Consider the following 115343-nt stretch of genomic DNA (forward strand, 5'->3'; position numbering starts at 1 on the left):
CAAGCTCTGGAACTGTTCTTGCAAGTCATACGCTGACTGATTACCAAAAGTCATAAATACCGCATTACTTGGGTGATAATGGGATTTATAGAAATCCACTAACTCTTGGTAAGTTAAGTCTGGAATATCTTTCGGGTCACCACCGGAATTGTAATGGTAGGTGGTTTCCGGGAACAAATGATGTGCCAACTGGTGATACAGCTGATCTGAAGGCGAACTCATCGCGCCTTTCATTTCATTAAAGACCACGCCTTTATATACAGGCTCACCATTTTCCAGCTCGATACGAATCCCTTCCTGGGCAAAATCCAGTGGATTCAGGTTGGCTGCAAAGGCTGCATCCAGATACACCTCCAGCAGGTTCTGGAAATCTTTCTGGTTTTGGGTGGCAAATGGATACGCTGTCCAGTCAGCTGCAGTAAAGGCGTTCATAAAGGTGTTTAATGAACGGCGAATCATCAGGAAAAACGGGTCACGTACCGGGAATTTTTCAGAGCCACACAGTGCAGTATGTTCCAGAATATGCGCTTCGCCCTTGGAATCCATAGGCTGGGTACGAAATGCCACCAGAAATACATTTTCATCATGATTGGTGGCCAAATGATAATGTACCGCACCGGTAACCCGATGCTTATATTCAGACACTAAAATGTCTAAGGCTTCAACATGGTGTTGACGTACCAACTGAAACGCAGGATGAACGGTTTGAGAAATGGTTTCAGTGACATCTACAGTCATGCGATCTCCTAATCATCAAAATAAAAAAACTAAAGCCATTATAGCTTTAGTTCTTGATATAATTCACGCTTAAATCCCGACTAAAATTATAGAAATTTGCAACCCAGGCAATTTTCAAACCCCAGTCCGAAGCTCATGCTGCCGTTTAAACCAAATATTTAAAATAATTATAATTGGGATGGTTTTCGACATAGACATAATTCTGCTTCTGGTAAAAATGCGCCGCAGATTTGGTTTCGGTATCCAAACATAGGGCCGAAAAATGAGGACGTGCCTTTTTCTCTAAGTATTGCAATAACAGCTTGCCCACGCCATGTTTACGATATTCAGGCAATACATAGAAACGGCGCACCCGGCCAATTCCCTGTTCCACTTCCTGATCATTCCACTGCTGGTTCAGGCCGCCACAGGCAATCAGCTTGTCCTGATCATAAGCAAAAAGTAAAAATTCCCCAGGCTGATCGAAACGATTCTTGGCACTCTGATACTCATCAATTAAACGCTGTACAAAAGCAAAACCCTCTTTCGATGCCTGTTTTTCAAGCTCGACAATTTGCTCTGGTAATCCTTGCGCTTCTTTTATCTCGATATTCATTTCACTATCCTGATCTGCTTTACTAACTTTCCTCAATGAATAAAACCGTCTAAAAAATGAATTTTATTCACAAATCTACAGCAATCCTGAGCATTGGTGTAAACTTAGCATTTATTTTTTGATGTGATTGAACGACATGGCAACTGTTGACCTCTTTGCAATTGGTAATGCACTCATTGACCAGGAATTTCAAGTCTCTGATGACTTCCTTACTCAACAAAATTTGCAAAAAGGCACCATGCAGCTGACCGATGGCGAAACCCAAGCAAATTTATACAACAACTTACAGCAAACGCAAAGCTATAAAGGTCAAGCTTCAGGCGGTTCGGCTGCAAATACAACAGTTGCCTTTAGCGCATTGGGCGGTTCTGCCTTTTATGCCTGCCGCGTAGGTAATGATGACTTGGGTGAAATTTACCTGAATGGCCTGAATGATGCGGGCATTCGCACCACCGCAAAATCGGTCAGTGAAGGCGTAACCGGAACCTGTATGGTATTAGTCAGCCCGGATTCTGAGCGCACCATGCATACCTATTTGGGTATTACTGCAGAACTCACCGATGCACAAATTGACTTTGAACCCTTAAAAACCGCGAAATGGCTGTATATCGAAGGTTATTTATCGACTTCGGACAGCGCACGTCAGGCGGTAAAACAGGCGCGCGAAATTGCCAAAGCTCACCAGACCCAAATTGCCTTAACCTTATCTGACCCGGCAATGGTGCAATATGCGCGTCAAGGTTTAGATGAATTACTCGATGATGGCGTGGACCTGCTGTTCTGTAACCAACAGGAAGCCATGATGTATACCGGCACCGACACGGTAGAAGCCGCTTTGGAACAGCTGAAGCAAAAAAGCAAATACGTTGTCATTACAATGAGTGCGCAAGGCGCAATGATTTTTGATGGTCAACATACCTTTAGCGTTGCAGGCCGTCAGGTGCATGCCATTGATGCCAATGGTGCGGGTGATGCCTTTGCCGGTGCATTCCTGTATGCCTTGAATGCCAACCTTGGCTTTAAAGCCGCTGCCGAGCTGGCCATTTTAATTTCCAGTGAAGTAGTATCACAATTTGGCCCACGTCTAGAGGTTGAACAGTACGCAACCCTTCTTCAGAGCTATAACAAGGAATGTGCCTAATGCATAAAATCTGCATGACCGAAGATATCCCTGAACGCGAAGCACGCTCGTTCGAGCTTCCAGATGGCGATACCATTTTTATTACCCAGCGCGATGGCATGTTCTATGCCTATCAGAACCTGTGCCCGCATTTACAGGTCGAGCTTGAATTTCTGGAAAACCAGTTTTTAGACCGGGATCAGGAATTTATTGAATGTTCGACCCACGGTGCGCTGTTTGTGGTTGAAACCGGGGAATGTATTTCTGGCCCATGCCAAGGTCAAGCACTTGAAAAAGTAGAGATTACCGTGCATTCTGATGGCGGAATTTACTTAACAGAATAATTTTAAGCCCCATCTGCAGGTTACGCCATGCTTGAGTTTGTATTAGACATCGACTTAATTCCTTTTCATTTAAGTCTGATTGCGCTTGTCTTGCTCAGCCTGGCGGAAATTGTGGGGCATTATTTTAATCTCAAGCCCAGCGCGATATTCAAGCAGCTCTTTCCGCAGCGGCTGCTAGACTCTCCCTTACTCAATGTCAAATTCTCCAAACTGCTAATTTTCGTGTTTCTGCTCCTGAATTTTAGTGTTGCAGGCTATTTCCTGCAGTTTGCGCTCTATTCGCAGCAGCAAAGTTTTGTTCCATCGTACTATCTGATTTTACCGGCGCTTATCATTGCCCTGTTTTTTACCGTGTTTATGATTCACTGTCTGGATCAGGTGATTAAACCGCAAAAAACCATTCAGCATGTCAATTTACTGGGCCGCCTGGCCACCATTTCCAGTGGCAACGCCCGTCCCGGTTTTTCGGCTCAGGCCCGGGTTCGGGATGAATACGGCCAGCTGCATTACGTGCAGGTCGAGCCGGAATTTGGTGAACTGGAATTTCAGGCACAAGTGATTTTAATCCGGCAAAAAAAATCCTATTACATTGCCAAGAAAATTTCCGCCTCGAACAATCTGTTCTATGGCGAAACTAGCAGCTGATTTAAGCTCGCTCATCTTTCAGCCACGAGTCAGATACACATCCTTACTTTGTCCAAGATAAAGCTACAACGCCATGTATCTCGCAGCTTTCCCTTCTTCCTTGCCGTGTACGTTCGTTCTTTCCGTTTAAGCTGCTCGATTCACTTTCTCTTGGCCTCAAGATCAGCTGTTCTGCACATTATGACCATCGCTGTGGTTGTTCGTTGTGATTGTTCACTCTGCCCTCCAGGTTGAAGACTAAAAAAGAAATTTTCCGTGTCGCTGCTTATTGCACTTTTATCGCACTTCATTGTGCATATTTGCTACAAATTGCTTCATTTTGGTGCTTGATTGTTTTCCGCGCAAATGCCTACACCTCAAGCCTTACAGCCATTTTTTAACACCCAACTATTGAATAAAAGTTAAAAATTAAAAGCTGGAATTTTTAATAAAATCGTCAAAATTTTCAAATATAACTATTTTAGTCAGAATTAAATTTTAATTCGCACTATTTTAGTCAGAATAATCATTATTATAAATACAAGCGTTTTAGTCAGGTTTTTAACTGGAATTTTTTTGATTAAAAATTAAAAAAACTTTTTTATAAATTATTGTATTTTAATACATAAACAATATATTTTTATTTTAACTGTGCAGACTATTTATTTTTTGTATTATTTTGTTTAATAATATAAGACACAGTTTAAAAAACAGGCTTGTTTCTATGAGCTTAGTCCCGAAAGATTTGAACCGTCGCGTAACCCGAGAAATAGCAGCCATTTTAATAATTAAGGTTGTTATTTTAATGGCGATTAAAAATATCTGGTTCGATGCCCCTACCATTCCTGAAAATTTTGACTCTCAAGTTGCTGAGCGTATTGCCAGCAATCCTTCCCAAATCAAGGAGACACGTTGATGATTTCTGAAAGCGTGGTCGATCTCTCGCGGTTCCAGTTCGCAATGACCGCGATGTATCATTTTATTTTTGTTCCACTGACACTTGGTCTTGCTTTTATTCTGGCCATTATGGAAACCACCTATGTGATTTCCGGCAAAGAAATTTATAAGGACATGACCAAATTCTGGGGAAAACTGTTCGGTATTAACTTTGCTTTAGGGGTAACTACCGGACTGACCATGGAGTTCCAGTTCGGTACAAACTGGGCGTATTACTCGCACTACGTGGGTGATATTTTTGGTGCTCCGCTGGCCATTGAAGGCTTGATGGCTTTCTTCCTTGAATCGACCTTTATTGGTCTGTTCTTCTTCGGCTGGGATCGTCTGTCCAAGGTACAGCACTTATGTGTAACTTGGCTGGTGGCTTTGGGCTCAAACATGTCGGCACTGTGGATTCTGGTGGCTAACGGCTGGATGCAAAACCCGGTCGGCTCTGCGTTTAACTATGAAACCATGCGTATGGAAATGATTGATTTCGGTGCGCTAATTTTCAACCCGGTGGCACAGGTTAAATTCGTCCATACCGTTTCTGCCGGTTATGTTACAGGTGCAATTTTCGTTCTGGCGATTTCGAGCTACTACCTGCTGAAAAAACGTGACTTGCCATTTGCGCGTCGTTCATTCGCGATTGCGGCTATCTTCGGTCTGGCATCTACCCTGTCTGTAATTTTACTGGGTGATGAATCTGGTTATGAACTGGGCGATGTCCAAAAAACCAAACTGGCTGCGATTGAAGCGGAATGGGAAACTCATCCGGCACCGGCTGCATTTACCCTGTTTGGTATTCCAAATCAGGAAACCCAGACCACCGATTATGCGATTAAAATTCCGTATGTGATGGGTCTGATTGCCACACGTTCAACCACTGAAGAAGTGACCGGGATCAAAGACCTGATTGCCCAGCATGAAGTGCGTATCCGTAACGGTATGGTGGCTTATCAGCAACTTGAACAACTCCGTGCAGGTAACACCTCACCAGAACTCAAAGCGGCCTTTGATGAATCTCAAAAAAACCTGGGTTATGGCCTGTTACTGAAAAAATATACACCTAACGTGGTAGATGCGACTGATGAGCAAATCAAACTTGCTGCAGCAGACACTATTCCACACGTTCCAAGCTTGTTCTGGGCCTTCCGTGCCATGGTGGCTTCTGGCTTCTTAATGCTACTCCTGTTCGTTCTGGCAACACTGGCTGTAGCAAAACGTAATGCAGAAAACAAACCTTGGTTATTAAAATTCGCCCTGATTGCCCTACCACTACCATGGATTGCTGCGCAAACTGGCTGGTATGTGGCTGAAGTAGGTCGTCAACCTTGGACTATTGGTGAAGTTCTACCAACGTATCTCTCTGCATCTAGCTTAAGTACTGGCGATGTATGGGGTTCAATCATTGCATTAGCATCGTTCTATACCGTACTGCTGATCATTGAAATGTACCTGATGATTAAATTCTCTCGTCTTGGTCCAAGCTCGTTACATACCGGCAAATACCATTTCGAAAAATTGGAAGCTGCCAAAAAAGCATCTGAGGAGACTCAAGCATGATCGAATATGAATTACTCAAAATCATCTGGTGGGTACTGGTGGGCGTACTGCTCATCGGTTTCGCCCTCACCGATGGTTTCGATATGGGCTCGATGGCGATCATGCCATTCGTTGGAAAAAATGATGAAGAACGTCGTGCGGCAATCAATACGATTGCCCCACACTGGGACGGTAACCAGGTCTGGTTCATTACTGCTGGTGGTGCACTATTTGCTGCATGGCCAATGGTGTATGCAACTGCCTTCTCGGGCATGTACTGGGCGCTGCTTTTAGTCCTGTTTGCGCTATTCCTGCGTCCGGTCGGCTTTGACTACCGCTCCAAGCTGGAAAACACTAAATGGCGTACTGCCTGGGACTGGGGTCTATGTATCGGTGGTGCAGTACCTGCGCTGGTATTTGGCGTAGCGTTCGGTAACATGTTCTTAGGTGTACCTTTTGAACTGGATGAGACTGTACGATCCAACTACACCGGCAGCTTCTTTGCCCTGCTTAACCCGTTTGCTTTGGTCTGCGGTATCATGAGTCTGGCCATGCTGTGTGCGCATGGTGGTGCATGGTTAATGTTACGTACCGATGGTGCTTTACGCGAGCGTTCTGCCAAAGCCACCAAAATCAGCGGTATCGTGTTCCTGGTCTGCTTCCTGCTGGCAGGTGCATGGTTATACTTCGGTGGCATCCAAGGTTATACCCTGGTTACACCATATGACACCGGTAGCGCTGCAAACCCGTTAGCCAAAGAAGTGATGACTAATGCCAACCCGGGCTGGATGAACAACTACTCGGCTTACCCGATCACCATGATTGCGCCAATTATGGGTATTCTAGGCGGTATCATTGTGATTCTGGCAGCCTCTAAAGGTAAAGCAGGTTTAAGCTTCACTGGTTCTGCACTGGCAGTAACAGGTGCGATTCTGACTGCAGGTTTTGCACTGTTCCCATTCCTGATGCCATCGAGCATAGATCCTGTATCTAGCTTAACCATGTGGGATGCGGTATCTAGTCAAAATACTTTAACGGTAATGACTGTTGCAGCCTGTATTTTTGTGCCAATCATTTTGCTGTACACCACCTGGTGTTACTACAAGATGTGGGGCGTGATTACCAACAAACACATCAAAGAGAATTCGCATAGCCTGTACTAAGGCTATGCTCTAAAGGAGTAAAGATTATGTGGTATTTTGCTTGGATTCTCGGTATTTTGATGGCCTGTTTTGCAGGTGTACTGAGTGCGCTCTATATCGAGCATCATCAAGACCTGGATGAGGAATAAGTCATGACAGAGGTTGTAATGGAAACTCCAGTAATCGAAAAAAAACCGAATAAACTTGCGATGGTCATTTCTTGCTTATTGGCCTTTCCATTGGCAGCCGTGTTATTACTTCATCCAGCTGCCATGTTGGATGCCGATGGCAATTACAGCCACAGTGCCATGATGTACATCATGATTGGCATTTCCGGCGGATTTATCCATGGTGTTGGTTTTGTCCCACGTTTCTGGCTGTGGAAATGGCTGTTTAGTCCATTTGTGGCCTGGCCATTAATGATCTGGGGCTATTACACCTGGTTCTTTTCTTGATGAAACAAGCTCCCTTCGGGGAGCTTTTTAATTTCTGGGAGATCCATTCTGATACAAAATGGGATCAGCACAATTTCATCACAAGATGATTTCCCACATCCTTTAAAAAAGATCAGCCCGATCTCTTTTAAAAATTAAAATCTATTTTTATCCAACCCCGCTTTTTATTTATATCTGAATTGATGTCTATATGGATGCTTAATTTAAGGTGGTGATAAAGCAACCAATATTTAGATTCAAGCTCAATCAACTTCTGTATTTATCTCATTGATCGCGGTATTTCTTAGGCGATTTCAAACGGATACAACCTATCGCCATAAAAAAAGCCGGACATTCAGTCCGGCTTCTTTAATCTGGGATAATTAAGGCTCAATCGGTGCAAATGGCGCCACCACATCGGCATTTTGTGCACGGTGACGTAAGAAATGATCCATCAGCACAATCGCCAGCATCGCTTCCGCAATTGGTGCAGCACGCACACCCACACATGGATCGTGACGGCCTTTGGTCAGTACATCGGTATCTTCACGATCAATAGTAATAGTTTTACCCGGTGTGGTAATAGATGCGGTTGGTTTAAGCGCAATCGCTACACGAATGGTTTGACCACTGGAAATACCGCCCAAAATACCGCCAGCATGATTGGCCAGGAAACCTTGAGTGGTCAGTTCATCACGGGTTTCATGACCGAACTGTTCCGCTACGGCAAAACCATCGCCAATTTCTACGCCTTTAACCGCGTTAATCGACATCATGGCATGAGCAATATCGGCATCTAAACGGTCAAATACCGGCTCACCCCAGCCCACAGGCACTTTTTCGGCCAGAATTTCCAGTTTGGCGCCACAGCTGGTGCCTTGTTCACGCAGTGAAGTCACCAGCGCTTCAAAACGTGGCACAGCATCGGCATCGCCACAGAAAAACGGGTTATTCGGCACTTCATTCCAGTCCAGCTTTTCCGCTTTTTCGGTGCCAATCTGGGTCACATGACCACGAATCAGAATCCCGAATTTTTCTGCCAGATATTTTTTGGCAATCGCACCGGCAGCCACACGCATCGCGGTTTCACGGGCACTGGAACGACCACCGCCACGATAATCACGGAAACCGTATTTCTGAGTATAGGTGTAGTCGGCATGACCCGGACGGAAAGTCTGGGCAATGTTGCCATAATCCTTGGATTTCTGGTCGGTATTGCGAATCAACAGGCCAATTGGGGTACCGGTGGTTTTACCTTCAAATACCCCAGAAATAATTTCAACCTGATCCGGCTCTTTACGTTGGGTTGCAAATTTGGAAGTTCCCGGCTTACGGCGGTCCAAATCGTGCTGTAAATCGGCTTCAGTCAGTTCCAGGCCCGGCGGCACACCATCGACAATGGCCATCAGGCCTACACCATGCGATTCACCACAAGTCGTGACACGGAAAAGTTGTCCAATACTATTACCTGCCATGTGCAACGACTCCTTTATGAATTAACAGATTGAATGAATAAATCGCGGTATTGATGGCACTGTGCTGCGGTTAGGGCAAAAATGCCTGAACCACCTTTCTGGAATTGTAACCAGTGGAAATCGACGGTATTAAAGTTCTGTTTCATGGCCCATTCAGAGTTACCCACTTCAATCACAATCAGGCCATCTTCGGTTAAATAGTCTGCCGCTTGGGCCAGCATTTTACGCACTAAGTCCAGACCATCCTGACCGGCAGCCAACGCCAGCTCTGGCTCATGACGGAATTCATCTGGCAGGTCTGCCATGTCTTCGGCATCGACATACGGTGGATTCGATACAATCAGATCATACTGATTTTCTGCCGGAATTTTAGAGAACAAATCGGACTCAAGCAGCGCCACCTGATACTGCATGTTGTGATGTTCGGTGTTAATGGCCGCAACTTCTAAAGCATCTTTAGAAATATCGGTCGCATCCACTTCCGCATCTGGGAAGGCATAAGCCAATGCAATTGCGATACAGCCTGAACCGGTACACATATCCAGAATACGGCGTGGCATTTGCGGATTTGGATTGGCCGGCAAGTTATTATTGGCTTCTCCCATCTGGCCATTTTCATCCAGACAATATGGCGCAAAACGGTTTTCGATAAGTTCAGCAATTGGCGAACGTGGAATCAGTACACGCTCATCGACATAAAACGGCTTGCCATAGAAATAGGCCAGATTGAGCAGATAAGAGGTTGGCGTGCGTTCATTAATACGACGCTCCAGCAGACTTAAAAATTCCTGCTTTTCGCTCGGCAGTAATTTGGCATCCAGAATTTCTGCATCGGCATTCCAGTCCAGCGACAGGGTTTGTAATACCAACGCGGAACTTTCAGCAAAATAATCTTCTGTACCTTGACCTAGATGTGCATCATATTGACGTAATGCTGTTACACCAAAACGGATAAAATCACGAATGGTGACTAATGTTTCAGCGGCTTCCTGCAAATGTTCAGGGCTAATAGTCGGTCGATCCACCTAAGGTCTCTCCAGAGTCAATTTTTTAAAACGCCTTATGATACCTTGTTTTGTGCGCTTTTATAATGTCTCTGTGCGTAAAATCCGGATTTCAATCTGATAAATTGATCTCAACTTTCACGGCCTTAGCCAGATTTGGAATAAAGCCCTGAAATGGTAAGTACAGGATTAACGGGCAATAAATTTGCTCTGATAATAATTGGCCTGATCAATCACCTGTGCCAGCGTACAACGCGATTGCTGCAATTTGGCAACATCACCGTTCATGCCCCGATAGCATTGCTGCTTTAAACGCTGCTCCCACAGCGCATGTTGCTGGGCAATATTGGCCTGATATGCCCCACTGGCCCGATAGTAAGACTTATAGCTTTTCTTTAAGCGTTTTTGCTGCTGTTTCAGTTCTTTATTGACACATTTTTGCAAGACGGATGTTTGCCCATAAGCATGATTGCTACATTGAATATACTGTTTTGAATAACTTTCCTGCGCATAGGCCGAACCCGCCAGCAGCGCCCAGGCCATTCCCCCGATGAATGCTAAACGCATCATATTCCCCTTGCTGCCAAACACAGCGATCATCTTTGTTTTAATTTATGTAAAGCATATTACTGAACTTCAAGCAAAAAACCTATAGCGATGAACAGGATAGAATTTCCAGATCTTCACAATTTCCTGCCATTTTGCGATTGAATCTGCAAAAATAGACCTTATATTGACTATGAGACTCCCGTGAACCTGTTGATATGAGTTACAAACACAATAACCTGCTGGCCATGCGTCAAAACTACTGGAATGACAACGATTCACCGCGTGTCTTGCAGGAAAAACAGTTTTTACAGCAAATGCTGGTGGAACACGGCATTTTTCAGGATGCGACTTTGGATGATGCCAAATATCTGTTTTTTAACCTGCCCAGCATTATTATTGTCAAAGGCTATGCGCATGGTTTTCTGCATGAATCGGTACAAAGCCTGATTTTAAAATACATTGATGAAAACAAGCAGATGCTGCAACAAAAAAGTACCCTCAAGATTAAATTCCGGATGTGAGTGAGCGAAATTGCATCTTTATAGATTTTGCTTAGGCTATTTCATAGAGAATGCAAAACTTAACTCGACATTCAGCAACTTGAACTTTTTTAATACGTTAAGACCCGTTAATATTCGTTAAACTATGACCTTTCTGCGAATTGCTGATTGAAGGATTAAATTTACATGTCAGATCAGAACGATAAGCTTAAACAATTGAAAACTTCCTCTATGGATCGACGCTTATCGATCGCGAAGGCATCGTTGCTGGCCGGGACACGTTGGGCCGCCTCCAGCGCCGGTTCAATCTTTTCCAGTGAAGAAGAAAAAGAAAAGAAACGCAAAAAAGCCATGAAAGAACAGGCCGATTATCTGGTCGCAGAAATTGGCAAACTGAAAGGCTCTATCGTTAAAATTGGCCAGATGATGGCGCTTTACGGCGAACATTTCCTGCCTGAAGAAATCACCCAAGCCCTGAATACCCTGAATAACCAGACTGTTGCCCTGGCCTGGCCTGCGATTAAAACCCAGTTACAGGACCAGTTAGGTTCCAAACTTAATGATCTCACCATTGACCATGAGCCTTTAGGTACCGCCTCTTTAGCTCAGGTACACCGCGCCACCCGTAAATCTGATGGTATGGAACTGGTATTAAAAATCCAGTATCCGGGTGTGGCCGATGCCATTGATTCGGATATGAGTCTGTTTAAAAACATGCTGAAACTGACCCGCATGGTGCCGCAAACCCGCGAATTTGATCAGTGGTTTGATGAAGTCCGCGAAATGATGCACCGCGAGGTCAATTATCGGATTGAGGCAGCCACCACACGCCGTTTTGCCGAGCGTTTAAAGCAGGACCCGCGCTATATCGTTCCAACCATTATTGAAGATTACTGTACCGATCAGGTGCTGTGCATGACCTTTGAACGTGGCGTACCAATCAACAGTCCGGTGATGCTGTCTTTACCACAAGAACGTCGTAACCTGCTTGGTGAAGCCTCTTTAGAAGTGGCTGTGCGGGAAATTTTTGAATGGGGCGAAATGCAGACCGACCCAAACTTCGGTAACTATCTAGTACGTCTGGGCAATGGCGCAGATGTACAGGATAAAATTGTGCTGCTGGATTTCGGTGCCATTCGCCAGTTTGATCACAACCTGCTCTCGGTCGCACGTAACCTGATTCAGGCCGGCTATCAGCATGACGCGGAGATGATGGTGAAAGCCATGACCGGTTATGAGTTTTTTGACTCCATTCCGCAAAGCATTAAGCCGGATATGGCCAAAGTCTTTTTACTGGCCACCGAAGCCTTTAGCAGTCCTGAAAACAACCCGGATTTACCAGCCGGTGTGATGGATGATCAGCATCGTTATGACTGGAAAAAAAGCCAGCTGCATAGCCGGGTGATGCAACAGGCCTCTAAATCCATGGCTTCACGTTATTTCAGTGTTCCGCCGAAAGAGTTTATGTTTATTAGCCGTAAATTTATTGGGGCTTATACCTTTATGACCGTGATTGATGCCAAAACCAATGTGCGCGACATGATCAAAAAATTCCAGTAAAGCCACACCCGACCCGAATGCAGCTAATGTCATTCGGGTCAATCCTCTCCCTTCCCCGCTCTTTCCAAAAATTAAAAATATAAACAGAAGCAACTATTTAGATTCCTGTTTCATCTTGCAACAACCGTTTATCTTTGACAATTGAGTATGTCAGTTCTGACATGGTTTTTTAAACAGCCGCGTGTCAGCATAAAAATAATCACCCGCATGATGGAACAACAACAATGACCAATATGGTAAACAAGGCCCAAGGATTTGGACTGTCGCTGCTCACTCGGCTTGCCAGCAGCGAGGTTTTAGACCAGCTCAAACTGCGTAAATTTGTAGAAAAATCTTTATATCAGGGTGCCAAAGCCGGCTTTAAAACCTTAAGCGTGACCCAGAAAGCTTTTCAAAAGCACGATGATGTACCCAGACAGCGTTTACCCCATCAGCAAAAATCCCTGTTTGATTTAAGCCTGAGCGAAGAACAGCAAATGACGGTAGATACCATGCAGCAGTTTGCCACAGAGGTGCTTTATCCACTGGCGCATCAGGCGGATCATCTGGAACAGTTTCCCGAAGTGTTATGGCGACACAGTCAGGATTTGGGCCTGAATGATTATGCACTGCCGGAGGCTTTGGGTGGCGTGGCCAGCGAGCAGAATATTGTCACTAATATTCTGATGGCCGAGCATTTGGCCCGGGGTGATTTCAGCCTGACCGCAGGTTTATTGTCGACCTTTGGGGTAATCAATGCCCTGACCCACTGGGGTTCTGAAAGCATCCAGTCACGTTATCTGACCAGTTTTGCAGAAGATTCGGAACTGCGCGCCAGCTTTGCCGTGCAGGAAGCTACACCGGCTTTTGATCCGCTGCGTTTAAATACACAAGCCACTTTTAGCCAGGGCCAGTACTGGATTCAGGGTGAAAAAACTCTGGTAATGCTGGGTGAAACGGCGGACTTGTATCTGGTAAGTGCTGAATTCAATGGCCAGCCAGAAGTATTTGTGGTGAAACGCGACAGCAGCATTCGTGCACAAAAAAGCCCGGCAATGGGGCTGAAGGCCACAGAAACAGTCACCCTCAGTTTTCAGCATACCCCAGCCGAACGTCTGGGCGATGATGATTTTGACTATAGTGCTTTTATTGATTTGGGTAATTTAGTCTGGTGTGCCATGGCGGTTGGGTGCTGCGAAGCCGTGAAAGCCTATTGTATTGACTATGCCAACCAGCGCACGGCCTTTGGCGAGCCCATCTCACATCGTCAAAGTGTGGCTTTTATGATTGCCGATATGGCGATTGAAATTGATGCGATGCGCATGCTAGTGCTGAATGCTGCCAGTCTGGCCGAAGCTGGACAGGACTTTCATCGGGAAGCCTATCTGGCACGCTTGTTATGTGCAGAAAAATCCATGCAAATTGGCACAAATGGCGTGCAGATTCTGGGCGGTCACGGCTTTACCAAAGAACATCCGGTCGAGCGCTGGTATCGTGATCTGCGCGCGACCGCGATTGTCCAGTCTGGCCTGCATGCCTAAATAACCATAAAAATAAGGAACAGCCCATGAATTTACAGAACCCGAAAAAATTTAAACTGCTGATTGATCAGGCACATGAGGTTGCCCTGAATGTCCTGCGTCCAATTTCACGTAAATATGATAAGGCGGAACATGCCTACCCGAAAGAACTGGATATGCTGGCCTCAGTGGTCGATGGCATGAATGCAGGTGGCGATGGCATGAACGCCGGCGCTGCGGTGAATAAACGTGGCGATACCGCCAGTGGCAATAAAAATGGCGTCAATATGTCCACCGCTTTAAGTATTGTCGAAATGTGTTATGGCGATACCGGCCTGCTGCTGAGTATGCCGCGTCAGGGTCTGGGGAACTCCGCCATTGCTGCGGTGGCCAATGACGAGCAGTTACAGCGTTTTCACGGCACCTGGGCCGCCATGGCCATTACCGAACCCGGCTGCGGCTCCGATTCAGCGGCAATTCGCACCACAGCGGTCGCAGATGGCGATGATTATATCCTGAATGGCGAGAAAATCTTTGTGACCTCGGGTGAACGCGCCGATGCCGTGGTGGTCTGGGCCACGCTGGATAAAAAGCTCGGCCGTGCTGCCATCAAGTCTTTTGTGGTGCCGAAAGGCACGCCCGGCATGACCGTAGAGCGATTGGAGCATAAACTCGGGATTAAAGCCTCCGATACTGCAGCCATCAGCTTTGTCGATTGCCGGGTGCCGGCCAGCAACCTACTTGGCAATGCCGAGATTGATGTCTCCAAAGGCTTTGCCGGGGTGATGGAAACCTTTGACAACACCCGTCCTTTGGTCGCGGCCATGGCCATTGGCTGTGCCAAAGCATCCCTGGAACGGATCAAGCAGATTTTTAAACATGAGCTGGATGAGCATTATCAGACCGCCTATTTACACAGCTCCCAGATAGCCGCGCAGATTTATCGAATGGAAGCCGAATGGGAAGCAGCGCGTTTATTAATGCTTAAAGCTTCCTGGATGGCCGATAACAAGCAGCCTAATTCCAAAGAAGCCTCAATTGCCAAAGCCAAAGCTGGCCGTGTCGGGAATGAAATTACCCTGAAGTGTGTAGAACTGGCCGCCGCTGTGGGCTATAACGAAGATGAACTGCTGGAAAAATGGGCGCGCGATTCCAAAATCCTGGATATTTTTGAAGGCACCCAGCAAATTCAGCAACTGATTATTGCCCGACGTGAACTGGGCAAAAGTTCCAGTGAACTTAAATAAGATACCGAGTACAGCATCAAGCGACATTTAAAGTCCAATAGATGTGCCTCAAATCTGCTCAAGAGATGAATATTTAGTGATAAAATTCATCTCTTTATCTTTTAGCACTGCGCTTATGTATTTTTTACGCCCGATTCAAGCCCAAGATAATCCTGCACTGGCCCGTATTATTCGTGAGGTTTCCAAAGAATTTGGACTGGCGCCGGAATCCGGTTTTGCCGTGGCCGATGCTGCGGTCGATGATTTATATGCGGTGTATTCACAGCCACACGCACAGTATTGGGTCGTTACCAATAATCAAGGCGACATTTTTGGTGGTGGCGGTGCTGCGCCTTTGCAGGGTGATCCAAGCCGCCTGGAAATCCAGAAAATGTATTTTCTGCCAGCAGTACGTGGCTACGGATTTGCCAAACAGATTCTGGAATACGCTTTTGACTTTGCCCAGCAGGCCGGTTTTCAGTCCTGCTATCTGGAAACCACAGCATCACTGTGGCAGGCAGTGAAACTCTATGAAAAGCTCGGTTTTGTACATTTGTCTGCCCCACAAGGCCAGACCGGTCATAGTCATGCCTGTGAAATCTGGATGGAAAAGAGCGTTAAATGAACATGAATCTGGGTAACATCAACCGCCTGCGTACAAAAAAGCCCTACTCACCATAGGGCTGACTAAAACAGTCGAATGGATTTTTCTATACTTAATCTGCCTTCAGGCCGAACTTTTTAAACAGGCTTAAACGGCGTTTCGGCTGGATATTGGCTTTGTTTAAATCACCTTTATAATGCTTGAACACGCGTTTATCCATCATTTTAAACCATAGCGGTGGAAGCAGCGCTGGCAGCAACATACTGGCATAACCGCTTGGCAATTCAGGCGCTTCATCAAAATGTCGCAAGGCCTGAAATGGACGGGTCGGATAGGCATGATGATCGGAATGACGCTGTAACTGATATAAAAACAGATTGGTGACAATATTATTGTTGTTCCAGCTATGTTCCGGCTGGGTACGCTCATATTTGCCCTGCGCATCTTTTTGTCGAAGCAAGCCATAATGCTCAATATAATTGACCAGTTCAAACAGGCTGATGGCATAAAAGGCCTGCGTGCTTAAATACGGCACAATGCCTTTCCCAAAGCTGGCCAGCATTCCGGCATGAAACAGCGCACTCATGCCCCAACCTTGTAGCAATTCATTGTCTTTGGACCAGAAATTCTTGCCTTTACGTTTTAAACGCTGGGTTTCAATTTCAATCGCCGATTTAAACGAGCCTTTCACCGTACGTGGCCAGAACTCATAAAAGGTTTCTCCCATACGGGAAGACGCCGGATCTTCTGGGGTTGCAGCACGTTTATGATGCCCATAGGGATGTTCAATCCGGAAATGGTTATAACCCGATGGTACCAGCGCCAGATGCGACAGATAATGCTCCAGTTTGGAGGATTTATGGCTCAGTTCATGTGCAGTATTAATCGCCACCCCATTAACCAGTCCCATCGACGCGCCCAGAAAAATTTTATCCAGCAGTGAAGTCTCTTTACGTGAGACCAAATAGGCCGCATAAATATTGGCGATATACTGCAAGGGAATAAAACTTTTTACCAAACGGGAATAATACGGGTCCTGCTCCAAGAGCTTGACTTCTTCCGGGCTTGGATTGTGCTCGTCTTTACCGACCAGGGTATCAATGCTGGGAATAATCACATGAATTAACAGTGGTCCACCTAGAGCAAATACAGTTTTAAATGGTTTCGGTGCAAACTGGTAACCGGCCAGAATCCCAATGCCTAAAACCGGTAAAAATGGGCTAATCAGCCATAAATAACGTTTTTTATCTAAAGCCAGACCGGATTTTTCAAGTAAAAATTGCTGTTGTTGTTCTGTGAGTTGTAGCGGAGCATTCATTGCCTGCACTTCCATCCTGCTTAACTTATCTATATATTTCAGCAAACAAGCCACAGAAAACAGTTGCAAACGTCCAAAAAAGCTATGTAAACGTCTTTGGCCCACATTGCCTGAAATTGGCCTTTCATCACACGATAAATTCAGGCTTAATGACCAAATAGCTAGGCTCAAATAAGAAGATATCAACCCGATATGGATGCTTTAAGTAAAATTTTTGATGATATTCATCTCAACAAATCTGAATTTATCTATTTGAATCCACAGGGAAACTGGGCATTTCAATATCAGGATCACAGCGCCATTATTGCCTATGTGGTACTAAGTGGTGAATTATATCTGGAATTATCGACCCAGCGTCAGGTCTATGCGCAGGCCGGTGATATTGTGCTGATTCCTTCCGGCGGTAGCCATGTTGGCAAAAGTAGCACGCAACTGGAGTGGCTAGATGCCCTGGATATTAGTGACCTGTTTCAGCAGAAACGCCAGCAGACCATCGAGTTTGGTGAAGCATCCGGTGAAAAATCATTTATTTTAGCCATGCACGGCACAATGGACAGCATTATGGCCAAGCCGCTGTTAAATGCCTTGCCGGACTATATGCATATTCATCATATTATGAGCAGCACTGCGCCGGAATGGTTGCAAATTGGCTTACAGTTTCTGGCAGTAGAAAGCCATCAGATTCGCCCCGGCCGCGATAAAATTCTTGATCATCTGATCAGTATTTTATTTATTGAATGTGTGCGTGATTATATTGCCCAGCTGAATGATTCTAATAACTGGCTCAGTGCCCTGACCCATCCGGAACTGTCCAATGCTTTAACCGCCATTCATGGACAACCGGAAAAAAGCTGGACCGTCGAAACCCTGGCCGAACAATGCTGCATGTCGCGCTCAAAATTTGCCAATCTGTTTGCCCAGATTGTTGGTGAATCGCCACTGGCCTATTTACAGCAACATCGCTTAAGACTGGCGGCTCAATATTTACGTCATGGCCAGCTCTCAATCCAGCAAATTGCCTATAAAGTTGGCTATTCTTCTGAAACCGCCTTTAGCCAGACTTTTAAAAAACAGTTTGCCCTGACCCCAAGCCAGTACCGGCAGCAGTTTCAGCAGGCTCTTATAAAATAGCCAGAATCGCCGCTACCGGGTCTTCACAATTGCCGGATAGCAGCTGTTTATGCATGGTACGATGCTGCATCACCTGAATTTGTGCAGCTTCAATATGCATCAGCTTTTCAATTTCATGCGCCAGACGCTCTGGTGTAGCCTCTTCTTGAATCAGCTCTTCAATGACTTTTTTGCCGGCAATAATATTCGGTAGCGAGTAATACGGAATTTTAACTAGCAGTTTGGCAATCCAGTAGGTAATCCGGTTGAGCTTATAAAAAGTCACCATTGGACGATGCAATAACATTGCTTCCAACGTTGCAGTACCCGAAGCCAGCGCCACAATATCCGCCGCATTCATGACCTGACGGCCAATTTTTGATTCTGTATCGGTATTTTCCAGCAGACTGACCCGTGATCTCAGATCAGCAGCACAATGCTGTAATAAACTTTCAATCTGCTGTTTACGCGCATCGTTAATGGCGGGAATTAAGAAGTGATAGTTTGGATATTTCGCAGCCAGAATTTCAGCGGCCGCCAGAACCAATGGCCCTAAACGCTCAATTTCACCACGGCGACTGCCCGGCAATAAGGCAATATGCTTTTGTGAGGCTTCCAGCCCCAGCTCCAGTTTGGCATCGGCCAGATTATTATCGACAGGCAACTGACTCGCTAATGGATGCCCGACAAAGGCAGCCGGAACCTGCCATTTTTGATAAAAGGCTTTTTCAAATGGAAATAAACACAGCACCAGATCAATATTGGCTTTAATGCCGTGGACACGGCCCTGACGCCATGCCCAGACCGAAGGACTGACATACTGCACGGTTTTAATGCTTGGACTTTTCTGCTTCAGGCTTTTCGATAAACGCAGGTTAAAATCCGGCGCATCAATCCCAATAAAAACATCGACCGGCTCCTTGCTCCACTGTTCAACCAGTCCATCACGCACGGCAAACAGCTTTTTAATGTCTTTTAAGACTTCAACAATGCCCATGACCGACAAAATATCCATCGGATAATAGCTTTTAAAGCCTTCAGCAATCATTTGCGGGCCGCCAATGCCCTCAAATTCAGCCTCAATACCTTGCTCACGAAAACGGCGGATCAGTCTGGCACCCAAGGTATCCCCAGAAACTTCTCCCACTACAATGCCTATTTTCAGTTTTCGTTTTTGCAAGACCTTGCTCCTTCAATTGCTGCGTGGAATTTTAACATATTCTGCTTGAAGTGACTGTAACGACTGTTTGTTCTGAGCTGAGAAAAAATTCAGGTTTTTCTATATTTTAACTGCTTTGTTTTTATCCAGTATGGCTATCAGGTTTGATTGATGATGCTGTGCTGGGCTCATTCATTTATTACGCTTTCACCGCTTTATTTCACTCTATTCCACCTGACTTGCAGTTTCATGACCATTAACTACTTTTTATCATGCTGAAAGATTGATCAAATAAAATCCAAAACCCCAACACATGTCATCCCTATGTAATGACACTGAATACACAAATAATAATTTTAAAGTGAAATTTCCTGCTATTTTTAATCTTTTTATCTTTCCATTTTGCTGCGCTGTCATCACAAAATCCGTCTATTCGGCCCTGCACATCCTGATCTTTTTACTAAAAAATCCCCTTTTTTTTCAGCTTTAAATCCAGCAGATTTCAGATAGATCTACTCCACGCTGTTTCACTATAAATGTTGATCTTTTTCTCATCTTTAGCATTTTTTAGTATAAGCAAATCATTAATCATGCCAACGACTTATATCCGAAAGTCATAAGATAAGCACGTTTTTTGATGTATGGCATATCCCCATGTTTGGTGCAGTTGAGTTTATTTTGGCAGGTGTTTTGGTTGGCTTCTGTGTAGGTGTGACCGGTGTAGGCGGTGGTTCGTTAATGACCCCGATTTTAATCAGCCTGTTTAAGATTGAACCGCACATTGCCATTGGTACCGATCTGCTCTATGCCGCAATTTCCAAATTCTGTGGTTCACTAGTCCATGCCAAAAAAATGAATATCGTCTGGCCAATTGTGATCTGGCTGTCTGTCGGCAGTATCCCGGCGTCTTTTGCAACGCATTGGGTACTCGACAACTATTTAAGCCAGTCCACGCATTATAAAGCTGTGCTGACCATGGTCTTGGGCTTTATGCTGACCCTAACCGGCATATCTATTATTTTCCGCAGCCAGATTGAAAAATTTTTCAACAAATATCGCAAACACGAATTGCCAGATATGACTCAAGACCTGGAAAAGGTCGACCTGAAGGCCACCAACAAGCGCGCGATGATTGTGGTGATGGGAATTGTCCTGGGTGTGTTCGTCACCCTATCTTCGGTGGGTGCAGGTGCCTTCGGCATTATGGCGCTGGTGCTAATGTTCCCGAACTTGCCAATGATCCGCATTATCGGCTCCGATGTGGTCCACGCAGTCTTATTGACCTTTGTCGCCGGTATGGGTCACATGACCTCGGGCAATGTCGATTTTGAACTGCTGATGTGGTTACTGGTCGGTTCTATTCCGGCAATTGTGGTCGGTACTTTAGTCAGCTCACGCCTGCCTGAAAAAATTATCCGTAAAGTGCTGGGCATTACCCTGTTCGCGCTTGGGGTGAACTTTATGCTGAACCCGGTCAAATCCAAACCGGCACAACCGGTTGAAGCGGCGATGGTGGTGAGCACTGAAAAAACATCGCCAGTTTAATTTATCTCTGCGATTCATCACTTTTTTTTCAGTAATCTATTGATCTTTTTTATAACAATAGGCTGCTATATTCGTGTTATATTCAGGCTATTAAACAATCTTGTATACGATTAAACCAGTGACGGCAATGAACACTTTACAGTCTAACCCTATTACACCTTCAGATATCGATGATGTGAATATTAAAAGCATCCAGCCACTTGTGACCCCTGCTGAACTCAAAGCAGAACTTCCACTGACTGACTCTGCTTATCACACCGTACTGAAAGGTCGTGAAACCATCCGCAATATTCTTGATGGTAAAGACAAACGTCTGTTTGTGGTCATTGGGCCTTGCTCGATTCATGATCCTGTGGCAGCACATGATTATGCAGACCGCCTGAAAGTGCTGAGCGAAAAAGTAAAAGATACCTTATACATCGTAATGCGGGTGTACTTTGAAAAACCGCGTACGACCGTGGGCTGGAAAGGTCTGATTAACGACCCGGACATGAATGACTCTTTCAATATTGAAAAAGGTCTGCGTATTGGCCGTAAACTGCTGCTGGAACTGAATGAAAAAGGTCTGCCTTGTGCCACTGAAGCACTGGACCCGAACTCTCCACAGTATTATCAGGATCTGATTTCCTGGTCAGCGATTGGTGCGCGTACCACAGAAAGTCAGACTCACCGTGAAATGTCTTCTGGCCTGTCTTCACCGGTTGGCTTTAAAAATGGTACCGATGGCGGCTTAACTGTTGCGACCAACGCAATGCAGTCTGTAAAACATGGTCACAGCTTCCTGGGGCTGAACGAACATGGTCAGGTGTCGGTAATTCGTACCAGCGGTAACAACTATGCGCACGTGGTATTGCGTGGTGGTAATGGCAAGCCAAACTATGATGCCGGTTCAGTCGCCGATGCAGAAGCAGCGCTAATTAAAGCCAAAGTCAGCACCAAAATCATGATTGACACCAGTCATGCCAACTCCAACAAAGACCCGTACCTGCAACCACTGGTCTTAAAAAACATCACCGAACAGATTTTAGATGGCAATAAATCAATTGTCGGGATTATGGTCGAAAGTCATTTAAAAGGCGGTCGTCAAGATATTCCTGCAAATCTTTGCGATTTGGAGTATGGTAAGTCTGTTACCGATGGATGCATCGACTGGGAAACCACTGAAAAATCCCTGCTTGAGATGCATGAAGCATTGAAAGAGGTTTTAGCCAGCCGCTAAAACTGACTCAAAAACGCCATCGTCAAGATGGCGTTTCCATTTCAGTTGCAGGAAATTTTATCTGATGAATGAAATTGAAACCGCTTTAAGCCAAATTGATCACTTTCAGTTTGTGCATGAACACCTGTACACATCCGGCCAGCCGAATGCGGAACAGTTACGTCAGATTAAAGAATATGGCATTACCACTGTGGTTAATGTCGCACTGAGTGATGCCGAGCAGCATCTAGCCAATGAAGATAAAATCTGTCTGGAACTGGGCCTGAACTATGTACAACTGCCCATCTCTTGGGAAACTCCATCTGACGCCCAATGTCTGCTGGTTTTAGACCTGATTGATCATCTGGTGCAGGATCAGATGGTGTGGTTGCATTGCGGTACCAATCAGCATGTCAGCAGCCTGATGTATTTATATCGTCAGTATTATATGAATATGGACATGCCTACCGCGCAGGAAATGTTGCACCAGATCTGGGAGCCGAATGAAACCTGGACCGGTCTGATTCACGCTGTTGCCTTACAACTTCAGGGCCGTAAAGCAACCCAGGAACTGCAAATTTCCTTAATGAAAACCGATCACTTTGCGTGACAAATTAACACCGTAGCTGTAGCCAGAATTCCTTCCTGACGGCCGGTAAAGCCTAATTTTTCCGTGGTGGTGGCTTTAATGCTGATTTGAGTCACATCCACATCCAGCACATCGGCAATACTCTGGCGCATTTCCAGATTGTGCTTAGCCAGTTTCGGGCGTTCACAGGCCACGGTAATGTCGGCATTATTCAATAGATAACCGCGGTCTAAAATCAGCTGATAAACATGCTTCAGCAACACCCGGCTGTCAGCGCCCTTAAATTCAGGATCGGTGTCGGGAAAATGCTGTCCAATATCGCCCAGTGCCAATGCACCCAATAAGGCATCGCATAGCGCATGTAAAATCACATCCCCATCTGAGTGGGCTTTCAGAGCATGGGTATGTGGAATTTTAACCCCAGCCAATGTCACAAAATCGCCTTCTTCAAAGGCATGTACGTCTATTCCCTGCCCAATTCGTATTTGTGCAACCATATTCAACTCCTTCAGAAATAAACGATTGAAATCTTGTATTCACAGTTTCTCTTTCGCTATAGTTAGCTTACGCAAGCTAATGAAAGTATAAGCGATCATGCTGTTGAAAACCGAGATGAATCTTATAAAAATCATTGGAACCCTGTTGTTTTTGGGCGCCGCGGGCACCCCGCTGTCGCATGCACAGAAAATCAATTGCGAGCAGGCCAACACGCCTGCTTTCAATAAAATCTGCCATGCCGATTTACAGGAGATTCGTGAGCAGCTCAATGATCAGTTTCTGACGGCTTTTCTGGTGACTGATGCCCCGCTGCGTATTCTGCAAGATACCCATCAGCTCTGGTTTAAACGTGCGCAGCAGTGTAAAACGACCGAGTGTTTTAAACAGCAGTTTGAAGCGCGTCTGGATCAGTTAAATTTCTTTAGCTCGATGAACCAGAGCATGACCCAGCATTATCTGAAATTTGAACAGGGACAACTGGCCAAGCAGCCGGTACATTTGCAGATTCATCAACTAAATAAAGACAGTATTAAAATTGAAGGTGTGGCCTATCGCAGTCCAAACAACAAGCTAGACACCCAAACCATTTCCTTACTGGCCTATACCTCACCGCAGCAAAAGCAGCATATTATTGATAATGAACATGACTGCAATTACCAGCTCGACTTCCAGAAGGCTTATTTAGCCGTGCGTACTGAACAAAAAGGCTGCGAGCGTTTTAGCGGTATTTATCGTCTGTATGATTAAAACCTGACAGCGCTTTACATCACCCACCACAAAATCAATGGCAAACTGAACGCCGCATACACAGTCTGCAGGCTAATCACACTGGCCATCAGCTGGCTATCTCCCCCCAAAACTTTGGTCAGAATATAAGCCGATGAGGCCGTCGGCAAGGCAAAAAACATCACCAGAATCTGGGTATGTAGGGCCGACAGATTCAATGCCAGACAGGTCGCCAACGCAATCATCGGCATCAACAGCAAGCGTCCAAAAGTGTTTAATAACAAGGTCCGCAGATCTTTACGCAGCCCCTGAAACTGTAATGCTGCACCAATACACATCAAGCCCAATGGCAAACTGGAAATGGCAATCTGTTTTAAATAATTTTCAAAGCCAATCCATAAGCGTAAATTCAGCAGATTAAACACCCCGCCTGCAATACAGCCTAAAATTAAGGGATTTTTCAACAATGATAACAGGATGGATTGCAAGCGCATCCCTTCTGAATTGGTCAGAGCCAAAACCGAGAGAATATTGACCAGAGGAATGCAAAACACCAGCAGAATAGCAAACAGCGCCATACCTTGCTGATAAAACAAAGACGCCGACAGTGCTAAGCCGATATAGGTATTAAAACGCACCATCCCTTGCATATACACACCGAAACGCGCCGCTGCAGTGCCATACAGCGCCTTTAAAATATATAACAAACAAACCGCAATCAGCAGGGTCAGACCTGCTCCCAGCATCATGTGGCGAATCTCACTGGCCTGAATTTCAGCATGCGCCAAGCCCAAAAACAGCATCACCGGGAATAGTAGATAGTAGTTGAGCTTTTCTGCACCGTGCCAGAATTTATCTTCTAAAAACCTAAAGCGCTTGAGTACATAGCCCAACGCAATCAGAAAGATTAAAGGAAATAGCGCAACCAGAATTATATTTGCCATCGTTTATCCATACATATCGCGGTCTGCCCAGGACGGCAGCATCTCAATCCATTTTTTTAATGGCAGTTCAAAATCTTAAAGCAAAAAGATATTTTATTTAAAGCCTGAGTATAAGCCAAATAGCCCGTTGAATTGACAGCGATTTGCTTCATTTTGATGGATTTATTTTGCCAGAACCCGGCAGATGATCAGCATCTCTCCTAAAGCCCTGTTACTTTAAAACAGAGCTTAACTGAATGTTCTCATTACCCGGTCACCGGATAATGCTGCGCAATTTCCTGACTAATCATCAATGCTGTCGCCGCAGATAAGGTCCAGCCCAGATGCCCATGGCCAGTATTATAAAATACCCGTGGATGCTGGCCCTGCCGAATCACCGGCATCATATTTGGCATCATCGGACGTAAACCTGCCCACGGCACCACGCTTTCGGTTGAAATATCAAAATTCCGCTGCACCCAGCGCACCAGTGGCTGAATCCGGTCATGGCGAATATCGCGATTATAACCATTAAATTCGGCCGTTCCGGCAATCCGCAGCCGATCTGTGCCTAAACGTGAGGTCACAATTTTGGCACTTTCATCTAGCAGACTGACCCAAGGTGCCTGCTTTTGGCTCTGTTCATCCTGTAAATTGACGGTAATGGAATAGCCTTTGACCGGATAAACATTGACCCGATCACCTACCTGTCGCGCCAATTGATAGCTCCCCACACCGCCGCAAATCAGCACGGCATCGGCATGTAAGGTTTCCACCATCGGCTGATCTGCCAGCGAATCTTCAATGGCTGGCCGATAACTCAGCTGTACCTGCTGGGCGTTTAGCTCAATATCCTGAACATCCCGGCCAAAAATATAACGTACACCCTGCTGCATGGTGACTTGAGCCAGCCCCACCGTGAATTTATGAATATCGCCGGTGGCATCTCCCGGGCAATAAAAACCCGCATAATACTGTCCGGTTAAACTTGGTTCAATCTGGCGGATTTCATCCAGACTGACCTGATAACGCTCCAGCCCGCCCTGACAGAGCAAATCATTGACCCGAATTGCAAAGTCAAAATCCGCTTTATTATGATAAAAATGCAAAATTCCACGTTTTTCCAAATTGAAATCAATCTGTTCCTGTTCTGCAATTTCAAATAAACGTTTGCGTGCCAGAAGTGCCAGGCGCACTGTTTCCTGGGTATTGTGTTCATAATGGCGAATATTGCTTAAGAACTCGATCAGCCAGCCATACTTATGCAGATCAAATGCAGGATTTAATAAGAGCGGCGCCGACTTTTGCGACATCCATTTTAGGCTTTTCAGTACAGTGGCTTTCTGATTCCAGACTTCTGCATTACTGGCTGATAACTGGCCACCATTGGCATACGATGTTTCCATCGCCGGGTATAAATGCCGGTCAATCACCGTGACTTGATAGCCCAAACGCATCAGCTCATAGGCTGAAGTGACCCCGGTAATTCCTGCACCAATGACAACAACATGCGGCATAAAACGCTCCTTGGAACAGCTGTTCCAGACGTGATGCCCCATCTGTCAGGGTACCTGAGAGCTTCGATTGAACTGATGTTCAGCCCAACCATCCCCTTCGGTGAGCACTGCGCGTGCTTCTCTCCAGATTTTTGAATTATTACGGTCCTTTTGCCTGAGAGTTTCCGGGGTCGTTGCTCCTTCGGCGAGCACCAAGTGCCGCTCTCCCGCAATAATTTTTATTGTATAGCTTGAATATGAGCAAAATCCGGGCCAAGCACGAGTAGAAATTTGTATCTGATGTTCAAGAAACCTCAAAATCCGGATATAAAAAAACTGCCCCAATTGGAGCAGTTTTTTTGAATCAGCTTCAAACAGCGTGTTAGCGTACAATCCCGCGTTTAGACTGTTCTAGTGAATCAATTAAACGCTGTGCTTCTGGCACTTCTGGCAGAATCTCTGCACGGATTTTCTGAATGGCTTCTTCAGTGGTTAATCCTGATTTGTAAATCAGTTTAAAGGCGTCCCGTAATCCTTGAATCACATTTTTCGACCAGCCTTTACGACGCATACCTTCAATATTCATAGCAAAAGCATGCGCAGGATTACCCGAAACCATCACATAGGCCGGTACATCTTTCAGAATTAAAGATGCGCCGCCAATCATGCTGTAAGAGTCAATTTTACAGAACTGATGAATACCCGAGTTTCCACCCACCACCACATAATCACCGACATGCACGTGCCCTGCGACACCAACATTATTGGCAAAAATATTGTGATTACCCACGATACAGTCGTGAGCAATATGCGTATTGACCATCAACAGGTTGTGGCTACCAATTTTAGTGATGCCTTTGTCCTGAACCGTCCCGCGATGTAAGCTGGAATGTTCACGAATCAGGTTATAGTCACCAATTTCCAGCCAAGTTTCTTCACCCTGATATTTCAGGTCCTGACAGACTTCGCCGACACTTGCGAACTGGAAAATCTCATTATGCTCACCAATACGGGTATAGCCACCCACCACCACGTGTGAATGCAGCTTTGTACCCGCACCAATGCTGACATTCGGACCAATAATACTATAAGGTCCAATTTGCACATCAGGCGCAATGACTGCAGAGGAGTCAATTATAGCGGTGGGGTGAATGAGGGGGTTATTGCTCATGCTTGCTCTGTTTTCTGATGCGAAATCATAATTTCCGCGGTTGCTGCAACAATGCCATCGACCGTGGCGATACAATTATATTTGTAAATACCACGTTTCTGCATTACTAATTCAGATTTTAATACAAGTTGGTCGCCTGCAACCACTTGTTTTTTAAATCTAACTTTTTCGGCACCGGCAAATAGGAATAATGCACCCGCAGTCGGTTTCTGATTATTCATAATAAAGCCAAGCACGCCTGAAACCTGTGCCAGCGCTTCTACAATCAACACCCCTGGCATAATTGGATATTCAGGGAAATGTCCTTGTAAAAACTCTTCATTAATCGAAACGTTCTTATAACCCACAATCCCGTTGTCAGTTACATCAACGATTCGATCTACCAATAAGAATGGATAACGATGTGGCAAATATTCACGGATGGTTTGAATATGCATTGGCAATTCAGGTTTCGTAAATGTTGGGGTATTCGACTCAGTCATCATAATTATTTACGCAATTTTAAAGTTGATTCAAGGGACTCAATTTGAGTCTGCATATGATCGAGTCTTTTCTGCAATTGGGTCAATGGCACATCTGCTAATTGTCTAAAGCGAATCACCGCGCGTTTCCATTGCGCATTTGGTAATGCACCGGTGCCCGAAGAATAGGTTCCTGGTTCAGAAATACTCTTTGTGACCATTGACATTCCGGTTAAAGTCACGTTGTCAGCAATAGAAAGATGACCAGAGACCCCACACGCACCTGCCAGAATACAGTTTTTGCCAATGATGGTACTGCCGGCAATACCGCATTTTGCAGCGATAGCAGTATTGGCCCCCACTTTCACGTTATGCGCGATTTGCACAAGGTTATCAATTATGACACCATGTTCCAAAATGGTGTCATCCAGCGCACCACGGTCAATACTACAATTCGAACCAATTCGTACATCATTACCAATCTGTACTGAACCTAACTGTGCAATGCGGTGCCATTTGCCCTGATACGGAGCAAAACCAAAGCCTTCACTCCCAATCACGGTATTGGCATGAATGCGGACCCGATCAGCAATTTTGGCTTCACCAGTGATGGTGACATGCGAATCAATAAAACATTCTTTACCAATTTCAACAAAATCATCAATTTTGCTGTGCGACTGGATAATGGTTTTATCACCCACCACACAATTTTCACCCACCACCACATAATGGCCAATATAAGCACTTTCAGAAATGATCGCTGAGGGATGAATTTGTGCGGTACTTTCAATACCGGTTTGAGTGTGCTTACGCTCAAAGACATGGGTTAAAATTGCAAACGCCAAATAGGGATTTGCCACCACAATAAAGTTCTGATGCGTATCAAGCTGCTGCTGTAACTCGGGCGTGACAATTAAAGCACCCGCTTTAGACACTTTTGCCTGCTCCACATACTTGTCAGCATTGACAAAAGCAATGTGCTGCGGTTCAGCAAGCTCCAGGCTCGCTAAACCCTGGAGACCTAAATCGGCCTGACCGACCAGCTCGCCCTGGACCAGACGAGCAAGTTCTTCTAAGCGATAATGTTGATAACTCATTGATTACTTGATTGCATTAACCTTTTGAATCATTTTATCAGTTAAATCATACTTAGGGTCATAGGCAAGTGCTGAGTTTTTGTTCAAAACCACATCTAAATTATTTTCTTTACGCAATTGTTCTGCTGCCTGCTTGATGCGCTGCTCAAAATTGTCATTCATTTTTTGCAGATCAGCCTGCACTTTGGTCTGCAAACCTTGCTGTAAAGTATTAAATTCTTTTAACTTGGCCTGATACTGCACCGATAATTTTTGCTTATCGGCTTCAGATAAATTTGCTGACTGCTGGGCACGTTGCTGCAAATTTTCCAGCTCTTTACCCAGCTGTTCAAGTTTAGTGGTTTGAGGTTTAAGCGATTGTTGCAATGCACTATTTTGCTGTTTTAAATAGCTGCTGCTTTCAACCACACGCTCTAAGCTGACCACACCATAACCTGCCGCCTGTGCCGCTGCGGCACAGGACAGTGTGAAACCTAAAACCGCCAGTTGTATCTTCTTCATCTTGATCTATCCCTATTTCAAGCATCCATGAACAGACCGTACTTAGAACGTACGGCCAATTTCAAACTGGATATTCTTGGTTTCATCGCCTGGTTTTTCATTCAGCGGATATGCATAACTTAAGGACAATGGGCCAATCATGGTAATCCAGGTAAAGCCGACACCGACGCTATAACGCATTTCACCGAAGTCAAAGCCGTAATTATCTTTACAGTATTGACGGCCTGCATCCGTGGCTTGAACATCACACTGAGTATCAAAGACTTGTGCACCTTCAGCAAAAATCACCGGACGAACCTGACGTGCCCAGTCCCCTTTAAATGGTACCGGCAAAGCCAGTTCAGTACCGAACTGTACTAAAGCATTACCACCCACTTCTTCTGGGGATGGATCTTTTTGTCCTCTATCGCTGAAATATACACCATCGTATTTTGGACCGAGTGTACTGTTATCATAACCACGTACCGAGCCATAACCACCGGCATAATAGTTTTTATAGAATGGTAAATCATTACCATAGCCCAATTTACCATAGCCGCGTAATACAAAATCTTTACCCAGCGGATAATAGGCCTGTGCATCATAAGTGACTTTTTGATATTCCACATCACTGCCCGGCAAGGCAATTTCTGCATTCACCCGATGCGACATCCCCGTTGTTGGGAAAATTGGACGGTTAAGGGTATTATATGACCAACCCAAACTTAAATTATAAGTTAAGAAATCTCCCTTAAATTCAGTCCCTTTAGGATCAGACCAATTTTGACACTCTTCTCCAACCTCAATATTAGCATCTAAGCAATATGGTTCACTTTGGGTTGTTCTTCCACCATTTGCAAGTAGATAATCACGAACATAAGTCGACACATAAGGACCGGTTGTCACTTCTGTCTGATCAATATTTAAGCCCGCACTAATACTCTGGTTTTCATCAATTGGATAACCAAAGTTAATCCCGCCACCGAAACTGTCGGTCACATAGTTGTTAACGTTATAGTCATCATCCAGTTTGGTTTTACGGTAGTACATATTATAACCGCGACGTACACCATCAATGGTAAAGTACGGATCGGTTACGCTTAGGTTATAGTAGTCTTGTGTTTCAGAACGCGACAGGTCAATCGACACGGCATTACCGGTGCCCAAGAAGTTGGTCTGGCTTAAACCGGCCTGGAAAGTTACACCGCCACTTTGCGAGAAACCCACCGCCAAGGTACTGGTACCAGAATGCTGTTCTTCCACCGCAACGTTAAGATCAACCTGATCCGGTACATTCGGAACACGCACCGGTTTAATATCCACGGTTTTAAAGAAACCAGTACGTTCTAAACGGACTTTAGACAGATCAATTTTTTCGTTACTGGCCAATGCACCTTCCATCTGGCGCATTTCACGACGTAGCACTTCATCGGCAGTTTTGATGTTACCACTGAAGTTAATGCGGCGTACTGTGACTTGCTGACCCGGGTTGATGTAATAGTTCAGATCAACCTGTTTGGTTTCTTCATTAATTTGTGGCACCACATTCACTTCTGCATAGTAATAACCGGCATTACCATACTTGCGAAGCAGCAGCTGCTTAACCGCATTGACCTTTTCTTGCGAATAGGTTTCACCATCTTTATAGATTTGCAGCGCTTTTAATTCTTCTGGTGCATATAAAGCATCACCCAAGAATTTGGTTTGACCAAATTTGAACTGTTCGCCTTCATCAATCGACACCTCAATGAAGATGTGCTGTTTGTCTTCACTTAAGTTCAGGCTAGAGTTATTGATATTAAAGTTGATATAACCACGGTTTAAATACAGCGCACGTAAAGCTTCCAAGCTTGCTGCCATTTTTTCACGTGCATAACGGTCATTACGTGAAATCACAGACGCCCAGCCACTTTCCTTAACTGCAAAGGCCTGTTTAATTTCGCTGTCTTTAAAAACGGTATTGCCAATGATATTAATATCAAAAACTTTGGCCGCTTTACCTTCAATAAACTCAATGGTCAGGTCAACGCGGTTATTCGGACGCGCTGTGGTAATAACTTTGACATCGGCATCATAACGGCCTTGCTGCATGTATTGCTGTTCAAGTTCCGATTCTAGCGTTTGCAAGGCAGACTTTTTCAGCACTTCACCTTCAGCCACACCCATTTTCTTCAAGCCTTCTTCAAGGGCTTCTTTCGGAATTAATTTATTGCCTTTAAATTCGACTTTCGAAATGATCGGACGTTCCACCACCTGAAATACCAAGGTATCGCCTTGCTGGGCAGCTTTAATATCATCGAATAAACCTGTGGCATACAGGCTGCGAATTGCATTTGCAATGGTGGCATCGTTGACACGATCACCACTATTTACAGGAATCATTCCATAAACATTGGCTGGCGTTAAACGAACAAGTCCGTCAATTTGTATATCTCTTACGATAAATTCATCTGCTGCATATACTTGTTGTACTGCTGCCATAGCACTAACCAGTGCCAGAGGCATAAATAAATGTGTGTGCTGCATGCCAGTCTTTTCCAATGTTAAATTTATTGCCTATCCACGTTGTTATAAACGCATAAAATCATTAAATAATGCCAGAAGCATCATGCTACCGAGCAATACCATACCAATTTTTAAACCAACTAATTGTATTTGTTCAGAAACAGGTTTACCACGAATTAGTTCTATAAAATAATAAACCAAATGTCCACCATCCAGCATTGGAATTGGCAGTAAATTTAGAATACCCAAGCTTACACTCATTAGGGCCATAAACGAAATAAAAGTTTGCCAGCCCATTTCAGCGCTTTGTCCTGCCACCTTGGCAATGGTAATCGGGCCAGACAGGTTATCTAAACCAATCAGACCACGCACCATTTTGACGATAGAGTTCAAAATCATCGAAGAGATTTGACCGGTTTTATCGACCGCCATCATTAAGGCTTCTGTAGGACTATATTGAATGGTTTGTTTATATTCTTCAGGAATTGTTATTTTTCCAGGGTCACTTTGTACACCTAACATACCGGTGGTGTTGCCCATATTGTCGCGTTTGGCCTGCGGCATAATTTCCAGCTGTACCCGCTGATCTTGGCGCAACACGTCAATCTTCAACAGTTTCTCTGGCGATGCCTGTACCACTTGTACCACATCGTACCAGTCTTTCATGACAACACCGTCAATCGCCAAAATCTGGTCACCTTCTTTCATCCCTTGACGAATGGCCGCACCATCTTCACTCAGTTTGCTGACCACCGCTGGAATATTCGGACGATATGGCGTGAAACCCAGTACCTCAAGCGGTGACTGAGATTGATCTTTCAAGAAATCTTGAATCGGTAATTGAAAGTTTTGGAGCTGGCCATCACGGTTGGCCTGAATATGAATGGTGCCTGTTTCACCGGCACGATCGACCAAAGCAAAATTCAGTTTTTCCCAGGTGCTAACCTGGGTACCATCGACTGCGGTAATCCGGTCACCCGGCTGCATATTCACTTCAGCCGCAGGCGTTTGTGGCAAGACTTTCCCAACACGGGTATTCAGCTGTTCCTGAGACGGTAAAAACAGAATCCAGAACAGTACAATCGCAAAAACCAGATTAATTAAAGGACCTGCCGCGACAATCGCGATCCGTTTCCACGGATGCTGACGGTTAAAAGCAAAAGGCAGATCTTCTTCTGCCACATTGCCCTCACGTTCATCCAGCATTTTGACATAGCCGCCCAAAGGCAAAGCCGAGAGCTGATACTGAATACCTGATTTCTTCGAGGTCCATTTCAGCACTGTCGGGCCAAAACCAATAGAATAAACCAGGACTTTGACCCCCAGTTTGCGTGCAACAAAGTAGTGCCCAAATTCATGAATTGCAATTAACGGCCCCAACAAAAGAATGGCCGCAACAATAATAAATAAGGCACTCATGTCTTAGCTTCCTGTCTGAATCACACACTGCTGTGCAAAAGCACGGGCATTCTGGTCTGCCTGAAGAATGGTTTCAATTGAATCTGCGGCGCGATTGGCCAGATGATTCAGGGTCTGTTCAACAATTTCTGGAATCTGGGTAAACCCAAGCTGGTTTTGCAAGAAAGATGCCACTGCAATTTCATTGGCCGCATTTAGCAAGGTCGGTGCAATACCACCTGCCTGCATGGCCTGACGTGCCAGCTTTAAGGCCGGGAAACGCGTGGTGTCCGGTGCCTGAAAATTCAGCTGTGAATGGATAAATAAATCCAGCGGCGGAACATGCGTCTGCAGACGTTCCGGCCAGGCCAACGCATGCGCAATTGGCGTACACATATCCGGATTACCCATTTGTGCCAAAGTTGTTCCATCGACATATTGAACCATGGAGTGAATAATACTCTGTGGATGCACCACCACTGTAACAAATTGTTCTTTTACTGCGAACAAATGGCAGGCTTCAATCAGCTCCAAACCTTTGTTCATCAGCGTGGCGGAATCGACGGAGATTTTTTGACCCATAGACCAGTTCGGATGTTTACAGGCTTGCGCCGGGGTCACGCTGTGTAACTGTTCCAGACTATGATTTAAAAATGGCCCACCCGATGCGGTCAGCAGAATCTGCTGCACACCCAGTTTTGGTTGACCATTACGCTCGACCTCAAAATAGTTTTGCGGCAGGCACTGGAAAATTGCATTGTGTTCTGAATCGACCGGCAATAATAAAGCGCCATGATCACGCGCTGCCTGCATCATCAGGTCACCGGACATCACCAGGGCTTCTTTATTGGCCAGTAGCACGCGCTTACCGGCCTGCACTGCGGCCAACGTTGGCATTAAACCTGCGGCACCAACAATTGCCGCCATCACCACATCCACTTCAGGATGTGAAGCCACAGCTATTAAACCAGCTTCATCACAGAGGATTTCAATATCGGCAAGATTGGCCTGCTGTAACAGCTGTCTTAAGGAATCGACCTGTGCAGCAGGTACCACGGCCACTTTGGGATGAAACTGTTTGCATATTTCAACCAGCTCAGCAATACGACTGTGAGCCGTTACGGCATATACCGAATATTTTTCAGGATGTTGTTGCAGTATTTTTAAGGTGCTTTGACCAATTGAACCTGTAACACCCAATATACAAACAGCTTGTAACATCTATAAATCTACGCCAATAAGTTTCAGTACATACATGCTTGCAGCAAAGATTGGAGCCGCTGCGAGCAAGGAGTCAATGCGGTCCAGCACTCCACCATGTCCTGGCAGAATACGACCAGAGTCTTTAATTCCGGCACGGCGTTTGATCATGGATTCAAACAGATCGCCCAGTACCGAACTAAACACGGTTATCATGGACAGAATCAGGAATAAAATATGTTGGGTCAGGCTTAAGTCCAGATAGACAATTTCTACAAACAGCACAATCAGGATGGCGGTAAACACGCCACCATATAAACCTTCCACCGATTTGTTTGGACTGACATGTGGTGCCAGTTTCTTTTTACCAAACTTGCGTCCGACAAAATAAGCGCCAGAATCTGCACCCCAAACCAGCAGGAACAGATACATCAGCCACCACGGTGAATGGGTCCAGACCGCATAAATGGCAGTCACGGCGGCAGAAATCAGCACAAAGCCAATAAAGTTCAGGCTTGGATTGTACCAGCCATCATATTCAGGATAGGATTTGACCCAATACAGGCTGAGCAGCCAGGTTAAAATCGAGGCTGACCACAGCAATAACGCAATATCACTAAAATATAAAGCAAGCGCGGAAAGAGCGGCGGTCACCAGACCATAACCCCAAGCCATGGGCTTGATGACATATTTTGTTGTTCTTGGCATGAGTTTGAACCACTCATAGCCCGCAACCCCTGCTGCAAAAATCATCAGCACAAACATTGGATAATGGGACTGAGTTGCAAACATACAACTCAGCACCACAGCGACCAATACCAATGCGGTAATTATCCGCTCTAACATGTATTAATTCTCAAGTTTCTCTTGTTGGATTTGCTCTGAAGTTTTTCCAAAGCGACGTTCGCGTCCTGCAAACACATGAAACGCATCATCCAGCTCTTCCACACTAAACTCAGGCCACAAGGTCGGAGTAAAGTACAGTTCGGCATACGCGGCCTGCCAAAGCAAGAAATTGGACAGCCGATAATCTCCACCCGTACGAATCAACAGGTCCACAGGCGGTAAATCGCCCAAGCACACATATTGACCGAACAGCGTGCTATCAATCTGTTCCAGCGCGACTTTATTGGCCAGTACATCAGCCGCAATCTGTTTGGCTGCTTCTGCCATATCCCACATGCCCCCATAACTGATGGCAATGGTTAAAGTCATGCTACTGAACTTAGCAGTCCTTTGTTCAGCATGCAACATCAAGTCACGAAGATGTGGGGATAAACGGCTGCGATCACCAATAAAACGCAAGGCAATCTGGTATTTTTCCATGCGCGGCATTTGCTCATGAATCGTGTCTTCCAGCAATTGCATGAGTAAATCAACTTCATATTGCGGACGATTCCAGTTTTCACTTGAAAATGCAAAAACGGTGAGTGCCTGAATGTGTTTGCTGCGACAATAGTCAACAATCGGATCTAGAATATTTTTACCTTCACGGTGACCGTCGCCTTTTTGCAATTGATTTTTCTTGGCAAAACGGTTGTTGCCATCCATGATGATGGCAACATGTTTTGGAAGCGTCTGACAGTCTTCAGATGTGGTCATCGACAATTAGACCTTCATCAACTCAGCTTCTTTAGCAGCCAAACGCTTGTCGACTTCAGCAACATATTTGTCGGTGATTTTCTGGATATCATCACCTGCACGACGTTCATCATCTTCAGAAATTTCTTTTTCTTTCAACAATGCTTTGATATCGCCCAAGACGTCACGACGGATGTTACGAATCGCCACTTTGGCATTTTCCGCTTCAGAACGCGCAACTTTCTGCATGTCTTTACGGGTTTCTTCGGTTAAAGCTGGTAGCGGCACACGAATCGAATCAGCGGTAATCGGGTTCAGACCGAGGTCAGACTCACGAATCGCCTTGTCAATTGCAGACACCATGGTACGTTCAAATGGCTGTACGATTAGAGTACGTGAATCTTCAACACCCACGTTCGCCACCTGGTTTAACGGCACATCTGAGCCATAGTAAGGAACCATCACACCGTTTAAGATTGATGGATGGGCACGGCCGGTACGAACTTTGGCAAAACCTTGCTCCAAAGACTCCAGAGTCTTTTGCATACGCTGTTCGCTGTCTTTTTTAAGATCGTTAATCATATGATCTTCCTTACTTAATTCTTAAAGATGTAATTACTAAAATAGCGTGTAGTATAAAGAGCTTTCAGGCCCACGTACATTAGTTCGTAACGTGAGTTCCTTCTTTTTCACCCATAACCACTGAAAGTAAAGCACCGGCTTTATTCATATCAAATACCTGTAACGGTACATTGTGGTCACGACATAAGCAGATTGCGGTTAAATCCATCACGCCGAGCTTTTCATCTAACACCTGATCGAACGTCAGGGTGTCATATTTCACCGCATCTTCGTATTTGCTTGGATCTTTGTTATAAACGCCATCTACCTTGGTGGCTTTCAGAATCAGATTGGCTTCAATTTCAATACCACGCAAGCAGGCAGCTGTATCTGTGGTAAAGAACGGGTTACCTGTACCGGCAACGAATACGCACACTTCACCTTGGGTTAAGTGGCGAATTGCATCACGGCTTGAATAAGATTCTACAACGGTACCAATTGGCAGTGCTGAAAGCAGACGTGTTTTAATGTTACGGCGTACTAAAGCATCACGCATGGCCAGACCGTTCATCACAGTCGCCAGCATACCCATCTGGTCACCAGTCACACGACCGACCAGACCGTCTTTTTGTAACTGGCTGCCACGGTACAGGTTACCGCCACCAACCACAATGCCGACCTGCACACCCAGACCGACCAGGTGTGCAATTGCCAAAGACATCTGATCAAGGATTTGGGCATCAATCCCCATATCCTTGTTACCCGCCAGTGCCTCGCCTGAAAGCTTCAGCAGAATACGTTCATAACGTGGCTTTTTAGAATCCAACATCATCAAACTCCAAAGTATTTAATTTAAATTTTTTCTGTATATCAGTACTTAAGCAGATTTGATCGCAATCAGCTTGGCAAATAAATCGTATTCATCTGCATCGGTAATTTCGACTTCAAGCAAATCGCCTGCTTTAATTTTTGACTTATCGATATCTTCAACAAACACGTTACCATCAATTTCAGGTGCATCTGCATAAGAACGCGCAACGGCAACCGGGAATTCTTCTTCCAGATCATCCACCAGCACAGTCATGGTCTGACCAATGCGTTTTTGCAGTTTTGCAGCTGAAATTTCCTGCTGCACCTGCATGAAACGTTCATAACGTTCCTGCTTGATTTCTTCCGGCACATGATCTGGTAGATCATTCGCAGTTGCACCTTCTACTGGTGAATAGGTGAAGCAACCGACACGATCCAGCTGCGCTTCTTTCAACCAGTCCAGTAACATCTGGAAGTCTTCTTCGGTTTCACCCGGGAAGCCAACCACGAAGGTGGAACGAATCACCAGATCCGGACATTTTTCACGCCATACATTTAAGCGCTCTAGTGTATTTTCACTGTGCGCCGGACGTTTCATCAGTTTCAGGATTTTCGGACTGGCATGCTGGAATGGAATATCCAGATACGGCAAGATTTTACCTTGCGCCATCAGGTCAATCACAGCATCGACATGCGGATAAGGATAGACATAGTGCAAACGGACCCAGATACCCAACTGGCCCAGGGCTTCACACATGTCATAGAATTTGGTTTTAACCGGCTGGCCGTTCCAGAAATCTAGCTTGTATTTGGTATCCACACCATAAGCTGAAGTATCTTGAGAAATGACCAGAACTTCTTTTACACCAGCACGTTTCAGCGCTCCGGCTTCTTCCAGAACAGAACCGACCGGACGGGAAACTAAATCACCACGCATGCTCGGGATGATACAAAAAGTACAACGGTGGTTACAGCCTTCTGAGATTTTCAGGTAGGCATAATGTTTCGGGGTTAAACGGATCCCCTGTTCTGGCACCAGATCAATAAACGGATTGTGCTTTGGTGGCTCCGGCACATACTGATGCACGGCATCCATAACTTCTTCATAGGCTGCTGCACCAGTCACTTTTAAGACATTCGGATGCATTTGACGAATCTTGTCTTCGTCTTTACCTAAACAGCCAGTCACAATGACGCGACCATTGGCATTCATGGCTTCGCCAATGGCGTCTAAAGACTCTTGTACTGCAGATTCAATAAAACCACAGGTGTTAACCACGACTAAATCAGCACCGTCATAATCCGATGCGACATCATAACCTTCAGTCTTTAACTGAGTTAAAATTCGTTCAGAATCTACCAATGCCTTAGGACAACCTAAAGAAACAAAACCGACTTTGGGGGACTTCATGAATCTGCGCTCCACTAGAATGCGCGTATTGTATGACTTTTCTGGCCATAAAAATAGAGAAATAGCCCACTCTTTGCATAATGCACCAAAATACAACCACTAAAGCCGGCTTATACACAATATTGCACCATTTTAATTCACTTTTGGTTTACAGCACTGGCGTTATCCGCTATACCTGAATCAACCCGTCCATTTCAGCGCATTTTTCTCATAAATTGGCTTGATTTACAGGAATTTGAACAAAGTTGGCGTGCATTTTGCTTAATTTGCATCATTAACGTTCTTAATTCAGAAACCTATTGCTTTATGAAGATGCCATTGCGCTATTTTAATACAGGATGCCACCGCTAATGGATCAAAGCCCGGCTATCGACTATCGCCTTTTAGTGGACAATTTGACCACTGCCATTTTACTGGTTGACAGCAACCTGAATATTTTTTACCTCAATTCCTCTTGTGAGGCGCTGTTTGATATCAGTTTATTGCGTGCTGCCGGACAGCCGGTAATGAATTTACTGCATCTCCCGACCGATGAATTTAATACCTACGAAGCGCTACAAAATACCTTAAGCACCGGACAGCCTTATACCCGCCGTGAAGCTACCATTAATGTCAACTTTAAAGACATTCATGTCGATTACACCGCTTCGCAGCTGAATGCCGGCAAAAGCTATCATCCTTTATTGCTGATTGAACTGAATCCGATTGACCGGATGCTGAAAATTTCCAAAGAAGAAAATCTGATTCAACAGCATCAGGTGGCGCGGCAACTGGTGCGCGGCGTGGCGCATGAAATTAAAAACCCGCTGGCCGGGATTCGCGGTGCAACCCAGCTACTGGCGCGCAGTCTGAATGACTCTCAATATGCAGAGTTTACCGACATTATTATTAATGAAGTCGATCGGCTCAGAAATCTGGCCGATACCATGCTCGGTTCACGTCAGTTACCAAGCTATGAACTGGTCAATATTCATGAACCATTGGAACGCGTGCGCTCGCTAATTGCCAACCAGACCAAGAAAAAAGTCAAAATCATTCGAGATTATGACCTGTCGTTGCCGGAAGTCATGGCGGATCGTGACCAGCTGATTCAGGTCATGCTGAATATTAGCGTCAATGCGGTACAGGCCATGATGGAAAACAAGGAATTCTTTGCAGAACATCAGCCCGAACTGATTTTAAGAACCCGTATTCAGCGCCTGGTCACCATTAATGGCGTGATTCATCGCTCGGTGGTACGGATTGATATTGAAGACAACGGCCCCGGTGTGCCGGAAGAAATTATTGAATCGGTGTTCTATCCGCTGGTTACGGCACGCGCCAAAGGCACCGGACTGGGCCTGAGCATCGCACAGAATATTATGCATCAACACAACGGAATGATTGAGTGCCAATCTGTTCCAGGAAAAACAATATTTAGCTTATATATACCTTGGGAGTCTAACCATGTCGCGAAATAAAATTTGGGTAATTGATGATGATCGTGCCATGCGCTGGGTACTGGAAAAAACCTTCAAGGAAGAAGGCTTTGACGTTACCAGTTTTGAAGAAGCCCAATCTGCCCTGGAGCAACTGGGTGTCGATGCACCGGATGTAATCCTGACCGATATCCGTATGCCGGGTATTGATGGCCTGACCTTCCTCGGTAAAGTCAAAGCCAGCTATCCGGATTTACCGGTGATTATCATGACCGCACATTCAGATCTGGAATCTGCAGTGTCGAGCTATCAGACCGGTGCCTTTGAATATCTGCCAAAACCGTTTGATATTGATGAAGCGCTAGCGCTGGTGAATCGTGCCATTTTGCATATCACCAAATTACAGCAACAGGAATCGGCCAAAACTGCACAGCCCATTCAATCGACTGAAATTATTGGTGAATCACCGGCAATGCAGGAAGTGTTCCGTGCCATTGGCCGTTTATCGCAATCGCATATTACCGTACTGATTAATGGTGAATCAGGGACCGGTAAAGAACTGGTGGCGCATGCCCTGCATCGCCATTCACCGCGTAGCAGCAAGCCGTTTATTGCGCTCAACATGGCCGCCATTCCGAAAGACCTGATTGAAACCGAATTATTTGGTCATGAAAAAGGGGCCTTTACCGGCGCCAACACCCAGCGTCAGGGCCGTTTTGAACAGGCCAATGGCGGCACCTTGTTCCTGGATGAAATTGGCGATATGCCATTTGAAACCCAGACCCGTTTATTACGTGTTTTAGCCGATGGTGAATTCTACCGTGTTGGTGGCCATATTCCGGTGAAGGTAGATGTGCGTATTGTTGCAGCAACGCACCAAGACCTGGAAAAGCTGGTACACGAAGGCCGTTTCCGTGAAGACTTGTATCACCGTCTGAACGTGATCCGGATTCATATTCCAAAACTGGCGCATCGTAGTGAAGATATTCCAATGTTGGCGCAGCACTTCCTGGCGCGTGCCGGTAAAGAGCTAGGCGTGAGTCCGAAAATCTTGCGTCCGGAAACCCAGGAATATATGCAGCAATTGCCTTGGCAAGGCAATGTGCGCCAGCTGGAAAATACCTGCCGCTGGTTAACCGTGATGATTACCGGCCGTGAAGTCTATCCGGAAGATTTACCTTCGGAACTGAAACAGATTCCAATTGAAAAATCAGGCGATGCGTCGGCCAATCTGCATTTAGACCGCGTTTCAATCCATCACTGGGATGAGCTGCTGGGTCAATGGGCCGTACAGAAACTGAAAAACGGCGAAATGAAAATTCTGGACATCGCCACACCGATGTTTGAACGTACCCTGATTAATGCCGCGCTGCAACAAACCCGTGGCCGCAAACGCCATGCCGCTGAACTGCTGGGCTGGGGACGTAATACCCTAACCCGTAAGCTGAAAGAGCTGGGCATGGACAGTGCTGATGATGATGTCGAGGAAGAAATTGAAGGCTAAACCAGCCTCATCTTCGTAATCACAAAAAAATAAGCTCCTTCGGGAGCTTATTTTTTTAATTGGATTCCGGCACAGCAATGCCGATATAACGTGATAAATCCTGCACGCCCAAATCGGTGCGAATGATCAGATAATGCGGAAAGCTGGCTGTGGTCAGTTCCTGAAACATATTGAGCTGATCATCATGTGCGTGAATTTCATCGACACTACGCGCCATGGTTGCTTCAAATACATCGGCAATATATTCAAAACCCAAATCCAGCGCCACAAACAGCGTATGCTCACAGGGCTGAATATACTGCTCTTGTGACCAGTCAATAATCGCCTGCTGGCAGCAAGGACAAATCACGTTGGCATCGGCATCGGGCTGTTGAATCAGTTGATAAGACATGTATTGATCATCTCATGGACTTTATCCTTAGTGTAAAGGATTTGTAGCCATAACTTAAGCTCGCCACGCATCACAAAGGCGAAAAGAGACGCTGCAAAAACCGCACAAATCAAATTGACAGCCCAGAACAATCATAATTTAATCTGCTTATCGTTGCATAAATGGAATAACTACACATGCTTTCGGACCTCGATGATTTTTACTGCTTTGCCCAGGTGGTTGAGCATGGCGGTTTTAGCGCCGCAGAACGTGCAACCGATATCCCTAAATCCAAACTGAGCCGCCGTGTGCACAATCTGGAAGAACGTTTGGGCGTGCGCCTGATTCAGCGTAATTCCCGCCATTTTGCCGTAACCGATATTGGCATGAACGTGTATCGGCATGCACAGGTGATGGCCAATGCCGCACAGGCAGCGCATGATCTGGTTGATCATCTGAGTATTCAGCCACGCGGCCTGATTAAAGTCAGCCTGCCGGTCTCCATTGCCCAGAATGAAATGTCCAGAATTCTGCCGGAATTTTTAAAGACCTATCCGGAAATTAAAGTCCAGCTTCTGGTCAGTAACCGCCGGGTCGATCTGATTAATGAAGGGATTGATCTGGCCTTGCGTGTGCGTAGTAACCTGGATGATGACCCAAATCTGGTGATTCGTACCTTTGAAACCATTGAACAGCATCTCTTTGCCAGTCAGGCCTATTTAAACCAGCACGGCGACCTGAAACAGCCGGAAGATCTGGCCAAGCACCATATTCTCAGTATGGCCGATGGCCATGTCGATCAGCATATTGTGGTTTATGATGAACATCAGCAGCAGAAGAAAATTAAAGTCAACCCGACCGTAATGGGCTCGGATTTGATGCTACAGGCACAACTGGCCCGTCAGGACTGTGGAATTGCCCTGCTCCCGGACAATATTGTGGAACCCTATATTCAGTCAGGCGAACTGGTACGCGTGCTACCGAACTGGCGTGCGCCGCACGGGGTTTTTCATGCCGTGTATCCATCCCGCCGTGGTCTGTTACCGGCGGTACGGGTGTTTATTGATTTTCTAGTGGAAAAACTGTCACAGCGTTAAAGCCAACCATCAAATTTCAGGCAAAAAAAAGCTTATCCAGGGATGGATAAGCTATAAAAACTAGAAACTACAGCAAGAATCTATAAATACATAATATGTACAAAAGACAGCATTAACAAATAGCTAATTTATATCAATTAATACTTTTAAAGTATGAATAAGTCGTTTTATAGCTAGATTTCCGGGTATTCTCCAGTACCTTCCGGCCACGGCGACAGCACTTCAAAGCCGTTTTCAGTCACGGCAATCATATGTTCCCACTGTGCAGAAAGTGATTTATCGGTGGTCACGACGGTCCAGCCATCATTGAGCTCTTTGACTTTGGAGCCGCCGGCATTAACCATCGGTTCAATCGTGAACACCATACCTGGCTTGAGTTGTAGCCCCTGACCCGGCTGGCCATAGTGCAGTACACTTGGCTGTTCATGATAAATTTTACCAATACCATGCCCGCAATATTCACGCACCACTTTATAGCCGGCCTGCTGCGCGACCGTTTGAATTGCATGACCAACATCGCCTAAAGTCGCACCCGGTTTCACCGCATGAATCCCTGCGACCATTGCCGCATAGGTGGTTTCGACCAGTCTTTTCGCTTCCGGCTTGATCGTGCCGACGTAATACATGCGACTGGTATCGCCGTAGTAGCCGTCTTTAATTACCGCCACATCAATATTGATAATATCGCCATCTTTAAGCACAACCGACGCAGATGGAATACCGTGACAAACCACTTCATTCGGTGAAATACAGGTGGTTTTGGTATAGCCGCAATAGCCGACATTGGCCGGAATCACCTGCAAGGTATTTACGATATAGTCGTGACACAGGTCATCTAGATATTCGGTGGTCACGCCCGGCTTGATATGCTCCCCGATCATCGCCAAAACCTGAGCAGCCAAACGACCTGAAATACGCAATTTTTCTAAATCCTGCTCGGTTTTAATCGATACGGCAGACGCTCTCATGCTTAAAATCCCCTATGAAACATTTGCTTAGTATAGTCCTTTTCAGTGACTTTTGTTTGATCACAAGCGGTTCCATCTGCCACAAACCCACTACTGCTTAAATATTCAACAATTAAAAACCTTTATATTTATTGACTGTTTTTTCAAATTTATCTTTTGATATTTAACAGTTTTCATCTTTTAAAAATTAAATCAACAATATAGTTTCACTAATTTTTGACAACCCGATCAATTTCCCAAGCCAAGATATAAAAATAATTCATAAGATTTATAAAATAAATTAGCCAAAGCAGTTGCCATGTTCTAGAATCGCTTTCTTTTGTTTAACCGATCTATCTCCCTTATGACGAGTTTACGTACACGGGATATTATTGCCTTAGGTTTAATGACCTTTGCACTATTTATCGGTGCCGGCAATATTATCTTTCCGCCTATTGTTGCACAGCAGGCAGGTGAACACGTTTGGTTAGCAGCTTTCGGCTTTTTAATTACAGCCGTGGGCTTGCCGGTGTTGACCATTATTGCCCTGTCTCGTGTAGAAGGTTCGATCCAGCTTTTAAGTTCGCCACTGGGCAAAGCAGCCAGCCTGATTTTGACCGTGGTGTGTTATTTAGCGGTAGGCCCTTTATTTGCCATTCCCCGTACCGCAACCGTTTCTTATGAAATTGGTTTCTCCTCTTATTTTGGTGCAGCCCCGAGCAGCTTGCTGATTTACAGTCTGATCTACTTTATTGTGGTGACCATTGTTGCGCTGTATCCCAACAAGATTCTGGATACGGTGGGTTATTTCCTGTCGCCCCTGAAAATTTTATCGTTAATTATTCTGGGTGTTGCAGCAACGTTCATTCCCGCGGGTCATATTCCGCCAGCCATTAATAACTATATCAACAGTCCAGTCTCGGAAGGTTTCGTCAATGGTTATTTAACCATGGATACCCTGGGTGCCTTGGTATTTGGTATTGTGATTATTAATGCCATGCGTTCGCGTGGGGTCAGCGATAAAAAGCTGATGACCAAATACGCCATGATTGCCGGACTGATCTCTGGTATCGGTTTAACCCTGGTGTATTTAAGCCTGTTCAAACTGGGCTTGGGCAGTCATGAAGTAGCACCGAATGCAGCCAATGGCGCAGTGATCCTACATGCCTATGTGCAACATGCTTTTGGTGACTTAGGTTCACTATTCTTAAGTGCCATGATTTTCATTGCCTGTATGGTAACCGCGATTGGCCTGACCTGTGCCTGTGCAGAATACTTCTCGCAAATTACCCGCATTAGGTATCGTACTTGGGTATTTGTATTAGTCGGTTTCTCGCTGGTGATTTCCAACCTCGGTCTGACCAAACTGATTGCACTCTCAGTGCCGGTATTAAGTGCGATTTATCCGCCTGCGATTGTAGTGATCTTACTGGGCTTTTTCTGGAAAAACTTCCATTCTCCAGCGCGTGTAATTCGTCCGGTCACCGCAGTAGCCTTATTCTTTGGCGTGATTGATGGCTTAAAAGTGGCAGGGCTAGATGGCTTTTTACCAGAAGCTTTACTGAACTTACCGTTAAGCGCGCAAAACCTGGCCTGGCTGATTCCATCTACCATTGTCCTGCTGATTTGTATTGTGATCGACAAGGTTAAACACTAAGCCTTAACCCGAGTCGTTAAAGTCTGGTTTTACCCAAACCCGATTTTAAATTGCTCAATAATGGTCAAGTTTTACCCAAACTGACTCTTATTGTGTCACTTTCTTTCAGTCTGGTTTAGCTCAATCTTGCTTAACTTCTAAGCCTATTGAAGTAAGCTCATCCACTTTCGCTTCTCCTCATTCTCTGAAACCCTTCAATTCAGCGCAATCCTGTTCTTTACCCTCTTTTTGCATACCTTCTACCAAAGCCTAATAGCTGCCCTATTGTTAAGCTAGCATAAATAATGCTACATCTTTACTCACTTCTTTACAGTGATGCCCTAATATTCCGTAAATAAATGAACTGAATTCGAGCATTTATTTATACACACTATGTTCTTTCAAAATATTGCGATAGGCGCTTGAAATACACTGCAATTCGCAGTACAACTAAACAAACTAATCCGATCAAAATAGTCTGTTTTTGATCAAAATACAGGAGGGATGGAGATGTTATCATTACATTTCAATAAGCAAGTCTTCATTAACGCTCTGAAGGCAAATAACAATTTAGTGACTTTCCTCAGCACCACCTTTGCGCTGCTGCTGACGCTGGTCTTTCAAGGATTGATTCAGGGCAACCTGAAACCGGCGTATTTTATGTACGCACTAATCGTCTGTATCGCCTTCTATATTTGGGCTGTGGTCGATGAAAAATATCGACAGTCGGCTCCCATCGATCAGCACAACTCTTAATTTTTAACCGACCCAGATGGATGAGCCTTCATCCATCTGCTCAGAATGAGATAAATATTTTTTATACTACTTGGCAAAATATACCTAAGCCCATAAATATAATCCCGCACCCACCACCAGTAGCAAGGTGGCCAGCACTTCACCCAGTACCAACAGCAACATCGCCAGACTCATTAAACTTTTTGGCAGATGCCATTTGCCCAACTGATGCGGAGTTTTAAACTGATTGGTGGTGTCCTTTAAATAACCATGCAGTGCATAGCTCAAAATCGAAAAAGCAAAGAAAAACAGGTTAATTGCCACCAGTAGCAAATTCAGTTCGGTGGACCATACCGAAAAATAAGCCATGGCTGCCAGAATCAGACTGGCCGGCGCATAGAGCAAACTGCTACGATGCGCAATATCGACATAATAATGAGCACGCGCCTGTGGTGAATGCCGAATCTGCCAGTATTTCCATACCCCGGTCAGCATGCCCACCCATAAAAATATACCGCTGGCCAGAATCGCCCCTTTTACCGCAACATCAAGATCCATTACATTCATTTCGTTTTGTCCTTATTTGAATTGCCCGTCCGCATGACCCCGAAGTCAGAGATTGTAACTGCATTCACAGCAAACTCCTTTACATTAGAGTCATTCACTTTTTTTTAATGTTTATCCTATGACTTCGTTTGACCCCGTCCATATCACCTGCGCAGATGGCTATCAGCTGAGTGGGCGCTTCTACACCCATCAGGCTAAAAAGCAGCCTTACCCTGTCCTAATTTGTCCCGCGACTGGCATCACGCAAGGGTTTTATCATCCTTTTGCCGAGTGGTTAAGCCAGCAAGGTTATGACGTGCTCAGTTTTGATTTTCGCGGTATTGGCGGCTCTTTACAAGGGAAATTAAAGCACTCGCAAGCCAGTATTGTCGATTGGGGACAACTGGATATTGCAGCCGGCATCGAGCATCTATTGCAACTGAGTCAGGCCGAACAGGTGATTTTATTGGGACATAGTGCTGGCGGCCAGCTGCTGGGAATTTGCCCCAACCATGCCAAGGTAGCCAAAGTTGTAGCGGTATCGGGTTCGACTGGTCATGTCAAAGGTCTTAAGGGACGCACCAAATTACTGGCGCCGCTGATGTTTCAGGTCATTTTCCCAATTGCTCGTATCACCCATGGATATGGCCCGACCCAGGCTATTGGTATGGGTGAAAATTTACCGAAAAATGTGGCCCGGCAATGGGCAGAGTTTTGCGGCAAACCCGGTTATGTGATCAATGCTATTGGTAAAAGTGTATTTGAAGATTTTCATGCTGACATCCGTAGCCCGATGAGCGTATTCTGGAGTTCCGATGACGAAATTGCCACTGAAGCCAACGTCAAAGATTTACTGCGCCTTTATCCTAATGCTGCTACCCGGATGATTGAACTAAAACCACAGCAGTATGGTCATAAAACAATTGGTCATATGCTGATGTTTAAACGCTCTCACCAGAACCTGTGGCCGGTGATTGCGGCCGAGTTACGTATCTAAAACTGCAACTCTCTTGAAAAAAGATGAGCTTTAAATAAACACCAGAACAGAAAAAGCCCCACATCAGTGAGGCTTTTTTGATTTACCAACTTTTGGCAATTAAGCGTAGGTAATCATCACGGTTTTAATGCGGTTACCTTCCAGCTCGGTGACTTCAAAGTGTACGCCCTGATAGTCCAGATGCGTACCGACTTGTACATCGCCCTGGGTTTTATCCAAGATTAAGCCGGCAACACTAATATAGCCTGCATCTTCTTCCACCAGATCCAGCATACCCAGTTCCAGCTCAAGCTGATAAACGTCCAGCATACCGGTCGCTTTCCAGGTGGTCTCGTTAACACGGATTAAATCTGGCTGTTCATCGGCATCCGGGAACTCACCGGCAATTGCTTCAAACACATCCAGCGGCGAAATCAGACCTTGCACATTACCAAACTCGTCACTCACCAATACCAATGAACCTTTTGAAGTACGCAAAGTATTGATCGCATCAATGACTTTCATTTTTTCAAAAATGTAAATTGGACGGTGACGTTTCACCAGCGCCTTAAAGGCTTCTTCATCATCTAGCACATCCAGTAGCTCTTTGGCACGAACAATACTGATGACTTTGTCAAGGCTACCACGACACACTGGGAATAAACTGTGCGGTACCGACAATACCTGCTCACGAATCTGTTCTGGTGTATCTTCAATGTTCACCCAGGAAATCTGGTTACGCGGCGTCATAATCGACGCAACCGAACGTTCTGCCAGCGTTAATACGCCGCCAATCATATAACGCTCTTCATGCGCAAAGGTTTCTTGTGCTTCACTTGAATGCATGTCCGTAGTTTCAATACGGCCGCCCATTAACTTCAGAATCGAATCTGCAGTACGGTGACGCAGCGGAATTTTCGCTTCATGTTTTGCCGCATTACGCTGCCCAAACTGGTTAAAGGCTTCAATGGCAATGGCTACACCAATACCTGAATAGATATAACCTTTCGGAATGTGGAAACCAAAACCTTCTGCAATCAGGCTGATACCAATCAACAGCAGGAAGCTTAAACACAAGATTACCACGGTTGGATGACGGTTAACAAAGGCTGTTAGCGGTTTAGACGCCAGTAACATGACCGCCATTGCTACAATCATGGCGGCCATCATCACATAGATGTTGTCGACCATACCAATTGCGGTAATAACAGAGTCTAAAGAGAATACGGCATCCAGGATTACGATCTGGGCAACCACTGCGGTGAAGCTGGCATAAACCACATTGGTGCTCACTTTAACTTCCGGCTTGCCTTCCATCTTCTCGTGCAATTCGGTCACGGCCTTATAGACCAAGAACAAACCACCGAACAGGAGAATCAAATCCCGCCCTGAGAATGTTAAATCAAATATCGAAATAAGCGGTTGAGTCAAGGTGACTAACCAAGAGATTGCGAATAATAACCCCAAACGCATGAGCAAAGCCAAAGACAAGCCAATCACACGGGCTTTATCACGCTGCTCAGGAGGTAATTTTTCTGCCAGAATGGCAATAAAGACTAGGTTATCAATACCTAGAACAATTTCTAAAATAATAAGTGTTATTAAACCAACCCAAATTCCCGGATCTAATAAAAACTCCATTAGTTCATCTCTCCGATAGGGTTAGCGTGTAATTCGAAATGTAGACCTGGGCCCGGCGACGGATCCATAAATTTAACCTTTTCAACTGTAGATAAAAATATTATGCATAATCTTCTATTTTTGTAATCATTTTTTCGGAATTTTTTTGGTAAATTCCTGTATTGGTTAAATTAAGCCAAGTTTTCTGCTTAAAAAAAGTACAAGTTTGTAATTAAATTTCAGGTTTTATTAAAACTTCCACAGAGAGATAAATGACTACAATCAGAGCAAAAATCAGGGCTATATTTCACAACTCAAATATAAATATTTGATTTTTATTATTTTATTAAAAAATAAATTCCAAGATGTTAATTTTCTATCTCAAGGACTCAAATTTCTAGTACTGAAATAAATGCAGCCCAGTTTTCAATTTGTTACTTTTACTTAAACGGTTTGAAAGTAAATCCTGAAGAAAGATAAGCAAGTCCCTAACCTCAATGCTTCACTCTTAACATCATCATGATCATTTTCATGCAAAAAATAACGAATAAAAATATATGACAATGCAACAAATATACGTTTATCAAAGTACTGCGCGAGAGAGGTGTCACGCTCTATCAGTTGCTATTTCAAGCAGAAAAAAACAGCCAATTAAGATCAAGTGAAATTGGTTGTTTTTTAGGAGACAAGACCTTGGGGTGTATTGGGCAGAATGATTGCTGGATAAAACCTTCATCCTCATTACTCATCTAAACCACTTTAAAAATACGCATCTTTAAGATGAAATACTGAAGTTTACACAGAAGATTATGACCATTTATCAGGACTAAAATAGGGATGATCTCTCCCTAACTATCCCAGTTTAAGCCAGCTGATCTCCCGATAAAAACGCTTTGCCTCAGCCTTTTATTGACGAATACGATTAAAACAACTTGCTAAGCATATGACATTTCAAATAAAATGTGATGGGATTTCACAAAAATACAATTAAAAATGCAAGGAATAACTAAATGACCAAGAAATATTCCAAATTTCTGCCTTCTACTGAAGACTTCAATATTGAGCAGTTTCCTTATTACTGGGTAACCCAAGTCCATGCTCAATATGTGTTAAATGTCGATCATGCACTCAAGAAATATGGTCTGGATAACTCACGCCGCCGCATTCTGATTGCGCTAAAAGCCAAACCGAATGCCAGCGTTTCCGACCTGTCAGATATGGTGGTGTCAAAGATGTCGACCACCACCAAAATTGTCTATCGCCTAAAAGAAGAAGGCCTGGTGGAGACCTACTCCTGTGAAGATGATGCGCGCATCACCCGGGTTATTCTGACCGATCAGGGCCATGCCATGACCGAAAAAATTAACGATCTGACCGGTGTGGTACTGGAACAGTCCTTTGAAGGCTTAACCCCACTACAGATTGAAAAAATGATGGACAGTTTGCGTCATATTTTTAATAACTTATCGCGTTAATCATCCAGCATTCTGCACACTGCTTATGACAAAGAATCGAAAAAGTTCAGTTGGGGACTAACTTTTTCGATTTTTATTTTTGGCACATGCGAGCATTCAAATTCTTCAACCGGAAAACCTTCGACAAAACGCTGAATATCCGGCTGAGTTTGGCCAAGCCATTCTTGTAAACGTGCATGTGGAATCACAATCACCGAACGTTTGACATTGCCCGGCTCATGAAAGTCTTTCATCATTGGGTGGTCGATCGCGTCCATGGTAATCATGGTGCAGGAACGAATAATCTCATCCTGAATTTTGCAAATTTCATATAAAGCCGCAATATAAAACGCCTGCCCATCTTTACGGCGCACGCCCCAGCGCTGCGGTTTATTGTCAATATATTTGGATTCATAAAACTCCGTTACCGGAATGACCCCAAACTTGCGTTTCAGCACCGCTTCCTGAAAGCTGGGTTTCTGTAACAGGGTTTCATTACGGGCATTATAGGTTTTATGGGCAATACTCTTATCTTCCGCCCACTTCGGCACCAGACCAAACATCACCTTACGCCATTCCAGTCCCTGTTCAGATTTGAACAGTAAAGGCAAGTGATAACCCGGATAGACCTCATCTTCATATTCAAAAGGAATATCCGGGAGATTTAAATCCTGTCGCTGTTGTAGCGTAAGCGGTTTAAAGTTGGCACACATGGAAATATGGCTGCTCAGTTTAGACAGCTCTATTATACGCCTTCAGGCGGTTAAGTTGCGCCTACGCTTTAACTAGGTAGCGTTAACCAGTGGGTGCGACAAAACTCTTCTAAGACCCATTGACCATTAAAACGCCCCAGACCGGAATTTTTCTCGCCACCAAAAGGCGCATTCGGATAATCCGCCACGGTAATGGCATTGATATGCGTCATCCCAGCGTCAATTTTTAAGGCAAAGGCTTTGGCACGTTCAATATTGGCGCTACAGACTGCACTGGATAAGCCAAAACGTGTGGCATTGGCCAGCATCAGTGCTTCAGCTTCATTTTGCGCTTTAATCACCGGCAGTACCGGCCCAAAACTTTCTTCTTGCGCCAGACTCGACGCCGGGTCAACATCAATAAAAATATGCGGTGGAATCACATGACCGCGCGTGGCACCTTGCAGTACCAGCGTCGCGCCAGCCTCTTGTCCTTGCTGGATAATATGCTGAATCTTCTGCACCTGATCGCGGTTAATAATTGGGCCAATCACTGTAGTATCTTCATTCGGATCACCAAAAGGAATGCTTTTACTGCGTTCAACCAGTTTACCGACAAAACTGTCATGCACTTTTGCATCAACAATAATGCGATTGGTACTCATACAAATCTGACCCTGATGCAAAAAGCGCCCCATCACCGCCAGTTCTACCGCCAAGTCCAGATCGGCATCATCCAGCACCACCAAAGGTGCGTTTCCGCCCAGCTCCAGCGCCAGCCGTTTTAAATTGGGACTGCTCACTGCTAGCTGACCCACGCGCTTGCCCACTTCGGTAGAACCGGTAAAGGAAATCAGTTTCGGCACTTCATGTTCAACAAAATAATCGCCGATTTCACTACCTGCACCTGCCAGCACACTAAGGCTGCCCATCGGAGCACCGGCTTCTTCAAACAGTTTAGCCAGCAGCAAGCCACCGGTAATTGGCGTATCACTGGCCGGTTTCAGCACCACGGTATTGCCTAGCACCAGTGCTGCAGCCACCGAACGCATACTTAAATGAAAAGGAAAATTCCACGGGCTAATTACCGCCACCACGCCCAGCGGTTTACGTACCGCATAGCTTTGACGGGTTGGATCGGGAGATGGCAACTGTTGGCTTAACATACGCTCCGGGAAAGTCGAGCTTTCTTTTAAAATGCCTATTGCAGCATCGACTTCAATATTGGCTTTTAAACGGGTACTGCCCGACTCCTGAATCAGCCAGTCGATAATTTCCTCCCGACGCGCCTGAATAATCTCAATTACGCGCAGCAGCAGATTTTTTCGTGCTTCGGCTGAACTGTCTGCCCACTTTGCGGCATACTCCAAAGCCGCCGCATAGGCACTGTCGACATCGACAATACTGGCACCTTGTAATTTTAAAATGCTTTCTTGGGTATAAGGATTCAGATTGTCCAGGATTCGGGTTGAAGTGCCCTTGATCCATTCACCGGCAATAAACTGTTGATCAAGAAATTGATACGCGCCCATAACATCTTCCAGATTTTGATGATTTCCTTCACTCTAAAAGGTCTGCACAGAAAGTTCTAGTGCTGTTCGGTGTGTAATTATTGCCATAAAAAAAAGCCTTCCGAAGAAGGCTTTTTAGATCAGGCAAATTCAGGATTAGTCACCTGTATAGCCTTTTAATTTTAAACGTGCTGCGTGCAATAGCGGCTCGGTATAACCTGCTGGCTGCTCGCCACCTTTAAAGATCAGGTCAGACGCTGCCTGGAATGCAACGTTGTTGGCAAAGTCTGCTGCCATTGGCGTGTACAGTGGATCGTTGGCATTTTGCTCATCCACAATTTTCGCCATACGTTGCATCACTTCTTCAACCTGTGCACGCGTGACGATACCGTGACGTAACCAGTTAGCAACGTGCTGAGAAGAAATACGCAAAGTTGCGCGGTCTTCCATAAGGCCAACATCGTTGATGTCTGGAACTTTCGAACAGCCCACACCCAGGTCAACCCAACGAACGACATAACCCAGGATACCTTGACAGTTATTTTCCAGTTCTTTCAGTTTCTCTTCATCAGACCAGTTGGTGTCTGTTGCCAATGGTGGCGTTAACAGATCATCTAATGGCAGCGCTTCAGTCGCAAGCAATTCCTGCTGACGGTTCGCGACATTAATTTGATGGTAGTGAATCGCGTGAACCACTGCACCAGTTGGTGATGGAACCCACGCACAGCTTGCGCCCGCTTCTGGATGTTCAGTCTTGGTTTTGTACATGTCTAACAGCATGTCTGGTTTTGGCCACATGCCTTTACCAATCTGTGCTTTACCACGTAAACCGGTTTGCAGACCGACCATCACGTTACGGTTTTCGTACGCCGGGAACCATTTTTGGCCTTTGATTTCGCCTTTACGAACGAATGGACCCGCTTCCATGAAGGTATGGATTTCGTCACCAGTACGGTCCATGAAACCTGTGTTAATGAAGATGGTACGGTCTTTCGCCTGTGCAATACAGTTCTTCAGGTTCACAGAAGTACGACGTTCTTCATCCATGATACCAATTTTTAAAGTCTTCGCAGGTAAGCCCAGCGCCTGTTCAGCACGCTCGAATAGTTCAACTGCAAATGCCACTTCTTCTGGACCATGCATTTTTGGCTTCACGATGTACATTGAACCTTTACGCGAGTTCTTGATCGTGTTTTCACCACGGATGTCAGCCACAGTAAGCAGAGGTGTTACCAATGCATCCATGATGCCTTCATAAATTTCTTCACCATCGACCAGAATCGCCGGGTTGGTCATCAAGTGACCTACGTTACGAAGCAGCATCAATGAACGGCCATGAACCTTGGTTTCACCGCTTTCAACATTTTTGAAGGTACGGTCAGCATTGAGTTTACGGGTAATGGTTTTACCATTTTTCTCAATCGACTCTTCCAGTGTACCTTTCATCAGGCCTAACCAGTTACGGTAGCCTTCTACTTTTTCTTCAGCATCAACCGCTGCAACAGAGTCTTCCAAGTCTTGGATTGTTGTTACTGCAGCTTCAAGAACTACGTCTTTAACACCAGCAGCATCAGTTTGGCCAATTGGGCTGTTGGCATCAATCTGGATGATGACGTGCAGGCCGTTATTTTTCAGCACAACTTCAGTTGGTGCAGCCGCTTCGCCGTTATAACCGACAAATTTAGCAGCATCTGCAACAGTCGTAGTTGAGCCATCTTTCAGGCTAACAACCAGTGCATTGCCTTCAACCGCATATTTTGTTGCATCTGCGTGTGAACCTTGCGCCAACGGGAAAGTTTCATCCAGGAAGTTTTTCGCGAATGCGATAACTTTCTCACCACGTTTCGGGTTATAGCCTTTGCCTTTTTCTGCGCCATCTTCTTCAGAGATTACGTCAAAGCCGTATAGTGCGTCGTATAGAGAACCCCAGCGTGCATTGGCTGCGTTCAGGCAGTAACGCGCATTACGTACAGGGACAACTAACTGTGGGCCTGCCAGTAATGCAATTTCTTCATCTACATTTTCAGTCGTAATTTGAAAATCTTCTACTTCTGGTAATAAGTAGCCAATTTCAGACAAGAAGGCTTTGTAAGCTTCTAGTTCAAATGTGTTATTGCGATGCCATTCGTCAATCTTCGCTTGCAGATCATCACGTTTGGCAAGCAATGCCTTGTTCTTAGGCGTAAGGTCGACAACGACTTGCTCAAAGTTTTTCCAGTAGGTGTCACTGTCTAAACCAGAACCTGGTAATGCTTCATTTTCGATGAAATCGTAAAGTTCTTTAGCAATCGCTAACTTGCCTTTTTGAATACGTGCAGTCATTGTCTTTCCTGATATTGCTACTTTTTATACAAGAGATTCTAGTATACCGATTTATATTTGGCTGAATAGTATTATCACATTGCTAAATAGTGATCATTTTTTATTAAATAAATATTGCTATTTAAAAATAAAATAATCTTAGGATGTAACATTATCATTAAGCGAAATATATAACCTACAGTGTATAAAGTTTTTGAAATGTCGGAATTAGACTTAAGTTCAGAATTGTAAAGAAAATTCGGTACTTCAGCCCTTCCGGGTTTTATTATTAGCCAAGATTAAGCCATGAATTGAACAAAATGTCGATAAAAGCAGCAAAGATTTTTTGCTACAAAAAAAGCGCCCGGTTGGACGCTTTTTAAATATGTCGAATTCAGTATTAAGATGCTTCAGTCGATGCACCCGCAGCTGAAATCTGACGATGCGCTGCATGTAAATAATCATCTGACTGCATTTCCAGCAAACGTGAACGCGTCCGTTCAATTTCAAAGGCCAGTTTTTCACCTTGGTAAAGTTCAATAATCGAATCTTCTGAGGTTAATAGCAGCTTTACGCCACGATCATAAAACTCATCGACCAGATAAATAAAACGGCGTGTACCATCGGCCAGATAATCGGTTAAATGCGGCACATTACTGACCAGCACGGTATTGTACAGGTTGGCAATTTCAATATAGTCAGCTGGGCTACGCGGTTTCAGGCACATTTCCGAGAATTCACACCACAACACATCTTCAGTATGCGCCACCGTTTCAATTAAACGGTTGTTGATGGTAATCGGTTCATCCGAATGGGTTTGGGTATGGGTCAGCGCATCAAAACGCTGCGCCATCCAGACATTATGGTCATGCGTCAGTGGCGATTTAAACAGTTGCGCCTGCTTTAACACGCGTAAACGGTAATCCACCCCGGCATCGACATTTAAAATGGCACAGTTCTTTTTCACCATTTCAATGGTCGGAATAAAGCGGTCACGGTGAATACCATTTTTATACAAGCCATCTGGCGCGATGTTTGAGGTGGCCACCAAAGTAATGCCGCGATTAAACAGCTTCTGGAACAGGTCGCTGAGAATCATGGCATCGGTCACGTTAGATACAAAGAATTCATCAAAACAGATGATCACCGCATCTTTATAAATCTGATCAGCCACTGTATCGAGCGGGTTACGCTGCCCTGACAGTTTGTTCAGTTCACGATGCACATGCTGCATAAAGTGATGGAAGTGCATACGGATTTTGCGGCGAAACGGAATTGATTCATAGAACTGGTCCATCAGCCAGGTTTTACCGCGTCCAACCCCGCCCCACATATACACACCGCGCGGGGATGTCTGACGACGAAAACGGCGAAAGGCCTTTTTCGAGGCTTTATAACGCTGAATTAACTCTTGCCACACCCGGTCCAGCTCGTGTACCGCTTCGGCCTGTGCTTCATCTGGCATGAACTGCCCCGACGCCAACGCCTGTACATAGCGTTCTGCCGGAGACAATGGAGTATATGCTGTGTTGTGGGATGAGTTGAAGTCAGACATATTATTCAGTACTTTTGGGGTTAATAAATGATAACGAAGATAACCGCCGCACAATATACCACTTTGGGTTTAAAATGCTTAGGCTATTTCCCATACTGGCGCGGACTTTGTCCAAACCAGCGTTTAAAGGCATGATTAAAGGCCGCAGGTTCTGAATAACCCAGTAACTCTGCAATCATTTCAATTGAATAAGCTTGATATTCAATTAATCTCAATGCCTTGTCTTTAATTAAATCTTCACGAATCTGTTTATAACTGGTGTTCAGCTGCTGTAACTGATGACGCAAGGTGCGCTCTGGAATCTGTAAGGCCTGCGCGGTTTCGGCCATGGTCGGCATCACGCCCTGCTGCAATTCCAGATAATCTTTGACCCGCTGCACCAAGGTCGGTGCCTGATCTTCCAGTTTTAAGCGCTGCAGCTCTTCAATACACTTTTCTTCAAAGGTCTTAAAGGTAATTGAATCGGCGGATGGAATTTTCACTTCCAGCACCGACTGCTCGAACCAGAACGCTGCATGGTCATGGCCAAAACACAAGTCATGACCATAATAGTCATGATAAGCCACCAGGGCCTGTGCCTGATCTGGACGTGCAAATGGCAGTTCAATACGGATTTGCGGCACATTCAGGCTCATCATCTTGTAAAGATCCTGAATAAACTTGAAAGTCCCGGAAATTTCACATTGCGCCCGCAGCATACCCAAATCGCTATCCAGATCATTCGGCAGATATTGCAGCGCCACCCGATCTGCTTCATGTTTCAGCTTTAGCTGCCCGGTCAGATGCGTCAGCCCCTGATACTGAATGCCTTTTTCAATCGCGGTCGCAATAGTGTCAGAGGTCACCAGTAACATCAGCAAGGGACCATAACCGGCCAGTGCATAATGCTGGCCAATAAAAATACCCTGCTCAGGTCGCACCCCGGCGCCAATAATCTTCAGAATATCCAGTTCCAGTCGCGGATGAATCACCGAACTGGCATCCAGTGCATCTGCATGCAGCCCGATACTTTGCAAACGCTCATCCACATCAATTCCGGCATTTCGCATACCTTGAATTAAGTACATGAGACCGAGAATGGATCGTTTCATAGGGGCGCTTGAGTCACGTCTGTATATCTGTTTTACTATATCATTCACTATTTTTAAATTGCCGAAAATATCAATTTTTCTGTCAGTGCTATCATGGCATCTGCACTGACCCGCTTATATGCTAATCATAGAAATAAAAAGAAAAGGATATACAACTATGCATGATGCATTGTCAAATCATGATTTTTCTACAAATCATGCCGTTCAAAAAACTAAAATTGCCATTATTGGTGCCGGTTTTGGTGGCTTGGCGATGGCCATTCGCCTACTGCAGCAACAGATCACCGATTTTATTATTCTGGAAAAAGCCAATGAGGTTGGTGGTACCTGGCGGGAAAACCAGTATCCGGGTGCGGCCTGTGATGTGCAATCGCATATGTATTCCCTGTCATTTGCGCCCAAAACCGACTGGTCAAAACGCTATGCCGAAGCGCCAGAGATTTTTGCCTATATTCAGGGCCTGACCGATCAGTTCCAGCTCAGAGATTATTGCCAGTTTCAGACTGAAGTCCTGTCTGCGCATTATCAGGAACAGGACTGCGAATGGCATTTACAGCTCAATCAGCAGCGCAAGCTAATTGCCCAATACGTGGTATTTGCCTCCGGACCCTTGCATGTGCCGCAAATTCCACATATTCCGGGGATCGAAAAATTTAAAGGCAAGGTCTTTCATTCATCGCAGTGGGATCATCAATACGACTTAAACGGTAAAAATGTCGCCTCAATTGGTACTGGCGGCAGTGCCATTCAATATATTCCGGAAATTGCCCCACAAACCAGACAGCTGTATGTGTTTCAGCGTACCGCCGCCTGGGTGATTCCACGCGATGAACGACTCTATAGCCAGCTTGAAAAAAAGCTGTTTAAAAAGTTTGACTGGTTTAGAAAACTGCACCGCGCCCGCCTGTACTGGTCCAATGAATCCCGCGTGGTGCCGATTGTAAAACCAGGGGTAATGAAATATACCCAGAAACTGGCCGAAGCCTTTTTAAAATATCAGGTCAAGGACAAACGCATCGCCGCCAAGCTGATTCCTGACTATATTATGGGTTGTAAACGTATTCTGGTCTCCAATAAATATTATCCGACCTTTAATCGCACCAATGTCGAACTGGTGACTGATGCCATTCAGGAGCTGACTGAACACAGCATCATCACCAAAGATGGCAAAGAACGCCCAATTGATTGTCTGATTTATGGCACCGGTTTTATTACCGATCCGCGCATTTATCTGAAATCGTTTGATTGTGTCGGTGAACATGGCGTGGAGCTGAAACAGGCCTGGAAAGATGGCGCCGAAAGTTATTACGGCATTTGCACCAAAGGCTTTCCCAACCTGTTCCAGCTGCTAGGCCCCAATACCGTGCTGGCGCATAATTCCGTAGTGTTTATGATTGAGGCACAGGTCGACTATATTTTGCAGATGATCAAGCTGGTCGAACGTACCCAGACCGATGCCATAGTCATTAAAGATCAGGTTCATGATGACTATAACCGTTATGTTCAGGAGATGCTGGCCGGGACCATCTGGCAATCCGGTTGTGTCAGCTGGTATCAGCAAGATGGCGGTAAAAACTTTGCCCTCTGGCCGACCTATACCTGGAAATACTGGTTAAAAACCCAGAAAGTGAATCCGGCTGATTATCGCTTACTGAATAAACGTGCAAAACAACAGCTGGCCAGCTAATTCAGGCATAATAAGCAGGAATTGATTTTAGGCGAGTATAGATGCAATCCTTTTGGCTTATTTTCCAGCTACTATTTTGTCTCTATCTCGGCTATGCCTTTGCAGCCCGGTTTCCCCGCTGGCTGCAACAGCTTATGCTGAAACTGTTACCTTATTTCAGCTATATTCTCCTCATCGCCATTTCACTTGAATTTGCCCAGACTTTAAACCAAATCCCTCAACCGGAACGTATTTTAACCAGCGCAATGCTGATTTCATTTAGCACCAGTCTCGGCGCTTTCGCCTGCTGTTATGGCCTGTTTAAATGGGCCGGTTTTCAGCCCAGCCAAGGACGCGTATCCTTCAGTCTGGTACTACAATCCTTACTCAATATCAGTTATGCCTTCATTGCTTTAGCCGCAGGTTATCTGCTTTATCTGGGCAGTGAATATTGGCAGCTCAATTTACATATTAGTACCTGGCATTTATTACTGGTCTTTATGCTAATGATTGGTTTTGATCTCGCACGTGCGCCACTTGACCACTCCTGGTTAAACTGGAACATCCTGCTGGTGCCAGTGGGCTGTATTGTTGGCTCGATTTTAGGGGCGCTGTTCTGCTTATTCTGGCTATCACACATTTCCCTAAAAGATCTGATCATGCTGTCGCAAGGCTATGGCTTTTATTCCATGAGCGGGATTGTAATTAGTGAACTGCGTACAGCTGAACTGGGCAGTATTGCCCTGATGAATGATTTATTCCGGGAAATCTTTGCGATTGTGCTGATGTATCTGATGGGTTGGCGCTATCCGCGTGCGGCCATTTCTTCTGCTGGCGCTACAGCAATGGATGTGACCTTACCAATGGTGAAACAGGCCTGTGGCAATGACTTTATTCCGCATGCCATGGTCAGTGGTTTTGTGTTGTCAGTATTGGCACCTATCGTGGTCAGTATTCTGGCAGTGATTTAATAATCCCTCCCAACCTCCCTTTACAAAATGAGGAGTCCCCCTTTGAAAAGGGGGATTTAGGGGATTACAACGTCGCTAGAATATCTTTAAGCATTTGACGAGGACGTTCCGCCTTGGTAATTGGGCGACCAATCACCAGATGCGTTGAACCATCCAGCATCGCCTGTTTAGGTGTGACGATACGCTTCTGGTCATCTGCAGCAGAACCTTCAGGGCGAATCCCCGGCGTTACCAGAGCAAATTCCTGACCCAAGCTTTCACGCAGCATCTTGGCTTCTTGCGCTGAACAAACTACGCCATCCAAACCGCTGTCTTTGGTTAAGGCGGCTAAACGCTTCACCTGTTCAAATGGCTCAATATCTAAACCGATATCACGTAAATCTTCACGGCCCATTGAGGTCAGAACAGTCACTGCAATCAGCTGGGTGTTGTAATTCCCTGCTTTTAAGCGCTCTACACAGGTTTCCATCATTTTCCGGCCGCCAGAGGCATGCACATTCACCATCCACACCCCTAAGTCTGCTGCCGCACATACAGCCTGAGCCGTGGTATTAGGAATATCGTGGAATTTCAAATCCAGAAAAACTTCAAAGCCTTTATCTTGCAGTGCTTTGACCACTGCTGGCCCTTCATGGGTAAACAGCTCTTTACCGACCTTAACCCGACATAAGGCTGGGTCTAGCTGCTCGGCAATTGTCATTGCGTCGTAATGACTTTTTGCATCTAAAGCAACGATAATACTCATGAGAAGACCCTTAAAACTGACAAAATTAAAGCATTATACGAATTTCAAATCTGGCAACCAAGTGAATTTTATTGAATATAAGCAAAGCAGTTAAATTAAACTGCTTATTTATAAAACCTTATAGAACAAACTAAGCATTTCAAAACATGGCTGCATAAAAAACGCTTAAGAGATCAGCTCTTAAGCGTTAAATATTTCAAGTTACAGACCCTGAATAAAGCCATTCAACTTTATTCAAGCGCCCACTATAAAGGTGTAGATGAACGATCATTCGGATGAATATCTACTACCGTTTTTTCATGGCGTGTATTTGCAGCTGCCTCAGCCGCTGCCAACTGTGCCGTATGAATTTGCTCTTTGCGCAGATGGTCAATATCTTTACGCAGTCGCTTGATTTCCCAGCTGGTCTGGAATACGCGGAAAATCTGCACACCCAGTAAAAGTCCAACAACAACACCCAATGCCAGGGTCAGTAATAACAATAACCCCAAACGCATGGCTGGAACTTGAGTGAACAAAAGGTCAACCGACAGCTCGGTCCCGTTTTGTAAAACCAGAGCCAATGAATAGCCAAACAGTACAATCAATAATGCGACTAAGACGTAACGCATAAACACACCTCAGGATATAAATTAATTATTTCTCTGCAGATGCGTTCACTGCATCGCGCAATGCTTTACCTGGTTTGAAATGAGGTACCGCTTTTGCCGCCACTTTAACTGACTTACCCGTTTTCGGGTTACGACCTACACGTGGCTCACGATGATGTAATGCAAAGCTACCAAATCCACGAATTTCAATTCGGTTATCTGCAGACAGTGATTCAATCATTTGATCAATCATAATCTTAACAGCTTCTTCAACTAAAGGTTCCGCTAAATGTGGATTTTTTAGGGAAATTCGCTCTATTAAGTCAGACTTATTAAGTGCTTCAGTAGTCATCTGCGACCTCTTTAATTATCAAGCTACTTTAACTCAAAACCGATAATAACCTGTTTAAATACAAAACGGTAGCGCAATAAGTTAATACTACGCTACCGTTTACAGTATTTGTGTAAAAAGTAAGAGTTAAATTACATTAATCATACTTTTCCACGGCTACTTAGTGGTTCATCTGAGCTTTGATCAGATCACCAATAGTCTTAGGACCATTGTCTTGAGAAGCTGTTGCTTGACGTAAGTTAGCTACTGCTTCTTTCTCTTCAGCTTCGTCTTTCGCTTTGATAGACAAGTTGATAGAGCGAGACTTACGGTCAACGTTGATGATTTTCGCTTCAACTTCTTGACCAACTTCTAAGAACTTAGTTGCATCTTCAACGCGATCACGGTTGATTTCAGATGCTTTCAGAGTTGCTTCAACTTCGTCAGCTAACTTAACAGTCGCGCCTTTCGCGTCAACTGCAGTTACAGTACCTTTAACCAGCGCACCGCGTTCGTTAGCAGCTAAGAAATCGTTGAATGGATCGCTGTTCAATTGCTTGATACCAAGGCTGATACGGTTGCCTTCAGCGTCTACAGACAGGATAACCGCTTCAACAGTGTCACCTTTCTTGTAACGACGAATCGCTTCTTCGCCTTGTTCGTTCCAAGAGATGTCAGACAAGTGAACTAGACCATCGATACCGCCTGGTAAACCGATGAAGATACCGAAGTCAGTGATTGACTTGATTGTACCTGAAACTTTTTCACCTTTGTCGTGGTTCTTAGCAAACTCTTCCCATGGGTTAGCACGAGTTTGTTTGATACCAAGAGAAATACGACGACGCTCTTCATCAACTTCAAGAACCATAACGTCAACTTCGTCACCGATCTGAACAACTTTAGATGGGTGGATGTTTTTGTTTGTGTGGTCCATTTCTGAAACGTGTACTAAGCCTTCAACGCCTTCAGCGATTTCAGCGAAGCAACCGTAGTCAGTTAAGTTAGTTACGCGAGCTTTAACGATAGAACCTTTAGGATAACGACTCATGATCGCTAACCATGGATCTTCGCCTAATTGTTTCAGGCCTAAAGATACGCGGTTACGTTCTTTGTCAAACTTAAGTACTTTAACAGTAACTTCTTGACCAACTTCAACAACTTCTGATGGGTGCTTGATACGTTTCCAAGCCATGTCAGTGATGTGAAGAAGACCGTCGATACCGCCAAGGTCAACGAACGCGCCGTAATCAGTAAGGTTCTTGATCGTACCTGTAACTGTTTGACCTTCTTCAAGCTGAGCAAGAAGCGCTTCACGGTCAGCTGAAGATTCAGCTTCCATAACAGCACGACGAGAAACAACAACGTTGTTACGTTTAGCGTCAAGCTTGATAACTTTGAATTCTAACTCTTTACCTTCAAGGTGAGTGGTGTCACGGATAGGACGAGTGTCTACCAAAGAACCTGGTAAGAACGCACGAACTGGACCGATGTCAACAGTGAAACCGCCTTTAACTTTACCAGAGATAACACCAGTAACGATTTCGCCGTCTTCAAAGATTTTTTCAAGTTTAGTCCAAGTTTCAGCACGTTTCGCTTTTTCACGTGATAAAACTGTTTGCCCCATACCGTTGTCGAGAGCTTCAACAACAACATCAACAGTATCACCAACTTGAACTTCAAGTTCACGTTGTTCATTTAAGAATTCAGCACGGTCAACAATACCTTCAGATTTAAGGCCAGTGTCAACTGTTACCCAATCAGAGTCGATGCTTACTACAACGCCTTGGATGACAGCACCCTTTTCAACGTTGAGGTTTAATTCGCTTTCTTCAAAGAGGGCTGCAAAAGATTCGGTCATGATATTTCCGATAAAGTCAGCGGTCTTGGATCAGACAAGGCCGGTTTAGTTAAGCGTTTACATAGTCCGTATAAAACTGATCAAGCTATGCATTCGCTGAATAAATTTAGTTTGCTAATTGCTGATCGACATAACGTGTCATCAGTTGAAAGACTTCATCGATGTTCAAATCTGAACTGTCAATGATGTAAGCATCAACCGCTGGCTTGAGTGGAGCAACTTCGCGCTCCATATCCCGTTTGTCGCGAGCTTCGATATTAGCTAAAATGTCGTTTATTTTAGCATCCAGCCCCATACCCTGCAACTGTTTTACACGTCTTTGCGCGCGCGACTCTGCCGATGCGGTCAGATAAATTTTGGCTTGTGCTTCAGGAAAAATGGAGGTGGCCATGTCACGACCATCGGCTACCAGCCCCGGCGCCTGGGCAAAAGCACGCTGACGGGCCAACAATGCCGTTCTAAGTTCCGGAATTGCTGCTACTTTTGAAGCATATTCTCCGACACGTTCGGTACGGATGGTCTGGCTGACATCTTCGCCATCCAGCATGACCTGAGTGCCGGTTGCTGTGCTCTGAAATTTGATGTCTAAATTTGTTGCAATTTCGATGCATTTGCTTAGTTCGTTACTCAGACTTTCCAGCAAATCTGCCTTATGCAATGACAGCCCAAGCAGACGATACAGCGCGCCTGAATCCAGCAAGTGAAATTGATAATGTGCAGCCAGTTTGGCGGCAAGCGTACCTTTACCTGAGCCACTTGGCCCATCAATGGTAATAATTTGAACTGTCATTGCGTTTCCAGACATATTTACAGATTTTTATACAGATTTAGCCAGTTTACTTAAACCGATTTTAATTGCAGTTTTCAACTGGGCAAGAATGAGTTTACTGACAAAAGGCGCGCGTGCCTGCAGCTCAATCCGGTAGGTCACCAGGGTTTTATCTTCTGCCACAGGCTCAAATTCAATCACGCCCAAATGATGTTTCACCAACGGATTTTTAATAATTTTATATTCAATCCGCTGATTTGGCTCGAGCATCGTAATCTGCTCCTGCAAAGGCTTAACCGGGCCAAAACCCATCCGGCGCACCGAACCCACACCATCCGGGCGTTCAGGATCAGCGGAATCCTTGACACGCTTAACCTGCAAAGGTGCAAAAGCGGTGTTATAGGTGGCATGTTTCGACATTAATTCAAATACCTGTGCTACAGGCGCATTAAATTCTTTTTTAATTTGAATAGCGTTCATTTTATTGTTCCTAAAGGGATTCAATCACGTACACGGCTTAGTGTAGAGGAAAATGCTTTAAAGATTCTGATCATTTAAGGACTTTTGTTGTAATTTTTGCTGTCTTTTCTGCTCACGACGCAGCTTGAAAAAATCTCTCAACTGGGCTGCACACTGGGTTTGTAAACAGCCCGATTCAAACTCAAACAGATGGTTATAATAGCCACTGTCCAGCAATTGGCGTGCACTAACCAGAGAACCGGCTTTCGGCTCGGTGGTACCAAATACTACCCGTTTTACCCGGGCATGAATCAGCGCACCCACACACATGGTACACGGCTCTAGCGTGACATAGAGCGTGGTATCTTCCGGCAAACGGTAATTTGCAATGTGGCTACAGGCCTGACGAATCGCCAGAATTTCAGCATGCGCAGTAGGATCATTCAGGGAAATGGGCGCATTATAGCCTGACCCAATAATCTGGTTCCGACTGACTAAAATTGCCCCGACAGGAATTTCTCCCTGCGAGGCCGCTAATGCAGCCTGCTCAAAAGCATGCTGCATCCAGTATTCATCAGAATAAGCTTCTACATCAGACATAAATCAGCTGATAACACCATGACGTTTCAGTAGATCATTCCAGCTTTGAATTGAAGTCACTGGTGGATCATCAGCCAGAATACCTTTCAGACTGCGATCAGCTCCCTGCTTCCACTCTGGAGATAAATCCTTATCGACCAGACGGGCACGCACACCCTCAACAAAGTCAGGATGATTGATTTTCCAGGCCGAAATCTGGGTTTCCAGTTCAAACACTTCATTCCATGAATGCACCTGCTTGCCCCATTGCCATAATAACCAGCTTAGGGCTGCAGTTGTCAGTGAACCTTTTTGCAGGTTTTCACTGGCCTGACGCAGCCAGTCGCTACGCGCATCACTTAAACCGACAATTGCTTCATAGTCATGTTCAAAGTTGACACCACGACACACGCTATGAATTACATCCAATGAATTCTGTAATGGTCCTGGTCCAACCGGACGATGCATACTGTTCAAAGTGTCATCAATAGCACGGAAATCACCGGCCGGATAATGATCCCAGTCAATATTAATCATCCGGTCCAACACCACATCACGTGCGACATCGCAGATATGTGTGGCCCAGCCAATTCCGTAAGCGCCGGCGGCAGTCATAATCGAACCGGTTAAACCAGTGAACAGACCAATAGCACCCCGATCTGCCAGAAAGCGCGATGCACCTACATCTGGATAAAGACCGATATTAATTTCCGGCATTGCCAGACGTGAATGCGGGGTTACCAGACGGAACGGCGCTGCCATAAACAGACCCAAACCACCGCCCATCACATAACCTTCACCCCAGACCAGAACCGGTTTGGCATAGTTATGCAGCAACAAATCCAGCGCATATTCCTGTTCAAAGAATTTATTGGCTGCCTCAACTTCGTCATTAATCACCAGTTGACGCAGTTTGCGCACATCGCCACCGGCACAGAAGGCTTTTGGTGTAGTGGAATCGAGCCAAATGGCTTTCACCTGCTCATCCGTATGAAAGTCCTGAAAGACTTCCAGTAAAGCAGTCACGATAGATTCATCCAGTGCATGCAACGACTTTGGACGGTTCAAACGAACAATACGCCAGCCATTTTGTGCTTCTTCAACAATTAAATCGGGATGATACTGTTTCAATACGGGAGTTTGTGTCATGCGTCCAGCTGCCAGTCTATAGGCTCAATGCCATGTTGTTTCAGGTAATTATTTGTTTTTGAAAACACTTTACATCCAAAAAAACCACCACGGTTTGCCGCCAGCGGCGACGGATGTGCGGCTTTCAAGATTAAGTGTTTATTCGGATCAATGCGTTGTCCCTTACGCTGTGCATAGGCACCCCATAAAATGAACACAATATGCTCACGCTGTTCATTTAGGACATCAATCACATGATCTGTAAATTCTTCCCAGCCCCGCTTCTGATGCGATGTTGGCTGTGCAGCCTCAACAGTCAGGACACTGTTTAACAGCAGCACACCCTGTTCCGCCCAACGGGTTAAATCGCCATGCTTGGGAATATCTAGCCCCAAGTCGGTATGTAACTCATGGAAAATATTACGTAAAGATGGCGGTAATGCAACCCCTCTCTGCACAGAAAAGCTCAGGCCATGTGCCTGATTCGGACCATGATAAGGATCTTGGCCCAGAATAACGACTTTGACCTGCTCTAGCGGCGTGGTATTTAGTGCATTAAAAATTAAGCCACTTGGTGGATAAATCACTTTATTGGCTTGTTTTTCTTCGAGTAGGAATGCTTTTAAGGCATCCATTTTCTCACCCAGCAAAAAATCGCTCAGGGCATATTTCCAGCTCGCATCTAACTGAACCTTCTCCAGTTTCGCGTGTTGCTGTTCAGTTAAAGACATACCTGTATTAAATCCTTTATATCCATGTCAGGATGTGTGTATTAGAGTTTAACCTGTAAATCTACGCTTGGGTTTTGGAATTTAATACCCTGTTTCAATTTTTCATACATCTCGGGATCTGACCATTCCGCGCGCACCTGCGCTGAAAACTCGATCTGATCCAAGGCAAGCCGTCCCATTTGTTCATTTTCAATATCTTCCAAAAAGCTTTGCGCATAACCGGTATCGGTTTCATGCACAATTACCGAATAGACTTCAACATCACCTTCACCATTCTGGGTGATGGTTGAGGCCAGCACCTGCTGCGCCAGAAAGAAGAAAATACGGGAAAACTGCTCGGCAGATGGCGATACTGGTAAAGAGACCCAGCGTGCACTGAAGTTTTGGCAGGCCTGAATATAATCCGGATTGTCCTGTTGCCAGAAACAGATCGCATGATCGAAAGAATCAAAAATTTCTTTAATCACACCTTTTAGCAAGCCAAAATCATAGACCATTTGACCATGATCTAATTTCGTTGCCTTAAGTAACAGCTCAACTTTATAGCTATGGCCGTGTATTGAACGTTTACAGCGGTCTGAAGTGCAGTTACGCACAATATGAGCATTTTCAAACTTAAATAACTTACGAATTAACATGTGTCCCGATCAGGCCAGATTATTTGTGAATCGACTATTAATTATAAAGCAAAATTAAAGGAATAAGCATTAAATTTGCTGTTTAACTTGATAGCTAAAACCTATCTCGCTTTATGCACAGTGAAAATTGCGCTGAAAGGCTGTGTTTTAAAATGGTGCCATGCTGCGATAGGCCACATAAACCGTTTTTTTATCGCGCACCAGATCACTACTAAACTGGCGTTTGCGTTCACTCAGCATCACTTCAATTTTTGCCTTAAAGTAATTGGACTGTACCCCCAGTAAAGCACCGACCTGAGCTTTCAGGGCGGCATCCACCTGTTTAAAGGCATCCAGCTCCCACAGTTCCTGCGTATTGGCAAAATGCTCCAGATTGGCCTGACGCTGTTCCAGCACCTGCTGAATCTGGTTCACATCCAGCTTGTCATCAATACTGGCCAGCACCAAAGCCGGTGCCGTATTTATGTTGATACTGGTACTGCGGTTCGGCAAAGCACTGACATAAGGCAGTAACAGCTGATAATGGCCCTCTTCAAAGCCGCGCACCTGTTTCAGTTCTTCGACACTATAAAACAGGGAATTTGAAGGTAAATAACCATTAGGTAGGCCCTGATAATAGCTACTCTCGGCACCCATCGGCCCGATGGGTAAATCATCGGCATCTTGCCAGTCAATTACCGCTTCACTGATTTGGGCAGGCAAGCCAACACGCACCAGCAGCCGTTCAAAATACAGTTTGGCATTTTCATTAACATTGCCATTGTCATTCAGCAAGGCATTTAAATTGAACTTCCCCGATTCATCACTCAACACACCCGCCACAAAACCATCTTCGACAGGAAAGGCTGGCATCGGCTGGGCCCAGTTTTCTTGCAGATGATCGACCTCGGCAGCATTTTCAGCATCATCTTTGAGCAATTCAGCGAAGAAGGCTTCGGCACTTTTGGCATAGAGCAAGGATTGGTTCTGTCGCATTAAATAAGCAGTACTTTCTGCGGTATAGGCCTGACGTTTGGCAATGGTCGCCGCCAAAATGGTGGCCAATACCACCATCATTAAAATGGTGATTAGCGCAATACCCTGTTGCTGCTTCATGTTCTGTCCCATTGCCCCATTCACTGCCTATCTTTAGTGCCTGTTTTATGATGTGGTTTTATTGTCTGATTTCAGGAAGTCAGTATTTAACAGGCTAAAAATCCATTCATATTGTACATCTTGTACGGTTAAATTTATTTTAATGCCTTTTGGCAGTTTGCGTTTTTGTTGATTATCATTTAAGTCAATACTGCTGTCTGGCCAGTTACTCAGTTCCTGCGGATTCAGCACACTAACCTGAAACTGGCTAACATTGTCCAATAATACGCTGGAAACCGGCTGATCCTGCCCGGATTGATGCAAATTGGCATATTTCAGACGATACAGTTTTTGTTCGTCGGCCCGGTACTGATATTCAATCCGTTCAGTCGGGGCAATGCCCTGCTGCAAAGGATCGGTCACACCGGTCTTGCTAAAATTAAAACGGCCGTTTTGTAATACCAAAGCTGGCTGAATATCATTATTGATGTTGGCCGTCAGCGGTACAATTTGAATGCTGTCACGCAAGATTTGCTGATAGGCACCCTGCAATCCTTCTAACTGCTGTTCATGCCACTGGTTACGGTCTTTGACCTTGACCAGATAATCAAATACTTTCCAGCCTAAGGCAGACAGCACCGCAAAGATGGCAATGGCCACCAGCAGCTCGACCAGGGTAAATCCGCGTTTAGCCTTAATCATTGCGCCACCCGATGATTAAAAAACACCAAATGGGTGATGCCAGCTTCCACCTGGCCGGTATCGGGGTTAAATAAGCTGACCTGCACTTCTACCCGCTGCACATTCGGGCTAATGGTGGGCTGTGCACTTTTATCAATTTGCCAGTTTTCATCTTGCTGGGTGACCTGTTTTGATTGCGTACCCGTCAGCCAGTCCTGCTGGATTTCCATTAGAGCCTGTTCGTTTAAGGCCACAAACTGCGCTTTGGTTCTTAAAATGGCATGAGAGGTGGACTGGGTATATTGCATGGCCACTTGGGTCAGTGCCATGGCAGCTGTAGCGAAAATCGCCAGTGCCACCATCACTTCTAATAAGGTAAAACCGGCAATACGTTTGAATCGGGTCTGATGCGGATGTGCTCGTAATCGGTACGCGGATGTTGAACAGCTGGAAAGCCGGTCTAGTTTTTGCAGATCAGGCGAGAACGCTGAAAATAATTTATTCTTCATTCACGATCTTACCCAGATGATCAATTTCTATTTCAGCCCCAACCGGACGCTGCTCGAAATAAAACTGAATTCGAACCGGCTTGACTTCGCCATTACCGAGCCAGATCAGTTTCGGGGCATCGCCTTGCAGCAAGGCGGCATTCTGCGCATTCTCAAATCCGTGTTGTAAAGGCTGAATCTGAAAGCTCACCCCATCGGGCAAACTTTGCATCTCAAATTCGGCATATTTTTGCCAGCGGGTCGCGGTTTGACTGAGCATGACGCTTGAACTGTCGGTAGCGGTGGTTGCTGGCAAATATTCCAGAACTTCATAACGAAATGGTGACACATCGCTGGCATTTTGCACATTTAGGGCCAGCACACGCGACTGATCATCTGCTTCGCGTTGCAGCTTCTTCACATCCATCAAAAACACTTCACGTGCCTGCATGGCACTGCGCTGGTCCACCCCGCCGATATTCATCAGCACCAATGAAGCAGCAATGGCCATGACCACAATCACCACCATCAATTCAATGAGTGTAAAACCACGAACAGATGAGAAGTGATGCGATCTAGTCATGAGATTTAGACGATCTGTTCGAGATGTTGAACTTGTTTCGGCAAGGCCAGTGCCTGATCGATATAGGCCACGCGCAAGGTGTCACGTGAACCCAGATAACGCTGGTAAAAACTGGAATTTAGAATGGCCGCCGCACCGTGCGTCAATGACCAGATCGAGGCCAGATAATCACGCACTGACATTTTGCTCTGAATTGATTCCAGATAATGCTCGGTCATGCGAATAATCAGACGCAGGCGCTGTTTACGCACCTGATACAGTTCGTTAAACAGATGGTTGATGCCCATACCGGTAGTCGACAGGCGCTCTTCAATCTGATGGAACAGTACCGTACGCTCTGGATGATGCAAGTGATGCAGCATAAAGAAGGCCAAATGTTCAGGAAACTTTTTCTCAGCATCCTTGATCATTTCAAGCAGCATGTTCTCATTACGAATAATCAGCAACATGTACAGCTCGTCTTTACTCTGGAAATGTTTATAAAGCGTGCCTTTGGCCAGGTCCAATTCTGCGGCCAAGGCATCAAGCGTCATCCCTGCTTCACCATTTTCTAATAGCAATTGCTCTGCCACTTGAAAAATTAAGGTTTCTCTTGCTCGAAATTGAGCCTGACGATCCATCTTCACCCTATAAACTCTCTCTTATGCACTTATCGGTCAGTTTTAAAAATCCTAGATTTTTACTTTTGGTTCAAGAGGTTTTCAAAATTCTGCATGGTTATGAAAGCCATCTCTTCCAGTGATTTATCATATACATCACTCAGGGCTTTGGCTACATATGGGACATATTTTGGTTCATTTGATTTACCACGATATGGCATTGGTGCCAGATACGGTGAATCGGTTTCAATCAGAACGCGATCTAGTGGCACCTGCTTGGCCACATCCCGTAAATCCTGAGCATTTTTAAACGACACAATACCCGAGAAAGAGACATAGTAACCGCAGTCCAGTACCGCTTTGGCGGTTTCCCAGTCTTCGGTAAAACAGTGCAAAATCCCATGGGTTGATTTTTCTGCGCGGATAATATCAACCGTATCATGCTTGGCTGAACGGGTATGCACCACCACCGGTTTTTTTACAATTTGCGAGGCATGGATATGGCGGGCAAAACAGTCTTTCTGCTCGGCAATAAAATCGGTACTGTGATAATAATCCAGCCCGGTTTCCCCCAGCGCCCAGACTTTTTCCGGTTGTGCCAGCTCGACCAGATAGTCAGTGGTGGCACGCGCCATGGTGGCCACATCTTCACAAGGATGCACACCCACGGTATAACCGACATCTGCATGACGTGCGGCAATTTTTGCCAGTTCGATATGGTCATCCAGATCGACCGAAATACTCATAAATTTAGATACGCCGGCTTCTCGCGCCTGCGCCAATGCCAGATCCAGATTTCCATCATACGGAGTTAAATCGAGCATGGTTAAATGACAATGCGTATCTACAAACACAGGCGTTTCCTACAACAACTTAGAACAGACTACATAGTGTAACTGTTTCGATTTGAAGACTTAAGTCCTGCCAGTAGTCTTTCTGCTTCTGCTTTGTAATACAGACCCTTTTCACCACTGAGTTGAATACCAAAGCCCTGTAATTTCACCCCATTCTGTTTTTGTGAAATCCAGATTACTTTACCGGTCAGTGGAATTTTTTGTGATTGTTCCGGCAAGGTCGCAAGTACAAAGATTTCTTCGCCCATCTGCACCGGTTGCTTGGAAGGAATAAACAGTCCGCCATCGACCACATAGGGCATATAACTTAAATAGAGCGTTTCTAGATCTGGAATATTGGCCTGGATAATTCCGCCCATACGTGGCTGCATACTGTTTCCCCTTAAAGATTCATCAATTTTATACACAGCTGATCAAGAATCAGATTGCTTTGAACATTCTGCTCTGTCATCTGTTTTGATTGTTGTATATCACTATAAATATCAAATAATGCTTCCAGCGAATACTGCTCGGCCAGCGCGCTTAGTGTCAGGTCGATGTTTTTCACCGGTTGATTTAGCTTGACACAAATCAAATCTGACAACAAGTATTCAAACATCTGACCAAATTCACTAAAACTCAGCTCTTTATTCCACTTGGTAGCAATTGCCATCGGCATATTTTTTTGACTGACCAATTTTTGCCAGTCTTGCACAAAATCAGCGCGCTTAAAGAACCAGTCCTGCTCGGCCACCTGAATGGCTTGCAGCGGCATCTGATTGGACAGGTTCATCAGCAGCTGTTTTTGCTGCTCGCTGCTTTCCGGCAAATGCTGGCTTAAAAAATCATGGGCCAGTTCCGGAGCAATCCGGTCAAGGGCAAAATGCTGTAAACGACTGCGAATAGTCGCGGGCAGCTTTAGGTAATGATCGGCCAGCAGGATAATCACCACCCGCTCGCCGGGTTCTTCCAGTGTTTTCAGCAAGGCATTGGCAGAGGCAATATTCAAGGCTTCTGCCGGCTCAATCACAATAACCCGCCAGCCATCTACGGTTTGTTGCACAAATGGTAATAAATCACGGATCTTCTCGATCTTAATTTTCGCGTTTTGTTTTTTATTCTCTTCATCGATCGTGATATAAACATAATTCGGATGCGTATCTGATTTTAACCATTGACAACTGCCGCACTCGCCACAGGGCAGATTGCGCTCATGACGATGCTGGCACAAAATCCAGGCCAGAAACTGCTGCGCAAAAGCTTCTTTGCCACAGCCTTTTTTACCATAAAACAGCAGTCCATGGCCCAACTGGGGAAATCTGCCCGTTAGTGTATCCCAAACTGTTTGCTGCCAGGGATAAATCTGCGCAGTCACTTCATTCTGCATGGCCAGCTCTACGATTCAAAATGCGCAAGATCAAGCGTATTCAGGCGATCCAGATCTTCCTGGGTATCGACACCCGGTGGTAAATTGGCTTCAGCCACGGCAATCGCAATCCGATGTCCATTTTCCAGCACCCGCAGCTGCTCCAGACTTTCCAGACGCTCCAGCAGACCCATCTCCCAAGTCACATATTCCTGTAACAGTTTTACCCGATAGGCATACAGGCCCAAATGACGATAAGCCTGATCATGCAATTGCGGCACGGCATTTTTCGCCCCGTCACGATCATAAGGAATGGTCGCGCGGCTAAAATACAAAGCCTGATTGTGCTTGGACATCACCACTTTGACAATGCTGTCACGCTGGAACTCATCCAGTGCATGAATCGGTTCACACAGTGTCGACATCGAACAGCCAGGCTGATCGACCAAGAGCTGCGCCACCTGTTTCACCAGCTGCACGGGCAACAAAGGTTCATCACCTTGCACATTGACAATAATGTCATCACTGGCCCAGCCTTTAATCCGCGCTACTTCACTTAAACGGTCAGTCCCAGAAGGATGATCCGCTGAAGTCAAGACCACATCCACCCCTTCAGCGCGGCAGACATCGGCAATACGCACATCATCTGTCGCCACACATAAGTCATCAAAACCTTCAACTTTTTTGGCCTGATCCACCACCCGTAAAATCATGGGACGGCCATGAATTTCAAGTAAGGGCTTACCCGGTAAGCGTGAACTGGCAAAACGTGCAGGAATAACGATGTGTTTCATAACTGTCCTTCATTCAGGGTCAAACCCAGTTGCGCTAACTGTTGATGCAAAACCTGATAACAAGCAGGTGACAATACCGCTTCAACCGGCACCACCCAGATTTCCCGGTTAAAATCAGGATACTGTTTCAGCAAGGGCAAAATCTTCACCGCATCTTTTTCGGTGGTAATAATCGGTTGATGATCTTCAAACTGCAAGTCATCAATTTCATAATCATGATGATCTGGAAATTCGTGGCACTGGAATTGCTGGATGCCCATCGACTCTAAGGTGCGATAAAAACGCTGCGGAAAACCAATCCCAACCACGGCATAAAAAGCATCTTGCGGATTAAACACCTTACCCTCTATGGCATTAAGTAAATAAGGCTCAGCCACTTCCAGATGCATATTCAGCGCTGAACTTGGCTGTGCCGCATGTTCAATCACGGTTGCTGTATTCAGGCGGCTTTTCGGCTCTCGCAAATAACCTTCAGGCAGAATTTTTTCATTGCCCAGACCGCGATTATTATCCAGCACAATCCATTCCAATTGGCGATTGAGCGCCAGATGTTGCAAACCATCATCACTGATAATCAGGTCCAGTTCATGTCTGGACAGCAGCAATTCAATACTCTGCTGACGATTGGCACCGACCGCCATTGGCGCACCGGTAGATTGTACAATCAGACAGGGTTCATCGCCGACCATGTCCGGCGTCGATTCAAAATCAACATAGGCCGGGAATGGGCCTTTGCCGCCATAGCCGCGGCTAATTACGCCAACACGCACATTCAGGCTATGCAGATAATTAACCAGATGAATCAGCAGCGGCGTTTTGCCGCTACCGCCTACGGTAATGTTGCCAATCACCATCACCGGCACTGGTGCGGTATAGGCTGCTTTCATCCCCGAAGCATACAGCTTCTGATTCAGCACACTGCCACCACGATATAACAGCGCCAACGGCCGTAGCACAACCAACCATTTGGCTTGCTTGTTCCAAGCGTCCTGAATGAATTGTGCAAATGACATGGCTGATTATTCCTCGAAATTGCGCTGATGCAACTGATAATAAGCACCCTGCTGGTTTAACAGTTCCTGATGGGTACCCTGTTCAATAATACGCCCTTGATCCATCACAACAATACGGTCGGCATTTTCGATGGTAGATAAACGGTGTGCAATGACAATGGTGGTACGATTCTGCATCGCTGCATCAAAGGCACGTTGAATAAAGTATTCAGATTCATTGTCTAATGCACTGGTCGCTTCATCCAGAATTAGGATCGGTGCATTTTTCAAAATAGCACGAGCAATCGCGATACGCTGACGCTGACCACCGGACAGGTTTAAACCCTGCGCACCGAGTGGTGTGTCATAGCCTTGTGGTAAGGCCATAATAAAATCATGCGCATACGCCGCTTTAGCCGCCGCGATAATCTCTTCATCCGAGGCACCTTCCAGCTGACCATACGCAATATTTTCACGCACGGTACGATTAAATAGCACCACCTGCTGATTGACCATGGCAATTTGGGTACGCAGGCTATTCAGTTCAATCTGATGAATATCCAGCCCATCCAGCTTGATCTGCCCTGAAGATAATTCCTGAAAACGCACCAGCAAATTAACCAGTGAGCTTTTGCCCGCCCCTGAACGTCCGACCAGTGCCACGGTTTCACCGGCTTTAACATTCAGGCTAAAGTCATGAATGGCATGATGGCCATCGGCATAGACCAGATTGGCCTGATCAAATTCAATATTGCCTTTTAAGGCTGGAGTTAAGGTACCAGTATTTTTTTCTTCCGGCATATCCAGCAGTTCAAATACTGAATGCGCCGCCGCCATACCGCGTTGCAGTTTTTCGTTGATATCGGTTAGCGCTTTAATTGGCTTGCTCAGCATACCAGCGGCAGTAATATAGGCCACAAATTCACCAGCTGAGGTGTCACGTAAAATTTCCGGGCGCAGCGCAATCCAGATCACGATGGAGAGTGCAATCGACATGATCAACTGTACCACCGGGCTGTTTAGCTGCTGCACAGCCACCATCTTCAGGCCACGGCGCAAATTTTCCAGCGAGTTCTGTTTAAAACGTTCCTGCTCGTATTGATGACCCGCAAAACCTTTCACCACCAGATTGCCGTTTACGGTTTCCTGCACCACGTGGTTCACATCACCCATGGTATCCTGCACCTGAATTGACAGCTTACGCATACGCTTGGCGGCTTTCCGGATTAACAGGCCAATCAGCGGGGCAAAAATCAGGATACAGATGGTCAAACGCCAGTTGCTATAAAACAGGTAACCAAGCAAGGCGATGGTAATTAAACCCTGTTGCAGCAAGGTACGCAAAGATTCGGTGGAAGCCGCTGTCAGCTGCTCCACGTTATACATGATTTTGGCAGTAATGTGGCCACTGGTATTGTCCAGATAATACTGCGACGGTAAGCGCAGCAATTTGGCAAATACTTCCTGGCGCACATTAAACACCAGATTACGTGAAATGACCGCGGTATAGTAGCCGCCCAGAAACAGGCCCACACCGCGGAAAAACATCAACAGCACCACCAGAAAAGGAAACAGGTGGGTGAAGGTGTAGTCTTTTTCCTGAATTGCCGTAATAATTTTTTCCAGCAACTTGGCCACTGATACCTCAGTCGCCGCATTGATGGCAAAACCCACCACAACCAGAATTGCGATTCCCCAGAAAGGTTTTAAATAACCGAGTAGACGCAGGTAGACTTTATAATCCGGATTCACTAATAGCCTCGAGTTGGTACTTTCGTACTGATGTTAATGTTGACGAAACCCAGTTGTCCCGCAACATCCATGACACGAATCACATCCTGATGAGAAGCTTTCGCGTCTGCCGCAATGATAAACATTAAATCACGTCGATCATTGGAAATTTGTTTAATTGCTGTATTTAAATCAGCAACTTCCTTGCTGGAAAGCGCCTGCCCGTTGACCGAATAATGCCCGGAGGCATCGACCACCACCTCGACTTTCTGGTCATAGGCTTTCGGTGGCACCCCTTGCGCTTCCGGCAAGGTCAGGTTCATCCGGCTAAATTGGTTAAAACTGGTAGACAGCAACAGGAACACCAGAATAAATAGCAAACAGTCAATCATTGGCGTCAGGTTAATATGAATATCTTCCACTTGCGAGCGTTTGAATTTCATAGGTCACCTTAGCCTGCTTTTTTAATGTCTTCATCAACAATCTGGGTTTGATGAAACAGCGCAGCATGAAACAATGTCGCCTGCTGTTCCAGCTCGGCCACATATTCCTGTACCAGACGCTGGAAATAACGGTAAGCAAATAAGGCCGGCACCGCAATCAGCATACCCGCTGCGGTGGTAATTAGCGCTTTGGAAATCCCCGGAATCATTAAAGTCGGGTTGCTTGAACTGATATCAATCATCAGGAAAGATTCAATAATCCCCAGAACGGTCCCCAATAAGCCGAGCAGCGGTGCTACAGCACTTAAAGTCCCGAGGAAATTAATATTTTTTTCCAGATAGCCAATTTCCTGAGAGGCTGTCGCTTCCATCTGCGCACGCGCAAACTGTTCAGACTGGTGTTTATTTTGCGCACCAGCCATAAAGATTCGGCCCAAAGTACTGTGCTGTAAATTTTCCGATTGCTGCAACTGCTGTAACACGCCTTGCACCGGCTGTCCGGTTTGTAATTGCAAGGCTTTCGGTACCACACCGGCACGCTTAAGACGTAAAAAACGCTCAATACTGATGGCCAGCGTAAACACAGAGCACAACAGTAACGGCAGCATCAGCCAGCCGCCTGCTTTTACCAATTCCCACATTCGATTTTCCCCAATAAATCTACAATAAAAATTAATCAGCCAAGCAGATATTTAAAATACCATCTAGTTCTTCTAAGGAGTGATAGCTGATCACCAGCTTCCCCTTACCCTGCTTGTTATGATCAATTTTGACATTGGCACTGAAACGCTCTGACAGACGTTGTGTCAGTTGCTGAATATCCGGTGCCGGTTCTGCTTTTGGTTTTTCTGTTTTTGGTGCGCTCCAGTCACGCACCAGCTGTTCGGTCTGACGAACAGACAAACTCTTTTCAATCACCAGTTCAGCCACTTTCAGCTGATCTTTGGCTTTTAAGGTCAAAATGGCGCGCGCATGACCCATATCCAGCAGCCCTTGCTGCATCAGGTCTTTAACTTCTTCGGTTAAAGTCAACAAACGCAACAGGTTACTGACTGTAGTTCGTGCCTTACCGACGGTGTCGGCAATTTCCTGATGGCTCAGACCAAACTCGTCATGGAAGCGCTGCAAGGCCATGGCCTGATCAATCGGATTCAGATCCTGACGCTGAATATTTTCAATTAAAGCCAGTGCAATCGCCACCTGATCGGTCAGGTCACGGACTATTGCCGGAACTTCGGTGAGTCCCGCCAGCTGTGCGGCACGCCAGCGACGCTCACCAGCAATAATTTCATACGGATGCTGTTCGTCATCAATTGGACGAATCACAATCGGCTGCATGACCCCGTGTTTTTCAATAGAGGCAGCAAGTTCCTGTAAATCCTGTTCATGGATAAAACGGCGTGGCTGATATTCACCCCGTTTTAATAAATGCACATCAATCTGTTTTAGCTGACCATGATCCAAAGACTGGGCTTCAAGTTGTAATTTTTCTTTCTGGATCGACCCAAGTAAGGCATCCAAACCACGACCTTTGGCGAGTCCGCGTTTTTTTGTGGTCATGCTTTACTTCCTTTTTTCACTTTGCTTTTCTTTAACATTTCAGCTGCCAGATTCAGGTAAGCAACTGCACCCTTTGAACTTTTCTCAAAATAAATTACAGGCAAACCATGCGCCGGTGCTTCGGCCAGACGCACATTACGTGGAATCACGGTGTCATACAGTTTTTTGCCAAAATACTGCTGCAACTCTTCAGATACATCACGGGTTAATGCATTACGCGCATCGTACATGGTTCGCAGCACGCCAATAATTTCCAGCTCTGGATTTAAGGCCTGCTGAATCCGGTCGATGGTCTGGGTTAAATCGGCCAGACCTTCCAGTGCATAGTATTCACATTGCATTGGAATCATCACGCCCTGTACCGCAGCCAGCGCATTCACAGTAATTAAGCTTAAGCTTGGCGCACAATCGACAATAATGTAGTCAAAACTTTTTTCAATTTCGCCCAGCGCATCACGCAGAATAAACTCGCGTCCTTCCTGCTCGGCAATAGCCAGTTCCACACCGGACAAATCACGGTTTGCACCTAAAACCTTATAACCCACTTCCGATTTGGTAATGGCCGTTTCAATTGGCACTTCGCCCAGCAACACATCGGTAATGGAATAGAGAAGGTCGTTTTTTTGGATACCAGAACCCATCGTGGCATTTCCCTGTGAATCCATATCCACAAGTAAAACGCGCTTTTTCAAAACAGCTAACGATGCTGCCAAATTTACTGCGGTTGTAGTTTTACCGACACCACCTTTCTGGTTCGCAATCGCAATAATTTGTGCCATGGTAACCCCAATCCTTAGAATGAATTAAATATGTTTTAATAAAAGTAGATGACGCTGTTCGTCCAGACGTGGAACTTTTAGCTCGATAATTTCACAGCTGAACTCATCTTTCAATGCTTCGACTTCATCGGCCGGAATCAGACCCTTCATGGAAGCAATAATACTCTGCCCATGCATAAACGGTTTTGATGCCGTCACAAAATCGGTCAGAGATGCAAAGGCACGACTGGTGATGACATCAAACTGGCCTAATTCGCGGATACTGTCTTCATTTTCGACCCGGGTTTGGACCGCCACCACGTTTTGCAGTTTCAGATCGGCAATAAACTGCTTCAAGAAACGGATTTTTTTGCCATTCGAGTCCAGCAGTACGCACTGACGTTCCGGCTGACATAAGGCAATAATCATGCCCGGCATACCACCACCGGTACCAATGTCCAGCAAACGGCCGGCAGGTAAATCGTTGAGAATACTCAGGCTGTCGAGCAAATGCTTGACCAGCATTTCTTTCGGATCACGAATTGCGGTCAAGTTATACGCTTTGTTCCATAGCACCAAAGCATCTTGATATTGGAGTAATAAATTTAAAGTCTCATCGCTGAGCTCTAAACCCAAGGCCTGACTACCCTGCTTGAGTTCCTGAAAAAACGTATGCATAAACAATGAACGTCTCGAAAAAGTTAGCTGAAAGTATACCGATTTATCTGCCAAGTCACAGCAGCGAGTGCTTAGTGAATATGCACTTAAGCGTACACACCTTGCTGAATTTGTTGATCCAGTGCATTTAATCGCTCAGGAGTGCCAACATCTACCCAGACACCCTGCAATTTGCTGGCGGCAATTTTTTCATCCTGCATGGCCTGTTTCAATAACGGTGCCAGTGGACGCTTGCCACCTTCCAGGCCTTGGAACATCTGCGGATCAATCACGGCAATACCGCTATAGGTCAGATTTTCACCCGATTTACCCTGATCAAAGGTATAGGCTTTTTGTTCCGACAAGGTGAAATCGCCTTGCGGATGCTGTGCCGGATTCTCTACCAGCACCAGATGCGCCAGCTGACTCTCTAGCTGTACCGACAATAATGGCGCAAAATCCATGGTGGTCCAGACATCGCCATTGACCAGAATAAAGGGCTCATTGCCGAGCAGCGGCAGCGCGTTAATAATCCCGCCTGCGGTTTCCAGACCTTCGCCTTCATGCGACCAGAGAATATTAACGTCAAACTGGCTGCCATCCCCCAAAGCCTGAGCCAGTTTTTCACCCAGCCAGGCGGTATTGATCACAATTTCGGTTACGCCAATGCGCTGCAGCTTTTCGATATGCCAAACAATCAGCGGCTTACCGCCCACTTCCAGCAAGGGTTTAGGCGTATGCAAGGTTAAAGGACGCATCCGGTTACCTAAACCGGCAGCAAGAATCATGGCTTTCATCAGGCAGCTACCTCATAACGGCCATATTTGGCTTCAAATGCCGGCATAACTTTTTCACGAATAAACTGCATAAAAGGCTGCAATTCGGCATAAGGCTGCGATTCTTCCAGTAGATACCACATCACGCGCGGCAAATCTTTTAAGTAACCCGATTTGCCATCACGCTCGAACAGGCGCACAAAAATACCCAGAATCTTGATATGACGCTGAATCGCCATCAGGTCGGCGTCTTTCTTGAACTGCTCAAAATCACGCTCCTGCTTGGCGCTTTCCGGCAGCAAATCATAAAAGGTTTTAAACCAGCGATAGACACGATCTGCATTCCACTGCACGTAGGCATCACGGGTAATTGAAATCAGATCATAGGTATCGGCGCCAATTACCGCATCCTGAAAATCAATCACCCCAAGTTCGGTTTCACCTGCAATTTTCATCAGGTTCCGGCTGTGAAAATCACGATGTACAATCACTTGTGGCTGGGCCAAAGCCGCATTGGCCAGAATAGCAAAGGTACGCTTGATTAACGCGCTCTCTTCTGCGGTTGGCTGAATCTGTAATGAGGGCAACATCCAGTCGGTGAGCAGCTCCATTTCACTGATCAGTTTTTCATAGGAATAGTCCGGGAAATGGCCTTCGCCAGCAATGGACTGCAATTGGATCAGCTGCTTAAAGCTTTGTGCATAGTAGTCATCGACAGTCTGTTCATTTAACAGGGTCGAGAGCAATACATCACCAAAATCTTCCAGTAGCAAAAAGCCCTGCTGCAGATCTTTGGCGATGATATGCGGCACGCGTACACCATGCGCATCAAAAAATTCATCAATCGTCACAAAAGGACCACAATCTTCTTTTTCTGGTGGTGCATCCATCAGCATAAATGTTTTATTATTCAATTTGATTCGTGCATAACGACGGAAGCTTGCATCGCCTGCTAAAAAATGAGTTTCAAATTGATCTGAACCGAGTACAGATGTAATCCATGTTTGTATCAATTGTTCACGTTGTGTATTCATTTGCAATAAATTCTAATACAGGCTGAGTTTTTAAAGTGCTAAGTGTAGCTACTTCTGCGCTTTTTCTCTATGATGCGACAATAATTAATTGCGATTAAGCACTCTTGGTTAATGAGACAAATGAAGCATCAGTTTAAATTTAATCCTTTAGCGACTGCGATCTTGACCCTGTTATGTGGACACGCGATGAGCAGTCATGCAGAGACCACAGAGCCCGCTTCATCCATCACCAATCAACAACTCAAACAGAGCATTCAGGATGCTTATCCGGGCCAGTCGTTTTTTGAACAGTATTATGTCGATAAAACCGCGCCGGAAGCCCAGCAGCGTTTTGGCCAAGAGCTGAGTTCAGCCTATTGCCAGGGCGCCTGGGTCACGCCAATTAGCCCGGACACCGTGGCCGTTGCTGCTGAAGAAGCCACCTCGACCGTTACCGCTGATTATGGTCACTATAATCCTAATGGGGATTCGGTTTTAGAAGGCAATGTGGTAATTGACCAGCAAGGCCGCCAGATTCGTGCCGATAAAATTACCATTGACCAGACCCAGACCTATGCCAGTGCCGAAGGCCGGGTACAAATGGCGCAAGCCGGTTTACTGGCGCAAAGCGACCAGATCAATTACAACCTGAAAACCCAGCAAGGCGATTTACACAACAGCTTCTATATTGCAGAAGAACAGCACGCACATGGCATGGCGGAAAAGATTGCCCGCACTTCAACCAATACCTTGGTATTGAACAATGCCACCTATAGCACCTGCCCGCCTGAACAGGCACCGACTTGGAAAATTCAGGCCGATGAAATCAAGCTAAATCAGGAAACCGGTCGCGGTGAAACCCGTGGCACCAAACTGTATGTAAAAGATGTGCCGGTGCTGGCAGTGCCATATTTTAACTTCCCGATTGATGACCGTCGTACTACCGGTATTTTGACCCCGAGTTTTGGCTTTACCAATGATGGTGGAGTTGAACTGGCGGTACCGGTCTACCTGAACCTGGCTCCAAACTATGATGCCACCGTGACACCACGCTATATTGGTGACCGTGGCCCGATGCTGGAAGGTGAATTTCGCTATCTGACCGAGAATTTTGGTCAGGGTCAGATCTGGGGCGGCTACCTGGCCTCTGACAATAAATACAATGATGAAGATCGTAAGGATTTTCACTTTCTGCATAACTGGCAGATTAACGAGCAGTTCAATACCAATCTGGAATATAACTACGCTTCAGATAAAGACTATTTTGCTGACTTAAACAACAACCCGAACTCCAGAACCGACCTGAACTTACGCCGCGCCTGGGAACTGAATTATCGCAATGGTATTCCGGGTTTAAGAGCGCAGCTAAAAGTTGAAGATTTCCACACGCTGGACCCGACTATTCCAGATGAAGACCGTCCGTATGCGCGTTTACCTCAGTTCTTATTAAATTATAAAACTGGTAATCCACAAGGCTTCCAGCTTGAATTCAATCACGATACTGCTTATTTCAAAAAAGATATCAACCATCTTGAAGGTCATACCAATGATCTAAATACGTATGAGCCAAGCGGTACCCGTATCTATAACGATTTTAAAGTACGTTATAATTACCGCAACCCGTGGTCTTTTGTAATTCCAGAAGTATCACTTCGCAACGTCAATACTTTCTTTGATAAAGACACCATCGCGTTTTATGACAATAACAGCGGTACTCTGACCAATAGCTCAAGTGAAAATAAATCGGTAACAGTACCGCAGTTTACCCTGGACGCCGGCCTGACCTTTGAAAAAGAAGGCCGCTTCCTGCAAACCATTACCCCGCGTGCCTTCTATGCCTATGCACCGTATCAGAATCAGGATGGCCATCCAAACTTTGATTCAGCCACCGCCTCCATTAACTATGACCAGCTGTTTAGTCCGTACCGTTTCTATGGTCATGACCGCCTGGAAGACAACAACTTCCTGTCACTCGGTTTAAGCTATAGCCTATTTGATGAAGTAGGCCTGGAACGGATTCGTGCCAGCCTGGGTCAAAGCTTCTTCTTTGAAGATCGTCGTGTCATTTTGGAAAACCCATCTGATGACTTTGATACTCAAAGTCGTACTGGTCCAATCATCAGTCTGGCCAGCCAGTTAACCGAAAACCTGAATATTGGTGCCAATGCAGCCTGGATGTCAAACGGTGACAATGCCCAGCGCGATCTGCACCTGTTCTATACCGGTGAACAAGGCAATTTATACAATGTCGGCTATATTAACCGTCGTCATATTCCAAACCGTCAGGATCATTATGATCAGGTGGTGGCCTCGTTCATTCAACCGGTCTACAACAACTGGCGTATTCTGGGTCATGCCCAATACGATTTGGACAATAGCGTCGCCCGTGAATATTTACTCGGTGTGAACTATGAATCCTGTTGCTGGGGCATCTCGGTCTACGGCCGCTCTTATTATAATGATCTGGATGATGTCTCCGATCACAACGTCAAGCCGAAACGCGCCATCATGGCTGAATTGAACCTGAAAGGCCTCGGCAGTTTCAACAATAAACTTGCATCTTTACTTGAAAACCGTATTTTAGGGTTTAATAGAACTAATCAAACTTGGACACAACGTTAATGAAGACACCACAGTTAAAACAATTTTTTAAAGCCACTGCCTTAGCTTTATGTATTTCTTCAGCTGCACCTGCTTTTGCACAAACTGTAGATCAGGTCGTGGCCGTGGTGGATAACAGTGTCATCCTACAAAGTGATTTAGCGCAAACCGCTGCTGAAATGCAGCAACAATTACAGGCACAGAACAAAACCGTGCCACCGGCTCAATATCTACAACAACAGGCCTTAGAACAACTGATCGTGCGTCAGGCACAGCTGGAACAGGTCAAACGCTATAACATCAAGCCTGATGAAAAAGCCTTAAATGAAGCGGTGATGCGTGTGGCCCAACAAAATGGCAGCAAAAGTCTGGAAGATTTCCAGCAGAAAGTCGACCGTATTGCACCGGGGACCTATGCCTCTTTACGCAACCGTATTGCTGAAGATTTGGCAATTAACCGTCTGCGTCAGCAAGTCGTGATGTCGCGAATTAAAATTAGCGATCAGGATGTCGATAACTTCCTGAAAACCCCGCAAGGTCAGGCCGCTTTAGGCAGTCAGGCGCATGTGTTGCATGTGCGCGTATCCGGTGAAAATGCACAGGCCACCGCGGAACAGGTTAAAACTGCACTGAATAACAGCAATGACCTCAATGCCATTAACAAGCAGTTCAGCACAGCTGCCACCAAAGTTGAATCGGCTGATATGGGTTTCCGCAGCCTTTCTGAAATTCCGGCTGAACTGGCTGCACGTGTAAGTGCACTTGACGTCGGTCAGACCACTGAGCTGATTGCAGTCAATGATGGTATTCATGTGCTGAAACTGGTCGATCGTAAAGCCGGTGAACAGCGCGCGCTGGTCCCACAATATCAAACCCGTCATATTCTGATTCAGCCAACAGAAGTGGTGAGCCCAGAAAATGCCAAGCACATGATTGACAGTTTGTATAACCGCCTCAAAGCCGGTGAAGATTTTGCAGTGTTGGCCGGTACTTTCTCAACCGATACCGGTTCTGCCCGTGATGGCGGTAGCCTGGGCTGGGTTAGCCCTGGAGTGATGGTGCCTGAATTTGAACAGCAAATGAAAAGCACCCCGGTAGGTGAAATCAGCCAGCCATTTCAAACCCAGTTTGGCTGGCATATTCTACAGGTGACAGATACCCGCCAGCAGGACATGACCCGCGAATACCAGGAACGTATGGCACGCCAGATTCTAGGTGAACGTCAGTTTGATACCGAACTGGACAGCTGGTTACGTGAAATTCGCAGCAATGCCTTTGTCGATATTAAAGATCCAAACCTGGACCGTAAAAATAACTAGGTCTTAAAAAATGAAAAACCAGTGCCTGCACTGGTTTTTTTAATTCTGGCTTTTCACCTCGCCATCAATAGCAATAAAAAAACCGCTGAATTCAGCGGTTTTTTTATAAGAGGACTTAAGCCATTAATATTGATTAACGGTTGTTGTCATCTTCTTGAGAATCTTCAAATTTAGAGTCGTTGTCAAAACCAGAAGCTTGACCACCGAAGCCAGCGCCTTGACCACCGAAGCCACCTTGACCACCGAAGCCAGCACCTTGACCACCGAAGCCACCTTGACCACCGAAGCCACCTTGACCACCGAAGCCGCCTTGACCACCGAAGCCGCCGCCTTGACCGCCGAAGCCGCCTTGACCACCAAAGCCACCACCTTGACCGCCGCCGAAGCCGCCGCCTTGACCACCGAAGCCACCAGCGCCTTGAGCACCAGCAGGTGCACCAGCAGGACGTGGATTACGTGCAGGTACAACTGTAGAAATCGCGTGTTTGTAAACCATTTGGCTTACTGTATTTTTTAATAGCACCACATACTGGTCAAAAGATTCGATATGACCCTGTAATTTAATACCGTTTACAAGGAAAATAGAAACTGGAATACGTTCTTTACGGAGAGAATTCAAGAACGGATCTTGTAAAGTTTGACCTTTAGACATGTTATAACTCCAAAAATAATTAAAAATCAGCGCAAAAACTATCTTTATTTTTCAATTAAAATTTATAAAAAAGACAGTTCATAAATTTTGCTTTATCCGTAACAGTTTCGCAAGTCTTCTTGAGCCTGCTTTATCGTAAAATATGTTTGAATTTTATGCGATTCCTGCAACGATCTGAGCCAAGTATATTGACGTTTTGCAAGTTGTCGTGTTGCAAATAGGGCCTTATCCTCCATTTCTTGCTTTTTATTGAGACTTTTATCACTTTTCTTTAGAAATTCTAAAGCTTGTCGGTATCCAACAGAGCGCATAGAGGGTAAATTTTCATCTAAATCGTATTTTTCAATAAGCCCTTCTACTTCATTCAAAAAACCCATTGACCACATTATTTCTAATCGTTTTTCTATACGTTGATGTAATTCTACCCGATCTGGCAGCAAGGTGTGATTATGAAAAGTGTAACGATATGGTACATTTTTGGGTTGTTCTGCTTGTAGTTTGGTAATAGGTTGACCGGTTAACTTGAACACTTCCAAGGCCCGGATAATCCGCTGCTTATCGCTGACTTTAAATTTCTGTCCGGCTAAAGCATCTACTGCGCACAATTCGGCATACACGGCTTCCCAGCCCTCACGTGCCGCCTTATCTTCAATTTCAGCACGCACCGCATAATCTGCACTTGGCAAATTACTGGATAACCCTTCCAGCAAGGCCTTGAAATACAGCATGGTCCCACCCACCAGAATCGGGGTTTTGCCACGCGCATGCATATCATCAATTAAAGCGCAGGCATCTTCCACAAACTGCGCAGCAGAATACACCTCTAAAGGGGTAATAATATCAATCAGATGATGCGGATAACGCGCCTGCTCGGCTTTGCTTGGTTTAGCCGTGCCAATATCCATATCCTGATACACCAAAGCGGAATCGACTGAAATCAGCTCAAAATGCCCCAGTTCATAGAGTTCACATGCCAAAGCAGTTTTACCGCTTGCAGTAGGTCCCATTAAATTGATGACCGGCAATTGATTTGACATGTACCACTACTCTCCTCGAGCAAAAAGTTTATCTAATTGAGCCAATGGAAAGGCACGCCAGGTTGGACGGCCATGATTACATTGGCTGGCAAATTCGGTTTGTTCCATCTGGCGCAGCAAGGCATTCATTTCAGATAGGCTGAGCATACGATGTGCACGCACGGCACCATGACAGGCCATGCCGGCCAGAATCTGGTCACGTTTTTGTAGCAGTGCTTGCGCTTCATCAGCCGGGTCCAGATCATTCAGCAGTTCAGGAATCAGCGCATCAAAATTGGCCTTATGCAAAATCGCCGGCACCCCACGCACAATCACCTGCTCATCACCATATTGATCCAGATCCAGCCCTAAACGTGCCAGCTGCGGTTTTAGCTCTTCAATCCGCATGGCCTGCATCCGGCTAATGCTAATCACTTTAGGAATTAGCAACTGCTGCGAGGTCCAAAACTCGGGCTTATCCCAGGCCGATTTCATTTGCTGTAATAAAATCCGCTCATGTGCCGCGTGCATATCGACAATAATCAAGCCTTCGGTATTTTGCGCCAGAATATAAATTCCGTGTAACTGGGCAATGGCAATCCCGAGTGGATGTTCATCTACCGGAGCTGGCTGCGTCTCACCTGCGGCCGACTGTGGGCTGGACAATGCAGATTCATCCAGCTCACGTAATGGTGCCAGATAGCTTTTTAGCGCATTGTTCAGCTGCTGTGAGCCATAGGCATTGCTATAACCCGTATTCTGACCACTGGCCATTTTCTGGCCTTGTGGCAGTACATAATCCACACTTTGCGGGTGGGCATCGCTAAAATCTGTCAGTAATTCTGGTGCAGCCTGATTAGATACTGGCACGATGGCTTCGGCTGCTTTATGCAGCTGGAACTGTTCCTGATAACGTGGCTGCGCCGCAAACACCGGCTCCGGGGTTTCGGTTTTCATGGCCGTGGCCAAGTCGGCACTGGCGGTTTGGAACTGCGCCAGGGTTTCTTTGCCATAATGACGCACAAACTCATGCACTTCACGCTGGTTTAAAAAGCGGATTTCATGCTTGGTTGGATGCACATTGACATCAATATTTTCAGGTTCAACTTCCAGAAACAGCAAATACGCCGCATGCTGATGACCATGCAAAATACCATCATAGGCCATGCGCAGCGCATGTGAGATAGTCTTGTCTTTAACAATCCGGCCATTTACATAGACATATTGTAAATCGGCCTGTGCCCGCGCATCGGAAGGATGGCCCAACCAGCCCGACAGACGCATGCTGATACTATCGGCATCAATCCAGTAAGCATTTTCGGTAAACTGTCGTCCCAGCAATTGCTGTACACGCTGAAAACGCAGCTCGCCGCTGTCAGCAACCGGCAGGTTCAGCTTGATGCTGTTATTATGTTCCAGCACAAAACGGATATCAAAATGCGTCAGTGCCAGACGGCGCACAATTTCTTCAATATGGCCAAATTCGGTACCCGGCTTTTTTAAAAATTTACGGCGTGCCGGCACATTAAAAAACAGATCCTGCACCCGAATATGGGTTCCTTTCGACGCAGCCACCGGCACAATCTCCTGATGATCAAAAGCCGTGCCATTCACTTCAACCTGATAGCCCACCCCTTCATCTGTCTGGCTGCTGATCAGGCTTAAACGCGATACTGCGGCAATGGACGCCAGCGCTTCACCGCGAAAACCGAGGCTGACAATGGCATGCAAGTCATCGGCAGTTTGAATTTTACTGGTGGCATGACGCATCACTGCCAAGGGCAGATCTTCAGGATGAATGCCGCGCCCATTGTCAATAATTTCAATCAGGGTACTGCCGCCCTGTTCCACCCGGATAATCAGTTCGGTCGCACCGGCATCAATCGCATTTTCTAATAATTCTTTGACCACAGAAGCCGGACGCTCAATAACTTCTCCGGCGGCAATCTGGTTGGCCAGTGCCGGATCAAGCGCGCGGATACGACGTGTACTTAAATCAGCCGACATGGGTAAAATTCTGCTCCAGAGCGTGTTGCAAAGCGGTAGAAGATGAGCTGAGGGTTGCGGTGCGGCTCAATTCATCTTCAGACTTTAGAATATTAATAATCAGGTCCGGTGCTGGAATTTCATCCCCACCTTTTGATGGCCATTCAAATAAAAATAAGGCGTTTGCTGTATCCAGATAATCGCGGATGCCCATCAGCTCCAGTTCATACGGGTCATTCAGGCGATACAGGTCAAAGTGGAAAATATCCTGACCATTGACCTGATACGGCTCCACCAGGGTATAGGTGGGACTTTTTACCGATCCCTGATGACCTAAGCTTTGTAACAGATAACGGGTCAGCGTGGTTTTCCCTGCGCCCAAATCCCCAATCAGATAAATCACCCCGCGCGGGAAATGCGCCGCCAAAACCTGAGCCAGATTTTGGGTCTCTTGTTCATTGTTCAGGTTCAGACAAAATGAATACTGCATAATACTCGCGACATGATTCAAAACAGCAATTATGATAGCATCGCAGCCGTTTAAAAGCCTATTCGACTGCGTCAGAATCTGTATTTTTTCACAGCATTTGTTACCTAATTTGAGATGTGCACCCGTTCATGAGCTCCACTGCCGATTTTATTCCCCCGATGATTAATGGTGTTAGCGCCAGCAAAGTTTACTTGCAGCCATCATCGGCAAGTACAGTATATGCCTACCTGTGCCAGCAGTTTCCGCATATTTCTGCAGCTGAATGGCTGTCGCGCTTTCAGGATGGGCTGGTCTATGATGCGCACGGTCAGCGTCTACACATCGACAGTCCCTTTCAGGCACATACACACTGTTTTTACTATCGTTTTTTAGCCCATGAAGTAACAGTACCGTTTCAACACCAGATTTTATTTGAAAATGAAGATTTGCTGGTGGTAGATAAACCGCATTTTCTGACCATGAGCCCAACCGGACAATATGTGCAGCAAACCTTACTGGTGCGTTTGAAACAGCAAACTGGCAATGAACAGCTGACCCCGATTCACCGTTTAGACCGGGAAACTGCCGGCGTGGTGCTATTTTCCAAACAGCCGGCCAGTCGTGGTCTTTATCAGCAAATGTTTGCCGAACGTCAGGTCCGCAAGACCTATCATGCGATTGCACCTTTTCGTGCCGATTTAAGTTTTCCTTGCACCACCCGTTACCGCATGGAAAAAGGTCAGCCGTTTTATACCATGCAGGTGGTGGATGGAGTACCCAACAGCGAAACCGATATTGAGCTGTTAGCGCATAACGGTCATTTGGCAAAGTATTTGCTTAAACCTGTCACCGGTAAGCAGCATCAATTGCGGGTGCATTTAAATCAGCTTGGAATTGCTATTTTAAACGATCCATTTTATCCGCAGGTGCAGCATAAAACGGAAGATGATTTTTCTGCGCCTTTACAGCTTCTGGCCAAAGATATTTGCTTTCAGGACCCAATCAGCAAAGCAGCAATGGCGTTTAGCTCCCAATTTGACCTGACACTGTAATCTAATTGTCATTACATTTATTTCAATTTTTCCTGTGTATGAATATTGAAATTACAAATGGTTAGATTAAAATGTGTCTACACAGTTAAGTGCACTTAAATTAATTAAAATCATGAGAAAAACTGAAGTTTATCAAATTCGCCTGGATTCTCAGGAAAAGAAACAGGCTTTTGCCGTGTTTAAACAGTTGGGGATTACACCGGCACAAGCGGTTCGTCTGTTCTTTAAACAGGTCGTTCTGACCAAATCTATTCCTTTTTCTATCGAAAACCAGAATATTAATCTGGAGCAGCTGATCAAGTTAAGAAAGCTCAAGCAAGAACAGCAAAATACTCAGGCCACACCAACACCTGCGCCCGTCAGCCCCGACACTTCCCCACTGGACGATGAAGATCTGGACCTATTTGCCGAATTAAATGCCCTCTTGGGTGAAACTGACAAAAGTTAACAGTGTTGTATTTATAAACAATATTTTAATTTAATCTGCTAAAAACTTGGTTATGCTGCATAGACAACAATAAGATATGCAGGGAGTCATGGATGATTGTCAAACGCGCAACCGTAGCAGATCTCGAGCAGCTGGCCGTATTATTTGATGAATATCGTCAATTTTATGGTGCATCTTCTAACCTGAAGCTTTCACACCAGTTTTTACAACAGCGTTTTGAAAATCATGAAAGCGTGATTTTTATTCATGTGAAAGATGAGGTGATTACCGGTTTTATCCTGCTGTATTTAGGCTTTTCTTCGGTGGCCTGTACCACCTATTATATTCTGGATGATGTCTATGTGACGCCGGTCTATCGTCGTCAAGGCTCGGCCAAACAGCTGATTGATACCGCAATTCATTTTGCCCGTCATAACAATGCACTACGGATTAGTCTGCAAACCCAGAACAACAACTATCAATCGCATCAACTGTATGAACAGATGGGCTTTATTAAAGACAATGAGTTTCAGACCTACCACTGTTTCTTAAAATAGCCCACTATTAAAAGCCGGTTTAATCCTGCATCCGGGTACGCGCCTGCTGTACCTGGGCGTCATCTAAATAGATCCACTGCCCCAACTCGAGTTCTGGCAGGTTTAAAGCGCCAATTTGCTGACGATGCAGCTTTTCCACCTTATTGCCAACTGCTGCCAGCATCCGCTTTACCTGATGATAGACACCCTGATGAATGGTCATTTTCAGCTCGTGCTCGGCCAGACGGCAAATATCGGTGGCAGCAAAAATGCCGCTTTCATTGCGCAGTTCAACTCCATCTGCCAGTTGCTGGATTTGCGCATCTGTGACCGGATCTGCGGTGTACATGCGATAGACTTTGGCCACATGCTTTTTCGGATGGGTCAGCGCCTGTAAAAACTGGCCATCATCAGTTAGCAATAACAAACCGGTGGTGTCCTGATCTAAACGTCCCACACATTGCAGGCCACGATTCAGCAAAATATCGTCAAACAGATCAAACACACTAAAATGATGGGTGGCCTGATGTGAACACTCATAACCTTGCGGTTTGTTTAACGCGATATAGACCTTCTCCCGATAGGTATAGTCCTGCCCATAGACCGAAAATTTTAAACCCTGCAACTGCAGTTTCTGTTTGGGTTGGGTGATGACTTCACCCTCAATGGCAATCGCACCATTTTGAATCAGCTGCTGGCAGTGTTTGCGTGAACCAAAGCCTTGCGATTGCAACATTTTTTCTAAAGTCATCGAATTACCTGTGGAGTGAAAGCTGTATCAATATGGAAGATGGCGTATTTTATACTGAAACCGCGCTGGAGTTGGAATCTATCAGCAGGCCCCGCTGAAAAAGGCTACAATAATGGCCTCTTTTTCTCCCATGCCACCGTGTTCAGCCTGTATGTCACACCTCGATTTAAACCTGATTGTTCTGCTTATTTTATTGGCCTGCGGTATTTTTAGTCACAATACTGCCGTCACCATTGCCGCCGCGGTGTTAATCGTGTTTCGCATCACACCACTGGAAGTATATTTTCCGCTCTTGCAACAGCATGGTTTAAATATTGGCATTATCATTTTGACCATTGGCGTACTAACGCCCATTGCCAGCGGTAAAATCCCCGGTGATGAAATCCTGAAATCATTTATGCACTGGAAATCCATACTCGCGATTGGCATAGGCCTGTTTGTGGCCTGGCTCGGTGCACGTGGGGTACAGCTGATGAGCCATCAACCGAATATTGTCGCTGGCCTGCTGATTGGTACGGTTGCCGGTGTGGCCTTGCTGCGCGGTGTGCCGGTCGGACCATTAATTGCCGCCGGCATTTTATCGTTATTGATTGGTTCTAAATAGCCGCTTCATACAGACACGGCTTTAAAGAGATACAGATACACGATTAGGCACGTACATCGGCCTGAAACAGCTTTTGGCATAATAGCCAGCCCATTGCCGAGAACGCAGCCATCATAATACCGACCCAGAACCAGTCTCCGGTGGCAGAAACAATCGCAGCAATTGCTGGTGGCAACAGAAACTGCGATGTCGCTGAGCACTGTAAAATCATGCCAATGGTCGCACTAATGGCCACCGGACTAGGCGCAAAACGCAAGGCTTGAGCAAAGACCACCGCGGCGACCAGACCACCAAATAACGAAAAGCTAAACACGCAGGCAAACTGCAGTAAAAATGGTAACTGGGCCTGAAAGATATAGAAACTTAAGGCACACAGCATTAAGATGATAAAACCGGTTTGGACTAAAGTTTTAGGCAGCAAACCGCGCTGCAACATGATGCCGCAGGCAAAGGTCCCGACTGCATTGGCAATCGCCACCGAGGCAGTTAATGCGCCTGCCAGCGTCAAGGAAATCTCGTTTTGCTGATAGATGGTTGGCAAGAAACCCACCAGACTAAACCATTGTCCGGCATAGGTGCCGAACATCAATGCCAGCATCCACGCTGGTGGATGTTTGAGCGTGGTTTTGATCAGCTGAAACACTTCAATTTTCTGGGTTGATTGTTGCGGTTTCGGCACTCGGGTGGCGACCAGCGCAAACAGGCTTAAGGTCAGTAGTGTTAGCGTCAGCCATACCCCTTGCCAGCCCATCATGGTGATTAGCCACGGCGTCAGTAATAAGGAAATCCCCATGCCGCCGCCCATATAGGCACTCCACAAGCCCATTTTGGCGGAAATTTCTTCTGCCGGCACCAGCTGGCGAATATAGGCCGGACCACTTAAGGTCACCAGTAAAAAGCCAAATCCTTCCACTACCCGCAGCAGCAGCAAACTGCTGACGCTTTGGCTAAACCCACCGACCAAACTAGCTGCGCTTAGTAAGCCCAGTCCAAGCAAGACACAGCGTTTCAGTCCAATTTTTTCGACATAACTGCCCAAGGTCAGTGCAAACAGCATACCAGCCCCTTGCACCAGCGACAGCAACAAACCAGCTTGTACCAGCCCGATCCCCAGTTCCTGCTGTAATACCGGCACCGCTGGCGGTAATTTACCGACATGCATCGCCGCGACAAAACCTGCACAAATAATCCAAATATCCCTGCTGAACCATTGTACTTTGGACATACCCTTACTCACTTCAATCTTGTGACTTGAGCTTATCAAGTTCAGTAACTGCCATTTATTAAAAAAACATCTCATCTTATGTTTTTCCTGAATAAATGGCGTAGCTGGCAGATGATTCAACGACCTGAATCCTCACCATTATTTACTCAAAAATTACGCTATTTGTGCGGATGTTATTGTGCATAGTAATGACTACGCTTTTGCGAAAATTTTTCCAGCTGTTTCAGGAAGCCTTCAAAATAGCTTTTTTCTTTTTCTTCACTGCGATAACCAGCATACAGCGTGCGGCGTAGTCCTTCTGCCGAAACACAATGCAGACGGCGTGAAGTGACCCAACCTTTTTGTTCATATTCATTTACCACCCAGTCCGGTAAGGCCGCCACACCCCGACCGCTGGCCACCAGCTGGATTAACATCTGGGTTAAATCTGTGGTGCGAATGGCTTTCGGATAGATATTGGCCGGAATAAACAGCTTGGCCATAATATCCAGGCGGTGTTTATCCACCGGATAGGTAATTAAAGTTTCTTCGGCCAGGTCCTGCACCGAAATGTCCGCAGCACGTACCAATGGATGGGTATTGGACAGCACCAGACGCGACTCATATTCAAAAATCGGGAAATACTCGATGCCTTTTAAGGCAATCGGGTCGGCGGTAATCAGCAAATCAAATTCGGCATGTTGTAATAATTCATGCGGATTGGCTTCAAAGCCGGAAGCAAAATCCAAATCAACATCGGGATATTGCTGGCGGTACTGATTTAACAGCGGCATCAGCCAGTCAAAACAGCTATGACATTCCGAAGAAAAAATAATCCGGCCGGTTTGCCCATGCACAATCCGGGTAATATCGGTTTGGGCAATCTGGATCTGCGGCAAAATATCATCTGCCAGTTTCAGTAAACGCTGCCCCACATTGGAAAACGTCACCGGACGCGAGCGACGATTAACCACTTCCACCCCATACCAGTGATCCAGCTCTTTCAACTGATGGGAAATGGCAGATGGGGTCAGGCATAAATCATTGGCCGCGGCCACCAGTGAACCATGTTCGCGTAAGGCCAATAAGGTTTTTAAATGACGAATTTCAAGCATGGGAAATGAAGTATCTCAAAATCAGGAGATGCACTGCGCTGAATGCAATGTCGCCTTAAAAATAAAAATATGAATTAAATTCATCTTAGCATAAATTCCATGAGTTGGTTTCATTATTCTAAATAAGGCAGCTGTTAAGAGATGGCGCTGTTTTTAAGCAAGATGAAGATGAGTTGAAATACGTCTAAATAACGAATAAGCATAAAAAAGAGCATCTTTAAGATGCTCTTTTATTACGGAAGGATGAAAAGTTTATTCTACATATAGCAAGGCCAGACGCACCTGATCATAGCCCATGCGCGGACTGGTCAGCTCGACAATCGGACGCAGCTTGATCGTGCCATCATCATTAAAATGATCACTTTGCTGACGTTTTTGCAGGCGTTTATAAATTTTGCGGATTTGCTCCACCACTTCCTCACCCGGATGCGCCACCGAAATATCTAGTCCCTGTTCCTTATGCAAACGCGCCAGATGGTTAATAATCGTCGCTGGAGTCAGGCCACGTTCATGGGCAATATCTTCAATCTCATAACCTTCTTCAAACAAGGCCCGGGTTTCATCTAGCGTTGCTGAGGCATAATTCTGCTTGCCGCCACTGCGTGCGATTTTCCGTTCATTGCGTTCAATTTCAACCTCATTCAAGGTACCGCCACAATGCCGGATAAAGGCTTTATGCTGTGCGGTCAGGTCAATTTCGGCAAAATTCTGTTCTGCTTCCTCTGACAGTTCCTGAAAACGGCGATCGGCTTTAATTGCCAGACTGTCCAGCTCCAGTGCCTGCTCGTTAAAGCCCAATAAACGCAGGCCATCTAGAGTTTTTAAACGTGACAGTGCCACATAGCCCTGACCTTTTTCAAAGGTATGGCTCAGGTTAATTTCTGCCGCTTCTAAAGTCATGCCTTGTGATTTATGAATGGTAATTGCCCAGGCCAGACGCAACGGAATTTGCTGGAAACTGGCAATGGTTTTTCCGGCTTCATTGTCAATCGACCAGGTTTCCGGTTCGACCAGCAGCACCGTGCCATCGGTTAATTTGACTTTCGGCAGGCAGCCATATTCATCATCTTCTTCAAAGCCAATCACCTCGCCCAGACTGCCGTTGATATAACCCATATCAAAGTTGTTTTTAACAAACATCACTTTGGCATGTTTTTTCAGGGTCAAGGTTTCAGGCGCACGTACCGAAGATTTTAAGGTTTCTATCAGTTTGTCATTCCCATCACAGCTGGCATCGAACTGGCGACTTTCAGCATCAATTTCATTTAAATGCTTAAAGTTAATGGTATCGACATCCATATTGTGGGTATACAAACGGGTAAAGGTGTCGCCAATATCCTGCTGGCGGGTATTTTGCAGCGCCTGCAGATGCTGCGGGCCAATATTCTGACGACGAATCGCATTGAGAATATCATTTAAAAAGTCATTGCCCTGACGATGCTGCTCGGTCAAATAGCAGACCCGGAATTTGGCCTCGACCCAGGCCTCCGACATAAAGCAGAATTTATCGCGATTGCGTTCCTCATTTCTGCCCACTGGCGGCAACTGGAAGAAATCACCAGCGACAATCACCTGAATACCACCAAAGGCTTCATCGCTTTCCTTAAAATATTTCAGCACCTGATTGACCAGATTCAACTGCTTGGCATGCAGCATCGAAATTTCGTCAATAATCAAGACCTGCGCATTTTCCAGATGTTCTTTCAGGTATTTGCGCTCTTTCATATTTTTCAGGTCGGCATCAGACAAGACATCTTTAATACCAATGCCGGCCCAGGTGTGAATGGTCATACCATTCATATGTGTGGCGGCAATTCCAGTCGAGGCCGTAATCGCCACCGGCACTTTACGTGCTTTTAAATAGTTGATGTACTGATTGAGCGTATAGGTTTTCCCTGCACCGGCCGAGCCTGTTAAAAATACATTTTCGCCCGCTTTTAAGAGTTTGAGTGCAGTTTCCTGTTTCATAAGACCTATACCGTAGATGAACGGCTATAGCCTACCCATTTTTCAGCAAAAAGTTAAGGCAAAAACCACATCTGGCGACATCACTTGTCATAAAGTTCCGGCAGATGGGTCCTGTTTTAAGCGGCTGTTCAGCCATTGAATAAACTGTTCCGCAATATTGACCAGCAACTGTTCGGCTTTATGATTGTTCGGATATTCCAGCTGATCAAAGCGCAGCTGTCCATCAAGCAGATGACAACCCAGCGTTAAGGACTGGCGATAACACGGCGATGACATATGAAAAGCCACATATTCGCCTTCAATAATTTTCTGGCTATAACTCACCGCCAGACAATGATGAAAACTGCGCGACTCCTGAATAATCCGGTCCAGACTGTTCAGTTCCTCAAAGCACCAGCCCAGATACTGGGTTCTGCCTTGTAGCGATACGGGCGGCCAGTGGCTGACGTTTAACTGTTTTTTCAGCTTAGCCAGAATTTCGGCTTTATGTACTTCATGATGCCAGCGCACCGCACGCTGAAAAATACTGCTCCAGCTGACATTTTTCGGGGTGTAATTTTTTTCATTAAAATAATCGACCAGATAATCGCGCACATAAGCATCAAACACCGATTCACGCACCGGCCCGGCCTTTAAATAAAACAGCTGCCGGAATTGCTCCAGCGTCAACTGATGACGGCGTAAACAGTGCATAAAGTCACGCGATTGCTGACTCTCCGGATGAATAAACTGCATTAATTCAGCCGGCAGTTCTGCCGTGACCTTATGCAGATGCAGCATATAGGCCTGCATCACCCGGCTTAAACGTGCATAAACCTGTTTCACCTGCAGTTCATCCTGTGCCGCAACAATCGCCAGCAAATTCATCCATTCATCTAAATACAAAATAGACGGGCTGATGCTAATTCGCGGGTCTTCCAGTGACTGGCGCTGGCCTTTTTGCACCACCCGAGAATTATGCTGATGTTCAAACCATTGATGTTGCAGCGCAAAATGATCACAGCTCTGAATAAACAGCCGCGCCGAGGCATACTGGAAATACTGCAAGGTGGCCAGAATAATGCGTGGATGAATCTGGCTGCAATCGACAAAACTTAGCGCCACCACCGCCACGCGGACACTGGAATGATGAATATTGTCACTGAGCCAGTCCAGCACCAGTTTCGATTGCCGAAACAGCCAGTTGACTGCACGTGGATAATCAAACAGTGGCAAGCGCGCAACTTTGGTCTGCCAGATGCGGGTATTTTTTTCCAGAAAATGCCGCTTGGCCAGAATATTATCTTCGGCCCAGACCGCGCGGTTCATAATCCGCACAAAGCCCAATAAATGACTCTGCTCTACCGCGGGTCGATACAACAGTCGAATATCGTCCTGATGATCGATTAAATCCTGTAAATTAAATCGCTCTGGAAATGAGATACTTAAAATACGATACATGGCTTTAGGTAGAAATTCTGCTGCACTAAAACAAAAATCATCATAACTTAGCATCAGTGCTTGCACTGGCAAAAAGGTTTCACCCTCTACAAATTCCAAAGCGCATAGTGTCGATAAAGCAGTTAAAACATCTTCAGGAATCGGCTGCCCTTGCTGCACAAATTTGGTCAATACTGGTTGATACTGATCGTCTACCTGCATTAATGCCTGATCTAAAATTTGCGCCTGCATAGCATCTAAATGCAACAACAATTGCTTAACCCGTGCTGCACCATCTACCCAAAGATAAACTTGCTGCAGAATCAATTGCCGCAATTGCTGCGCCTGCTTACGCAAAAATAAGGAATGCTGCGGTTTTAAATCCCCTGTCAAAAAATGCAGATCATGTAAGAAAAAATCTTCAAACGCTTCTTGCTGTTGCCGCGCAAATTCAAAGTGGGTTTCTATTAAATTTGTATGCGATTTTGGCGAATAAAATTCAAGGCTAAACAGACCATTCAACAATTCGACCCGATGCTGCAAAGGATCAATTCGAAACATATTTTGTGCTGTAAAATGCCCAACCAGATCCATTTGATCTTGATAGATTTCTGCGGCCACACTGGAAATACGAACCAATTGCTGTGCAACGGCATGCAACTGGCTATGCTGGCGACTTGGCTGCATATACGCTCCTCATGCTTAAGTGCGGTCTATCTAAGTGTCATCTTATTTTTATTTGATTACACCGAATAGACCCATCACGTGATACATCCCTATTTTTTGTTTTTTATTTCCCATCCGCAAAAAGTGGACAATTCTTCAATCTAGCTTAAGCTACTTATTAATTGAATTACACTTTAAATATGTGTGTGCTGTATTCACACCTTAAAATTAGAGATACAAAAAATACTATAAACAAGATTTGTGCTCTTGCCTATAGACTGCGCACTACTTCAGATAATAAAACAAATTAAAAATCCATAATTTTCAAGTGATTATTTTACACTCTTTGATCAGCAACTAGGGTTGGTATTTGGTAGGTAGGATTTCACAACAAAGCAATGGATACTCAAATTACGGTTCAACACCGCGATAACAACACATTATTCCAATATCCAATGCAAGAAGGAATCTGAGCATGGCTTTTAAAAATATTGCAGATCAAACCAACGGTTTTTATATTCCTTGTGTGTCACTCTTCGGCCCTGGTTGTGCCAAAGAAATTGGCGTAAGAGCACAAAATTTAGGCGCCAAAAAAGCCCTAATTGTGACTGATGAAGGACTGTTTAAATTTGGCGTTGCCGATACCATTGCAGGCTACCTCACCGAAGCAGGCGTTGCCAGCCATATCTTTGCTGGTGCAGAGCCAAATCCGACCGATATTAACGTGCATAACGGTGTCGATGCCTACAATGCCAATCACTGCGACTTCATTGTGTCCTTAGGTGGTGGTTCTTCCCACGACTGTGCCAAAGGCATTGGCTTAGTGACCGCAGGTGGTGGGCATATTCGTGATTATGAAGGCATTGATAAAAGTACCGTGCCAATGACCCCACTGATTGCCATTAACACCACTGCAGGTACAGCTTCGGAAATGACCCGTTTCTGTATTATTACCAACACTGACACGCACGTTAAAATGGCAATTGTCGATTGGCGCTGTACACCACTCATCGCCATTGATGATCCAAAACTCATGATTGCCAAACCTGCAGGTTTAACCGCAGCAACAGGCATGGATGCCTTAACCCATGCTGTAGAAGCCTACGTTTCAACCGCAGCCAATCCTATTACCGATGCCTGTGCTGAAAAAGCTATCCGTATGATTAGTCAGTGGCTCAGCCCTGCCGTGGCAAATGGTGAAAATATTGAAGCGCGTGATGCCATGAGCTATGCGCAATATTTGGCAGGTATGGCATTTAACAATGCCTCATTGGGCTATGTGCATGCCATGGCGCATCAACTCGGTGGTTTCTACAACTTGCCGCACGGCGTCTGTAATGCAATTTTATTGCCGCATGTTTGCGAATTTAACCTGATTGCCTGCCCTGAGCGTTATGCAGATATTGCAGAATTGATGGGAGTCAATACTGACGGATTAACCACCACAGAAGCCGCCTATGCCGCGATTGATGCAATTCGTGAACTATCTAGCTCGATTGGTATTCCAACAGGTTTAGCAGAGTTAGGCGTGAAAGAAAATGACTTGGCTATTATGGCTGAAAATGCACAAAAAGATGCCTGCATGCTCACCAACCCACGTAAAGCCAATCATGCACAAGTGGTCGAAATTTTTAAAGCCGCGATGTAATTTGAATCTCCTGCTGAGTGAATCACGATTTGCTCAGCATCTCCCATTTTTTTTCAATTTTCCTCTGTTGCTGTTTTATTTTTATCCTTCCCTTTGGCAGAACCATCTCAGATGCGTTCTGCTTTTTTTTTGCTGTTTAGAACAAAATGAACTCGCAGCATAAAACTAAAGCGATGTAGATGCAGAGGGTTTGCATAATTCAATTTGACAAATGCGCACAGCTCATCAAGGATATAGTCAAAATAAAATGGATGACGAACACCTTATGCTGTTAAGCAAAAAACAAAAAACAACACCAAGCTATCAACCCGATATTTTGGGTGCCGATTACCAACAAATGACGCTGGATTTTCCTTCGGATTATGAAGGCAAAGTCATTTCTACCTTGGTACGCAAAAAAGCCGAACAGGAAACCCGTAAAGCCGTACTTTATATTCATGGTTTTATTGACTATTTTTTTCAAACAGAAATGGCAGACCAGTTTAATCAGCACGGTTATGACTTTTATGCCCTAGATTTACGTAAATATGGGCGTTCGCATTTGTCACATCAACATTGGTACAATGTGCGCAGCTTGTCTGAATATGATGCAGAAATTTCCGCTGCACTTGAGCAAATTGCCACAGAAGAACATGACTCGGTAATTTTGGCGGGACATTCAACAGGTGGATTAATCACCACGTTATATGTGGCACATCATCCCAATCATCCACTGATTCGTGGTTTATGGTGCAACAGCCCTTTTTATGATTTCAATATGAGCGAGATTGAGAAAAAATTCGGCATTCCTCGTTTGAGCCAATTGGGCAAATTGCTGCCAGAAATGAAATTTCCAAGCCGCCTTAACCCATTTTATGTACCAAGTCTACACAAACAATATCATGGTGAATGGTTATTTAATTTGGAATGGAAGAAACCGCGTTATCCAAAAGTGCGATTAAGTTTTGTACGTGCAATTCATGAAGCGCAAAAAGAAATTCATGCCAGTGTGCATTTAGGTGTACCCACCTTAATTATGCATGCGAGTCAAAGTAGTTATCCACGCCAATGGAATGAGATTGCGCAACGCACTGACGTAATTTTAGATGTTGCAGATATGCAAAAATATGGACATCACATGCATGGCGATATTCAGCTTTGCCAAATTGAAAATGGCGTGCATGATTTGGTACTTTCTGCGCCCGAAGTCCGTGCGGAAGTGTATCAGTCCTTGTTTGACTGGTTAAACCGCAAGGGGCTATAAAACTAAAAACTAGAACTAAAGGAAGTGAATTAACGGCTAAATGACTTGATGCATCCCTTAAGCTGTGTATTTTAATAAAATTTGATGTGCAGGATGCCCCTTGGGCATCAATTCAATTAAACGCTCCACTGCGTCAATCGCTTCAGGGCTGCGTGCCAAATGTTTTAGCAATACATCGGTATCTTGTGCATTAAAAATGGCATCACTCAGGCGAGATTCTAAGCAATCTCGCCATGCACATAAAAATGGACTTTCAGTTTTCGCCAAAAATACTCCTGCACACGTTTGTAAGGCAGACTGCACATAACCAGCATCTAAAGCCTGCTCGGCTTGTAAAAAATCGGCTTCTATATGCGCCAAAATTCGGTAAGGACGCGAACCAAGCATCCCGCCTAGAATATCACGTAATTGAGACATCTCAGCTTTTAGCGTGCCCATACTGACTTTACGCTCACCATATAGAGCTTGGTGTAAAGTATCTAAACTCATGCCTTGTGGACAAAGTGCTAAAATCACCAATATTTCAATTTGACGCGGTGTCATCACCACCACTTTGCCATTAAATAACACTTGTGGCACGCGAAACGCGCGAATATAAAGCTGCTGTTTTTGCTGATCAAGCAGTGCATTTTGAATCAAAGAAGCACAGCGTTCTGCTGCCAACATCCCCAAACTGTTATGGTTTTTCCAAGTAGTCGATAAATCAATTACGCCCAATACTTGTTTGGAATAAGGGTCTAAAATAGGCGCTGCATAACAAACCCAGTCATGTAATGATGACATATAGTGTTCACTGGAAAACACACAACTTGCTTGCTGAGTTTTAAGTGACAAAGCCAAAGCATTGGTGCCTACCAACTCCTCACGCCACTGCCCGCCCTCTACAAAATGCACCTGTTCCGCCACATTACGCATTTGCGCGCTCGCTGCCGTCCAAATAATTGTACTGCCCACATCGCCCACGGCTGCAACCATGTCGGACTGCTGTGCGATATGTCTTAAATCCTCTGCACAGTTTTGCACAGCACGTTGTAAGGCCGAACTACCATGTGTATGCGTTAGACTATAATTTAACGGGGCTGCCAACCTATTAACAGGAATTTCAGCAATTTGAGAGCGTTGCCAAGATTTTAAAATACTCTGCTGAATTTGCTGCGCATGCAGCGGCGATAAACTGCTACTTTGTCTAAACTGTTCAATATGCTGCCTTTTTTCCAATAGGTCTTGTTTTTTCATCATTATTGACTCTCACAATCCTGTGGGCATTACATCCATTGTACTGCTTACTTTTGTAAGGATTTGTTCGCTGCTTGTAAACCTGCAGCTTTCCAACCTTTTTCCAACCTTATATTGGTATGCTAAACAAATAACGTACTAAAGTACCTTATACCTTAGCCGTAAATTTAACCTGATTTTAGACACAGGATTGTGCTAAACGGTAAAGATGACGGCAGATTATAAAAAACCATCAAAGGAAGAGAGTTATGCGTTACGTAGATCCCAATCAACCCGGTTCAAAAGTTCAATTTAAAGCACAATACGAAAACTTTATTGGTGGCGAGTGGGTCGCCCCTGTAAAAGGCGAATACTTTGAAAATATCTCTCCTGTGGACGGCAAAGTATTTACCAAAGTCCCACGCTCATCGGCAGAAGACATTGAACTGGCTTTAGATGCAGCCCATAAAGCCAAAGCACAATGGAACAGTTCATCTCCAACGACACGTTCTAATATTTTGTTAAAAATTGCAGATCGTTTAGAACAAAATCTAGAATTATTGGCAGTGGCAGAAACATGGGATAATGGTAAGCCTGTTCGGGAAACATTGGCTGCCGACATTCCATTGGCGATTGACCATTTCCGTTATTTTGCAGGCTGTATTCGTGCCCAAGAAGGCGGAATTTCTGAAATTGATGAAGATACCATTGCCTATCACTTTCATGAGCCGTTGGGCGTTGTGGGGCAAATTATTCCATGGAACTTCCCAATTTTAATGGCAACATGGAAACTTGCACCTGCTTTGGCTGCGGGTAACTGTATCGTACTTAAACCTGCAGAACAAACCCCTGCCAGCATTTTAGTTTTGGTTGAACTGATTCAAGATTTATTGCCAGCAGGCGTATTAAACGTAGTCAATGGTTACGGTGTAGAAGTGGGTCGCCCATTGGCAACCAATCCACGTATTGCCAAAATTGCATTCACAGGTTCGACCCAGGTCGGTCAATTGATCATGCAATACGCCACTGAAAACATCATTCCAGTGACTTTGGAGCTTGGTGGTAAATCTCCAAATATTTTCTTTGAAGATATTATGGCGCAAGATGACGACTACTTAGACAAAGCACTCGAAGGCTTTGCTATGTTTGCGCTGAATCAGGGTGAAATTTGTACTTGTCCATCACGTGCGCTCGTACAGGAAAGTATTGCTGACCGTTTCCTTGAAAAAGCCATCGAACGTGTTAAACGTATTAAAACAGGTCACCCGCTTGATACTGAAACTATGATTGGTGCGCAGGCTTCCCAGGAACAGCAGGATAAAATTCTGGGCTGCATTGCCACCGGCCGTGCCGAAGGTGCCGAAGTCCTCACAGGTGGTGAAGCACGTCATGAAGTTGGTCAAGGTTTTTATATCGAGCCGACCATCTTTAAAGGCCGCAATGACATGAAGATTTTCCAGGAAGAAATTTTCGGGCCGGTGCTGTCTGTCACCACCTTTAAAGACTTTGATGACGCAATTCGCATCGCCAATGACACCATTTATGGTTTAGGCGCAGGCGTCTGGTCGCGTTCTGCACACACCTCTTACCGTGCCGGTCGTGCCATTCAGGCGGGTCGGGTCTGGACCAACTGTTATCACATTTACCCGGCACATGCCGCTTTCGGTGGCTATAAAAAATCCGGGATTGGCCGTGAAAACCACAAGATGATGCTGGATCATTATCAGCAAACCAAAAACCTGCTGGTCAGCTATTCAACCAAACCAGCCGGTTTCTTCTAAAGACTTCGTCTTTAGGATTCCAACAGCGTTGAAGTTACTGTTTCAACCTGCGCCCGATGTATTTGCATCGGGCGTTTTTATTGCAACATGGAATGCTCTGACTTTCGCAGCACGCTCTTTCAGCGTTGTATAAACCGGGAGATCAAGTTAAAAATCTATCCTTTATTCATACGCTACGCTTTAGTTCGAGTGTATTTCACGTTACATTAAATCTCCCTTTCAGCCTGAAGTATCTGCCATGTTCGATTTACCCGACACTGTCTATACCATTCAACATCTTGCGTTTGAAGACCTCGGCGCGTGGGAAGATGTCCTGTATGAACAAGGTTTACGGGTACGGTATTTTGAAGCTGGTGTGGAAAATCTAGAAAAGGCGTTTGCGCATGAAGGATTAGTGATTATTTTGGGTGGCCCAATTGGCATTTATGAAACCACAGACTACCCTTTCTTACAACAAGAAATAGACTTACTAAAAGTACGTTTAGAGAGGAATTTACCCACTATTGGTATTTGTTTGGGTGCACAGCTCATTGCTCATGCCTTGGGTGCCAAAGTCTATGCTGGCCATGCCAAAGAAATTGGCTGGAGCCGCCTCAGTCTGGCAGATGCAGCGCATAACCCACTGGCGGCATTAGCCAACACACCGGTCTTGCATTGGCACGGCGATACTTTTGATTTACCAGCACAGGCTGAATTACTGGCCAGCTCCGACTTGTATCCGAATCAGGCATTCCGGGTCGGACCACATATTCTGGCACTACAGTTTCATGCTGAAGTTACAGCAGACAGTTTAGAAAAATGGCTGATTGGCCATACCTGTGAATTACGTCAGGCCCAGATTGATATTCCCACCTTACGCGCCGCTCATCAGCAATACGCGCCGCAACTGCAACAGGTTAGCGCGACGGTTCTTGGTCAGTTTCTAGCCGGCTTAAAATCTCAAAGCTGACCGGAAAGCTTTAAATTGTCCTTACATTTATCATCGTCATAAAAAAAGCACCCTGAAGCGGGTGCTTTTTGTGCTGTTCTTGCGATTATTTTTTCGCAGCAACAGAAGCTTCAGTGGTGATGTTTACAGTAATTTTATCACCTACATTTGGTACAAAACCGGCGATACCAAATGCTGAACGGTCAAATGACGTGGTGGCATTAAAACCAACAGTTGCCGCTTTGGTCATTGGATGTGGACCTTGTTTGTTCAGTACCGCATCCAGAACTACAGGTTTCGTTACACCTTTCACAGTTAAATCACCTGTGATTTTAAAGTTCTTTTTGTCCTGAGTTTCAACTTTGGTACTTTTGAAAGTAATAGTTGGATATTTTGCTGCATCAAACCAGTCTGCTGCCATTAAGTGCTCATCCAGCGCTTTGACGTTGGTGTTCAGGCTGTTTAATGGAATAGTCACGTTGACAGATGATTTTTCTGGCTGTTTCTCATCAACATTAATGGTACCTTGAATGTTAGAGAAGTTACCTGATGGCGTAGAGAAACCGAAGTGATCCCAGCTAAATACAGTTGCCGTATGGGTCGGGTCAATTTGATACGCCACTGGTTTTGCCAACGCAGCTGTTGCTACTGAAGTGACCGCCAAACCAAGTACAAGTGCTTTAAAGTTCATGCTTTTATCTCGCTTTTTGAATGCTTATTAGTGTATAGATTTCTTGTTAGAGTTCATTGCTACAGATAAAACGTTCTGTTGCAGCAATGAAACGATTAACGCATGGATGCCGTTACAGACTTTGTTTATATTGAATAAATCCGGTCTTGTGTGCCACTTTATCATACAATATTTGTGCAGTTTGATTGGCTTCTTGTGTCAGCCAGTAAACCCGGTCGCACTGGCGTTTTTTGGCTTCCATATAGACCTGTTCAATCAGTAATCTGGCCACACCCTGCCCGCGATAATCGGGGTGGGTAAATAAATCCTGCAAATAGGCATAAGGCTTGAATGTCCAGCAGCTGTCATGTTCAATCACATGTACAAAGCCGACCATCTGCTGTTCAAGCAGGGCTGCAAAACCATACATATGCGCAGACTCGGCTGATGTCAGACGCTGCCAGGTATGGGCACTCAGTTCATCTGATAACTTGGTTTGATAAAAGGCCTGATAACCGACCCAAAGTGCTTGCCATTGCGGCTGACTGGTCTGTGCCAAAGGCACAATACTGATTGCTGTCATGTGGGTCTTCTTTTATATCATTCAGCCTTTTAAACTAGCATAAAAAAACGCCCCATTCGGAGCGTCTTTTTTGAAATTTCTAAGCGATTAAGCCGTCAGTTCTTTCACCGCAGCAACTACTGCTTCCGTGGTAATACCAAAGTGCTGGAACAAATCTTTGGCTGGTGCAGATTCGCCGTAAGTGGTCATACCAATCACGCGGCCGTCCAGACCCACAAATTTCCACCAGTAATCCACATGCGCTGCTTCAACTGCAACACGGGCACGGATATTCGATGGCAGAACTGCTTCACGATACGCCGCATCTTGCTGCATGAATTCTTCAGCACATGGCATAGATACCACACGTACACCTTCAAGCTGTGCATGTGCTTCCATCGCCAAGGCCACTTCAGAACCGGTCGCAATGATGATTGCTTTCAATTCCCCTTTTTCTTCAGCCAGCACATAACCACCTTTGGCTGCGTTTTCAATTTGCGCCTGAGTACGCGCCTGGAATGGCAGGTTTTGACGAGAGAAGATTAACGCAGATGGACCTTCCGCACGGCTTAAAGCAGATTTCCAGGAAATCGCTGCTTCAACCGTATCACATGGACGCCATGTGTTCAGGTTTGGCGTACCACGTAACGATGCAATCTGCTCAATTGGCTGGTGCGTAGGACCATCTTCACCCAGACCGATCGAATCATGGGTATAAACATGAATTACGCGTTGCTTCATTAACGCAGACATACGCACGGCATTACGCGCATATTCCATGAACATTAAGAATGTTGCTACATAAGGAATGAAACCGCCGTGCAGCGCCACACCGTTGGCAATCGCGGTCATACCAAATTCACGTACGCCGTAGTGCACATAGTTACCTGCGGCATTGTCTTGTACGCCCTGGCAACCTTTCCAAAGCGTCAGGTTTGAACCAGCCAGGTCCGCAGAACCACCCAATAATTCAGGTAATAATGGACCAAAAGCCTGTAGCGTATTCTGGCTGGCTTTACGGGTCGCAATGGTTTCTGCTTTCGCGTTCACTTCAGCAATATAGGCATCGGCCTGTGCCAGGAATTCTGCTGGTAATTCACCGCTTAAACGGCGTTTTAATTCAGCCGCTTCTGCAGGATATTTTGCTGCATAGGCAGCAAAAGTAGCATTCCAGGCAGCTTCAGTTTCAGCACCTTTGGTTTTCGCATCCCAAGCAGCATACACATCTTCAGGAATTACAAACGCTTCATCGGTCCAGCCCAGCGCTTCGCGGGTTAACACGATTTCATCATTACCCAGCGGTGCACCGTGGCAATCTTCTTTACCCTGTTTGTTTGGTGAACCTAAACCGATAATGGTTTTACAGATAATAATGGTTGGTTTAGCGGTTTCAGCTTTGGCAGCCACAGTTGCTTCGCGAATAGCATCTGCATCATGACCATCAACTTTCAGCACTTGCCAGCCATAAGACAGGAAGCGCTGTTCAGTGTCATCAGAGAACCAGCCTTCAACTTCACCATCAATTGAAATACCGTTGTCATCATAGTAAACCACCAGTTTACCCAGACCTAAAGTACCGGCCAGTGAACATACTTCGTGAGAAATACCTTCCATCAGGCAGCCATCACCCAGGAAACAGTAGGTGTAATGGTCAACCACTTGCATATCATCTTTATTGAACTGCGCTGCCAGTGTCTTTTCAGCCAGAGCAAAACCAACCGCATTGGCAATACCCTGACCAAGTGGACCAGTGGTGGTTTCAACCCCTGGTGCATAGCCGTATTCCGGGTGACCTGGTGTTTTAGAGTGTAGTTGACGGAATGCTTTTAAATCTTCAATTGAAAGATCATAACCGGTTAAATGTAACAGTGCATAATGCAGCATAGAGCCATGACCATTGGATAAAACAAAACGGTCGCGGTTAGCCCATTGCGGGTTCGTCGGGTTATGATTTAAAAATTCACGCCACACCACGTCAGCGATGTCTGCCATCCCCATCGGCGCACCTGGATGTCCGGAATTTGCTTTTTGCACGGCATCCATAGCCAATACACGAATTGCGTTTGCAATACGACGTTCATTAAGCGGGGTCGTCATAGGTCAGAGTCCAAATAAATCGTTTAATAAAGGAAGATGAATAGGAATTCAAAACACGTCTATTGTCTTAAAAAAAGCGTATGGGGTAAAGCCTCAGCGGTAATTTTTCGGTATTTATTCGTTTGCCTGCGCATTTTCGTACAATTCCTGGCTAGAGGCATGAGAAAATTGAAGTTCTGGCGAATAACCGGGTAGCTCATCCGGATTTTCCCGTTACATAACTGACCTGTTTGGATGGTTTTTTATACAAAAAAGCGCTCATTGTGAAATTCATTCAATTTAATTCAAAACTGCACAATCCTGCTCAACAGTAACAGACTTCATTTTAGAGCATGATGACGACCAAAAGATGACAGACAGCATTTTCCCAAAACTCTAAAAACAATATAATTGGTTGATTCCTAATATAAATTATAAGAATACAGCCGCTTTTAAAATAGTGATTTATTGAATTAAAACTCAAGTTTATCCGGATGATGAATCTATACCGTTTTGGATTTTATATCAGTTTTTTAAATGCCTATATCAGATAAAAAGTCATTGAATTGAAATAAATTCAGCCAATTTGGTCGTATTGAGCTAGTCCTAAAGTCTAACTCGATGTAACATATTGCGTCTTTTGAAATAACTGTGATAGGACTTATGCGCGAGTACGCTGTATTTACCTCGGAATCTGTAAGCGAAGGCCATCCAGATAAAATGGCTGACCAAATCAGTGATGCCATTTTGGATGCAATCTTAAAAGAAGACCCATATGCGCGGGTTGCTTGTGAAACGCTTGTAAAAACCGGTGCGGTCGTACTTGCGGGTGAAATCACAACCACAGCCAATGTGGACTTTGAAGCGATTGTACGTCAAACCGTAAATGGTATTGGCTATCATCATTCTGACCTCGGCTTTGATGGTTCAACCTGTGCCGTGATTAACATGATTGGTAAGCAGTCACCAGAAATTGCCCAAGGTGTAGACCGTCAAAAACCTGAAGATCAGGGTGCCGGCGACCAGGGCTTGATGTTTGGTTATGCCAGCCGTGAAACGGATGTGCTGATGCCTGCGCCAATTTCTTATGCGCATCGCTTAATGGAAAAACAGGCTGAACTGCGTCGTAGCGGTGCCCTGCCTTGGTTACGTCCAGATGCGAAAAGCCAGGTGACTTTTGCCTATGAAAATGGCAAACCGGTACGTTTAGATGCGGTGGTGCTGTCAACCCAGCATGATCCTGAAATTAGTCAAGCACAGCTGAAAGAAGCCGTGATTGAAGAAATCGTGAAAAAGATCATCCCTGCGGACATGTTCCATGCCGACACCAAATTCCACATCAACCCGACCGGGATGTTTGTGATTGGTGGCCCAGTGGGTGACTGTGGTCTGACTGGCCGTAAAATTATTGTAGATACCTACGGTGGTATGGCGCGTCATGGTGGCGGTGCCTTCTCTGGTAAAGACCCATCGAAAGTAGACCGCTCTGCTGCTTATGCCGGTCGTTATGTGGCGAAAAATATTGTCGCTGCTGGCCTGGCAGACAAATGTGAAATTCAGGTGTCTTATGCAATTGGTGTGGCGGAGCCAACTTCAATTTCAATTAACACCTTTAACACCGGTAAAGTGGCTGATGAACTGATTGTTCAGCTAGTTCGTGAACACTTTGACCTGCGTCCATACGGCATTACCCGTATGCTGGACCTGTTACAACCAATGTACAAGCAGACTGCTGCCTACGGTCACTTTGGCCGCGAAGGTTCAGACACTGCCTTTACCTGGGAAAAAACCGACAAAGTCGATATCTTAAAAGCCGCTGCTGGCCTTTAAGCTCTGAAGATATTAAAAGACCCATCCACGTGATGGGTCTTTTATTGTCTGCTTTATCGCAATTCTGGGCAGAAATATCATTTTATAAAAACATAAACTGTTTACAATAAGATGGAACATTTAAAACAGGATGAACATGATGGCGGTAATTCTTCAGGTTGATTTCCCTTCAAATGGCCCTTTTGGCGCAGAAATGGCCACGGCCTATCGCGAGCTGGCAGCCAGTATTAACCAGGAACCAGGTCTCATCTGGAAAATCTGGACCGAAAATAGTGACACCCAGCAGGCTGGCGGGATTTACCTGTTTGATACAAAGCATCATGCAGAACAATATTTACAGATGCACACGGCGCGTCTGCAAAGTTTTGGCATCGACAAGATTCACGGGAAAATTTTTGACATTAATACTGAACTGTCGGTGCTGAATCAGGCCGCTTTTCTGGCGTCATCCCGCTAAACGAAAGTTGAGTTAAGCTCATCAGATTCAAGGAATCCAGTTAGCTGGATTCCTGTTTTAAGACTTCCAATAAAGTCGGCTGTGTCGGGGTTTCCTGATGGTCCTGCAAATAGACATGCACGACTTTAAAAATAACCGCAAAGGCCAGACAACTTAAAATACAGAACATCCAGAAACCATAAGGACTACGAATATTGTGTGAACCGCAATTTGGACATTCTTTTTCTGTTGACGCCACCACTTGATTGCAACATGAGCAATGGTATTGATGGTACAGCATAGGCAGTTCTCCTAATTTACTGTAATTCTTGTTTTTTATTTTTACATCATGCGAAAAACGCTTTTTGTAATATTGTTTTATCTTATGTGAGCCTGTGTAGCATAGCAAGCTCTATTACTGGTGAGTCTATGTAAGCTTAAGTAAACCCTGCCTGCTTTTGTTGACTTTATTTATCTTTTTATGCACGCTTTCAGACACTTAAGCTGCTGCTTTAACACCGTATTCTCTGCCAATAATTTTATCGGACTACTCTTAAGTCAGATGCATCCGGCTGCCCTTTTGTTTAAACTAGCGGACTGAAATACAGGAGGATGAAGATGGTACAACTGATCAAAAAAGGCGGATTACGCGAACGCGCCAACCGCAGCCGCCGTTTTCATGGCTCTGAAAATACCGAAACCACTCTGGCACCAAACCGTTATTCATCTGCCCATAAAAAAGCAGAAACGGCTGTTTCTGCTTTGGTTAGTGAACAGGATCAACCAGATTCTGAATCAGAACATACCGATGGCGTCATAGCCCAGCCACAGGGCAAAAATCAGGAATAAGGCGCCCGATAAAATATCAATATAACTGCCTGAACGCTGGTACACCGCCTTAATTTTCGGCTGTGACAATAACAGCATCAGCAACACAAAGGTCAGGAAGGTTTGCAGCGGAATAATCACTGCCAGCTGTGCTTTTAAATAATCACTGGCCGATGAACTGAGCGCCAATGAAAATACACTGCTAAAATAAATCAGGGTTTTAGGATTAGATAAATTGGTGAACAGGCCCAGTAAAAAATAGTTTTTCTGTGCAGAGCTCTGTGCCTGCACATCCTCCAGTGCACTAGACTGTTTTAAACTGCGTAGTCCGCCACTGAGCATGGCCCAGCCCATTTTCGCCAGAAACAAACCGCCTATCAGCATCAATACCTGCTGAATCCATGGAAACTGCTCGACCAGAACGGTAAAGCCCAGCAGGGTTAAAACCACCCACAGCACAATGCCCAATGAAATTCCGGCAATAATATGAATGGTATTGCGACGTGTGGTCGATGCCGAGCTTTTGGCAATCAGAATAATATCGGGGCCGGGACTAAGCTGTGCCACAAAATGTAAGGCACAAATGGTCAACAGTAAGGACATAACACAGGGAGAAGCTTAAAAAGTCATTTATTATATCGCCCGTTCAAAAATATACGAGCACTGCAAGCATAAAAAAACCGAATCCTTGCAGATCCGGTTTTTCAAATAAAGATGGCTTAGTGTTTATTCACATCTTTCATTTCAATTTTTTTTGCTTCTGGCGTCACTTCGCGCGCTTCACCATCAATAATAGTCGAGTCGCGGCCCGCCTGCTGGTTTTGCATGTCCTGCATCTGACGCATCAGATCGGCGAACGGATTCTGGCCTTGTGCACCACCACCCATGCCATTCATATCGCCCATCATGCCCCCCATCATCTGGTTCATCATGGCTTGCTGAC

The 115343-nt window shown here is 45.4% G+C and carries 115 protein-coding genes and 1 riboswitch (2 of these 116 cut by a window edge); of the genes, 40 read left to right on the top strand and 75 right to left on the bottom strand.

Translation table 11 applies throughout. From position 1 onward, the window contains the following. Both FTU69_RS01755 and FTU69_RS01760 read right to left on the bottom strand, forming a co-directional pair. Positions 1–738 carry the beginning of an insulinase family protein gene (locus FTU69_RS01755; RefSeq protein ID WP_075167736.1) on the bottom strand. 2202 nt of this gene lie to the left of the window's left edge, so 738 of the gene's 2940 nt are visible here — the first part of the coding sequence; the start codon lies at positions 736–738; its stop codon lies beyond the left edge, outside the window. Between the two features lie 145 nt (positions 739–883). Continuing rightward, entirely contained in the window at positions 884–1333 is a 450-nt protein-coding gene (locus FTU69_RS01760; protein ID WP_005177673.1) for a GNAT family N-acetyltransferase, read from the bottom strand. Between the two features lie 136 nt (positions 1334–1469). Between FTU69_RS01760 and FTU69_RS01765 the strand changes: the two genes are divergently transcribed. The 8 genes from FTU69_RS01765 (at position 1470) to FTU69_RS01800 (ending at position 7499) form a co-directional block, all read left to right on the top strand. Continuing rightward, positions 1470–2474, top strand: a complete 1005-nt coding sequence (locus FTU69_RS01765) for an adenosine kinase (RefSeq protein WP_180087973.1) — start codon at positions 1470–1472, stop codon at positions 2472–2474. Positions 2475–2488: 14 nt separating this feature from the next. Further along, complete coding sequence (locus FTU69_RS01770; RefSeq protein WP_171065079.1) at positions 2489–2797, top strand: Rieske (2Fe-2S) protein; 309 nt, start codon at positions 2489–2491, stop codon at positions 2795–2797. Between the two features lie 27 nt (positions 2798–2824). Then, on the top strand, positions 2825–3442 hold the full coding sequence (locus FTU69_RS01775) for an OB-fold-containig protein (protein WP_016658183.1): 618 nt from the start codon (positions 2825–2827) through the stop codon (positions 3440–3442). 703 nt (positions 3443–4145) lie between these two features. Beyond that, positions 4146–4337: a cytochrome oxidase putative small subunit CydP gene (gene cydP / locus FTU69_RS01780; RefSeq protein ID WP_005177663.1), complete on the top strand. Its 192-nt coding sequence runs from the start codon at positions 4146–4148 to the stop codon at positions 4335–4337. Beyond that, positions 4337–5923: a cytochrome ubiquinol oxidase subunit I gene (locus FTU69_RS01785; RefSeq protein ID WP_180103390.1), complete on the top strand. Its 1587-nt coding sequence runs from the start codon at positions 4337–4339 to the stop codon at positions 5921–5923. The genes cydP and FTU69_RS01785 overlap by 1 nt, the downstream gene beginning before the upstream one ends. Further along, positions 5920–7065: a cytochrome d ubiquinol oxidase subunit II gene (cydB, locus tag FTU69_RS01790; protein WP_180087971.1), complete on the top strand. Its 1146-nt coding sequence runs from the start codon at positions 5920–5922 to the stop codon at positions 7063–7065. The genes FTU69_RS01785 and cydB overlap by 4 nt, the downstream gene beginning before the upstream one ends. Positions 7066–7091: 26 nt before the next feature. Beyond that, the gene (gene cydX / locus FTU69_RS01795) at positions 7092–7193 is read left to right on the top strand and encodes a cytochrome bd-I oxidase subunit CydX (protein ID WP_002120988.1); all 102 of its coding nucleotides are present in this window, start codon (positions 7092–7094) and stop codon (positions 7191–7193) included. Between the two features lie 3 nt (positions 7194–7196). Then, complete coding sequence (locus FTU69_RS01800) at positions 7197–7499, top strand: cyd operon YbgE family protein (protein WP_005177656.1); 303 nt, start codon at positions 7197–7199, stop codon at positions 7497–7499. 362 nt (positions 7500–7861) lie between these two features. Here FTU69_RS01800 and aroC read toward each other — a convergent pair whose 3' ends face one another. The 3 genes from aroC to FTU69_RS01815 form a co-directional block, all read right to left on the bottom strand. Further along, positions 7862–8953 carry a chorismate synthase gene (gene aroC / locus FTU69_RS01805; RefSeq protein WP_016658184.1) on the bottom strand — a complete coding sequence of 364 codons (1092 nt, stop codon included), beginning with the start codon at positions 8951–8953 and terminating at the stop codon, positions 7862–7864. 14 nt (positions 8954–8967) lie between these two features. Beyond that, entirely contained in the window at positions 8968–9978 is a 1011-nt protein-coding gene (gene prmB, locus FTU69_RS01810) for a 50S ribosomal protein L3 N(5)-glutamine methyltransferase (protein WP_180103391.1), read from the bottom strand. A gap of 168 nt (positions 9979–10146) precedes the next feature. Beyond that, entirely contained in the window at positions 10147–10524 is a 378-nt protein-coding gene (locus tag FTU69_RS01815) for a lysozyme inhibitor LprI family protein (RefSeq protein ID WP_227554581.1), read from the bottom strand. Positions 10525–10721: 197 nt separating this feature from the next. On the opposite strand from FTU69_RS01815, the gene FTU69_RS01820 reads away from it, so the two are divergent. From FTU69_RS01820 to FTU69_RS01840, 5 genes are all read left to right on the top strand, one after another. Beyond that, positions 10722–11027: a hypothetical protein gene (locus FTU69_RS01820; protein ID WP_075167733.1), complete on the top strand. Its 306-nt coding sequence runs from the start codon at positions 10722–10724 to the stop codon at positions 11025–11027. Positions 11028–11192: 165 nt separating this feature from the next. After that, positions 11193–12566, top strand: a complete 1374-nt coding sequence (locus FTU69_RS01825) for an AarF/ABC1/UbiB kinase family protein (protein WP_180103392.1) — start codon at positions 11193–11195, stop codon at positions 12564–12566. Between the two features lie 224 nt (positions 12567–12790). Next, positions 12791–14086, top strand: a complete 1296-nt coding sequence (locus FTU69_RS01830) for an acyl-CoA dehydrogenase family protein (RefSeq protein ID WP_180103393.1) — start codon at positions 12791–12793, stop codon at positions 14084–14086. 26 nt (positions 14087–14112) lie between these two features. Further along, the gene (locus FTU69_RS01835; RefSeq protein ID WP_180087968.1) at positions 14113–15312 is read left to right on the top strand and encodes an acyl-CoA dehydrogenase family protein; all 1200 of its coding nucleotides are present in this window, start codon (positions 14113–14115) and stop codon (positions 15310–15312) included. A gap of 115 nt (positions 15313–15427) precedes the next feature. Next, a complete protein-coding gene (locus FTU69_RS01840) occupies positions 15428–15916 on the top strand; it encodes a GNAT family N-acetyltransferase (RefSeq protein WP_180087967.1) in 489 nt (162 codons plus the stop codon). Between the two features lie 91 nt (positions 15917–16007). Here the strand turns inward: FTU69_RS01840 and FTU69_RS01845 are convergent, their stop codons facing one another. After that, the gene (locus FTU69_RS01845) at positions 16008–17213 is read right to left on the bottom strand and encodes an alkane 1-monooxygenase (protein ID WP_160243245.1); all 1206 of its coding nucleotides are present in this window, start codon (positions 17211–17213) and stop codon (positions 16008–16010) included. Between the two features lie 192 nt (positions 17214–17405). Between FTU69_RS01845 and FTU69_RS01850 the strand changes: the two genes are divergently transcribed. After that, positions 17406–18344, top strand: a complete 939-nt coding sequence (locus FTU69_RS01850; protein WP_016658191.1) for an AraC family transcriptional regulator — start codon at positions 17406–17408, stop codon at positions 18342–18344. On the opposite strand, the gene lpxB is transcribed toward FTU69_RS01850, so the two are convergent. Continuing rightward, positions 18334–19503 carry a lipid-A-disaccharide synthase gene (gene lpxB, locus FTU69_RS01855; protein ID WP_045795717.1) on the bottom strand — a complete coding sequence of 390 codons (1170 nt, stop codon included), beginning with the start codon at positions 19501–19503 and terminating at the stop codon, positions 18334–18336. The genes FTU69_RS01850 and lpxB overlap by 11 nt on opposite strands. A 633-nt stretch (positions 19504–20136) precedes the next feature. On the opposite strand from lpxB, the gene FTU69_RS01860 reads away from it, so the two are divergent. The 3 genes from FTU69_RS01860 (at position 20137) to FTU69_RS01870 (ending at position 22835) form a co-directional block, all read left to right on the top strand. Next, positions 20137–21027, top strand: a complete 891-nt coding sequence (locus FTU69_RS01860; protein ID WP_180087966.1) for a sulfite exporter TauE/SafE family protein — start codon at positions 20137–20139, stop codon at positions 21025–21027. 127 nt (positions 21028–21154) lie between these two features. Further along, positions 21155–22246: a 3-deoxy-7-phosphoheptulonate synthase gene (locus tag FTU69_RS01865; protein WP_005177632.1), complete on the top strand. Its 1092-nt coding sequence runs from the start codon at positions 21155–21157 to the stop codon at positions 22244–22246. Positions 22247–22310: 64 nt separating this feature from the next. Beyond that, entirely contained in the window at positions 22311–22835 is a 525-nt protein-coding gene (locus FTU69_RS01870; RefSeq protein ID WP_016658194.1) for a protein tyrosine phosphatase family protein, read from the top strand. Here FTU69_RS01870 and ispF read toward each other — a convergent pair. Continuing rightward, a complete protein-coding gene (gene ispF / locus FTU69_RS01875) occupies positions 22823–23311 on the bottom strand; it encodes a 2-C-methyl-D-erythritol 2,4-cyclodiphosphate synthase (RefSeq protein WP_005177629.1) in 489 nt (162 codons plus the stop codon). The two genes, FTU69_RS01870 and ispF, sit on opposite strands and share 13 nt — an antisense overlap. Positions 23312–23408: 97 nt before the next feature. On the opposite strand from ispF, the gene FTU69_RS01880 reads away from it, so the two are divergent. After that, positions 23409–24059 (top strand): hypothetical protein, encoded by a 651-nt coding sequence (locus FTU69_RS01880; protein ID WP_005177627.1) that lies wholly within the window; start codon positions 23409–23411, stop codon positions 24057–24059. Between the two features lie 14 nt (positions 24060–24073). Here the strand turns inward: FTU69_RS01880 and FTU69_RS01885 are convergent, their stop codons facing one another. From FTU69_RS01885 to rimO, 14 genes are all read right to left on the bottom strand, one after another. Beyond that, a complete protein-coding gene (locus FTU69_RS01885; RefSeq protein ID WP_180103394.1) occupies positions 24074–24982 on the bottom strand; it encodes an AEC family transporter in 909 nt (302 codons plus the stop codon). A gap of 245 nt (positions 24983–25227) precedes the next feature. Next, complete coding sequence (locus FTU69_RS01890; RefSeq protein ID WP_180103395.1) at positions 25228–26478, bottom strand: D-amino acid dehydrogenase; 1251 nt, start codon at positions 26476–26478, stop codon at positions 25228–25230. 132 nt (positions 26479–26610) lie between these two features. After that, positions 26611–26697: riboswitch (glycine riboswitch) on the bottom strand. 142 nt (positions 26698–26839) lie between these two features. Further along, positions 26840–27628 carry an acyl-ACP--UDP-N-acetylglucosamine O-acyltransferase gene (gene lpxA, locus FTU69_RS01895; protein ID WP_180103396.1) on the bottom strand — a complete coding sequence of 263 codons (789 nt, stop codon included), beginning with the start codon at positions 27626–27628 and terminating at the stop codon, positions 26840–26842. Then, a complete protein-coding gene (fabZ, locus tag FTU69_RS01900; protein ID WP_087662207.1) occupies positions 27625–28110 on the bottom strand; it encodes a 3-hydroxyacyl-ACP dehydratase FabZ in 486 nt (161 codons plus the stop codon). Before fabZ ends, lpxA begins: the two co-directional genes overlap by 4 nt. A gap of 5 nt (positions 28111–28115) precedes the next feature. Beyond that, the gene (gene lpxD, locus FTU69_RS01905; RefSeq protein ID WP_104509726.1) at positions 28116–29186 is read right to left on the bottom strand and encodes a UDP-3-O-(3-hydroxymyristoyl)glucosamine N-acyltransferase; all 1071 of its coding nucleotides are present in this window, start codon (positions 29184–29186) and stop codon (positions 28116–28118) included. Between the two features lie 3 nt (positions 29187–29189). Further along, the gene (locus FTU69_RS01910) at positions 29190–29687 is read right to left on the bottom strand and encodes an OmpH family outer membrane protein (protein ID WP_005177611.1); all 498 of its coding nucleotides are present in this window, start codon (positions 29685–29687) and stop codon (positions 29190–29192) included. A gap of 42 nt (positions 29688–29729) precedes the next feature. Beyond that, a complete protein-coding gene (bamA, locus tag FTU69_RS01915) occupies positions 29730–32192 on the bottom strand; it encodes an outer membrane protein assembly factor BamA (protein ID WP_180103397.1) in 2463 nt (820 codons plus the stop codon). Between the two features lie 42 nt (positions 32193–32234). Continuing rightward, positions 32235–33590, bottom strand: a complete 1356-nt coding sequence (rseP, locus tag FTU69_RS01920) for an RIP metalloprotease RseP (protein ID WP_075168194.1) — start codon at positions 33588–33590, stop codon at positions 32235–32237. A 3-nt stretch (positions 33591–33593) separates the two neighbouring features. Further along, positions 33594–34790 carry a 1-deoxy-D-xylulose-5-phosphate reductoisomerase gene (ispC, locus tag FTU69_RS01925; RefSeq protein ID WP_005177604.1) on the bottom strand — a complete coding sequence of 399 codons (1197 nt, stop codon included), beginning with the start codon at positions 34788–34790 and terminating at the stop codon, positions 33594–33596. Further along, positions 34791–35615 (bottom strand): phosphatidate cytidylyltransferase, encoded by an 825-nt coding sequence (locus tag FTU69_RS01930; RefSeq protein ID WP_045795728.1) that lies wholly within the window; start codon positions 35613–35615, stop codon positions 34791–34793. Between the two features lie 3 nt (positions 35616–35618). Continuing rightward, a complete protein-coding gene (uppS, locus tag FTU69_RS01935) occupies positions 35619–36371 on the bottom strand; it encodes a polyprenyl diphosphate synthase (RefSeq protein WP_005177599.1) in 753 nt (250 codons plus the stop codon). Positions 36372–36377: 6 nt separating this feature from the next. Continuing rightward, positions 36378–36932 carry a ribosome recycling factor gene (gene frr / locus FTU69_RS01940; RefSeq protein ID WP_005177597.1) on the bottom strand — a complete coding sequence of 185 codons (555 nt, stop codon included), beginning with the start codon at positions 36930–36932 and terminating at the stop codon, positions 36378–36380. A gap of 79 nt (positions 36933–37011) precedes the next feature. Beyond that, on the bottom strand, positions 37012–37740 hold the full coding sequence (pyrH, locus tag FTU69_RS01945; protein WP_005177594.1) for a UMP kinase: 729 nt from the start codon (positions 37738–37740) through the stop codon (positions 37012–37014). Between the two features lie 48 nt (positions 37741–37788). Beyond that, a complete protein-coding gene (gene rimO, locus FTU69_RS01950) occupies positions 37789–39132 on the bottom strand; it encodes a 30S ribosomal protein S12 methylthiotransferase RimO (protein ID WP_180087962.1) in 1344 nt (447 codons plus the stop codon). Between the two features lie 350 nt (positions 39133–39482). Between rimO and glnL the strand changes: the two genes are divergently transcribed. After that, complete coding sequence (gene glnL / locus FTU69_RS01955; RefSeq protein ID WP_016658204.1) at positions 39483–40592, top strand: nitrogen regulation protein NR(II); 1110 nt, start codon at positions 39483–39485, stop codon at positions 40590–40592. Continuing rightward, positions 40579–42054, top strand: a complete 1476-nt coding sequence (gene glnG / locus FTU69_RS01960) for a nitrogen regulation protein NR(I) (RefSeq protein ID WP_180087961.1) — start codon at positions 40579–40581, stop codon at positions 42052–42054. Before glnL ends, glnG begins: the two co-directional genes overlap by 14 nt. Positions 42055–42109: 55 nt before the next feature. Here the strand turns inward: glnG and FTU69_RS01965 are convergent, their stop codons facing one another. Further along, positions 42110–42445: a hypothetical protein gene (locus FTU69_RS01965; protein WP_005177579.1), complete on the bottom strand. Its 336-nt coding sequence runs from the start codon at positions 42443–42445 to the stop codon at positions 42110–42112. 176 nt (positions 42446–42621) lie between these two features. Between FTU69_RS01965 and FTU69_RS01970 the strand changes: the two genes are divergently transcribed. After that, positions 42622–43521 (top strand): LysR substrate-binding domain-containing protein, encoded by a 900-nt coding sequence (locus FTU69_RS01970; protein ID WP_180087960.1) that lies wholly within the window; start codon positions 42622–42624, stop codon positions 43519–43521. Between the two features lie 173 nt (positions 43522–43694). On the opposite strand, the gene map is transcribed toward FTU69_RS01970, so the two are convergent. Continuing rightward, positions 43695–44489 carry a type I methionyl aminopeptidase gene (gene map / locus FTU69_RS01975; protein WP_180087959.1) on the bottom strand — a complete coding sequence of 265 codons (795 nt, stop codon included), beginning with the start codon at positions 44487–44489 and terminating at the stop codon, positions 43695–43697. A 343-nt stretch (positions 44490–44832) separates the two neighbouring features. Here map and brnQ point away from each other — a divergent pair, with 343 nt between their 5' ends. Then, positions 44833–46125: a branched-chain amino acid transport system II carrier protein gene (gene brnQ, locus FTU69_RS01980; protein ID WP_160243258.1), complete on the top strand. Its 1293-nt coding sequence runs from the start codon at positions 44833–44835 to the stop codon at positions 46123–46125. Positions 46126–46614: 489 nt separating this feature from the next. Further along, complete coding sequence (locus tag FTU69_RS01985; protein ID WP_180087958.1) at positions 46615–46860, top strand: hypothetical protein; 246 nt, start codon at positions 46615–46617, stop codon at positions 46858–46860. Positions 46861–46944: 84 nt separating this feature from the next. Here the strand turns inward: FTU69_RS01985 and FTU69_RS01990 are convergent, their stop codons facing one another. Next, entirely contained in the window at positions 46945–47406 is a 462-nt protein-coding gene (locus tag FTU69_RS01990; RefSeq protein ID WP_104471418.1) for a hypothetical protein, read from the bottom strand. 118 nt (positions 47407–47524) lie between these two features. On the opposite strand from FTU69_RS01990, the gene FTU69_RS01995 reads away from it, so the two are divergent. Then, positions 47525–48382 carry an alpha/beta fold hydrolase gene (locus FTU69_RS01995; RefSeq protein ID WP_180103398.1) on the top strand — a complete coding sequence of 286 codons (858 nt, stop codon included), beginning with the start codon at positions 47525–47527 and terminating at the stop codon, positions 48380–48382. A 99-nt stretch (positions 48383–48481) separates the two neighbouring features. Here FTU69_RS01995 and FTU69_RS02000 read toward each other — a convergent pair whose 3' ends face one another. Beyond that, positions 48482–50002: a transporter associated domain-containing protein gene (locus tag FTU69_RS02000; protein ID WP_180088935.1), complete on the bottom strand. Its 1521-nt coding sequence runs from the start codon at positions 50000–50002 to the stop codon at positions 48482–48484. Positions 50003–50991: 989 nt separating this feature from the next. On the opposite strand from FTU69_RS02000, the gene FTU69_RS02005 reads away from it, so the two are divergent. After that, on the top strand, positions 50992–51456 hold the full coding sequence (locus FTU69_RS02005) for a MarR family winged helix-turn-helix transcriptional regulator (protein ID WP_005177561.1): 465 nt from the start codon (positions 50992–50994) through the stop codon (positions 51454–51456). Between the two features lie 23 nt (positions 51457–51479). Here FTU69_RS02005 and FTU69_RS02010 read toward each other — a convergent pair whose 3' ends face one another. The 5 genes from FTU69_RS02010 to FTU69_RS02030 all read right to left on the bottom strand — a co-directional run bounded on the left by FTU69_RS02010 (position 51480) and on the right by FTU69_RS02030 (position 58585). Beyond that, complete coding sequence (locus tag FTU69_RS02010) at positions 51480–52148, bottom strand: SOS response-associated peptidase (RefSeq protein ID WP_180103399.1); 669 nt, start codon at positions 52146–52148, stop codon at positions 51480–51482. Positions 52149–52216: 68 nt separating this feature from the next. After that, positions 52217–53659, bottom strand: coding sequence for an aldehyde dehydrogenase family protein (locus FTU69_RS02015; RefSeq protein WP_168383052.1), 1443 nt, complete (start codon positions 53657–53659; stop codon positions 52217–52219). Positions 53660–53794: 135 nt separating this feature from the next. Beyond that, positions 53795–55960: a malate synthase G gene (locus FTU69_RS02020; protein ID WP_180103400.1), complete on the bottom strand. Its 2166-nt coding sequence runs from the start codon at positions 55958–55960 to the stop codon at positions 53795–53797. Positions 55961–56339: 379 nt separating this feature from the next. Then, the gene (gene zapE, locus FTU69_RS02025) at positions 56340–57494 is read right to left on the bottom strand and encodes a cell division protein ZapE (RefSeq protein ID WP_180103401.1); all 1155 of its coding nucleotides are present in this window, start codon (positions 57492–57494) and stop codon (positions 56340–56342) included. An 83-nt stretch (positions 57495–57577) separates the two neighbouring features. Next, positions 57578–58585: an AraC family transcriptional regulator gene (locus FTU69_RS02030; protein ID WP_168389801.1), complete on the bottom strand. Its 1008-nt coding sequence runs from the start codon at positions 58583–58585 to the stop codon at positions 57578–57580. Between the two features lie 157 nt (positions 58586–58742). Here FTU69_RS02030 and FTU69_RS02035 point away from each other — a divergent pair, with 157 nt between their 5' ends. Then, positions 58743–60272, top strand: coding sequence for an NAD(P)/FAD-dependent oxidoreductase (locus FTU69_RS02035; RefSeq protein WP_160241354.1), 1530 nt, complete (start codon positions 58743–58745; stop codon positions 60270–60272). Between the two features lie 41 nt (positions 60273–60313). Beyond that, positions 60314–61222 carry a lysine exporter LysO family protein gene (locus tag FTU69_RS02040; protein ID WP_127799410.1) on the top strand — a complete coding sequence of 303 codons (909 nt, stop codon included), beginning with the start codon at positions 60314–60316 and terminating at the stop codon, positions 61220–61222. A gap of 64 nt (positions 61223–61286) precedes the next feature. Here the strand turns inward: FTU69_RS02040 and pyrF are convergent, their stop codons facing one another. From pyrF to FTU69_RS02180, 28 genes are all read right to left on the bottom strand, one after another. Continuing rightward, the gene (gene pyrF / locus FTU69_RS02045; protein ID WP_127799408.1) at positions 61287–61967 is read right to left on the bottom strand and encodes an orotidine-5'-phosphate decarboxylase; all 681 of its coding nucleotides are present in this window, start codon (positions 61965–61967) and stop codon (positions 61287–61289) included. 245 nt (positions 61968–62212) lie between these two features. Then, positions 62213–62578, bottom strand: coding sequence for a lipopolysaccharide assembly protein LapA domain-containing protein (locus FTU69_RS02050; RefSeq protein ID WP_005177535.1), 366 nt, complete (start codon positions 62576–62578; stop codon positions 62213–62215). Between the two features lie 25 nt (positions 62579–62603). After that, on the bottom strand, positions 62604–62909 hold the full coding sequence (locus FTU69_RS02055) for an integration host factor subunit beta (RefSeq protein ID WP_005177533.1): 306 nt from the start codon (positions 62907–62909) through the stop codon (positions 62604–62606). Between the two features lie 160 nt (positions 62910–63069). Then, a complete protein-coding gene (gene rpsA / locus FTU69_RS02060; RefSeq protein ID WP_005177527.1) occupies positions 63070–64746 on the bottom strand; it encodes a 30S ribosomal protein S1 in 1677 nt (558 codons plus the stop codon). 106 nt (positions 64747–64852) lie between these two features. Next, on the bottom strand, positions 64853–65536 hold the full coding sequence (cmk, locus tag FTU69_RS02065) for a (d)CMP kinase (protein WP_016658215.1): 684 nt from the start codon (positions 65534–65536) through the stop codon (positions 64853–64855). Between the two features lie 27 nt (positions 65537–65563). Continuing rightward, on the bottom strand, positions 65564–65995 hold the full coding sequence (locus FTU69_RS02070) for an SRPBCC family protein (protein WP_168384129.1): 432 nt from the start codon (positions 65993–65995) through the stop codon (positions 65564–65566). 57 nt (positions 65996–66052) lie between these two features. Continuing rightward, positions 66053–66574 carry a tRNA adenosine(34) deaminase TadA gene (gene tadA, locus FTU69_RS02075; RefSeq protein WP_104488986.1) on the bottom strand — a complete coding sequence of 174 codons (522 nt, stop codon included), beginning with the start codon at positions 66572–66574 and terminating at the stop codon, positions 66053–66055. Between the two features lie 3 nt (positions 66575–66577). After that, entirely contained in the window at positions 66578–67702 is a 1125-nt protein-coding gene (locus tag FTU69_RS02080) for an enoyl-CoA hydratase/isomerase family protein (RefSeq protein WP_005177517.1), read from the bottom strand. Beyond that, positions 67699–68412 (bottom strand): uracil-DNA glycosylase, encoded by a 714-nt coding sequence (gene ung, locus FTU69_RS02085; RefSeq protein WP_005177514.1) that lies wholly within the window; start codon positions 68410–68412, stop codon positions 67699–67701. Before ung ends, FTU69_RS02080 begins: the two co-directional genes overlap by 4 nt. A 41-nt stretch (positions 68413–68453) precedes the next feature. Continuing rightward, complete coding sequence (locus tag FTU69_RS02090; RefSeq protein WP_005177512.1) at positions 68454–69050, bottom strand: 6-carboxytetrahydropterin synthase; 597 nt, start codon at positions 69048–69050, stop codon at positions 68454–68456. A 147-nt stretch (positions 69051–69197) separates the two neighbouring features. Beyond that, the gene (gene gspK, locus FTU69_RS02095; RefSeq protein WP_180088449.1) at positions 69198–70145 is read right to left on the bottom strand and encodes a type II secretion system minor pseudopilin GspK; all 948 of its coding nucleotides are present in this window, start codon (positions 70143–70145) and stop codon (positions 69198–69200) included. A 45-nt stretch (positions 70146–70190) separates the two neighbouring features. Further along, on the bottom strand, positions 70191–70826 hold the full coding sequence (gene gspJ, locus FTU69_RS02100; protein ID WP_152342358.1) for a type II secretion system minor pseudopilin GspJ: 636 nt from the start codon (positions 70824–70826) through the stop codon (positions 70191–70193). Further along, entirely contained in the window at positions 70823–71194 is a 372-nt protein-coding gene (locus tag FTU69_RS02105; protein ID WP_227554686.1) for a type II secretion system protein, read from the bottom strand. The genes gspJ and FTU69_RS02105 overlap by 4 nt, the downstream gene beginning before the upstream one ends. A 109-nt stretch (positions 71195–71303) precedes the next feature. Beyond that, complete coding sequence (locus FTU69_RS02110) at positions 71304–71876, bottom strand: prepilin-type N-terminal cleavage/methylation domain-containing protein (protein WP_168407097.1); 573 nt, start codon at positions 71874–71876, stop codon at positions 71304–71306. Positions 71877–71881: 5 nt separating this feature from the next. Beyond that, entirely contained in the window at positions 71882–72496 is a 615-nt protein-coding gene (locus FTU69_RS02115; protein ID WP_016658223.1) for a TetR/AcrR family transcriptional regulator, read from the bottom strand. Between the two features lie 59 nt (positions 72497–72555). Next, positions 72556–73329 (bottom strand): TatD family hydrolase, encoded by a 774-nt coding sequence (locus tag FTU69_RS02120; RefSeq protein ID WP_180088451.1) that lies wholly within the window; start codon positions 73327–73329, stop codon positions 72556–72558. Between the two features lie 29 nt (positions 73330–73358). Continuing rightward, complete coding sequence (locus FTU69_RS02125) at positions 73359–73700, bottom strand: PilZ domain-containing protein (RefSeq protein WP_005177501.1); 342 nt, start codon at positions 73698–73700, stop codon at positions 73359–73361. 11 nt (positions 73701–73711) lie between these two features. Then, the gene (locus FTU69_RS02130; protein ID WP_075166783.1) at positions 73712–74695 is read right to left on the bottom strand and encodes a DNA polymerase III subunit delta'; all 984 of its coding nucleotides are present in this window, start codon (positions 74693–74695) and stop codon (positions 73712–73714) included. Between the two features lie 8 nt (positions 74696–74703). Further along, positions 74704–75468: a 3-deoxy-manno-octulosonate cytidylyltransferase gene (kdsB, locus tag FTU69_RS02135; protein WP_180103402.1), complete on the bottom strand. Its 765-nt coding sequence runs from the start codon at positions 75466–75468 to the stop codon at positions 74704–74706. After that, on the bottom strand, positions 75465–76481 hold the full coding sequence (lpxK, locus tag FTU69_RS02140) for a tetraacyldisaccharide 4'-kinase (protein ID WP_075174512.1): 1017 nt from the start codon (positions 76479–76481) through the stop codon (positions 75465–75467). The genes kdsB and lpxK overlap by 4 nt, the downstream gene beginning before the upstream one ends. Positions 76482–76487: 6 nt before the next feature. Continuing rightward, entirely contained in the window at positions 76488–78212 is a 1725-nt protein-coding gene (gene msbA, locus FTU69_RS02145) for a lipid A export permease/ATP-binding protein MsbA (RefSeq protein WP_180006535.1), read from the bottom strand. Next, positions 78212–78634 carry a biopolymer transporter ExbD gene (locus FTU69_RS02150; protein ID WP_005177483.1) on the bottom strand — a complete coding sequence of 141 codons (423 nt, stop codon included), beginning with the start codon at positions 78632–78634 and terminating at the stop codon, positions 78212–78214. Before FTU69_RS02150 ends, msbA begins: the two co-directional genes overlap by 1 nt. 8 nt (positions 78635–78642) lie before the next feature. After that, on the bottom strand, positions 78643–79275 hold the full coding sequence (locus tag FTU69_RS02155; RefSeq protein WP_005177480.1) for a MotA/TolQ/ExbB proton channel family protein: 633 nt from the start codon (positions 79273–79275) through the stop codon (positions 78643–78645). Between the two features lie 31 nt (positions 79276–79306). Beyond that, positions 79307–80194 (bottom strand): ParB/RepB/Spo0J family partition protein, encoded by an 888-nt coding sequence (locus tag FTU69_RS02160; RefSeq protein WP_180046262.1) that lies wholly within the window; start codon positions 80192–80194, stop codon positions 79307–79309. Then, positions 80191–80973: a ParA family protein gene (locus FTU69_RS02165; protein ID WP_005177476.1), complete on the bottom strand. Its 783-nt coding sequence runs from the start codon at positions 80971–80973 to the stop codon at positions 80191–80193. Before FTU69_RS02165 ends, FTU69_RS02160 begins: the two co-directional genes overlap by 4 nt. Before the next feature lie 24 nt (positions 80974–80997). Then, the gene (rsmG, locus tag FTU69_RS02170; protein ID WP_180088453.1) at positions 80998–81630 is read right to left on the bottom strand and encodes a 16S rRNA (guanine(527)-N(7))-methyltransferase RsmG; all 633 of its coding nucleotides are present in this window, start codon (positions 81628–81630) and stop codon (positions 80998–81000) included. An 86-nt stretch (positions 81631–81716) separates the two neighbouring features. Then, complete coding sequence (gene murU, locus FTU69_RS02175) at positions 81717–82406, bottom strand: N-acetylmuramate alpha-1-phosphate uridylyltransferase MurU (protein WP_168381355.1); 690 nt, start codon at positions 82404–82406, stop codon at positions 81717–81719. Continuing rightward, positions 82406–83419, bottom strand: a complete 1014-nt coding sequence (locus FTU69_RS02180; protein WP_005177470.1) for an aminoglycoside phosphotransferase family protein — start codon at positions 83417–83419, stop codon at positions 82406–82408. The genes murU and FTU69_RS02180 overlap by 1 nt, the downstream gene beginning before the upstream one ends. 120 nt (positions 83420–83539) lie before the next feature. Here FTU69_RS02180 and FTU69_RS02185 point away from each other — a divergent pair, with 120 nt between their 5' ends. Both FTU69_RS02185 and FTU69_RS02190 read left to right on the top strand, forming a co-directional pair. Further along, positions 83540–86020: an LPS-assembly protein LptD gene (locus FTU69_RS02185; RefSeq protein ID WP_104473652.1), complete on the top strand. Its 2481-nt coding sequence runs from the start codon at positions 83540–83542 to the stop codon at positions 86018–86020. After that, a complete protein-coding gene (locus FTU69_RS02190; protein ID WP_016658233.1) occupies positions 86020–87318 on the top strand; it encodes a peptidylprolyl isomerase in 1299 nt (432 codons plus the stop codon). The genes FTU69_RS02185 and FTU69_RS02190 overlap by 1 nt, the downstream gene beginning before the upstream one ends. Positions 87319–87451: 133 nt before the next feature. Here the strand turns inward: FTU69_RS02190 and hfq are convergent, their stop codons facing one another. From hfq to tsaE, 4 genes are all read right to left on the bottom strand, one after another. Next, positions 87452–87970, bottom strand: coding sequence for an RNA chaperone Hfq (gene hfq / locus FTU69_RS02195; protein WP_075166773.1), 519 nt, complete (start codon positions 87968–87970; stop codon positions 87452–87454). A 92-nt stretch (positions 87971–88062) separates the two neighbouring features. Beyond that, on the bottom strand, positions 88063–89007 hold the full coding sequence (gene miaA, locus FTU69_RS02200; protein ID WP_180103403.1) for a tRNA (adenosine(37)-N6)-dimethylallyltransferase MiaA: 945 nt from the start codon (positions 89005–89007) through the stop codon (positions 88063–88065). Positions 89008–89013: 6 nt separating this feature from the next. Beyond that, the gene (gene mutL, locus FTU69_RS02205) at positions 89014–90993 is read right to left on the bottom strand and encodes a DNA mismatch repair endonuclease MutL (RefSeq protein WP_180103404.1); all 1980 of its coding nucleotides are present in this window, start codon (positions 90991–90993) and stop codon (positions 89014–89016) included. Further along, positions 90983–91462, bottom strand: coding sequence for a tRNA (adenosine(37)-N6)-threonylcarbamoyltransferase complex ATPase subunit type 1 TsaE (gene tsaE / locus FTU69_RS02210; protein WP_180103405.1), 480 nt, complete (start codon positions 91460–91462; stop codon positions 90983–90985). The genes mutL and tsaE overlap by 11 nt, the downstream gene beginning before the upstream one ends. Positions 91463–91590: 128 nt before the next feature. Here tsaE and FTU69_RS02215 point away from each other — a divergent pair, with 128 nt between their 5' ends. The 3 genes from FTU69_RS02215 to FTU69_RS02225 all read left to right on the top strand — a co-directional run bounded on the left by FTU69_RS02215 (position 91591) and on the right by FTU69_RS02225 (position 93477). After that, positions 91591–92493, top strand: coding sequence for an RluA family pseudouridine synthase (locus tag FTU69_RS02215; RefSeq protein WP_180103406.1), 903 nt, complete (start codon positions 91591–91593; stop codon positions 92491–92493). 112 nt (positions 92494–92605) lie between these two features. Then, entirely contained in the window at positions 92606–92941 is a 336-nt protein-coding gene (locus FTU69_RS02220; RefSeq protein ID WP_127799418.1) for a type II toxin-antitoxin system RelB/DinJ family antitoxin, read from the top strand. Between the two features lie 92 nt (positions 92942–93033). Continuing rightward, positions 93034–93477 (top strand): GNAT family N-acetyltransferase, encoded by a 444-nt coding sequence (locus FTU69_RS02225; RefSeq protein WP_104472246.1) that lies wholly within the window; start codon positions 93034–93036, stop codon positions 93475–93477. A gap of 19 nt (positions 93478–93496) precedes the next feature. Here FTU69_RS02225 and FTU69_RS02230 read toward each other — a convergent pair whose 3' ends face one another. Continuing rightward, positions 93497–94207 (bottom strand): pseudouridine synthase, encoded by a 711-nt coding sequence (locus FTU69_RS02230; protein ID WP_180103407.1) that lies wholly within the window; start codon positions 94205–94207, stop codon positions 93497–93499. A 151-nt stretch (positions 94208–94358) separates the two neighbouring features. Here FTU69_RS02230 and FTU69_RS02235 point away from each other — a divergent pair, with 151 nt between their 5' ends. Further along, entirely contained in the window at positions 94359–94811 is a 453-nt protein-coding gene (locus FTU69_RS02235; protein ID WP_034597660.1) for a DUF441 domain-containing protein, read from the top strand. A gap of 43 nt (positions 94812–94854) precedes the next feature. On the opposite strand, the gene FTU69_RS02240 is transcribed toward FTU69_RS02235, so the two are convergent. The 4 genes from FTU69_RS02240 to FTU69_RS02255 all read right to left on the bottom strand — a co-directional run bounded on the left by FTU69_RS02240 (position 94855) and on the right by FTU69_RS02255 (position 101204). After that, complete coding sequence (locus tag FTU69_RS02240; protein ID WP_257223576.1) at positions 94855–96036, bottom strand: CynX/NimT family MFS transporter; 1182 nt, start codon at positions 96034–96036, stop codon at positions 94855–94857. A 173-nt stretch (positions 96037–96209) separates the two neighbouring features. Further along, on the bottom strand, positions 96210–97130 hold the full coding sequence (locus FTU69_RS02245) for a LysR family transcriptional regulator (protein WP_005177438.1): 921 nt from the start codon (positions 97128–97130) through the stop codon (positions 96210–96212). Between the two features lie 252 nt (positions 97131–97382). Beyond that, complete coding sequence (locus FTU69_RS02250) at positions 97383–99098, bottom strand: AAA family ATPase (protein WP_168405410.1); 1716 nt, start codon at positions 99096–99098, stop codon at positions 97383–97385. A gap of 87 nt (positions 99099–99185) precedes the next feature. Continuing rightward, entirely contained in the window at positions 99186–101204 is a 2019-nt protein-coding gene (locus tag FTU69_RS02255; RefSeq protein WP_180103409.1) for a hypothetical protein, read from the bottom strand. A 454-nt stretch (positions 101205–101658) separates the two neighbouring features. Here FTU69_RS02255 and FTU69_RS02260 point away from each other — a divergent pair, with 454 nt between their 5' ends. Continuing rightward, a complete protein-coding gene (locus FTU69_RS02260; RefSeq protein WP_104491824.1) occupies positions 101659–102831 on the top strand; it encodes an iron-containing alcohol dehydrogenase in 1173 nt (390 codons plus the stop codon). A 247-nt stretch (positions 102832–103078) separates the two neighbouring features. Further along, positions 103079–104074, top strand: a complete 996-nt coding sequence (locus tag FTU69_RS02265) for an alpha/beta hydrolase (RefSeq protein WP_180103410.1) — start codon at positions 103079–103081, stop codon at positions 104072–104074. 57 nt (positions 104075–104131) lie between these two features. On the opposite strand, the gene FTU69_RS02270 is transcribed toward FTU69_RS02265, so the two are convergent. Beyond that, the gene (locus FTU69_RS02270; protein ID WP_163142049.1) at positions 104132–105313 is read right to left on the bottom strand and encodes a transcriptional regulator; all 1182 of its coding nucleotides are present in this window, start codon (positions 105311–105313) and stop codon (positions 104132–104134) included. 245 nt (positions 105314–105558) lie between these two features. Between FTU69_RS02270 and FTU69_RS02275 the strand changes: the two genes are divergently transcribed. After that, a complete protein-coding gene (locus FTU69_RS02275; protein WP_163142052.1) occupies positions 105559–107070 on the top strand; it encodes an aldehyde dehydrogenase family protein in 1512 nt (503 codons plus the stop codon). Between the two features lie 238 nt (positions 107071–107308). Beyond that, on the top strand, positions 107309–108019 hold the full coding sequence (locus FTU69_RS02280) for a glutamine amidotransferase (protein WP_180103411.1): 711 nt from the start codon (positions 107309–107311) through the stop codon (positions 108017–108019). Positions 108020–108104: 85 nt separating this feature from the next. Here FTU69_RS02280 and FTU69_RS02285 read toward each other — a convergent pair whose 3' ends face one another. From FTU69_RS02285 to tkt, 3 genes are all read right to left on the bottom strand, one after another. Next, positions 108105–108689 carry a YceI family protein gene (locus tag FTU69_RS02285; protein WP_005177424.1) on the bottom strand — a complete coding sequence of 195 codons (585 nt, stop codon included), beginning with the start codon at positions 108687–108689 and terminating at the stop codon, positions 108105–108107. Between the two features lie 112 nt (positions 108690–108801). Further along, entirely contained in the window at positions 108802–109251 is a 450-nt protein-coding gene (locus tag FTU69_RS02290; RefSeq protein ID WP_005177423.1) for an N-acetyltransferase, read from the bottom strand. A gap of 87 nt (positions 109252–109338) precedes the next feature. Continuing rightward, complete coding sequence (gene tkt, locus FTU69_RS02295; RefSeq protein WP_005177422.1) at positions 109339–111327, bottom strand: transketolase; 1989 nt, start codon at positions 111325–111327, stop codon at positions 109339–109341. 642 nt (positions 111328–111969) lie between these two features. On the opposite strand from tkt, the gene metK reads away from it, so the two are divergent. Next, positions 111970–113136 carry a methionine adenosyltransferase gene (gene metK / locus FTU69_RS02300; RefSeq protein WP_005177421.1) on the top strand — a complete coding sequence of 389 codons (1167 nt, stop codon included), beginning with the start codon at positions 111970–111972 and terminating at the stop codon, positions 113134–113136. A 139-nt stretch (positions 113137–113275) separates the two neighbouring features. Then, positions 113276–113593 (top strand): monooxygenase, encoded by a 318-nt coding sequence (locus FTU69_RS02305; protein WP_104489002.1) that lies wholly within the window; start codon positions 113276–113278, stop codon positions 113591–113593. Positions 113594–113633: 40 nt separating this feature from the next. Here FTU69_RS02305 and FTU69_RS02310 read toward each other — a convergent pair whose 3' ends face one another. After that, a complete protein-coding gene (locus FTU69_RS02310; RefSeq protein ID WP_370459256.1) occupies positions 113634–113870 on the bottom strand; it encodes a hypothetical protein in 237 nt (78 codons plus the stop codon). Positions 113871–114190: 320 nt separating this feature from the next. Between FTU69_RS02310 and FTU69_RS02315 the strand changes: the two genes are divergently transcribed. Then, positions 114191–114421 (top strand): hypothetical protein, encoded by a 231-nt coding sequence (locus FTU69_RS02315; protein WP_005177416.1) that lies wholly within the window; start codon positions 114191–114193, stop codon positions 114419–114421. Here the strand turns inward: FTU69_RS02315 and FTU69_RS02320 are convergent. Together FTU69_RS02320 and FTU69_RS02325 are read right to left on the bottom strand one after the other, a co-directional pair. After that, positions 114368–115003, bottom strand: coding sequence for a LysE family transporter (locus FTU69_RS02320; protein WP_005177415.1), 636 nt, complete (start codon positions 115001–115003; stop codon positions 114368–114370). The genes FTU69_RS02315 and FTU69_RS02320 overlap by 54 nt on opposite strands. A 116-nt stretch (positions 115004–115119) precedes the next feature. Continuing rightward, on the bottom strand, positions 115120–115343 hold the 3' end of the coding sequence (locus FTU69_RS02325) for an FxsA family protein (RefSeq protein ID WP_016658253.1). 352 nt of this gene lie beyond the right edge of the window; 224 of the gene's 576 nt are visible here — the last part of the coding sequence; the start codon falls outside the window, past its right edge — the gene reads right to left on this strand; the stop codon is at positions 115120–115122.

Source organism: Acinetobacter sp. YH12134 (genome assembly GCF_013418555.1).
Classification (GTDB): Bacteria; Pseudomonadota; Gammaproteobacteria; order Pseudomonadales; family Moraxellaceae; genus Acinetobacter; species Acinetobacter indicus.

Excerpts from the sequence above, each read along its gene's own strand:
- FTU69_RS01760 (WP_005177673.1), bottom strand. The coding sequence starts at position 1,333 with ATGAATATCGAGATAAAAGAAGCGCAAGGATTACCAGAGCAAATTGTC.
- FTU69_RS01765 (WP_180087973.1), top strand. The coding sequence starts at position 1,470 with ATGGCAACTGTTGACCTCTTTGCAATTGGTAATGCACTCATTGACCAG.
- FTU69_RS01770 (WP_171065079.1), top strand. The coding sequence starts at position 2,489 with ATGACCGAAGATATCCCTGAACGCGAAGCACGCTCGTTCGAGCTTCCA.
- FTU69_RS01775 (WP_016658183.1), top strand. The coding sequence starts at position 2,825 with ATGCTTGAGTTTGTATTAGACATCGACTTAATTCCTTTTCATTTAAGT.
- cydP (WP_005177663.1), top strand. The coding sequence starts at position 4,146 with ATGAGCTTAGTCCCGAAAGATTTGAACCGTCGCGTAACCCGAGAAATA.
- FTU69_RS01785 (WP_180103390.1), top strand. The coding sequence starts at position 4,337 with ATGATTTCTGAAAGCGTGGTCGATCTCTCGCGGTTCCAGTTCGCAATG.
- cydB (WP_180087971.1), top strand. The coding sequence starts at position 5,920 with ATGATCGAATATGAATTACTCAAAATCATCTGGTGGGTACTGGTGGGC.
- cydX (WP_002120988.1), top strand. The coding sequence starts at position 7,092 with ATGTGGTATTTTGCTTGGATTCTCGGTATTTTGATGGCCTGTTTTGCA.
- FTU69_RS01800 (WP_005177656.1), top strand. The coding sequence starts at position 7,197 with ATGACAGAGGTTGTAATGGAAACTCCAGTAATCGAAAAAAAACCGAAT.
- aroC (WP_016658184.1), bottom strand. The coding sequence starts at position 8,953 with ATGGCAGGTAATAGTATTGGACAACTTTTCCGTGTCACGACTTGTGGT.
- FTU69_RS01815 (WP_227554581.1), bottom strand. The coding sequence starts at position 10,524 with ATGCGTTTAGCATTCATCGGGGGAATGGCCTGGGCGCTGCTGGCGGGT.
- FTU69_RS01820 (WP_075167733.1), top strand. The coding sequence starts at position 10,722 with ATGAGTTACAAACACAATAACCTGCTGGCCATGCGTCAAAACTACTGG.
- FTU69_RS01825 (WP_180103392.1), top strand. The coding sequence starts at position 11,193 with ATGTCAGATCAGAACGATAAGCTTAAACAATTGAAAACTTCCTCTATG.
- FTU69_RS01830 (WP_180103393.1), top strand. The coding sequence starts at position 12,791 with ATGACCAATATGGTAAACAAGGCCCAAGGATTTGGACTGTCGCTGCTC.
- FTU69_RS01835 (WP_180087968.1), top strand. The coding sequence starts at position 14,113 with ATGAATTTACAGAACCCGAAAAAATTTAAACTGCTGATTGATCAGGCA.
- FTU69_RS01840 (WP_180087967.1), top strand. The coding sequence starts at position 15,428 with ATGTATTTTTTACGCCCGATTCAAGCCCAAGATAATCCTGCACTGGCC.
- FTU69_RS01845 (WP_160243245.1), bottom strand. The coding sequence starts at position 17,213 with ATGAATGCTCCGCTACAACTCACAGAACAACAACAGCAATTTTTACTT.
- FTU69_RS01850 (WP_016658191.1), top strand. The coding sequence starts at position 17,406 with ATGGATGCTTTAAGTAAAATTTTTGATGATATTCATCTCAACAAATCT.
- FTU69_RS01860 (WP_180087966.1), top strand. The coding sequence starts at position 20,137 with ATGTTTGGTGCAGTTGAGTTTATTTTGGCAGGTGTTTTGGTTGGCTTC.
- FTU69_RS01865 (WP_005177632.1), top strand. The coding sequence starts at position 21,155 with ATGAACACTTTACAGTCTAACCCTATTACACCTTCAGATATCGATGAT.
- FTU69_RS01870 (WP_016658194.1), top strand. The coding sequence starts at position 22,311 with ATGAATGAAATTGAAACCGCTTTAAGCCAAATTGATCACTTTCAGTTT.
- ispF (WP_005177629.1), bottom strand. The coding sequence starts at position 23,311 with ATGGTTGCACAAATACGAATTGGGCAGGGAATAGACGTACATGCCTTT.
- FTU69_RS01880 (WP_005177627.1), top strand. The coding sequence starts at position 23,409 with ATGCTGTTGAAAACCGAGATGAATCTTATAAAAATCATTGGAACCCTG.
- FTU69_RS01885 (WP_180103394.1), bottom strand. The coding sequence starts at position 24,982 with ATGGCAAATATAATTCTGGTTGCGCTATTTCCTTTAATCTTTCTGATT.
- FTU69_RS01890 (WP_180103395.1), bottom strand. The coding sequence starts at position 26,478 with ATGCCGCATGTTGTTGTCATTGGTGCAGGAATTACCGGGGTCACTTCA.
- lpxA (WP_180103396.1), bottom strand. The coding sequence starts at position 27,628 with ATGAGCAATAACCCCCTCATTCACCCCACCGCTATAATTGACTCCTCT.
- fabZ (WP_087662207.1), bottom strand. The coding sequence starts at position 28,110 with ATGACTGAGTCGAATACCCCAACATTTACGAAACCTGAATTGCCAATG.
- lpxD (WP_104509726.1), bottom strand. The coding sequence starts at position 29,186 with ATGAGTTATCAACATTATCGCTTAGAAGAACTTGCTCGTCTGGTCCAG.
- FTU69_RS01910 (WP_005177611.1), bottom strand. The coding sequence starts at position 29,687 with ATGAAGAAGATACAACTGGCGGTTTTAGGTTTCACACTGTCCTGTGCC.
- bamA (WP_180103397.1), bottom strand. The coding sequence starts at position 32,192 with ATGCAGCACACACATTTATTTATGCCTCTGGCACTGGTTAGTGCTATG.
- rseP (WP_075168194.1), bottom strand. The coding sequence starts at position 33,590 with ATGAGTGCCTTATTTATTATTGTTGCGGCCATTCTTTTGTTGGGGCCG.
- ispC (WP_005177604.1), bottom strand. The coding sequence starts at position 34,790 with ATGTTACAAGCTGTTTGTATATTGGGTGTTACAGGTTCAATTGGTCAA.
- FTU69_RS01930 (WP_045795728.1), bottom strand. The coding sequence starts at position 35,615 with ATGTTAGAGCGGATAATTACCGCATTGGTATTGGTCGCTGTGGTGCTG.
- uppS (WP_005177599.1), bottom strand. The coding sequence starts at position 36,371 with ATGACCACATCTGAAGACTGTCAGACGCTTCCAAAACATGTTGCCATC.
- frr (WP_005177597.1), bottom strand. The coding sequence starts at position 36,932 with ATGATTAACGATCTTAAAAAAGACAGCGAACAGCGTATGCAAAAGACT.
- pyrH (WP_005177594.1), bottom strand. The coding sequence starts at position 37,740 with ATGTTGGATTCTAAAAAGCCACGTTATGAACGTATTCTGCTGAAGCTT.
- rimO (WP_180087962.1), bottom strand. The coding sequence starts at position 39,132 with ATGAAGTCCCCCAAAGTCGGTTTTGTTTCTTTAGGTTGTCCTAAGGCA.
- glnL (WP_016658204.1), top strand. The coding sequence starts at position 39,483 with ATGGATCAAAGCCCGGCTATCGACTATCGCCTTTTAGTGGACAATTTG.
- glnG (WP_180087961.1), top strand. The coding sequence starts at position 40,579 with ATGTCGCGAAATAAAATTTGGGTAATTGATGATGATCGTGCCATGCGC.
- FTU69_RS01965 (WP_005177579.1), bottom strand. The coding sequence starts at position 42,445 with ATGTCTTATCAACTGATTCAACAGCCCGATGCCGATGCCAACGTGATT.
- FTU69_RS01970 (WP_180087960.1), top strand. The coding sequence starts at position 42,622 with ATGCTTTCGGACCTCGATGATTTTTACTGCTTTGCCCAGGTGGTTGAG.
- map (WP_180087959.1), bottom strand. The coding sequence starts at position 44,489 with ATGAGAGCGTCTGCCGTATCGATTAAAACCGAGCAGGATTTAGAAAAA.
- brnQ (WP_160243258.1), top strand. The coding sequence starts at position 44,833 with ATGACGAGTTTACGTACACGGGATATTATTGCCTTAGGTTTAATGACC.
- FTU69_RS01985 (WP_180087958.1), top strand. The coding sequence starts at position 46,615 with ATGTTATCATTACATTTCAATAAGCAAGTCTTCATTAACGCTCTGAAG.
- FTU69_RS01990 (WP_104471418.1), bottom strand. The coding sequence starts at position 47,406 with ATGAATGTAATGGATCTTGATGTTGCGGTAAAAGGGGCGATTCTGGCC.
- FTU69_RS01995 (WP_180103398.1), top strand. The coding sequence starts at position 47,525 with ATGACTTCGTTTGACCCCGTCCATATCACCTGCGCAGATGGCTATCAG.
- FTU69_RS02000 (WP_180088935.1), bottom strand. The coding sequence starts at position 50,002 with ATGGAGTTTTTATTAGATCCGGGAATTTGGGTTGGTTTAATAACACTT.
- FTU69_RS02005 (WP_005177561.1), top strand. The coding sequence starts at position 50,992 with ATGACCAAGAAATATTCCAAATTTCTGCCTTCTACTGAAGACTTCAAT.
- FTU69_RS02010 (WP_180103399.1), bottom strand. The coding sequence starts at position 52,148 with ATGTGTGCCAACTTTAAACCGCTTACGCTACAACAGCGACAGGATTTA.
- FTU69_RS02015 (WP_168383052.1), bottom strand. The coding sequence starts at position 53,659 with ATGGGCGCGTATCAATTTCTTGATCAACAGTTTATTGCCGGTGAATGG.
- FTU69_RS02020 (WP_180103400.1), bottom strand. The coding sequence starts at position 55,960 with ATGACTGCACGTATTCAAAAAGGCAAGTTAGCGATTGCTAAAGAACTT.
- zapE (WP_180103401.1), bottom strand. The coding sequence starts at position 57,494 with ATGTCTGACTTCAACTCATCCCACAACACAGCATATACTCCATTGTCT.
- FTU69_RS02030 (WP_168389801.1), bottom strand. The coding sequence starts at position 58,585 with ATGAAACGATCCATTCTCGGTCTCATGTACTTAATTCAAGGTATGCGA.
- FTU69_RS02035 (WP_160241354.1), top strand. The coding sequence starts at position 58,743 with ATGCATGATGCATTGTCAAATCATGATTTTTCTACAAATCATGCCGTT.
- FTU69_RS02040 (WP_127799410.1), top strand. The coding sequence starts at position 60,314 with ATGCAATCCTTTTGGCTTATTTTCCAGCTACTATTTTGTCTCTATCTC.
- pyrF (WP_127799408.1), bottom strand. The coding sequence starts at position 61,967 with ATGAGTATTATCGTTGCTTTAGATGCAAAAAGTCATTACGACGCAATG.
- FTU69_RS02050 (WP_005177535.1), bottom strand. The coding sequence starts at position 62,578 with ATGCGTTACGTCTTAGTCGCATTATTGATTGTACTGTTTGGCTATTCA.
- FTU69_RS02055 (WP_005177533.1), bottom strand. The coding sequence starts at position 62,909 with ATGACTACTGAAGCACTTAATAAGTCTGACTTAATAGAGCGAATTTCC.
- rpsA (WP_005177527.1), bottom strand. The coding sequence starts at position 64,746 with ATGACCGAATCTTTTGCAGCCCTCTTTGAAGAAAGCGAATTAAACCTC.
- cmk (WP_016658215.1), bottom strand. The coding sequence starts at position 65,536 with ATGACAGTTCAAATTATTACCATTGATGGGCCAAGTGGCTCAGGTAAA.
- FTU69_RS02070 (WP_168384129.1), bottom strand. The coding sequence starts at position 65,995 with ATGAACGCTATTCAAATTAAAAAAGAATTTAATGCGCCTGTAGCACAG.
- tadA (WP_104488986.1), bottom strand. The coding sequence starts at position 66,574 with ATGTCTGATGTAGAAGCTTATTCTGATGAATACTGGATGCAGCATGCT.
- FTU69_RS02080 (WP_005177517.1), bottom strand. The coding sequence starts at position 67,702 with ATGACACAAACTCCCGTATTGAAACAGTATCATCCCGATTTAATTGTT.
- ung (WP_005177514.1), bottom strand. The coding sequence starts at position 68,412 with ATGTCTTTAACTGAACAGCAACACGCGAAACTGGAGAAGGTTCAGTTA.
- FTU69_RS02090 (WP_005177512.1), bottom strand. The coding sequence starts at position 69,050 with ATGTTAATTCGTAAGTTATTTAAGTTTGAAAATGCTCATATTGTGCGT.
- gspK (WP_180088449.1), bottom strand. The coding sequence starts at position 70,145 with ATGAAGCAGCAACAGGGTATTGCGCTAATCACCATTTTAATGATGGTG.
- gspJ (WP_152342358.1), bottom strand. The coding sequence starts at position 70,826 with ATGATTAAGGCTAAACGCGGATTTACCCTGGTCGAGCTGCTGGTGGCC.
- FTU69_RS02110 (WP_168407097.1), bottom strand. The coding sequence starts at position 71,876 with ATGACTAGATCGCATCACTTCTCATCTGTTCGTGGTTTTACACTCATT.
- FTU69_RS02115 (WP_016658223.1), bottom strand. The coding sequence starts at position 72,496 with ATGGATCGTCAGGCTCAATTTCGAGCAAGAGAAACCTTAATTTTTCAA.
- FTU69_RS02125 (WP_005177501.1), bottom strand. The coding sequence starts at position 73,700 with ATGCAGCCACGTATGGGCGGAATTATCCAGGCCAATATTCCAGATCTA.
- FTU69_RS02130 (WP_075166783.1), bottom strand. The coding sequence starts at position 74,695 with ATGCAGAATGAAGTGACTGCGCAGATTTATCCCTGGCAGCAAACAGTT.
- kdsB (WP_180103402.1), bottom strand. The coding sequence starts at position 75,468 with ATGAAACACATCGTTATTCCTGCACGTTTTGCCAGTTCACGCTTACCG.
- lpxK (WP_075174512.1), bottom strand. The coding sequence starts at position 76,481 with ATGTCATTTGCACAATTCATTCAGGACGCTTGGAACAAGCAAGCCAAA.
- FTU69_RS02150 (WP_005177483.1), bottom strand. The coding sequence starts at position 78,634 with ATGAAATTCAAACGCTCGCAAGTGGAAGATATTCATATTAACCTGACG.
- FTU69_RS02155 (WP_005177480.1), bottom strand. The coding sequence starts at position 79,275 with ATGTGGGAATTGGTAAAAGCAGGCGGCTGGCTGATGCTGCCGTTACTG.
- FTU69_RS02160 (WP_180046262.1), bottom strand. The coding sequence starts at position 80,194 with ATGACCACAAAAAAACGCGGACTCGCCAAAGGTCGTGGTTTGGATGCC.
- FTU69_RS02165 (WP_005177476.1), bottom strand. The coding sequence starts at position 80,973 with ATGGCACAAATTATTGCGATTGCGAACCAGAAAGGTGGTGTCGGTAAA.
- rsmG (WP_180088453.1), bottom strand. The coding sequence starts at position 81,630 with ATGCATACGTTTTTTCAGGAACTCAAGCAGGGTAGTCAGGCCTTGGGT.
- murU (WP_168381355.1), bottom strand. The coding sequence starts at position 82,406 with ATGAAAGCCATGATTCTTGCTGCCGGTTTAGGTAACCGGATGCGTCCT.
- FTU69_RS02180 (WP_005177470.1), bottom strand. The coding sequence starts at position 83,419 with ATGAATACACAACGTGAACAATTGATACAAACATGGATTACATCTGTA.
- FTU69_RS02185 (WP_104473652.1), top strand. The coding sequence starts at position 83,540 with ATGAAGCATCAGTTTAAATTTAATCCTTTAGCGACTGCGATCTTGACC.
- FTU69_RS02190 (WP_016658233.1), top strand. The coding sequence starts at position 86,020 with ATGAAGACACCACAGTTAAAACAATTTTTTAAAGCCACTGCCTTAGCT.
- hfq (WP_075166773.1), bottom strand. The coding sequence starts at position 87,970 with ATGTCTAAAGGTCAAACTTTACAAGATCCGTTCTTGAATTCTCTCCGT.
- miaA (WP_180103403.1), bottom strand. The coding sequence starts at position 89,007 with ATGTCAAATCAATTGCCGGTCATCAATTTAATGGGACCTACTGCAAGC.
- mutL (WP_180103404.1), bottom strand. The coding sequence starts at position 90,993 with ATGTCGGCTGATTTAAGTACACGTCGTATCCGCGCGCTTGATCCGGCA.
- tsaE (WP_180103405.1), bottom strand. The coding sequence starts at position 91,462 with ATGCAGTATTCATTTTGTCTGAACCTGAACAATGAACAAGAGACCCAA.
- FTU69_RS02215 (WP_180103406.1), top strand. The coding sequence starts at position 91,591 with ATGAGCTCCACTGCCGATTTTATTCCCCCGATGATTAATGGTGTTAGC.
- FTU69_RS02220 (WP_127799418.1), top strand. The coding sequence starts at position 92,606 with ATGAGAAAAACTGAAGTTTATCAAATTCGCCTGGATTCTCAGGAAAAG.
- FTU69_RS02225 (WP_104472246.1), top strand. The coding sequence starts at position 93,034 with ATGATTGTCAAACGCGCAACCGTAGCAGATCTCGAGCAGCTGGCCGTA.
- FTU69_RS02230 (WP_180103407.1), bottom strand. The coding sequence starts at position 94,207 with ATGACTTTAGAAAAAATGTTGCAATCGCAAGGCTTTGGTTCACGCAAA.
- FTU69_RS02235 (WP_034597660.1), top strand. The coding sequence starts at position 94,359 with ATGTCACACCTCGATTTAAACCTGATTGTTCTGCTTATTTTATTGGCC.
- FTU69_RS02240 (WP_257223576.1), bottom strand. The coding sequence starts at position 96,036 with ATGTCCAAAGTACAATGGTTCAGCAGGGATATTTGGATTATTTGTGCA.
- FTU69_RS02245 (WP_005177438.1), bottom strand. The coding sequence starts at position 97,130 with ATGCTTGAAATTCGTCATTTAAAAACCTTATTGGCCTTACGCGAACAT.
- FTU69_RS02250 (WP_168405410.1), bottom strand. The coding sequence starts at position 99,098 with ATGAAACAGGAAACTGCACTCAAACTCTTAAAAGCGGGCGAAAATGTA.
- FTU69_RS02255 (WP_180103409.1), bottom strand. The coding sequence starts at position 101,204 with ATGCAGCCAAGTCGCCAGCATAGCCAGTTGCATGCCGTTGCACAGCAA.
- FTU69_RS02260 (WP_104491824.1), top strand. The coding sequence starts at position 101,659 with ATGGCTTTTAAAAATATTGCAGATCAAACCAACGGTTTTTATATTCCT.
- FTU69_RS02265 (WP_180103410.1), top strand. The coding sequence starts at position 103,079 with ATGGATGACGAACACCTTATGCTGTTAAGCAAAAAACAAAAAACAACA.
- FTU69_RS02270 (WP_163142049.1), bottom strand. The coding sequence starts at position 105,313 with ATGATGAAAAAACAAGACCTATTGGAAAAAAGGCAGCATATTGAACAG.
- FTU69_RS02275 (WP_163142052.1), top strand. The coding sequence starts at position 105,559 with ATGCGTTACGTAGATCCCAATCAACCCGGTTCAAAAGTTCAATTTAAA.
- FTU69_RS02280 (WP_180103411.1), top strand. The coding sequence starts at position 107,309 with ATGTTCGATTTACCCGACACTGTCTATACCATTCAACATCTTGCGTTT.
- FTU69_RS02285 (WP_005177424.1), bottom strand. The coding sequence starts at position 108,689 with ATGAACTTTAAAGCACTTGTACTTGGTTTGGCGGTCACTTCAGTAGCA.
- FTU69_RS02290 (WP_005177423.1), bottom strand. The coding sequence starts at position 109,251 with ATGACAGCAATCAGTATTGTGCCTTTGGCACAGACCAGTCAGCCGCAA.
- tkt (WP_005177422.1), bottom strand. The coding sequence starts at position 111,327 with ATGACGACCCCGCTTAATGAACGTCGTATTGCAAACGCAATTCGTGTA.
- metK (WP_005177421.1), top strand. The coding sequence starts at position 111,970 with ATGCGCGAGTACGCTGTATTTACCTCGGAATCTGTAAGCGAAGGCCAT.
- FTU69_RS02305 (WP_104489002.1), top strand. The coding sequence starts at position 113,276 with ATGGCGGTAATTCTTCAGGTTGATTTCCCTTCAAATGGCCCTTTTGGC.
- FTU69_RS02315 (WP_005177416.1), top strand. The coding sequence starts at position 114,191 with ATGGTACAACTGATCAAAAAAGGCGGATTACGCGAACGCGCCAACCGC.
- FTU69_RS02320 (WP_005177415.1), bottom strand. The coding sequence starts at position 115,003 with ATGTCCTTACTGTTGACCATTTGTGCCTTACATTTTGTGGCACAGCTT.